General features: G+C 41.3%; 103 protein-coding genes, 4 tRNA genes, 2 pseudogenes, 1 riboswitch and 1 other annotated feature (1 of these 111 only partly in view). Of the genes and pseudogenes, 36 read left to right on the top strand and 73 right to left on the bottom strand.

Annotated elements, in window-relative coordinates; genetic code table 11:
* Positions 1–21: 21 nt before the first annotated feature.
* The 5 genes from C6Y03_RS04410 to C6Y03_RS04390 all read right to left on the bottom strand — a co-directional run bounded on the left by C6Y03_RS04410 (position 22) and on the right by C6Y03_RS04390 (position 5,332).
* Entirely contained in the window at positions 22–1,323 is a 1,302-nt protein-coding gene (locus tag C6Y03_RS04410) for a pyrimidine-nucleoside phosphorylase (RefSeq protein WP_106038903.1), read from the bottom strand.
* A gap of 25 nt (positions 1,324–1,348) precedes the next feature.
* A complete protein-coding gene (locus C6Y03_RS04405) occupies positions 1,349–2,530 on the bottom strand; it encodes a NupC/NupG family nucleoside CNT transporter (protein ID WP_060597614.1) in 1,182 nt (393 codons plus the stop codon).
* A 166-nt stretch (positions 2,531–2,696) separates the two neighbouring features.
* Positions 2,697–3,368: a deoxyribose-phosphate aldolase gene (gene deoC / locus C6Y03_RS04400; RefSeq protein ID WP_060597615.1), complete on the bottom strand. Its 672-nt coding sequence runs from the start codon at positions 3,366–3,368 to the stop codon at positions 2,697–2,699.
* An 83-nt stretch (positions 3,369–3,451) separates the two neighbouring features.
* A complete protein-coding gene (gene deoR, locus C6Y03_RS04395) occupies positions 3,452–4,396 on the bottom strand; it encodes a DNA-binding transcriptional repressor DeoR (protein WP_034660503.1) in 945 nt (314 codons plus the stop codon).
* 60 nt (positions 4,397–4,456) lie between these two features.
* Entirely contained in the window at positions 4,457–5,332 is an 876-nt protein-coding gene (locus C6Y03_RS04390) for an aldose 1-epimerase family protein (protein WP_060597616.1), read from the bottom strand.
* Between the two features lie 241 nt (positions 5,333–5,573).
* Here C6Y03_RS04390 and C6Y03_RS04385 point away from each other — a divergent pair, with 241 nt between their 5' ends.
* Positions 5,574–7,397 carry an acyltransferase family protein gene (locus tag C6Y03_RS04385; RefSeq protein ID WP_106038902.1) on the top strand — a complete coding sequence of 608 codons (1,824 nt, stop codon included), beginning with the start codon at positions 5,574–5,576 and terminating at the stop codon, positions 7,395–7,397.
* 27 nt (positions 7,398–7,424) lie between these two features.
* On the opposite strand, the gene C6Y03_RS04380 is transcribed toward C6Y03_RS04385, so the two are convergent.
* From C6Y03_RS04380 to C6Y03_RS19295, 3 genes are read right to left on the bottom strand one after another with little or no spacing between them, the layout of a single operon-like run.
* Positions 7,425–8,522, bottom strand: a complete 1,098-nt coding sequence (locus C6Y03_RS04380) for a saccharopine dehydrogenase family protein (protein ID WP_106030692.1) — start codon at positions 8,520–8,522, stop codon at positions 7,425–7,427.
* The gene (locus tag C6Y03_RS04375) at positions 8,519–8,980 is read right to left on the bottom strand and encodes a class I SAM-dependent methyltransferase (RefSeq protein WP_262982394.1); all 462 of its coding nucleotides are present in this window, start codon (positions 8,978–8,980) and stop codon (positions 8,519–8,521) included. Before C6Y03_RS04375 ends, C6Y03_RS04380 begins: the two co-directional genes overlap by 4 nt.
* Entirely contained in the window at positions 8,925–9,227 is a 303-nt protein-coding gene (locus C6Y03_RS19295; RefSeq protein ID WP_223260726.1) for a hypothetical protein, read from the bottom strand. Before C6Y03_RS19295 ends, C6Y03_RS04375 begins: the two co-directional genes overlap by 56 nt.
* 128 nt (positions 9,228–9,355) lie before the next feature.
* On the opposite strand from C6Y03_RS19295, the gene C6Y03_RS04370 reads away from it, so the two are divergent.
* Complete coding sequence (locus C6Y03_RS04370) at positions 9,356–10,363, top strand: helix-turn-helix transcriptional regulator (protein WP_106030693.1); 1,008 nt, start codon at positions 9,356–9,358, stop codon at positions 10,361–10,363.
* A 36-nt stretch (positions 10,364–10,399) separates the two neighbouring features.
* On the opposite strand, the gene yidA is transcribed toward C6Y03_RS04370, so the two are convergent.
* Positions 10,400–11,212: a sugar-phosphatase gene (gene yidA, locus C6Y03_RS04365; RefSeq protein ID WP_106030694.1), complete on the bottom strand. Its 813-nt coding sequence runs from the start codon at positions 11,210–11,212 to the stop codon at positions 10,400–10,402.
* Positions 11,213–11,522: 310 nt separating this feature from the next.
* Between yidA and C6Y03_RS04360 the strand changes: the two genes are divergently transcribed.
* Positions 11,523–11,882 carry a MerR family transcriptional regulator gene (locus C6Y03_RS04360; protein ID WP_060597621.1) on the top strand — a complete coding sequence of 120 codons (360 nt, stop codon included), beginning with the start codon at positions 11,523–11,525 and terminating at the stop codon, positions 11,880–11,882.
* A gap of 144 nt (positions 11,883–12,026) precedes the next feature.
* The gene (locus tag C6Y03_RS04355; RefSeq protein WP_106030695.1) at positions 12,027–13,010 is read left to right on the top strand and encodes a Gfo/Idh/MocA family protein; all 984 of its coding nucleotides are present in this window, start codon (positions 12,027–12,029) and stop codon (positions 13,008–13,010) included.
* Between the two features lie 42 nt (positions 13,011–13,052).
* Here the strand turns inward: C6Y03_RS04355 and C6Y03_RS04350 are convergent, their stop codons facing one another.
* A complete protein-coding gene (locus C6Y03_RS04350) occupies positions 13,053–14,567 on the bottom strand; it encodes a methyl-accepting chemotaxis protein (protein WP_106030696.1) in 1,515 nt (504 codons plus the stop codon).
* A 319-nt stretch (positions 14,568–14,886) separates the two neighbouring features.
* Here C6Y03_RS04350 and C6Y03_RS04345 point away from each other — a divergent pair, with 319 nt between their 5' ends.
* Positions 14,887–16,224, top strand: coding sequence for an amino acid permease (locus C6Y03_RS04345; RefSeq protein WP_106038901.1), 1,338 nt, complete (start codon positions 14,887–14,889; stop codon positions 16,222–16,224).
* A gap of 31 nt (positions 16,225–16,255) precedes the next feature.
* Here C6Y03_RS04345 and C6Y03_RS04340 read toward each other — a convergent pair whose 3' ends face one another.
* From C6Y03_RS04340 to C6Y03_RS04320, 5 genes are all read right to left on the bottom strand, one after another.
* Complete coding sequence (locus C6Y03_RS04340) at positions 16,256–17,362, bottom strand: DNA alkylation repair protein (RefSeq protein ID WP_106038900.1); 1,107 nt, start codon at positions 17,360–17,362, stop codon at positions 16,256–16,258.
* A gap of 89 nt (positions 17,363–17,451) precedes the next feature.
* Positions 17,452–18,780 carry a GntP family permease gene (locus C6Y03_RS04335; protein WP_106030698.1) on the bottom strand — a complete coding sequence of 443 codons (1,329 nt, stop codon included), beginning with the start codon at positions 18,778–18,780 and terminating at the stop codon, positions 17,452–17,454.
* A gap of 24 nt (positions 18,781–18,804) precedes the next feature.
* Positions 18,805–20,349, bottom strand: a complete 1,545-nt coding sequence (gene gntK / locus C6Y03_RS04330; protein WP_060597626.1) for a gluconokinase — start codon at positions 20,347–20,349, stop codon at positions 18,805–18,807.
* 185 nt (positions 20,350–20,534) lie between these two features.
* Positions 20,535–21,392, bottom strand: a complete 858-nt coding sequence (locus C6Y03_RS04325; RefSeq protein WP_106030699.1) for a MurR/RpiR family transcriptional regulator — start codon at positions 21,390–21,392, stop codon at positions 20,535–20,537.
* Between the two features lie 164 nt (positions 21,393–21,556).
* Positions 21,557–21,895 carry a DUF3969 family protein gene (locus tag C6Y03_RS04320; protein ID WP_045210169.1) on the bottom strand — a complete coding sequence of 113 codons (339 nt, stop codon included), beginning with the start codon at positions 21,893–21,895 and terminating at the stop codon, positions 21,557–21,559.
* 550 nt (positions 21,896–22,445) lie between these two features.
* Here C6Y03_RS04320 and C6Y03_RS04315 point away from each other — a divergent pair.
* Positions 22,446–24,122: a hypothetical protein gene (locus C6Y03_RS04315; protein ID WP_106038899.1), complete on the top strand. Its 1,677-nt coding sequence runs from the start codon at positions 22,446–22,448 to the stop codon at positions 24,120–24,122.
* 20 nt (positions 24,123–24,142) lie between these two features.
* On the opposite strand, the gene C6Y03_RS04310 is transcribed toward C6Y03_RS04315, so the two are convergent.
* On the bottom strand, positions 24,143–25,042 hold the full coding sequence (locus C6Y03_RS04310) for a LysR family transcriptional regulator (protein ID WP_034660520.1): 900 nt from the start codon (positions 25,040–25,042) through the stop codon (positions 24,143–24,145).
* Between the two features lie 172 nt (positions 25,043–25,214).
* On the opposite strand from C6Y03_RS04310, the gene C6Y03_RS04305 reads away from it, so the two are divergent.
* The 7 genes from C6Y03_RS04305 to C6Y03_RS04275 all read left to right on the top strand — a co-directional run bounded on the left by C6Y03_RS04305 (position 25,215) and on the right by C6Y03_RS04275 (position 34,806).
* On the top strand, positions 25,215–26,210 hold the full coding sequence (locus C6Y03_RS04305) for a LacI family DNA-binding transcriptional regulator (protein WP_106038898.1): 996 nt from the start codon (positions 25,215–25,217) through the stop codon (positions 26,208–26,210).
* A 173-nt stretch (positions 26,211–26,383) separates the two neighbouring features.
* On the top strand, positions 26,384–27,649 hold the full coding sequence (gene ganS, locus C6Y03_RS04300) for a galactooligosaccharide ABC transporter substrate-binding protein GanS (protein ID WP_106038897.1): 1,266 nt from the start codon (positions 26,384–26,386) through the stop codon (positions 27,647–27,649).
* Positions 27,650–27,787: 138 nt separating this feature from the next.
* The gene (locus tag C6Y03_RS04295; RefSeq protein WP_003214698.1) at positions 27,788–29,026 is read left to right on the top strand and encodes a carbohydrate ABC transporter permease; all 1,239 of its coding nucleotides are present in this window, start codon (positions 27,788–27,790) and stop codon (positions 29,024–29,026) included.
* 1 nt (position 29,027) lies between these two features.
* Positions 29,028–29,870, top strand: a complete 843-nt coding sequence (locus C6Y03_RS04290; protein ID WP_012011808.1) for a sugar ABC transporter permease — start codon at positions 29,028–29,030, stop codon at positions 29,868–29,870.
* 11 nt (positions 29,871–29,881) lie between these two features.
* Positions 29,882–31,090 (top strand): glycoside hydrolase family 53 protein, encoded by a 1,209-nt coding sequence (locus tag C6Y03_RS04285; protein WP_106038896.1) that lies wholly within the window; start codon positions 29,882–29,884, stop codon positions 31,088–31,090.
* Positions 31,091–31,113: 23 nt separating this feature from the next.
* Positions 31,114–33,180: a beta-galactosidase gene (locus C6Y03_RS04280; protein WP_106038895.1), complete on the top strand. Its 2,067-nt coding sequence runs from the start codon at positions 31,114–31,116 to the stop codon at positions 33,178–33,180.
* A 297-nt stretch (positions 33,181–33,477) separates the two neighbouring features.
* Positions 33,478–34,806 carry a CitMHS family transporter gene (locus C6Y03_RS04275; protein ID WP_106038894.1) on the top strand — a complete coding sequence of 443 codons (1,329 nt, stop codon included), beginning with the start codon at positions 33,478–33,480 and terminating at the stop codon, positions 34,804–34,806.
* 46 nt (positions 34,807–34,852) lie between these two features.
* Here C6Y03_RS04275 and C6Y03_RS04270 read toward each other — a convergent pair whose 3' ends face one another.
* From C6Y03_RS04270 to C6Y03_RS04240, 7 genes are all read right to left on the bottom strand, one after another.
* Entirely contained in the window at positions 34,853–35,281 is a 429-nt protein-coding gene (locus C6Y03_RS04270; RefSeq protein WP_106038893.1) for a DUF4064 domain-containing protein, read from the bottom strand.
* A gap of 30 nt (positions 35,282–35,311) precedes the next feature.
* Positions 35,312–36,265 (bottom strand): ABC transporter permease, encoded by a 954-nt coding sequence (locus tag C6Y03_RS04265; protein ID WP_034660531.1) that lies wholly within the window; start codon positions 36,263–36,265, stop codon positions 35,312–35,314.
* Positions 36,262–37,191: an ABC transporter ATP-binding protein gene (locus C6Y03_RS04260; protein WP_106038892.1), complete on the bottom strand. Its 930-nt coding sequence runs from the start codon at positions 37,189–37,191 to the stop codon at positions 36,262–36,264. The genes C6Y03_RS04265 and C6Y03_RS04260 overlap by 4 nt, the downstream gene beginning before the upstream one ends.
* A 327-nt stretch (positions 37,192–37,518) precedes the next feature.
* Complete coding sequence (locus C6Y03_RS04255; RefSeq protein ID WP_106038891.1) at positions 37,519–37,857, bottom strand: zinc ribbon domain-containing protein YjdM; 339 nt, start codon at positions 37,855–37,857, stop codon at positions 37,519–37,521.
* Positions 37,858–37,950: 93 nt separating this feature from the next.
* Positions 37,951–39,090: a glycerate kinase gene (locus tag C6Y03_RS04250; RefSeq protein ID WP_106038890.1), complete on the bottom strand. Its 1,140-nt coding sequence runs from the start codon at positions 39,088–39,090 to the stop codon at positions 37,951–37,953.
* Positions 39,091–39,121: 31 nt separating this feature from the next.
* Complete coding sequence (locus C6Y03_RS04245) at positions 39,122–40,393, bottom strand: GntP family permease (RefSeq protein WP_106038889.1); 1,272 nt, start codon at positions 40,391–40,393, stop codon at positions 39,122–39,124.
* A gap of 118 nt (positions 40,394–40,511) precedes the next feature.
* Entirely contained in the window at positions 40,512–41,624 is a 1,113-nt protein-coding gene (locus tag C6Y03_RS04240; RefSeq protein WP_106038888.1) for a CdaR family transcriptional regulator, read from the bottom strand.
* A gap of 161 nt (positions 41,625–41,785) precedes the next feature.
* Between C6Y03_RS04240 and C6Y03_RS04235 the strand changes: the two genes are divergently transcribed.
* From C6Y03_RS04235 to C6Y03_RS04210, 5 genes are all read left to right on the top strand, one after another.
* Positions 41,786–42,436 carry a TetR/AcrR family transcriptional regulator gene (locus C6Y03_RS04235; protein WP_106039018.1) on the top strand — a complete coding sequence of 217 codons (651 nt, stop codon included), beginning with the start codon at positions 41,786–41,788 and terminating at the stop codon, positions 42,434–42,436.
* 69 nt (positions 42,437–42,505) lie between these two features.
* On the top strand, positions 42,506–43,759 hold the full coding sequence (locus C6Y03_RS04230) for an MFS transporter (protein ID WP_106038887.1): 1,254 nt from the start codon (positions 42,506–42,508) through the stop codon (positions 43,757–43,759).
* Positions 43,756–46,083 carry an FtsX-like permease family protein gene (locus tag C6Y03_RS04225; protein WP_106038886.1) on the top strand — a complete coding sequence of 776 codons (2,328 nt, stop codon included), beginning with the start codon at positions 43,756–43,758 and terminating at the stop codon, positions 46,081–46,083. Before C6Y03_RS04230 ends, C6Y03_RS04225 begins: the two co-directional genes overlap by 4 nt.
* A 13-nt stretch (positions 46,084–46,096) precedes the next feature.
* A complete protein-coding gene (locus tag C6Y03_RS04220; RefSeq protein WP_106030711.1) occupies positions 46,097–46,858 on the top strand; it encodes an ABC transporter ATP-binding protein in 762 nt (253 codons plus the stop codon).
* 659 nt (positions 46,859–47,517) lie between these two features.
* Positions 47,518–48,696, top strand: coding sequence for a Rap family tetratricopeptide repeat protein (locus C6Y03_RS04210; protein ID WP_106038885.1), 1,179 nt, complete (start codon positions 47,518–47,520; stop codon positions 48,694–48,696).
* A gap of 100 nt (positions 48,697–48,796) precedes the next feature.
* Here C6Y03_RS04210 and C6Y03_RS04205 read toward each other — a convergent pair whose 3' ends face one another.
* The 4 genes from C6Y03_RS04205 to C6Y03_RS04190 form a co-directional block, all read right to left on the bottom strand.
* The gene (locus C6Y03_RS04205) at positions 48,797–49,645 is read right to left on the bottom strand and encodes a PRD domain-containing protein (protein ID WP_106030712.1); all 849 of its coding nucleotides are present in this window, start codon (positions 49,643–49,645) and stop codon (positions 48,797–48,799) included.
* A gap of 30 nt (positions 49,646–49,675) precedes the next feature.
* Positions 49,676–51,142, bottom strand: a complete 1,467-nt coding sequence (locus C6Y03_RS04200) for a glycoside hydrolase family 1 protein (RefSeq protein ID WP_106030713.1) — start codon at positions 51,140–51,142, stop codon at positions 49,676–49,678.
* Between the two features lie 4 nt (positions 51,143–51,146).
* Positions 51,147–53,006 carry a beta-glucoside-specific PTS transporter subunit IIABC gene (locus tag C6Y03_RS04195; protein WP_106036356.1) on the bottom strand — a complete coding sequence of 620 codons (1,860 nt, stop codon included), beginning with the start codon at positions 53,004–53,006 and terminating at the stop codon, positions 51,147–51,149.
* A 310-nt stretch (positions 53,007–53,316) separates the two neighbouring features.
* Positions 53,317–54,213: a hypothetical protein gene (locus tag C6Y03_RS04190; RefSeq protein ID WP_066031500.1), complete on the bottom strand. Its 897-nt coding sequence runs from the start codon at positions 54,211–54,213 to the stop codon at positions 53,317–53,319.
* A 189-nt stretch (positions 54,214–54,402) separates the two neighbouring features.
* Between C6Y03_RS04190 and C6Y03_RS04185 the strand changes: the two genes are divergently transcribed.
* Entirely contained in the window at positions 54,403–54,954 is a 552-nt protein-coding gene (locus C6Y03_RS04185; RefSeq protein WP_106038884.1) for a PadR family transcriptional regulator, read from the top strand.
* Positions 54,955–54,958: 4 nt separating this feature from the next.
* Entirely contained in the window at positions 54,959–55,441 is a 483-nt protein-coding gene (locus tag C6Y03_RS04180) for a DUF4188 domain-containing protein (RefSeq protein WP_106038883.1), read from the top strand.
* An 11-nt stretch (positions 55,442–55,452) separates the two neighbouring features.
* Here the strand turns inward: C6Y03_RS04180 and C6Y03_RS04175 are convergent, their stop codons facing one another.
* On the bottom strand, positions 55,453–56,076 hold the full coding sequence (locus C6Y03_RS04175; RefSeq protein ID WP_106038882.1) for an NUDIX hydrolase: 624 nt from the start codon (positions 56,074–56,076) through the stop codon (positions 55,453–55,455).
* A gap of 170 nt (positions 56,077–56,246) precedes the next feature.
* On the opposite strand from C6Y03_RS04175, the gene C6Y03_RS04170 reads away from it, so the two are divergent.
* On the top strand, positions 56,247–56,453 hold the full coding sequence (locus C6Y03_RS04170) for a helix-turn-helix transcriptional regulator (RefSeq protein WP_034323321.1): 207 nt from the start codon (positions 56,247–56,249) through the stop codon (positions 56,451–56,453).
* The gene (locus tag C6Y03_RS04165) at positions 56,450–57,130 is read left to right on the top strand and encodes a DUF3169 family protein (protein ID WP_106038881.1); all 681 of its coding nucleotides are present in this window, start codon (positions 56,450–56,452) and stop codon (positions 57,128–57,130) included. Before C6Y03_RS04170 ends, C6Y03_RS04165 begins: the two co-directional genes overlap by 4 nt.
* A 48-nt stretch (positions 57,131–57,178) precedes the next feature.
* Here the strand turns inward: C6Y03_RS04165 and C6Y03_RS04160 are convergent, their stop codons facing one another.
* Positions 57,179–58,525 carry an amino acid permease gene (locus C6Y03_RS04160; protein WP_060597654.1) on the bottom strand — a complete coding sequence of 449 codons (1,347 nt, stop codon included), beginning with the start codon at positions 58,523–58,525 and terminating at the stop codon, positions 57,179–57,181.
* 162 nt (positions 58,526–58,687) lie between these two features.
* Positions 58,688–58,767: riboswitch (glycine riboswitch) on the bottom strand.
* A gap of 261 nt (positions 58,768–59,028) precedes the next feature.
* Between C6Y03_RS04160 and C6Y03_RS04155 the strand changes: the two genes are divergently transcribed.
* The 3 genes from C6Y03_RS04155 (at position 59,029) to C6Y03_RS04145 (ending at position 62,586) form a co-directional block, all read left to right on the top strand.
* Entirely contained in the window at positions 59,029–60,051 is a 1,023-nt protein-coding gene (locus C6Y03_RS04155) for a LacI family DNA-binding transcriptional regulator (RefSeq protein WP_066031496.1), read from the top strand.
* 432 nt (positions 60,052–60,483) lie between these two features.
* Positions 60,484–61,665, top strand: a complete 1,182-nt coding sequence (locus C6Y03_RS04150) for an MFS transporter (RefSeq protein ID WP_060597655.1) — start codon at positions 60,484–60,486, stop codon at positions 61,663–61,665.
* An 18-nt stretch (positions 61,666–61,683) separates the two neighbouring features.
* On the top strand, positions 61,684–62,586 hold the full coding sequence (locus C6Y03_RS04145) for a shikimate dehydrogenase (RefSeq protein ID WP_034660559.1): 903 nt from the start codon (positions 61,684–61,686) through the stop codon (positions 62,584–62,586).
* 39 nt (positions 62,587–62,625) lie between these two features.
* Here C6Y03_RS04145 and C6Y03_RS04140 read toward each other — a convergent pair whose 3' ends face one another.
* From C6Y03_RS04140 to C6Y03_RS04120, 5 genes are all read right to left on the bottom strand, one after another.
* The gene (locus tag C6Y03_RS04140; protein WP_106030719.1) at positions 62,626–63,819 is read right to left on the bottom strand and encodes an MFS transporter; all 1,194 of its coding nucleotides are present in this window, start codon (positions 63,817–63,819) and stop codon (positions 62,626–62,628) included.
* A gap of 329 nt (positions 63,820–64,148) precedes the next feature.
* Entirely contained in the window at positions 64,149–64,520 is a 372-nt protein-coding gene (locus tag C6Y03_RS19290) for a YxiF family protein (protein WP_465251008.1), read from the bottom strand.
* A gap of 256 nt (positions 64,521–64,776) precedes the next feature.
* Positions 64,777–65,028, bottom strand: a complete 252-nt coding sequence (locus C6Y03_RS04130) for a hypothetical protein (RefSeq protein ID WP_106038349.1) — start codon at positions 65,026–65,028, stop codon at positions 64,777–64,779.
* Positions 65,029–65,030: 2 nt separating this feature from the next.
* On the bottom strand, positions 65,031–66,674 hold the full coding sequence (locus tag C6Y03_RS04125) for a ribonuclease YeeF family protein (protein ID WP_106038880.1): 1,644 nt from the start codon (positions 66,672–66,674) through the stop codon (positions 65,031–65,033).
* Between the two features lie 151 nt (positions 66,675–66,825).
* Positions 66,826–68,061, bottom strand: coding sequence for a TerD family protein (locus tag C6Y03_RS04120; protein WP_106038879.1), 1,236 nt, complete (start codon positions 68,059–68,061; stop codon positions 66,826–66,828).
* Between the two features lie 161 nt (positions 68,062–68,222).
* Here C6Y03_RS04120 and C6Y03_RS19285 point away from each other — a divergent pair, with 161 nt between their 5' ends.
* Positions 68,223–68,384 carry a hypothetical protein gene (locus C6Y03_RS19285; RefSeq protein WP_223253273.1) on the top strand — a complete coding sequence of 54 codons (162 nt, stop codon included), beginning with the start codon at positions 68,223–68,225 and terminating at the stop codon, positions 68,382–68,384.
* A gap of 4 nt (positions 68,385–68,388) precedes the next feature.
* Here C6Y03_RS19285 and C6Y03_RS04115 read toward each other — a convergent pair.
* From C6Y03_RS04115 to C6Y03_RS04105, 3 genes and pseudogenes are all read right to left on the bottom strand, one after another.
* A pseudogene (locus tag C6Y03_RS04115) lies at positions 68,389–69,369 on the bottom strand (restriction endonuclease).
* A gap of 153 nt (positions 69,370–69,522) precedes the next feature.
* The gene (gene bglA / locus C6Y03_RS04110; protein ID WP_106038878.1) at positions 69,523–70,962 is read right to left on the bottom strand and encodes a 6-phospho-beta-glucosidase BglA; all 1,440 of its coding nucleotides are present in this window, start codon (positions 70,960–70,962) and stop codon (positions 69,523–69,525) included.
* Positions 70,963–70,971: 9 nt separating this feature from the next.
* Positions 70,972–72,870 carry a beta-glucoside-specific PTS transporter subunit IIABC gene (locus tag C6Y03_RS04105; protein WP_106038877.1) on the bottom strand — a complete coding sequence of 633 codons (1,899 nt, stop codon included), beginning with the start codon at positions 72,868–72,870 and terminating at the stop codon, positions 70,972–70,974.
* Between the two features lie 155 nt (positions 72,871–73,025).
* Between C6Y03_RS04105 and C6Y03_RS04100 the strand changes: the two genes are divergently transcribed.
* On the top strand, positions 73,026–73,736 hold the full coding sequence (locus tag C6Y03_RS04100; protein WP_060597662.1) for a GntR family transcriptional regulator: 711 nt from the start codon (positions 73,026–73,028) through the stop codon (positions 73,734–73,736).
* Positions 73,737–73,785: 49 nt separating this feature from the next.
* Here the strand turns inward: C6Y03_RS04100 and C6Y03_RS04095 are convergent.
* The 6 genes and pseudogenes from C6Y03_RS04095 to C6Y03_RS04070 all read right to left on the bottom strand — a co-directional run.
* A pseudogene (locus C6Y03_RS04095) lies at positions 73,786–74,015 on the bottom strand (LysR family transcriptional regulator); the annotation flags it as partial.
* A 26-nt stretch (positions 74,016–74,041) separates the two neighbouring features.
* Positions 74,042–74,548: a hypothetical protein gene (locus C6Y03_RS04090; protein WP_106038876.1), complete on the bottom strand. Its 507-nt coding sequence runs from the start codon at positions 74,546–74,548 to the stop codon at positions 74,042–74,044.
* Between the two features lie 49 nt (positions 74,549–74,597).
* Complete coding sequence (locus tag C6Y03_RS04085) at positions 74,598–75,104, bottom strand: LURP-one-related/scramblase family protein (protein WP_106038875.1); 507 nt, start codon at positions 75,102–75,104, stop codon at positions 74,598–74,600.
* Between the two features lie 102 nt (positions 75,105–75,206).
* Positions 75,207–75,944 (bottom strand): ABC transporter permease, encoded by a 738-nt coding sequence (locus tag C6Y03_RS04080; RefSeq protein ID WP_060597664.1) that lies wholly within the window; start codon positions 75,942–75,944, stop codon positions 75,207–75,209.
* Complete coding sequence (locus tag C6Y03_RS04075; protein ID WP_034660575.1) at positions 75,941–76,675, bottom strand: ABC transporter ATP-binding protein; 735 nt, start codon at positions 76,673–76,675, stop codon at positions 75,941–75,943. Before C6Y03_RS04075 ends, C6Y03_RS04080 begins: the two co-directional genes overlap by 4 nt.
* On the bottom strand, positions 76,672–77,109 hold the full coding sequence (locus C6Y03_RS04070) for a helix-turn-helix transcriptional regulator (RefSeq protein ID WP_223260724.1): 438 nt from the start codon (positions 77,107–77,109) through the stop codon (positions 76,672–76,674). The genes C6Y03_RS04075 and C6Y03_RS04070 overlap by 4 nt, the downstream gene beginning before the upstream one ends.
* A 342-nt stretch (positions 77,110–77,451) precedes the next feature.
* Between C6Y03_RS04070 and C6Y03_RS04065 the strand changes: the two genes are divergently transcribed.
* A complete protein-coding gene (locus C6Y03_RS04065) occupies positions 77,452–77,700 on the top strand; it encodes a hypothetical protein (RefSeq protein WP_106038873.1) in 249 nt (82 codons plus the stop codon).
* Positions 77,701–77,714: 14 nt separating this feature from the next.
* On the top strand, positions 77,715–77,945 hold the full coding sequence (locus C6Y03_RS04060; RefSeq protein WP_223249962.1) for a hypothetical protein: 231 nt from the start codon (positions 77,715–77,717) through the stop codon (positions 77,943–77,945).
* Positions 77,946–78,024: 79 nt separating this feature from the next.
* On the opposite strand, the gene C6Y03_RS04055 is transcribed toward C6Y03_RS04060, so the two are convergent.
* The 12 genes from C6Y03_RS04055 to C6Y03_RS04000 all read right to left on the bottom strand — a co-directional run bounded on the left by C6Y03_RS04055 (position 78,025) and on the right by C6Y03_RS04000 (position 93,226).
* Complete coding sequence (locus C6Y03_RS04055) at positions 78,025–78,873, bottom strand: MBL fold metallo-hydrolase (protein WP_106038872.1); 849 nt, start codon at positions 78,871–78,873, stop codon at positions 78,025–78,027.
* 149 nt (positions 78,874–79,022) lie between these two features.
* Positions 79,023–80,774: a DNA cytosine methyltransferase gene (locus C6Y03_RS04050; protein ID WP_106038871.1), complete on the bottom strand. Its 1,752-nt coding sequence runs from the start codon at positions 80,772–80,774 to the stop codon at positions 79,023–79,025.
* 439 nt (positions 80,775–81,213) lie between these two features.
* On the bottom strand, positions 81,214–83,025 hold the full coding sequence (locus C6Y03_RS04045; RefSeq protein ID WP_106038870.1) for an AIPR family protein: 1,812 nt from the start codon (positions 83,023–83,025) through the stop codon (positions 81,214–81,216).
* A gap of 3 nt (positions 83,026–83,028) precedes the next feature.
* The gene (locus C6Y03_RS04040) at positions 83,029–84,054 is read right to left on the bottom strand and encodes a PD-(D/E)XK motif protein (protein WP_106038869.1); all 1,026 of its coding nucleotides are present in this window, start codon (positions 84,052–84,054) and stop codon (positions 83,029–83,031) included.
* A 21-nt stretch (positions 84,055–84,075) separates the two neighbouring features.
* Positions 84,076–86,730: a Z1 domain-containing protein gene (locus C6Y03_RS04035; RefSeq protein WP_106038868.1), complete on the bottom strand. Its 2,655-nt coding sequence runs from the start codon at positions 86,728–86,730 to the stop codon at positions 84,076–84,078.
* Positions 86,714–88,195 carry an ATP-binding protein gene (locus tag C6Y03_RS04030; protein ID WP_106038867.1) on the bottom strand — a complete coding sequence of 494 codons (1,482 nt, stop codon included), beginning with the start codon at positions 88,193–88,195 and terminating at the stop codon, positions 86,714–86,716. The genes C6Y03_RS04035 and C6Y03_RS04030 overlap by 17 nt, the downstream gene beginning before the upstream one ends.
* 150 nt (positions 88,196–88,345) lie before the next feature.
* Positions 88,346–88,825, bottom strand: coding sequence for a 23S rRNA (pseudouridine(1915)-N(3))-methyltransferase RlmH (gene rlmH, locus C6Y03_RS04025; RefSeq protein ID WP_106038866.1), 480 nt, complete (start codon positions 88,823–88,825; stop codon positions 88,346–88,348).
* Between the two features lie 80 nt (positions 88,826–88,905).
* Positions 88,906–89,076: a CxxH/CxxC protein gene (locus C6Y03_RS04020; protein WP_066031484.1), complete on the bottom strand. Its 171-nt coding sequence runs from the start codon at positions 89,074–89,076 to the stop codon at positions 88,906–88,908.
* A gap of 161 nt (positions 89,077–89,237) precedes the next feature.
* A complete protein-coding gene (locus tag C6Y03_RS04015) occupies positions 89,238–90,068 on the bottom strand; it encodes an energy-coupling factor transporter transmembrane component T family protein (RefSeq protein WP_106038865.1) in 831 nt (276 codons plus the stop codon).
* Complete coding sequence (locus C6Y03_RS04010) at positions 90,059–91,774, bottom strand: ABC transporter ATP-binding protein (protein WP_106038864.1); 1,716 nt, start codon at positions 91,772–91,774, stop codon at positions 90,059–90,061. The genes C6Y03_RS04015 and C6Y03_RS04010 overlap by 10 nt, the downstream gene beginning before the upstream one ends.
* Before the next feature lie 19 nt (positions 91,775–91,793).
* The gene (locus C6Y03_RS04005) at positions 91,794–92,351 is read right to left on the bottom strand and encodes an ECF-type riboflavin transporter substrate-binding protein (protein WP_012011871.1); all 558 of its coding nucleotides are present in this window, start codon (positions 92,349–92,351) and stop codon (positions 91,794–91,796) included.
* A 14-nt stretch (positions 92,352–92,365) separates the two neighbouring features.
* On the bottom strand, positions 92,366–93,226 hold the full coding sequence (locus tag C6Y03_RS04000) for an SAM hydrolase/SAM-dependent halogenase family protein (protein WP_034660590.1): 861 nt from the start codon (positions 93,224–93,226) through the stop codon (positions 92,366–92,368).
* 110 nt (positions 93,227–93,336) lie between these two features.
* Positions 93,337–93,607, bottom strand: a binding site (T-box leader).
* A 192-nt stretch (positions 93,608–93,799) separates the two neighbouring features.
* Between C6Y03_RS04000 and C6Y03_RS03995 the strand changes: the two genes are divergently transcribed.
* Positions 93,800–94,489: an ABC transporter permease subunit gene (locus tag C6Y03_RS03995; RefSeq protein ID WP_060597675.1), complete on the top strand. Its 690-nt coding sequence runs from the start codon at positions 93,800–93,802 to the stop codon at positions 94,487–94,489.
* Positions 94,490–95,371 (top strand): ABC transporter ATP-binding protein, encoded by an 882-nt coding sequence (locus C6Y03_RS03990; protein ID WP_060597676.1) that lies wholly within the window; start codon positions 94,490–94,492, stop codon positions 95,369–95,371. It begins immediately after the preceding gene.
* A gap of 39 nt (positions 95,372–95,410) precedes the next feature.
* Here C6Y03_RS03990 and C6Y03_RS03985 read toward each other — a convergent pair whose 3' ends face one another.
* From C6Y03_RS03985 to C6Y03_RS03935, 11 genes are all read right to left on the bottom strand, one after another.
* Positions 95,411–95,875 (bottom strand): GNAT family N-acetyltransferase, encoded by a 465-nt coding sequence (locus C6Y03_RS03985; protein WP_106038863.1) that lies wholly within the window; start codon positions 95,873–95,875, stop codon positions 95,411–95,413.
* A 69-nt stretch (positions 95,876–95,944) separates the two neighbouring features.
* Positions 95,945–97,135: a S1C family serine protease gene (locus C6Y03_RS03980; RefSeq protein WP_374955721.1), complete on the bottom strand. Its 1,191-nt coding sequence runs from the start codon at positions 97,133–97,135 to the stop codon at positions 95,945–95,947.
* Between the two features lie 78 nt (positions 97,136–97,213).
* Positions 97,214–98,008 carry an MBL fold metallo-hydrolase gene (locus C6Y03_RS03975; RefSeq protein WP_034660602.1) on the bottom strand — a complete coding sequence of 265 codons (795 nt, stop codon included), beginning with the start codon at positions 98,006–98,008 and terminating at the stop codon, positions 97,214–97,216.
* Positions 98,009–98,014: 6 nt separating this feature from the next.
* Positions 98,015–98,878 (bottom strand): two-component system regulatory protein YycI, encoded by an 864-nt coding sequence (locus C6Y03_RS03970; RefSeq protein ID WP_106038862.1) that lies wholly within the window; start codon positions 98,876–98,878, stop codon positions 98,015–98,017.
* Complete coding sequence (yycH, locus tag C6Y03_RS03965; RefSeq protein ID WP_106038861.1) at positions 98,865–100,244, bottom strand: two-component system activity regulator YycH; 1,380 nt, start codon at positions 100,242–100,244, stop codon at positions 98,865–98,867. The genes C6Y03_RS03970 and yycH overlap by 14 nt, the downstream gene beginning before the upstream one ends.
* Entirely contained in the window at positions 100,234–102,072 is a 1,839-nt protein-coding gene (gene walK / locus C6Y03_RS03960) for a cell wall metabolism sensor histidine kinase WalK (protein ID WP_034660608.1), read from the bottom strand. The genes yycH and walK overlap by 11 nt, the downstream gene beginning before the upstream one ends.
* Before the next feature lie 7 nt (positions 102,073–102,079).
* A complete protein-coding gene (yycF, locus tag C6Y03_RS03955) occupies positions 102,080–102,787 on the bottom strand; it encodes a response regulator YycF (protein WP_034660610.1) in 708 nt (235 codons plus the stop codon).
* 349 nt (positions 102,788–103,136) lie between these two features.
* Positions 103,137–103,209 (bottom strand) — tRNA-Phe (locus C6Y03_RS03950).
* A 26-nt stretch (positions 103,210–103,235) separates the two neighbouring features.
* Positions 103,236–103,312: transfer RNA gene (locus tag C6Y03_RS03945), tRNA-Asp, on the bottom strand.
* Between the two features lie 81 nt (positions 103,313–103,393).
* A tRNA-Glu gene (locus C6Y03_RS03940) sits at positions 103,394–103,465 on the bottom strand.
* A gap of 6 nt (positions 103,466–103,471) precedes the next feature.
* Positions 103,472–103,547: transfer RNA gene (locus C6Y03_RS03935), tRNA-Lys, on the bottom strand.
* A gap of 342 nt (positions 103,548–103,889) precedes the next feature.
* On the opposite strand from C6Y03_RS03935, the gene C6Y03_RS03930 reads away from it, so the two are divergent.
* On the top strand, positions 103,890–104,414 hold the full coding sequence (locus C6Y03_RS03930) for a peroxiredoxin family protein (RefSeq protein ID WP_106038860.1): 525 nt from the start codon (positions 103,890–103,892) through the stop codon (positions 104,412–104,414).
* A gap of 30 nt (positions 104,415–104,444) precedes the next feature.
* On the opposite strand, the gene C6Y03_RS03925 is transcribed toward C6Y03_RS03930, so the two are convergent.
* The 4 genes from C6Y03_RS03925 to C6Y03_RS03910 form a co-directional block, all read right to left on the bottom strand.
* Positions 104,445–104,654, bottom strand: a complete 210-nt coding sequence (locus C6Y03_RS03925; RefSeq protein ID WP_034660614.1) for a hypothetical protein — start codon at positions 104,652–104,654, stop codon at positions 104,445–104,447.
* Positions 104,655–104,669: 15 nt separating this feature from the next.
* A complete protein-coding gene (locus C6Y03_RS03920; RefSeq protein ID WP_106038859.1) occupies positions 104,670–105,803 on the bottom strand; it encodes a DUF418 domain-containing protein in 1,134 nt (377 codons plus the stop codon).
* Positions 105,804–105,939: 136 nt separating this feature from the next.
* Positions 105,940–107,229 (bottom strand): adenylosuccinate synthase, encoded by a 1,290-nt coding sequence (locus C6Y03_RS03915; RefSeq protein WP_034660617.1) that lies wholly within the window; start codon positions 107,227–107,229, stop codon positions 105,940–105,942.
* Between the two features lie 216 nt (positions 107,230–107,445).
* A complete protein-coding gene (locus tag C6Y03_RS03910; RefSeq protein WP_223253271.1) occupies positions 107,446–108,057 on the bottom strand; it encodes a TetR/AcrR family transcriptional regulator in 612 nt (203 codons plus the stop codon).
* 106 nt (positions 108,058–108,163) lie between these two features.
* Between C6Y03_RS03910 and C6Y03_RS03905 the strand changes: the two genes are divergently transcribed.
* A complete protein-coding gene (locus C6Y03_RS03905) occupies positions 108,164–109,369 on the top strand; it encodes a cytochrome P450 (RefSeq protein ID WP_106038858.1) in 1,206 nt (401 codons plus the stop codon).
* Positions 109,370–109,403: 34 nt separating this feature from the next.
* On the opposite strand, the gene C6Y03_RS03900 is transcribed toward C6Y03_RS03905, so the two are convergent.
* From C6Y03_RS03900 to C6Y03_RS03890, 3 genes are all read right to left on the bottom strand, one after another.
* Positions 109,404–109,817 (bottom strand): VOC family protein, encoded by a 414-nt coding sequence (locus tag C6Y03_RS03900; protein ID WP_095286160.1) that lies wholly within the window; start codon positions 109,815–109,817, stop codon positions 109,404–109,406.
* 130 nt (positions 109,818–109,947) lie between these two features.
* On the bottom strand, positions 109,948–111,312 hold the full coding sequence (dnaB, locus tag C6Y03_RS03895) for a replicative DNA helicase (protein WP_003214779.1): 1,365 nt from the start codon (positions 111,310–111,312) through the stop codon (positions 109,948–109,950).
* Positions 111,313–111,563: 251 nt separating this feature from the next.
* Complete coding sequence (locus C6Y03_RS03890; RefSeq protein ID WP_106038857.1) at positions 111,564–112,520, bottom strand: DUF4885 family protein; 957 nt, start codon at positions 112,518–112,520, stop codon at positions 111,564–111,566.
* A gap of 108 nt (positions 112,521–112,628) precedes the next feature.
* Here C6Y03_RS03890 and C6Y03_RS03885 point away from each other — a divergent pair, with 108 nt between their 5' ends.
* The 3 genes from C6Y03_RS03885 to C6Y03_RS03875 form a co-directional block, all read left to right on the top strand.
* Positions 112,629–113,486 (top strand): hypothetical protein, encoded by an 858-nt coding sequence (locus tag C6Y03_RS03885; protein ID WP_106038856.1) that lies wholly within the window; start codon positions 112,629–112,631, stop codon positions 113,484–113,486.
* A gap of 594 nt (positions 113,487–114,080) precedes the next feature.
* Positions 114,081–114,962, top strand: coding sequence for an alpha/beta hydrolase (locus C6Y03_RS03880; RefSeq protein ID WP_066031477.1), 882 nt, complete (start codon positions 114,081–114,083; stop codon positions 114,960–114,962).
* Between the two features lie 7 nt (positions 114,963–114,969).
* A protein-coding gene (locus tag C6Y03_RS03875; RefSeq protein WP_066031476.1) for a 2,3-dihydro-2,3-dihydroxybenzoate dehydrogenase crosses the window boundary here: on the top strand, positions 114,970–115,343 show its 5' portion. The gene runs 412 nt beyond the window's last position; the window shows 374 of its 786 coding nt (coding positions 1–374); it begins with the start codon at positions 114,970–114,972; the stop codon falls past the right edge of the window.

The raw sequence follows: 115,343 nt of genomic DNA, 5'->3' as shown, positions 1-115,343 counted from the left end.
GAAGCTTTTGTCCTTTTTCCTTTATTCTGTGATCACAGTGTGAATGAGAGTTGGTGCATCAGCATGATCTGCGATGCGGATGTTGTCATAAATTTTTTCCATGACATTCGCAACATCTTCACGATTTGCATGAAGTGTCACGAGTGAATCTCCTTTTTCAACACGATCGCCGACTTTTTTGTTCAGCATGATGCCGACAGATAGGTCGATCTCGTCCTCTTTTGTTGCACGTCCTGCTCCAAGAATCATCGCTGCAACACCGATTTCGTCTGCGACGATTTCAGCAACCACACCTGATTCTTTTGCAGGAACTTCAATTTGGTAAGGTGCTTGCGGCAGTTTTTCCGGCTGATCCACAATCGAGCCGTCTCCACCTTGATTTTCTAAGAATTCCTTGAATTTCTCAAGTGCTTTGCCGTTTTTCATGACTTCAATTAGCTTTTCTCTTGCTTCATCAAGTGTCTCTGCTTTTTTCGCAAGAACAACCATTTGACTTCCTAATGTGAGCACAAGCTCGTTTAAGTCTTCAGGACCTTCGCCTCGGAGTGTATCAATCGCTTCTTTCACCTCAAGGGAATTTCCAATCGCTAATCCTAACGGCTGAGACATATCAGAGATGACAGCCATCGTTTGTCTGCCTACGTTGTTTCCAATGCGAACCATTGCTTTTGCAAGCTTCTCAGAGTCTTCAGGTGTTTTCATGAAAGCACCTGCGCCCGTTTTCACATCTAGTACGATCGCATCTGCGCCAGCAGCAATTTTCTTACTCATAATAGAGCTTGCAATGAGCGGGATCGAGTTAACGGTTCCTGTCACATCACGAAGGGCATAAAGCTTTTTATCCGCTGGTGTCAGGTTGCCTGATTGCCCAATGACCGCTACTTTATGACGGTTCACGAGCTCGATGAATTCGTCTTTTGTAATTTCTACGTGGAAGCCTTTTACCGCTTCAAGCTTGTCCACTGTACCGCCTGTATGTCCAAGGCCGCGGCCAGACATTTTCGCAACAGGTACATCAAGTGCAGCCACAAGAGGAGCAAGTACAAGCGTTGTTGTATCGCCTACACCGCCTGTTGAGTGCTTGTCTACTTTAATACCCTCAATGGCAGACAGGTCAATCGTGTCTCCTGAGTTCGCCATAGCGAGCGTTAAGTCTGCACGTTCTTGATCCGTCATATCTTGGAAGAAAATCGCCATAGCCAAGGCACTTGCTTGGTAGTCGGGAATTGTTCCGTCTGTATATTCTTTGACAAAGAAAGAAATTTCCTCTGAAGATAATTCTTTTCCGTCACGTTTTTTCGCAATGATATCTACCATTCTCATTGTTTTCACCATTCCTTTTTTTAAATTAGTAAATCAAACCGACAACGCCTGCTGTTAAGAAGCTGACAAGTGTTGCACCGAATAACAGCTTTAATCCAAAGCGTGCGACAACGTTCCCTTGTTTTTCGTTTAAGCCTTTGACTGCTCCAGCAATGATACCGATAGAAGAGAAGTTCGCAAATGACACAAGGAATACAGAAATGATCGCTTCTGTACGAGCACTGAAATGCACACTATCTCCATTTAGAGCAAGCATTGCCACAAATTCGTTAGATACCATTTTCGTTGCCATAATGCTTCCTGCTTGTACGGCTTCGCTCCAAGGTACACCGATAAGGAAAGCAAATGGAGCAAACACATATCCAAGTACATCTTGGAAAGAAACACCGATGACAGCTGTAAAGATTCCATTAATCATCGCAATTAATGCAACGAATCCAATCAACATCGCAGCGACAACAATCGCTACTTTGAAACCATCCATAATATATTCGCCAAGCATTTCAAAGAAGGATTGCTTTTCTTCTTCAACGACTTCGAGCATGTCTTCGTCCTTAGCTACTTCATATGGATTGATAATAGACGCGATAATAAATCCACCAAATAGGTTCAGCACAAGTGCTGTGACCACGTACTCTGGTTTAATCATTTGCATGTACGCACCGACAATAGACATCGATACTGTCGACATCGCAGATGCACATAATGTATAAAGACGCTGCTGAGGTAACAATCCAAGCTGCTTCTTAATAGAAATAAACACTTCTGATTGTCCTAAAATCGCAGACGCTACTGCGTTGTAAGATTCTAGTTTCCCCATACCGTTTACTTTGCTAAGCAAATAACCGATTCCGCGTACGATAAGCGGAAGGATACGCCAATGCTGCAAAATACCGATCAATGCCGAAATAAAGACGATCGGCAGTAAGACGTTGATGAAGAAAGTTGACGCATTATCATTCATTAACCCGCCAAATACGAAGTTGATTCCTTCGCCGGCATAGCCTAGAAGCATTTGGAATCCTTTTGCAAAGCCGCCGACTAGGAAGTTTCCAACACCTGTATTGAGCAGAATATAACCTAAAATAAATTGCAGTACAATCATGACAAATACTGGACGGAATTTTACTCGTTTTTTCCCGTTACTAGCCAGCCATGCAATGGCGAGAATCACCAGCAAACCGATGATACCAATCAAGTATTTCATGTTTTTCCTCCTCGAATGAATTCGTTTACATTAATGCGCTTGTATGGAACAAACCCTATTTAGCAAACAAAGTGCGGAAGAAATTCCCAGAAGTGAGATCCTTCCGCATATGACTTTTTCATCATTTATGAGTCACGAATGTTATCCTACCATAGGATCGTATGAATTAATAGTCTTTCGAAGGAGCTGATTGGTCCCCTTTGATAATAGAAACGCCTGCACTCGCACCAATGCGGGTAGCGCCTGCAGCTGTCATCGCTTCAACGTCCTCTTTTGTTCTCACGCCGCCTGATGCTTTCACACCAATGTCAGGTCCAACTGTTTTACGCATTAATGCGATATCCTCAGCTGTTGCACCGCCTGTACTAAATCCAGTCGATGTTTTCACAAAATCAGCGCCAGCTTTTACTGAAAGCTCACAAGCTTTGACTTTTTCTTCATCTGTTAATAAACAAGTTTCAATGATGACTTTCACTAAGGCTTTGCCTTTTGCTGCGTCTACAACTGCACGAATATCTTGTTCAACTGCATCATATTCGCCGTCTTTCAATGCCGCGATATTGATGACCATGTCCACTTCAGTTGCACCGTTTTCAATTGCATCATTTGTTTCGAATGCTTTCACTGCTGTTGTGTTTGCACCTAATGGGAAACCGATGACTGTACATACATCAACGCCTGTTCCTGCTAGTTCCTTCGCTGCAAGAGATACCCAAGTTGGATTCACACAAACGGATGCAAATTGATGAGTTTTTGCTTCTTCAAGTAACTGCATAATGGCAGCTCTAGATGTATCTGGTTTTAGTGCTGTATGATCAATGAGCTTTGCTATCGTCATGCTTACACTTCCTTTTAATTATGATACTTTCATCATATATGACCGATGAACATTTGTAAACATAGTTATGAAATTTTGTTCATCTATTTTGTGACATTTAAAAGAGCCTTTGCTGTATGCTGATCAATAATCAATACGTTCGCATATTTTCCTCTTAGTGCCCCGTGGATAGATGCAACCTTGCGATGTCCGCCAGCGACAAGAATGGAGCGTTCTTTTGTCCTTAAATCATCAAGCTCCACACCAATAGTGCGGTTGTTAATCGCTTCACTGCAAATGCGCCCTTCCTGATCATAAAAGCGCGAACAGATGTCTCCGACGCTGGATGCTTTGAGCAGCGCTTTTTCTTCTTCACGGAAATAACCAAGTCTAAACAAAAGTGCTTCATCTCTTACCGTTCCAACAGTAAACACAGCAATATTCGCCTGTTTCCCCATTTCAATGATGCGCTGAATATGTCTGTCCTGCTCAACCATCTCCTTGACGGCAGCACTGTCAAATACGACAGGAAGCGGCAAATAGCGCGGTGCTGTTTGAAAGGCCTCAGCAAACAGCTGGATGGTTTCCGCAGAATATGTATTCACATGGGAGTGGCTGATCCCACCCTTCAGCTGGACAACCTCCACACCTTTGACCTGTTTAGGTTGCATCTTTTGGGCAATTTGATACATGGTGGTTCCCCAGCTCACACCAACGATATCACCGTCTTTCACTGTGTCTTGCAAGTACTCGGCACCAAATTGGCTCAAGTATTCGGTAATCGTTGGATAATCATCTTTGGGCGAAAACACCACATGAGCTTCGAGCAGGTCATATTTTTCCTTGAGCAATGAAGATAGCTCATTTAAGTCTTCAAATGGGTCCATTACCGTTATCTGGACGTACCCCTTCTCCTTCGCATATTGAAGCAGCCGAGACACAGTTGGTCTCGACAGGTCGAGTTGTTTGGCAATTTCCTGCTGGCTGTAATCCGATAAATAATAAAGCCTTGCCGCTTCAATACTCAGTTGTTGTTTCTCCCGATCCATTCGTACGCCTCCTTTTTTCTTCTATCATAACAAAATGTTCATCTTATCATGCACAAATGTTCATTTGAAGAAAATCGTATAGGCGGCTTGGAAGGTTTCATTCTTCTCTAAAGTTTGAATACCGAACTTTTCCTTGTACTGCCCATTCGCCCCTTCAACATCGGCAATACCGTACCAAGGCTCAATACATACAAATGGAGCCATTGTGCCTTTTTCTTTATTATAAGGTGACCAAATACCAACAAACGGAAAACCAGTGAGATCAACCTCAACCCCGTGACCTGCCTGAGAAATCAATGACACTCGATTGATATGGCTATAGATCATCGCATCATGCTGAAAAAGCTCTGGTCGAAGCTGAATCGGTTCAAGTTGAATGCCTTTTTCTTTCTCCCTGACAAGTGAATTTTTTAGTTCATATTGGACAGGAAGATACTCAGTGGAAGGGGTCAATGTCAGGTAGTAATCTGCTGTGCGCTCACCTTCAACAAGCGGGACATGAAATGCGGGGTGCCCTCCAATGGAGAAATACATCGTGTCATCTCCGTCATGATCAATTTCCCAGGAAATCGTCAGACCATTTTCCGACAGCTCGTATCGAATACGGGCGGTAAATTCATAAGGATACTGCTCGATGTGGCGGCCTTTTGATTCATATTGAAAGGTCACCGTATGTTTCGTTTCTTCATATAAATCAAAATCAACATCCCGCAAGAATCCATGCTGCGCAAGCTCATAAGTTTGATCACCTATCTTGTATTGGTCATTCTTTAATCGTCCGACAATTGGAAATAAGACTGGCGACACCCTGCCCCAATAAGCAGGATCGCCAGACCACATATAGTGACGTCCACTTTCCTTGTGAAGCACCTCTCTGACCTCAGCACCTCTCTCATTGACCTGAATCAATAACTGATCATTTTCAATCGTTCTCATTCCACACATCCCCTTTCCTTCTTCTTTTATTATGACAGGGATTTTGGTTTTGAGTATAAAAATAAGGCAGCCTTCCAGGCCATCAATTCTTTCTTTATATAAAAATTTTAAAAAAAGACAGAAATTCGCCAACAAAATGTGATGCTGATTCGTCTAATCTTATATAAAATAAAAGAATCGTTGTTCTTTTGGAGTGACAACAAAAAAGAAGCGTTTTGACATAAATGGGGGATTCACTTTCATGAATAGCAAGGAAAATCGTTTACGTTATATATTAGGATTAGATGGGCTACGGGCTGTTGCTGTATTGGCAGTCATTGCTTATCACTTACATATCGGACCTGCGAGCGGTGGGTTTCTTGGCGTTGATTTGTTTTTTGTGATTTCTGGGTACTTGATTACGACGATCTTGTTACATAAGCAGGATCTGAGCTATCAAGAGCTTTTACCATTTTGGATGGGCCGGATCAGAAGGCTTCTTCCAGCTGCTTACGTGATAATTTTTTTAACCGTCAGCTGGTGTGCGATTGCGGGTTCGAATGCACTATTGTCCATTCGTGGCGATGCCTTATCGTCCTTTTTTTATGTCAGTAACTGGTGGTACATCTTCCATCAGCTGTCTTATTTTGATAGCTTCAACGCTGTATCTCCACTGAAAAATTTGTGGTCTTTGGCGATAGAAGAGCAATTTTATATCATTTGGCCGGTTCTATTGATTGCAGGACTAAAATGGGTGAAAAATAGATCCCATTTGCCAATGATCACCTTTGGCCTTGCACTTGTTTCCGCCTTATGGATGGCGATTCTTTATTCACCAGATACCGATCCAAGCAGAGTTTATTACGGAACAGATACTCGTGCATTTGCGCTCCTGATTGGGTGCAGCCTGGCATTTGTATGGCCCATGCAAAGACTGTCCAGCAAAAAGTTACTTCCTGTTGGCAGACGTATTTTACATATCGCTGGTTTTGGTTCGTTTGCGGTTTTTCTTTTGTGTGTTTATGCAGTGGACGAATTTGACGGCTTTCTCTATCAGGGCGGCATGCTTTTATTCTGTCTAAATGCAGCGATTTTAATTGCGTGCATCTGCCACCCTGCAAGTCTTTTGGGAAAATGGCTCTCCTATCAGCCGCTCGTCTGGCTCGGAAAGCGTTCTTATGGTATTTATCTATGGCATTATCCCATCATCGTGCTGACCACCCCTGTCATTGAAATTGGACAGCCTTCTATGGGGCGTGTCGCATTGCAGATCATGGCCATTTTACTCATTGCAGAGGCCTCTTACCGCTTCATCGAACAGCCGATTCGCCGGCTTGGCTTCAGACAATATTTTGCCTCTTGGTCTATTTGGAAAAAGGGATTCAAACAATGGTCTACGTCTCATAAAGTGTTCCTTGGAATCGCAGCAGCTCTTTTGATCTTATTTACCATTGGCATGTCCAGTTCGTCCCATACGTCCCCACATGCCAAGGAAGTGACACAAATTAAGACGGCACCGAAAAAAGCAGGAGACTCTGCGGAACTAAAAGCTAAGAAAAAGAAAGAAAAACACGAGAAGAAAGCAGCAGATCAGAAGCAGTTTCACCAAATTCTTGCTATTGGTGATTCCGTCATGCTGGACATTGCGCCGAATCTTGAAAAAGCATATGCACAAATCACCATCGATGCAAAGGTTGGCAGACAAATGAACGAAGCCGTCAGCATCGCTCCTCAATATGCTTCATTTAATCAATCTGATGCCGCTGTTATTATTGAGCTTGGCACGAATGGCTATTTTACTGAGGGCACATTGACAGCATTCATTCAACAATTTTCAAAGGCGCACATTTTCCTTGTGAACACGAGAGTCCCAAGGTCTTGGGAAAATGATGTGAATGCAGTCATTCAGCGAGTGGCCGATCAACATTCCAATGTGACCCTTGTCGATTGGCATTCAGCTGCTACCGGACAGCCCTCTTATTTTCAGCCTGATGGTGTTCACCTTTCAACAAAAGGCTCTGACACATTGACACAGCTCATTACAGCGAGCATCAAGAAAAAAGGAGATGTGTCATCTTCATCATAAAAAGACTAGCATCCTGCTAGTCTTCTTTTATTCCGTCAAAAGGATGGCTCTAACCGCTAACACCCGCTTTTCCTTCGTTGTTTGATCCACCAAAGCAAAATCACCGTTCTCATACGCTAGAGAAAATACTTCTTCGATATGAAAAACACCTGTCTGAAACCGCCTGCTCAATAAATGCAATGCCGCAGCAGAGGCGACTTGAGCTGTTGCTTGAGACTCGTCGCGCCCTTTTATTCCAAGCGCTGCTTGATGAATCTTGTTCCCATCCATTCCTGTAGCCTCCACTTTCACTGCATATTGATCTGTTCCCATTTGAGCAGATTGAATCATGGAAATGGCTCGTTTCTTGATTTTCGGCACAGTGAGAAGGGACGTCATTCCGAGACTCCTTGTGAAGGCAAATGCACGCGTTGCCGCGCGGGAATCAAAACAGAGCCTTGTCGTCACAGAAGGCACGCGGAGCGTCGAAGGCAATGTCTGCTGATCAGAGAAGGGGAACTGATAGGCATGCCGCTTTCCAAGACTTCCACCAAAGTCTATCCGTTTACCTCCAGTAAAGCTTTTGACTCTTTTACGCTGATGATGCTTAGTAAGCACATAGTCAGTATGGACATGATCAAGCGTCCATTCAATAGCGGCTTTTCCATGCTGATCACCCAACCCAAGCATAATCCCTATATCTATTTGATTCACTGATGAGAGCATAGATGCTGCTTTCGCTGCCAATAAATTCGTAAGGCCAGGCGCAAGCCCGACACTGAGCAAAGCCGTTGCACCGATGTGCCGCTGATCCAGCTTTGCCACCTGCTCTATGTACGCCCCTTTCGCGGAGATATCAATATAATCAATGCCTGACCGCAAACATGTTTCAGCAAATGACGGATCTTCTTGATCAAGACACATGATCACCAGCTTTGTTTTATCCATCCAGTCCGAATATAGCGGCTCACTGACATCTAGTTGATAAGGACGAACTTTCCCTTTTGACTGGCGTGAAAATTTCTCTGCCTTCTCATAGCTTCTGCCTGCCGCAACAATTTGCCCGGGATACACTTCGCTTAACTGTAGACATATTTGCTGTCCAACATGTCCATAGCCGCCAATCACCATCACCTGTGATCTCATTTCTCATCCGCCTCTCTTCGACCTCGCTTGCAAACAAGCCCTTTGATCATTCCTGCCTGAAAATAAGGTCTGATGTCTTCAAATCCCGCTTTGATTAAATGCTCTCTTATCTCTTCCTCAGGAACAGGGTGTGTCGCGTGTCCCAGCCTGTTTTTAAAGGATGTAAACACTTCTTTTTCTAGACCCTGCCGCTGCATGAAAAGAGAAAGCATGAAAAGCTCCTGTTGAAATGTATGGGACTTCATCTCTCCCTGTATAAAAGCCAACACAAGCGGTGCATCTGGTTGAAGCCTGCGGGCAATCTCCTCTAAAAAGGGCTGGCGCTTTTCTATAAAATGAATCACAAGCAAACTCATCGCTGCATCGTAAACAGGTTCAGCAGAAACCTTATCTAATACGGTCTCATGCCATGTAACACGCGCCTCCATCTGAAGCTGTCCAACTCGCTGTTTCGCCATATCCAGCATAGAAGGTGACGGATCGATTCCTGTGATGAGCCAGTCTTTCTTTTCTTTGAAGCATGTTGATGATCTCTTCGCCCCCGCCCGCTCCAACAGTCAAAATGCGAGAAGCCGCTCCCTTTACTTCAGTTTCTAATACGTCTATTGTCAACTCATGCAATAGCTGATAGCCGGGTACTTTATGAGCAATCGTGGCTGCGTATGATTCAGCTACGGGATCGTGCCAATGCTGGTTTCCTTTCATGTCCTTCTCCTCCAGTTCCTTTCCGCTTTACATCGTTTCCTGTACACTAACGGTATGACATCTTATTGTAAAAAGAGACATCAAAAAACACGATCCCTAAAAGTGGGGATTTTTGAGGAGGAGATCATGTGACCAATCCAGCCACTCATTTTCAGCAGCTGAGACAACACATTCGGGACGAGCTTGCTGCCGTCCTTGATTTTGATGCCGCCTGTATCACGACCATTGATCCAGCCACTCTCCTCTCGACAGGTTCCTTCACAGATGAACCGATTGAAGAAATTCATGATCAGCTGTTTCAAAATGAGTTCTTAAAAAAGGACGTGCATCAACATGAGTCTCTAGCCAAAGGCCCTATTCATGCTGCGAGCTTAGTCCAAAGCGGGGAATATCTCAACAGTGATCGCTACAGAGACATTTTGTTGCCTAAAGGATGGTCTGATGAATTGCGGGCAGCCCTTGTGATTCAAGGAGAATGCTGGGGTATTGCCAGCCTATATCGTCTAAAGGACAAGGAACCTTTTCAAGAACAAGATATCCGAGCGGTCATCGAACAAACGCCCAGACTCGCAGCCAAGCTAAGAGATGAACTTTTCAAGAAAAGAGATACTGAAGAGGATGACGCAACGGAGCAGCAAGGTTTCCTCATTCTCTCACACGATTACAATCTTCTTTATGGAAATGAGACAGGGCTTCATTGGCTTCATACATTTCAATCCTTTGAACAAATCCATGACAAGGCGACCATGCCGCGCCCGTTCAGAGCATTAGGGGCTAAACTTTTATACGGAGGTATCGACCAAACAGCGGCAAGCATGACGAGAATGCCTACGGGGCTGTTTCTCTCTCTTCAAGCATTTCGATTAGCGCAGGCAGCCGGGCAGGAAGAGGCTGTCATGATTCACATCAAGAGAGCCCAAACAAATGATATTCTTCCTTATGCGGCAAAAACGTACCGGCTGACAGAAAGAGAGATGAACGTCCTCGACTGCTTATTAAAGGGACAGTCTACAAAGGAAATCGCCAGTACTTTATTTATTTCAACCCATACCGTCCATGATCATGTGAAGGCGATGCTGCAAAAGACAAATTTGAGCAGCAGACGGATGCTTGTTTACTTTTTCTCTCACATATAAAAAAGCGGCTACATCACTGGTAGACCGCTTTTTTGTTTATTTTCCTAAAACTAACTCATGCAGGACATGTGCTACTCCTGCTTCATTATTGGATTTTGTCACAACATCCGCTACTGCTTTGACATCATCAATGGCATTTCCCATGGCAACGCCGCAGCCCGCAAATTCCAGCATCGATACGTCGTTCCCATTGTCACCAATGGCCATGACCTCTTCACGAGCAATTCCCAGCTCTTTCGCTAGAAGCTTCACGGCGTTTCCTTTGCTGACTTCAGGATGCAGGATTTCAAGGAAGAAATCTGTGCTTTTCACCATCATGTACTTGTCTTTTACTTCAGATGGAATGGCTTGTATCGTCTTTTCCAACCGTTCTGGCTGATCAATATACATCATCTTCGGAAGTCTCATTGAAGGATCTGCCTCTTCAACAGGTAAATATTTAAGCGGCAGCTTTGTTAAATAAGATTCAAGTACTGTGTATTCACTAATATCACGATTCGGTGTGTACAAATGAGCGGAATCGAAATAATGCATCGGTGTATCGAGCTCACGGCTCAGCTCATATAAAGAAGTCAAATCATCATAGGATAATGTCAGTTCTGACACCACTCCATTTGTATGGCTGTTTTGGACAAGCGCCCCATTGTAGGCAATCACATAGTCTCCTTCTTGATTGAGCTGAAGATCATCTAGATAGCGATTCACTCCACCAATAGGTCGTCCTGTACATAATACAATCTTAACTCCCTCTGCCTTCGCCTGTTGAATGGCCTCAAACACCTCAGCTGGCACCATATGTTGATCATTTAATAACGTACCATCCATATCAATTGCAACTAATTTATACATTCACTGGTCCCCTTTTCTCAGCAAAAAACGTGCTGTCACTATTTTGAGCCATCATCTATATGATGACAGGTTATATCATTACTATTTACCTATTTTAGCCTATCGTTTTTTCATCACGCTGTCTACTTGTTCTCACCTGTAACAAAATTGTCATCTGCCTACTCTATTATATCGTATTCTATTCATCCTGCTTTAAACAGAGTTTGTGCCCTTTTCCAATGAGAAAATGAAAACAAATGTTCACGACTGAACATTTTGAAACTAGCAAATCTAATTGTATGATGGATAGCAAAGAAAGGAGGTGCAGGGAATGATTACGTTTACTAGAGGTAAATTGTCAAAACTGTCTGGTGTGCATATTGAAACCATTCGTTTTTACGAAAATGAGGGTGTGCTCCCCGAACCAAAGAGAGCACATAACGGCTATCGTTTATATGATAAAAAATATGTACTCATGCTTTCCTTTATCACAGAAGCAAGAAAGCTAGATTTCTCACTCAAAGAAATTCGCGAAATTATCAAATCACTATTTGAAAAACAATCAAAAACAGAAGCTGAACAGCTGCTCGAACAAAAAGTTGAGGATATTCAACACTCCATTCAAGAGTTAAAAAAGAGGAAGGCTGCCATTCAATTGTTAACAAAACAAACATTAGCGAACATCAGCTAATTGTAAGGGCTGCCAAAGATGTGCCGGTGTTTGCCACTGGCGCCCCTCTCCGCCCAGGCCTCAAGTGCACGTGCAATTCAAATATCAGTTATACTAGAGACAGCTTTACTTGATATCAAACGAGTGGAAGGGGTTTTGAGTAGAATGAACATTGCAACCATTGGAACAGGTGTGATTGTGGAAAGCTTCTTGCAAGCGATTGAACAGCTTGAAGGCGCTTCTTGTCATGCCGTCTATTCAAGAAAGGAAGCAACGGCAAAGAAGCTCGCAGACCAATTTGGTGTGAAAACAACTTATACGGACTTAACGGCTATGCTAGAAGATCCGAACATTGAAGCCGTTTATATTGCATCACCGAATCGTTTACATAGCGAGCATGCCGCAGCTGCATTGGAACACGGAAAACATGTGATTTGCGAAAAGCCTTTCACCTCTAATGTCAAAGAGCTGGAAGCCTTAATCGCACTCGCAAAGGAAAAGCAGCTTCTCTTATTTGAAGCCATTACGACCGTTCATATGCCAAACTATCATTTGATTAAAAAGCACCTTCATCAATTAGGTAAAATCAAACTGGTTCAATGCAACTATAGTCAATATTCAAGCAAATATAATCAGCTGCTAGCCGGCGAAACGCCAAATGTCTTTAACCCTGAATTCTCCGGAGGAGCGTTGATGGATATTAATATCTATAATGTCCATTTCATCATGAACCTCTTCGGATCACCAGAACAGGTCCGCTACCAGGCAAACCGTCACCCAAATGGCATCGATACATCTGGTGTTTTGACTTTCACCTACAATGATTTCATTGCGACAAGTGTCGGCAGTAAGGATACAAGCAGCATGAATTTTGCATTGATTCAAGGAGAAAAAGGCTTCATTCATGTGAAAAATGGGGTGAATGGCTGCGAGGAAGTGTTACTTCATGTGAATGATCAGGTGACCTCACTCAATGCACAAACAAATTCAAACCGCCTGTTTTATGAAACAGAAGCTTTTCAGCACATCATTGAAACAAAAAATTATGAACAGTGCTATGCATGGCTTGATGAAAGTCTCTCCGTAATGAAAGTCCTTGAAGCTGCAAGAAAAGATGCAGGTATTGTTTTCCCAGCAGATCAATTTTAATCAAAAAAACCGCCTTCTATGCGAGAGGGCGGTTTTTGGCGATTAAATACTCTTTGAATAGGCCACAAGGCGCTGAGACATGTGGTTCACTTCATCGACTGAAGCATTTACTTGCTCTGTTAAAGCAGCCTGTGTTTGTGTAAGAGCTGTCATGTTCGAGATATTTTCAAGAATTTCATCAATTTGTGTTTTCATTTCTGTTAAACTAGATTCGATATTCTCCGTTGCATTGGCACTATGAAGCGCCAGCTTACGCACTTCATCTGCAACGACTGAGAATCCTCTTCCTTGCTCACCAGCTCTCGCTGCCTCGATCGCAGCATTTAAACCAAGCAGGTTCGTTTGGTTCGCTACTTCTTTGATCAAGTCAGAAATATTTTTCGTCTCATCTGCACTATTTTTTGCTAGATTGGCAGCAGATGTTGACTGCTCTTGTGCGACAGCAAGCTCTTGCGCTTGGTTTGTCACAGAGCTGATGCCGGATACCATCTCGCTGATCGAACTTGAAAGCTGTTCTACTTGTGAAGCCATTTCATTCGCTGTTTTCTCTTTGTTTTTCTCTAACGTGATGTCACGAATGGTTCCAGCCACACGAAGAGGAACACCTTTTTCATCACGAATGGTTTCACCACCTGCATGATACCAGCGATACTCGCCATTTTTGCTCTGCAATCTGTAATCAATGTCAAATGGTGTGCGTCCAGAGTGATCATTTAAATGATCTGCAAAAGCTTGGAGAGCCTTTTCTTGATCCTCAGGATGCAGGCGATCGCTCCAGCTGCTTAACACGTTCGGGAAATCCTTTTCATCCGTAAAACCAAGCGTTTTTCTGAACTGCGGGGACCACCAGAACTCGTTATTCGGATTGACTGGATCGCCGGCCTCTACGACCATGTCCCAAGGAGCTTCCACAAGCGCACGGTTGATCAAGTCATATCTCGTCACGAATGCTTGCAGCTCGGCTTCTTTCAATTTCTGATCATGAATATCAAAAAGAGCTCCCGCTACACGAAGAGGGACACCATTTCGATCACGAATGGTCGTGCCAGTTGCTTTGAACCAGCGATAATCTCCGTTTTTCAACTTCAAGCGATATTCGATATCATATGGTGTATGTCCCGAATGATCCAATAAATGCGAAGAGAATGCATTTAAGGTATATTCTTGTTCATCCGGATGGATTCGAGATGCCCAGCTGTCTAAAACATTTGGAAAATCGTGCTCATTTTGAAAGCCGATCATTTTGCGGAAATCATCCGTCCATGTGAACTCATTTTTTGGATTGACCGGATCTCCAGCGACAACGATCATATCCCATAAACCAACTTGAATGGCTTTTGTCACTAAATTCATCCGCATTTGAATATCTTCATTTACTTCCTGCATCTTTTGCAAAGCTTCATTTATTTGGGCTACTGCTTCAATCGTTTGACTTGAAGAGAATGCAGCAGTATCTATTCTTGCTGAAAGGTCTCCCTTCTCAATTCGTTCTACTAATCGACTGCTTTCATTTAAAAGGGTTCCCGCTGACGAATCATTTGCTTTTCTCATAAACATCTTTCATAACTCCTTTCACTTCTTCATACATTTTTGAAATATTTTACAGTTATAAACAATTCTTTATTAGGACTTTAGTATTACAAAAGATATATCGACAAAAACTGAAAATTGTTTATGTCAGAATGAAGGCAAATGTTCATTTTTTCTCGAAGTTTCAGATTTTGGTGATGGGTCGTGGAAAGAATTTATGGAAAAAAACGGCTCATTTGAAAGAAACAACCGCCTTTTTTGTCTGAAAAATCTCTTTTTTTATATTGACACTGACGTCCCGAAAAAAGAAAATGGAACATAAGCATTTTTAAAAAAGGAGAACGTCATGAGCGCGAATCAGGAACAACAAGAATTAAAAAAGCTTTTATCACCGCGTCACATTCGCATGATTGCATTGGGCGGGGTCATTGGTACAGGAATTTTTAAAGGAAGTGCCGATACAATCGGTTTAGCAGGTCCTGGGGTCATCTTTTCCTATGTATTTGCCGGATTATTATTGCTCATCGTGATGGCAGCCTTAGCTGAAATGGCGATTGTCTATCCGGGAAATAACCTTCGCGACCTGATACAGATTGCGCTTGGTCAACGTTTTTCATTTGTCGTCGGCTGGGTTTACTGTTTCATGTGGCTCACTGTGTGTGTCATTGAGATTATCGCGGCAGGCAGCTTGCTTCAATACTGGATGCCGAACGTGCCGCTATGGTCACTATGTTTACTCTGCTCACTCTTAGTCATCGGAATTAACTTAAATAATGTAAAATACTTTGGTGAAATTGAGTTTTGGTTCGCTGGAATGAAGATTTTCGTTATTATTGTGTTTATTATTCTTGGTGCAGCCCTATTATTTGGGATCATTCCGAACGAACAAAGCACACCTGCACTCACCAACTATCAAAACTTCGTCCCGAACGGATGGGGTGCGATCTTTGCATCTTTATTAGTCGTTATCTTCTCTTACGGGGGCTCTGAATTGATCGGGCTGACCATTACAGAAACAAAGGATGCAGAGAAGGTCTTGCCTGGTGTTGTTAAAAGTATGATGTGGCGTATTATCTTATTTTACACTTTGCCGATTTTGATCATCTGCGGACTCATTCCTTGGAATCAAATTGATCCAAATAACAGCCCATTTGTTCAAGTCTTTTCAGCAGCCGGTATGCAAGGCGCCTCTCACTTCATTAATTTTGTATTGATTACAGCCGTTTTATCTGCGGCCAATTCTGGCATTTATGGAACGACGAGAATGATGCATTCTCTCTCTAAATCAGATGGCGGTCCGAAAAGGCTGGCACAGGTCAATAAAAGAGGCGTACCCATTTTGAGTTTATGGGTGACCGTTCTATTTCTTCTCATCGGAGCATTCTTTGCTTACTTATATCCTGAGCAAATTTTCAGTTATATGCTGGCTATTCCTGGTTTTGCTGTTTCACTCATTTGGATTAGCATTTGCATGGCACATCTGAAACTTCGCCCGAAATATCCACAGGAGCCGTATTTTAAGGTGTGGCTGTTTCCGTATTTGACTTTATTTGCAGGTCTTGTACTAAGTGTGAGTTTTGTGATGTTTCTATTCAGACAAGAAAACTTGCCTAGCTCGATTATCAGCATCGGTTTCTTAGTTGCAGCCATCATTGCTTCATTCTTAATGAAAAAGAAGGCTTAAACGCTAAAACCCGCCATTGAGGCGGGTTTTTTCATGAGCTGCTGGCTTCTGTCACTTCAAAATCAATCGACGCTTTTGAGATACCGTTGATGATAATCGATAAAGTATGGGTTCCCTCATAATGTTTTCTCGTCGTCATATTTTGAAAAGACTGTGACCTGACGAATTCTCTATGTAACGCTGAGCCTGTTTCAAACTCTGTAATTTTAAATACCTTCTGATTGCGGGTCCCCCGAGCTTTGACGTAGTCTATGGCATACTCTACACGCAGCTTTAGCGGCTTATCGGCCTGAAGTGTAAAATGAAAAGTCATTTTCTCACCGATCCGAATAGGGTCTTGTACTATCTTCAAATCCGTTACCTGAACGGATGGATCGTCTCCATAGCCAAACAAAGCCATGATATCTGGGTCTCCTTTTTTGAGTAAAGTACGGGATGCATGTTTGACAATCCAGTTCGTATGTTTGTTAGTTCCATACCAGTTTTGAACTGTCTGCTTCATCAGATCAGGCTGAATTGCTGAGATATCATTTAGATGGTTCGCTACACTTTTTTGCACATACCGCGCCGAGTCAGACTTCAAATTTTCTAAAATCGGCAGTGTGACCGAAGGATTTTTTTTAAGCGAAGGAACAGATAAGCCCCATGGCAGACGCGGTCTGCAGCCTTCACTAGCAAGCCTCCGTATATGCTCATTTTGATCCTGAGACCATACGAGCATTTGCGCCAGCATTTTGTCTTGATCTTGAATCAGAAATGGCCGAACGGCAAATTCAGAAGTGGAAAAAGGCGTGAAGAATTCGAGCGCCTTGATCGAGAGATCCCAATGTGCAAGGCCATATGTCTCGACATAGTCTGGAAATACGAGCGCACTAAGCCCTGAAAAATGCGGCGCTGCCTGACGCAGTACCTCAATTGCCTGCTTATAATCCTCAGGCAGACAGGCATGCATCGATTCAGTGACTCTTCTCATCCGTCCTTTTAACTCAAGCTGCTGCCAATCCTCTTGAAGCACGAGCCGCTGGAATTGCTCAGCATCAAATACAGTCGAAGCCTGTACAAGTTTCTCCGCTAATTCTTGAATAAATAATTCATGGTACACATGTTTTAATGGTTCGATCGTGTCCGCCTCCCACATCTCAATATCATTATTTTACCCCAATCTGAAGAAAGTGGTATCACAACAAGCAAAAACAGCCCAATTCCAAAGAACCAGGCTGTTGTTCGCTATATAAACATATTAATGATCATAATAAATGCAATAGCACTAACGGAAATGATCGTCTCCATAGCCGTCCATGTCAAAAACGTCTCTTTAATGGTCATACCAAAATACTCCTTGATCAGCCAGAAACCAGAGTCATTGACGTGAGATAAAATTAACGAACCCGCTCCTGTGGCTAACACAAGCAGCTCTCTGCTCACATCCGGCATAGTTGCAGCAATTGGGGCTACAATACCTGCTGCCGTCATCATAGAGACCGTCGCAGATCCTGTTGCTACACGAATCACCGCAGCAATTAGCCAGCTTAGCAAAATCGGTGAAATCGGCGAGTGTTTGGCTAAATCCGCAATATAATCACCAACGCCCGAATCAATGAGCACATTATTGAAAGCCCCGCCTGCTCCAATGACAAGCAAAATGGAAGCGATTGGTCCTAAGCACTCGTTGCTAAATGAAAGCACTCGGTCACGGCTCATTCCTTGCATAAAGCCAAGACTGAAGAAAGAATACACCGTTGCAATCAGCAGTGCTGTAATTGGATCCCCGATGTACTTGAATACCTGAAACCACATATTGTCCTCTGGTAAGATAATGTCCGCCAATGTGGCAAGAAGCATCAGAATCACCGGCACCAATATGGTAAACATCGTATTCGCAAAGCCGGGGAGCCTTCGATCTTCATTTCGTTCAGTGAATTGCTTTCTCAGCATCTCCGGAACTGGTTTATGTATCCGTTTTCCAATCCACTTACCATACAGCGGTCCAGCAATAATCGCTGTCGGCAATCCGACAATTATAGAAAAGAAAATGGTTTTCCCCACGTTGGCATGATAGATGCCAACGGCTGCCATTGCCGCTGGATGAGGCGGCACTAGTCCATGCACGACAGACAAGCCAGCAATTAACGAGAGCCCAATTGTCACGAGCGAGATGCCTGTTTCAATAGCAATTGTAAAAAGTAAAGGAATGAGAAGAACGAAACCGACCTGGAAAAAGACAGGTATCCCCACGATAAAGGCAACAAACATCATTGCCCAATGCACATTTTTCGTCCCAAACCGGCCGATTAAAGTTTGAGCTATCCGCTCTGCTCCCCCTGATTCAGCCATCATTTTCCCAAGCATTGTACCAAGCGCTAGAACAATTGCCAGCAATGATAACGTATTGCCTAATCCCGTTTTAATCGATTGAATGATTTCCTGCAAATCCATTCCAGTAGCAAAGCCCACTAGCATCGAAGTAATAATTAAACTCACAAATGGATTCAACTTAGCGATTGTAATGAGAATGAGTAAAAGGACAATCGCCGCAATCACGATGAATAAAAGCATGTTCTCCCACCTTTTCCCTGATGTTTAACGATTTTGTTTTAATTGCAGCGCACTAATGACATCAAATTCATCCTTCAGTTTATCGTAGAGACGCTCATATAAATAAAATAGCTCTATGTAAGTTTCATTGTTCTTCATATTAGGTTCATGACGGGCAGAAATTCGAATCCACTCTTGAACCTCTTCTATCTCTTCCATATGACCTAAACTATGAAGTGCGAGGACAGCCGCCCCAAGTGCTGACGCTTCATAACTTTCTGGAACAAGTACTTCTCTGCCCATCGTATCCGCTAAAATTTGCCGCCACAACGGAGATCGTGCAAATCCGCCCGAAGCTCTGACATCCTTTGCAGAACCGGTTAAATCTCTTAAGGCAACACCAATCGAGAAAACACTCATAATGACGCCTTCTAACACAGCTCTAATAAAATGCTCCCGCTTATGCTGAAGACCGATCCCAAAGAAGGTGCCTCTCGCATTTGGATTCCAATAAGGTGCACGCTCACCCGATAAAAATGGCAGAAACAGCAGTCCCTCTGAGCCTGCTGGAATCTTTTCCGCAATATCCATCATTAAATCGTAAGGGTCCACACCAAGGCGCTTTGCTACCTCCACCTCTGAAGATCCAAATTCATCCTTCAGCCATCTCAGCATGATCCCTCCATTATTGGTCGGTCCTCCCACAACCCAATGTTTATCTGTCAGCGCATAGCAGAACGTTCTTGATTGCTCATCTGTGATTGGTTTGTCTACAACCGTACGGACCGCACCGCTTGTCCCAATCGTAACAGCCACCTCTCCTTTTCCAATCGCGCCAACACCTAAATTCGCTAGAACGCCATCATTCGCACCAATCACAAATGGTGTATCTTCTTTAATGCCCATGCGCAGTGCAATCTCAGGCTGAAGTCCTCTCAGCTGATACGTCGTTGGGACAAGTTCAGACAGTTGACTGGCTTCAATTCCAGCAATACGAAGCGCCTGTTCATCCCATTGAAGCGTTTCCAAATGGAACAGACCTGTTGCTGAAGCGATTGAATAATCGACGACATACTGACCGAAGAAATGATAAAGAATATATTCTTTGATAGAAATAAATTTCGCTGCCTTCTTGAAGAGATCAGGTGCCATTTCCTTGATCCAACGTATTTTTGAAAGCGGTGACATTGGATGGATCGGTGTACCTGTCCTTTTATAAATGTGGAAGCCATCCATATCTGATAAGATTCGTTTCGCTTGTTCTGCACTTCTGTTATCTGCCCAAATGATACTGTTCGTTAACGCCTTGCCATCCTCATCCATCACAATTAAGGAATGCATCGCAGTACTAATCCCGATGCCGATGAGATTTGCTACATCAAATGCTGCTGTCGTCAATGCACCTCTTACACTCGCAATGACGGCTTCTAATATCTTTTCAGGGTCCTGCTCAACCCATGCTGGCTGGGGCTGAATGAGATCATAAGGTACTGAATGCTTCGTTATTACTTTCCCCTGTGGTCCAAACAGAACCGCCTTTGTACTTGTTGTTCCAATATCCAAACCAATTACCGCCTGGTTTCCCTTCATCTGTATCACGCCCAATCATTGATTTGAAATCAGATATGAAGTTTTTGATATACCTGTTAAATCCCATTATAAAAATAATTTTTTCGACATTCAACGACCGAAAAGAAAATTATTTTCATCCAAAAGCTCACAATCGTTACCATAGCAGCATTTTTCATCATCAGAAAAATTTATTTTTGGAATCATTACACCCTTTTTTGTGATATGGTTTCTCGCATTTGCTTTAAATTTGTTATTGTTTCCTGCTGCCTTAAGTGAGCAAGTGCAAAATATAGAACGTCAATGACAGTCAGCTGAGCAAGTCTTGCAGACATCGCTTCTGTTCGAAAAGCCGTTTCTTGCGTCGCTGTATACAACGTGACATCTGCAAGCTGACTCAATGGAGAGCGCTGATAGCTTGTAATGCCGATGGTTTTGGCTCCTTTTCCCTTTGCTGTTTTCATCGCATCGAGTAAATCTTTATTACGTCCAGAATGAGATATACCGATCACTGTACTGTGCTGGTCAAGGAGACCAGCAGACATCGCTTGAAAGTGAGAATCTGTGTGAACAATACAGTTGATACCTGTCCTCATAAATTTATGAAAAGCGTCTGTTGCAATGAGTCCAGACCCACCACTCCCATAAAACTCTAAGCGTTTCGCTTCATGTATGATTTGTATGGCCTTTTCTACATCCTCTGGATTCAACAATTGAAAGCTATCCTTTAAAGCGGATATATTCGCCTGAAAAACCTTTTGCATAAAAATCGCTGTATCATCATCAAGACTCATTTCTTCATCTACATAATTAGGCTTTGTTTGGTCTATTTCCTGGGCAATAGCAATCTTCAAATCTTGAAAGCCCTCAAATCCAAGCCTTTTACAAAGACGAAAAATCGTTGCCTCTGAGCTCGCTGTCTTTTTCGCAAGCTCGACAATAGACAAATGGATGATGTCGCGGGGCTCACTCGTAATATGTTCTGCAATTCCTTTCAGCTTTGGCGGCAATCCCCTGCTTGCTGCTCGTATTTTTTCAATACTACTTAAATTAACAGAAGCCAATTGACTTCACTCCTCCCCTATTCTTGTTAGCGCATACATTTCCTCATGTTCCCATCTTATAAAAAAGAAGCCTGTTTGCACAGACTTCTCTTTTTATGAATTCATCGTTTTAATCAATTAATCAAAAAAGATTTACTCAAAACTTTATAATATACACTTTTAGCTCAACAATCTACCACATTATTTTCAACTTCATTTTCTATATTTCTTTCCAAAAATCTTAAGCATTTTACCCTTATTTCTTCTAAACTATCACTTAATTCATGTGGTATTAAACTTTCTACATCTTCAAGTTCTGTTCCCAAATGAAGTATATTTATCAGTTCTTCATTTATCCCTTTCTTTTTTAAAACATCGATTGTTCGTGGACTGAACATGAGCTTTTCCGCTTCTTCTATAGTGATTAAACCTTCTTTTAGCGATATGATTATACCAATGATATTTATAACAATAATCCTATCTAAATCTTCATGTGAAGAATATCTTAGTTCTATTTTATTCATAAATCATTTCACACTCCAACCTTTTTTAACTTTCACATCATACACCAAACCAGATTTACTTTGAAAATAATGCACAGAAACCTTTTTTCCGTCTTTATAGCCATCTTTATATACTTTTTTCCAAGTCCCTCCTTCAATCTGTTTTAACTCCGATAACAATTTTTTATTATTTACTGTAACTTTTTTAGTCTACAAAAATAGTACGGATGACAAGACCCCATACAGCATCGGCTCCTTTATAACCAATTTGTACACTTTTGTCATTTGAAGAAGCCTCTCGATTAATATGGAATGTTACAGACGGTGAGAATAACGATACAATTAAAGTAAAAATAATTAGAAAAGGAAAATGATATATTTGAATGACATAACAAAATATTCACTATAATCTAATCATATAGCGCAAGGAAAACTTCACCTAACCTTCCGATATATAAGTGTCTTTTAAACTCATTTTTTTATAAACCTTATCTGTATGATTCTTATGAATCTTTTCCCCGTCTCACTCGTATATACTAAAAGAGTGATTGATTTGAAAGGAGATCTGTTTGTGGGATATATTTTGTTATTTTCGGTTGTGATCGGTCTGATTTTGACCCTTTTGCTCACACCGCTCAGATTGTTCGTTAGAAAGAAAGGAACAGAACAGCAGGTTCCGCTTATGTGGATTGCAGGCCTTGCTTTGCTGTTCATGGTCGGTATTTTTGTTTTCTATTACATCACCAATTTAGATCGCAACCCTTCATCCCTATGGTTGATTGGACTTGTTGTGACAGCAGCAGGTGCCTTTTTGTCAGTTGGATTGGAGCGTAAGATCAAAGGCGTGCTGTTTCTTATTCTATTACTGCTCGGTGTTTATATGGCGACAGCTTTTCTATTCAATGCGAATGAAAAATTCGATGTCTCCAAAATGGAACAAAAAGTGGAAATCAAAGCGTTTGATGAGACGGAAACACCTGCAAGTGTACCGCCTCAATTCGCTCGGAACAAAATGAAGAAATCGTTTGGACAGGTTCCAAACACAAGCTACTATGAGCTTGGCAGCCTGCAAATCCAGAAGGTCAACGGTGAGTATGTGTACATCGCCCCAGTGGAATTCTCGGACTTCTTTAAATGGATTCGTTCGGGCAGTACGCCGGGTTACTTTACATTAAGTGCGACCGACTCATCTGCTAATCCAAAGTTTGTAAAAACAGAGATGGTTTATACGCCTTCCTCTTATTTCAACAAAGAAATTGAGCGGCATATCCGGCTTCAGTACCCTGATTTGATTTTCTACGGCGACACCCAGCTGGAAATCAATGATGATGGTAAGCCTTATTACATTCGCACGTATGGCGATTTTATCTCTGCCCGAAACGGCTTTAAAGCTTCAGGCGTAGTCGTTGTTGATGCCAAAACAGGCGCAACGAAGAAATATGCTCTAGATCAAGTACCTGCTTTTATTGATGGTGCTGTTTCACCAGAATCGGTCAGTCTGCAAAACAGTTATTTCGGAAACTATATTCACGGGTTCTGGAACAGTATGTTTGGAAAATCAGATGTGAAGCTGCCTTCAGATGAAGGAACAGAAGCCAATGTAAGTCCAGTGTTTGATTCAAAAGGAGATATGTATTACTTCACAGATTTCACAAGTCCGAAAGAGGGCGTTGATTCGATGCTTGGGTATGCCCTGACAAATGCCCGGACAGGAAAAGCCACTTATTATACCGGTAATCTTGAAGAGTCCTACATGGATTCTCAAGGTGCTCTGCAAATTATTGAAAAACGATTCATCGAGAAGAAATGGAAAGGGCGCATGCCCATTCTCTATAATTTCTATGGAGAAGCCAGCTGGCTCACACCGGTTCTCGATTCAAATGGATTCCTGCAAAACTACTTTATCGTTTCTGCAGCCAATCCTGAAATCGCTGCGTACGCTTCAACACCAAACGAAGCATTGAGAGCCTATAAGACAGCTCTTCAAAAAGGCGGCGGCACCGTCAACAGTTCATCTAAGCAGGAAAAGAAAGAAGCTACAGGAAAAGTCAAACGAGTCTATAAAGAAAAGACCGGTGATTATACAACCGTCACCTTCCTGCTAGACGATGGGAAAAGCTACACCATGTCATCTGAAAAAGAACCTCTTGTCATTTATTTAAAAGAAGGCGATCAGGTCACCATGAAATACACAGATACAGGTGAAATCTTCCTTCCAGTTGATGAAATCAAAATCAAAGGGTTATAAAAAAAGACAAGACGTTTCTCCTACTGAGGAGAAGCGTCTTTTCTCTCTTTCCTTAACAATTCAACGAGCAATTCTTTATTTTTATTTCCCCCTGTCATTGGTGACTCGACATAGGAGAATTTTCGTTTGAAATCCATTCCTCTCACAGAAATGACAGCCAATTCACCGCCAATGCTGCCTCGCTGGAGGACATATTTAGATAAAACGGAAAGCCCCATTCCGTGGATCACAGCTTCTTTAATCGCTTGATTGCTGCTAAATGTCACAAAGGTCCGTGCTTTCAGTCCATTTGATTTCAGGACGTGCTGTAAGTATTCTCCGGTACCTGATCCCTCTTCTCTCGTGATCCATGTTTCGTTCTGCAGTTGATCAATCGTGACATCCTTTTTCTTAGCAAAGGGGTGATCTAATGGCGCCACGATATAGAGCTCGTCTTCTAGAAAAGTTTCGACAGTTAGTTCTTTGTCATTGGTCTGTCCTTCGATTAAACCGATGTCGACATGGAATAAGCGGACATGTCTGGCGATCGCCTCTGTGTTATCAATGACCACCTCAATATCAACATGCGGATAGAGCTGATGAAACTCTGCCAATATTTGCGGCAGCACGTACTCTCCAATGGTGAAACTCGCCCCGATTGTCAGCTTCCCTCTTGCCAGATGATGATGCTCATAAATATCCTGCTTCGCCTGTTCATATAAACGAATGATTTGTTTTGATCGATGGTACAGCATATCCCCAGTTGGTGTAACCGTTAATTGCTTTGGCGAACGATTCAGCAGAACGGTCTGGAATTCCTGCTCCAAGTTCTTAATATGAAGACTGACACTCGGCTGAGAAATCCGCAGCTTTTGGGCTGCTTTTGTAAAGTTTTTCTCTTCCACAACTGTCACAAATGTCTTCAGTGCATCGTAATACATCGGTCCCTCTCCTATCAGAAATATTAATCCAAAACCTTTCATATATATATCTTACTAATTCCTTCCCAGTGCGTAAAGAAGCGCTTAACTGAAAACAATTTAATAAAAATATTTACTAATTTTTTTAAAGACTCTATACTAGGAGGAGATATTTTCTATAGGAGGTGCTGATTTGGCAGCTAAAATAAAGGACATTGCTGAAAAAGCTGGATTATCCATAGCGACTGTATCTCGCGTACTAAACCAAGACCCCAACCTATCTGTCACGGATCAAACACGCGAAAAAGTATACGCCGCCGCAGAAGCTTTGTCCTATCAAAAGAAAACATTCAAACATTCATTAAAAAAAATCGCCTTTCTCTATTGGATGACCGAAAAGGAAGAGCTTGAAGATATTTATTTCAAATCCATTCGTCTGGGCATTGAGGAACTGACCAATACTCGGAGTTTAAATGTCACCGCTTACAATCCATCTGATGGGCTTCATTCCATTGATCCTTCTACAGAAGGGATCATCGCCATCGGCCGATTTAAAACGTCAGAGCTTGATCAATTATATGCAATCACCCAGCATATCGTTTTTATTGATACGTCACCGGATGAAGACCGTTTTGATTCTGTAAAGCCAAATCTGAAACGAATTGTTGAAAAGATCATCGATTCTTTTATTGAAAAAAAACACACATCCATTGGATTCATTGGCGGCACAGACCTTGACCTGAATACGAATGTGCATATTCCTGATATTCGCGAAACGACTTTCCGTGAATATATGATGGCTCACAATGTCCTTGATGAGCGATTGGTCTATGTCGGTCATCATTTCTCAGTAGATGAAGGGTATTCGCTGATGATGAAGGCAATTGATGAGCTTGGTGATGATCTGCCCACCGCTTTTTGTGTCGCTAGTGATCCTCTTGCCATCGGCTGCTTACAAGCATTAAACGAGCGCGGATTTTCTCTGCCGAACCGCGTGAGCGTCTTTAGTATCAACGATATTCATGTGTCTCAATATGTGTCACCACCGCTCACCACGTATCATATCCACACGTCTTTACTTTGTGAAACAGCTGTCGATTTACTGTTAGAAAGACTTGTGGACGGCAGAACATTACCTAAAACTGTTCTGATTGCTTCAGAACCTGTCTTTCGAAAAAGTACGATATAAACAACTAGAAGCCCCGTCCAATGTGGAGGGCTTCTTTTCTCTCTATATGAGTAAAAAATTTTACTTAATAAATTTAATAAAATATGTTTACTTTTTTTACTTAAGTTGATATTCTCACATTAAGAAAGCGTTTTCTTATCATCTGTGAAAATAGAACGAGAGGGGGATTACCAATGGAAAAGGGAAAATGGGCGACATTATTAGCAGTCGTTGGTACTGCTGTGCTTCTGCTTTCAGCTTGCGGACCGGGAGATGACAATTCAAGCGGTACACAGCCGGCATCTACAGGTACAAAGACCTTGCTAGTGTGGGAGGATGTCAAAAAGTCTGATGGGCTTCAAGACGCTGTAAAAGAATTCGAAAAACAACATGATGTGAAAATCAAAGTGGTCGAAAAAGCTTATGCCGACCAAGTTGAAGCTCTCCGTCTAGATGGTGCAGCCGGGACAGGTCCAGACGTCATCACGATGCCTCACGATCAAATTGGATCAGCTGTCACTGAGGGGCTATTACAGGAAATCAAACCAGATCAAAAAGTGATTGACTCCTTCACAGACGAATCGATTCAATCACAAACGGTAAACGGCAAGCTGTATGGCCTTCCTAAATCCGTTGAAACGACGGTGCTTTTCTATAACAAAGATCTTGTCAAAAAGGCACCAACGACACTTGATGGCTGGTATGATCTTTCGAAAAAACTGACAAAAGACGGGAAATACGGTTTTGTTGCAAAATGGGATGAAATTTACTATGCACAAAGTGTGTTAGGCGGATCAGGGGGCTATATTTTCAAGCAGAAAAGCGACGGCTCTTATGATGTCAATGATATTGGTCTGAACAACGATGGCGCCATCCAAGGCGGAGAATACATTCAAAAATTCTTTAGCGAAGGGCTTTTCCCGAAAGGCATCATTGGTGAACAAGGAATCAATGTCCTCAACTCCTTATTCACAGAGAAAAAGGCGGCAGCTGTCATTTCTGGTCCATGGTCATTTGGTCCATATAAAGAGGCGGGTATTGACTATGGCGTGGCCGAGCTGCCAACACTCCCTAACGGAAAACATATGAGCTCCTTCTTAGGTGTAAAGAGCTACAACGTCTCCTCTTATTCTAAAAATAAAGAACTTGCTGAGAAATTTGTTGAGTTTATCACGAACGAAAAAAATTCGAAGAAGCGCTTTGAATTGACAGAGGAAATTCCACCAGTGAAAAAACTGATGAAAGATCCAATCATTACGGAAAACGCTAATGCGGATGCTGTTTCAAAACAAACGAAATATGCCACGCTGACACCGAACAATCCTGAAATGGCAGAAGTGTGGAAGCCGATTGATAGTGCATTAGGTCTCATTGCAACTGGTCGTACAGATGTGAAAAAGGCATTTGATGATGCGGTCAATCAAATCGACTCTCAAATTAAAGCAAATCACTCCAAATAACCATCAAATGCGGGTAGTCTATCAAGCTGCCCGTAGTTGATCTAATTTCATATGAAGTAGGTGTTAGACGTGACGGGTAACCTTGAACTAGACCGCACACACACAGTGGAATCAAAGACACACCGGAGACGGGCGCTAATGTTCTCCTTTATACCCGGGATGGGGCAGATATACAACAAACAATACGGCAAAGGGGCACTCTTTTTCCTGTTTGGCGTCTCTTTTTTGATTGTATTTTATGATTTATTCAATATTGGCTTTTGGGGACTGTTCACACTGGGGACGATGCTGCCTCGTGACAACTCTGTTTTTCTTTTAGCAAAGGGGATTATTGCGCTGTTAACAGCTGGTTTTGGTATCGGCTTTTATGTACTCATGATGCGTGATGCTTTTATGAATGGAAAGAAACGGGATCAAGGGGTACCACTTCATTCCATCCGTGCTCAATATCATCAGCTCATCGATCAAGGCTTCCCTTACTTAATGAGCACTCCTGCTTTCTTTTTACTTCTATTTTCTGTTGTCTTTCCTATTATGTTCAGCTTTGCGCTTGCCTTTACGAACTATGATTTATACCACTCGCCTCCTGCCAATCTGATCGACTGGGTAGGAATCAAGAACTTTCAAAATATCTTTTCCATTGATATTTGGAGAGACACCTTCATTGATGTACTTGGCTGGACCGTCGTATGGACTTTGGCTGCGTCGACCCTTCAATGTGCCCTCGGCATCTTTTTAGCGGTTCTGCTCAATCAGAAGGATTTAAAGGGAAAACGGTTTTTTAGAACCATTTTGATTCTCCCTTGGGCTGTTCCGGGCTTTGTGACCATTTTGGTGTTTGCTGGACTGTTCAATGATACCTTTGGTGCCATTAACAATACACTTTTTGCATCGATAGGGATTGATCCAAAACCATGGCTGACAGATCCATTTTGGAGCAAAATTGCCCTTATTGCGATGCAGACTTGGCTTGGATTTCCTTTTGTTTTCATTATGACAACAGGCGTTTTGCAGGCGATTCCCGAGGATTTATATGAGGCTGCGACCATCGATGGAGCCAATTTTTTTCAGAAATTCCGGTCCATCACGTTACCGCTTGTTCTCTATTCCATTGCACCCATCCTTATCACACAATATACGTTTAACTTTAACAACTTTAATATTATCTACTTATTTAATGGCGGGGGACCGCCTGTTGCGGGGTCAACCGCTGGAGGAACGGACATCTTGGTTTCTTGGATTTATAAACTTACGATGCAGTCCTCTCAATATGCACTCGCTGCGGCTGTCACGATTTTACTTTCAATCTTTGTCATCGCCATTGCACTCTGGCAGTTTAAGAGAACGAATTCATTCAAAGAGGAGGACATGATGTGATATGGGATCAAAACAAAACAAGCTCATTCGCCTGAGCATTACTTATTTTATCCTTTTCATTGCCTCCATTTGTATTCTATATCCACTGCTTTGGACAATCGGTGCTTCCTTTAATCCTGGAAACAGCCTCATGAGTACAAGTATGTTTCCGAAGAATCCAACGTTCAGCCACTTTACCGAGCTCTTTTTCGGTCAGGGGGCACTTTATGCAAAATGGTATTGGAATTCCATGAAGATCAGTATTGCGACTATGCTCTTAACGTTAATTCTTGTCAGTTTTACAGGCTATGCCTTTTCCAGATTCCGTTTCAAAGGACGGAAAAATGGGCTGATGCTCTTTTTGCTGCTGCAAATGATTCCGCAATTTTCAGCGCTGATTGCGATTTTTGTTTTGGCTCAAATGCTTGGACTGATTAACAGCCACCTTGCACTGATTTTGATTTATGCAGGCGGGCAAATTCCGATGAATACGTATTTAATGAAAGGCTATCTTGATGCGATTCCGAAGGATCTCGATGAATCAGCCAGAATGGACGGCGCAGGGCATTTCCGGATTTTCATCCAAATTATTATGCCGCTTGCTAAGCCGATTTTGGCGGTTGTTGCCATCAACTCTTTTACAGGACCACTGGGTGATTTCATCATCTCCAGTGTCATTGTCCGCTCACCCGAAATGTATACGCTCCCGATCGGTCTGTACAATCTTGTGTCAGACAAAATGGGGGCCAGCTACACGACCTTTGCAGCCGGGGCTTTACTCATTGCGATTCCAGTCGCTTTATTGTTTCTTGTTTTACAAAAACAATTTGTATCCGGCCTCACACAAGGCGGGACAAAAGGATAAGGGGAGATTTGATGAAAAAGTGGATGCTCGTCACGGTTGTCGTTTTCTTTTTTATGGGGTTAGGTATTTTGCCTGAAGCAAAAGCCGATACGATTTCTGTTCAGCCGATCAATGGACTGCAAGGTGATTTCATCAAAGGAGCCGATATCTCTATGCTTGCAGAAGTAGAGAGAAGCGGCGGCAGATACTTCGACCAGAACGGAAAACAGGTGGACCCGCTCAAGCTATTAAAGGAAAAAGGCGTCAACTATGTGCGCATTAGACTGTGGAACAATCCATACGACAACCAAGGCCGTGCCTATAACGGCGGGACAAATGATTTAAACACAGCCATCGCTCTATCGAAACGTGCAAAAGCACAAAATATGAAAGTGCTGCTTGATTTTCACTACAGTGATTTCTGGACTGATCCTGGTAAACAGTTCAAACCGAAAGTGTGGGCATCTCTTTCACAAAACGATTTAGTAAAAGCGGTCGGCACTTACACAGGGGATGTACTCAAAGCGATGAGAGCACAAAATGCCCTTCCGAACATGGTTCAGGTTGGGAATGAACTGAACTCAGGCATGCTGTGGCCAAATGGAAAGAGCTGGGGTGAAGGCGGCGGGGAATTTGACCGGCTCGCCGCTTTGCTAAAGGCTGGCACAAATGCTGTCCGCTCTGTCGATTCTAACATCAAAATCATGCTTCACCTTGCACACGGAGGGGACAATGGTGCGTCCCGCTGGTGGTTTGATGAAATCACAAAACGAGCCGTCTCATTCGATACGATCGGTCTATCTTATTACCCGTATTGGGACGGTGGATTTAATGGTCTGACGTCTAATATGAATGATATTAGTGCCCGCTATCACAAAGACGTGATTGTTGTGGAAACCGCCTATGGGTTTACGACAGCAAATGGCGACAACCTAGAGAATTCATTTAATCAAGACTCTGTCAAAACAGCCGGCTACCCGGCTTCACCTCAAGGTCAGGCATCTTTTATACGAGATCTATCAGAGAAAATTTCACAAGTAAAAAACAATCGCGGAAAAGGGTTCTTTTATTGGGAGCCGCTTTGGATTCCAGCGAAAGGCGCTCCGTGGTCTAGTCAATACGGGCTGGCTTATATCCAAACAACCGGTACAGTCGGAAATGCTTGGGAAAATCAAGCGATGTTTGATTTCAACGGAAAAGCACTGCCTTCTCTTGATGTATTTAAACAAATGACACCGTAATTAAAAGGATAGGACGTGACAAAATGGGAAAGCGTTACCCACTCCTTCACCCAAATGTGAAAGGCTTTTTGCATGGTGGCGATTATAATCCAGATCAATGGCTCCATATGCCGGAGATCATTGACAAAGATTTTCGATTAATGAAGCTTGCACACTGTCAAACATTCTCCATCAACATTTTCGCATGGAGTAAGCTAGAGCCAAAAGAAGGGCAGTATGATTTTGCATGGCTGGATGACATCATGGACCGCTTGGCAGCTCAGGGGGCTCACGCCATTCTCGCAACGCCAAGCGGGGCAAGACCTGCTTGGCTGTCACAAGCATATCCAGAGGTATTGCGCGTCGAAGCGAACCGTCAGCGTAATTTACATGGACTGCGCCATAATCATTGCTTCACCTCACCGGTTTATCGAGAAAAAACGAATACACTCAACCGGCTGCTGGCTGAACGCTACAAGGATCATCCAGCACTGATTATGTGGCACATTTCGAATGAGTACGGCGGCGAATGTCATTGTGATCTTTGCCAGGAAGCATTTCGGGACTATTTGAAAGACAAATACAATCATGACCTTGAAGTTTTGAATCAAGCATGGTGGACGGGTTTTTGGAGCCACACGTATAGTGACTGGTCACAAATCGAATCACCTGCACCGCACGGGGAGCACATGATTCACGGGATGAACCTAGACTGGAAGCGCTTTGTCACAGCGCAAACGATCAATTTTTATCAAAATGAAATTGAACCGCTGCGGGAATTAACGCCTCATATCCCAGTGACCACCAACTTTATGGGCGACTACCCGCATATGCGCCCATTCCTTGGGCTGGATTATCATCAATTTGCAAAAGAGGTCGACGTGATTTCATGGGATAGCTATCCAGCATGGCATAGCGGCAGGGAAACAACCTCCGAATTAGCGTCAAACGTCGCCTTCGTTCACGATTTATATCGTTCATTAAAGGACGGTCAGCCATTTCTCGTTATGGAGAGTACACCGAGCCTTGTGAACTGGCATGAAGTGAATAAGGTCAAACACAAAGGAATGGCACACCTTTCTGCCATACAGGCGATTGCCCACGGATCAGACTCCGTGCTTTACTTCCAGTGGCGCCAAGGCCGAGGTGCCTCCGAGAAATTCCATGGCGCCGTAGTCGATCATTCTGGACATGAACATACGCGCGTGTTTCAAGAAGTCGCTGATCTAGGAAAACAATTGGAGCAGCTGCAACCCATTGCGGGCACGTCCGTACAACCAGAAGTCGCCATCATATACGATTGGGAAAACCACTGGGCCATTGATGATGCGCAAGGCTTAAATAATACAAACAAACGCTATGTAGAGGCTTGTCAAACTCACTATCGAAGCTTTTGGAAAAAAGGCATCCCTGTTGACATTGTCGGCATGGAGAAGGATTTCTCATCCTATCGTGTGCTGGTTGCTCCAATGCTCTACATGATCAAACCAGGCGTCGCAGAAAAAATCGAAGCCTTTGTCAAAAAGGGCGGTATTTTTATCGCGACATATTGGAGCGGCATGGTCGACGAAAATGACCTATGTTTCCTCGGTGGTTTCCCCGGCCCTCTCCGTCATGTACTTGGCATATGGGCTGAGGAAATCAACACATTGATGCCAGATGAACATGTGTTAATAACCACAGGGAATGGACGCACCTACCATGTCGGGCAATATTGCGAATCCATTCATCCTGAAACGGCTTCTGTGTTAGGGCATTTTGAGAATGGCTGCTATGAAGGACAGCCAGCCCTGACTGTCCATCCTTTTGGAGATGGAAAAGCATACTATATGGCTTCCGAAAATGAGCAGATTTTTTATGATGAGTTTTACGAGGATCTCATCGCAGGAATGGGTATACAGCCCGTCCTATCATCTGTGATTCCAGAGGGAGTTAGTGTACAAAAACGAACAGATGGGTCGCAGGACTATGTATTTATGATGAATTTTACAGAAGAGCTGCAGAACATATCACTAGATTCAGCGGAAAGCTATGAAAATATGCTGACTGAAGAGCAGGTGCCAGACCAGCTTCAGCTTGACCCTTACGAGTACGTCATCTTGAAAAAATAATTTGAAAGAAGCGTTCATTCATTGAACGCTTCTTTTATTTTAATGATTCTAAATACCTATATAAATATACTCGCTTGTAGAAATCCCCTTGAATCGTTATATTTTATCTAAATTTTTTGACATGTTTGATACCGCGCCGTGAATGGATTAACCATCCTTTTTTACCATTGTATAGGTATGAAAGCGGTTGCCTAATACTCATATTTTTGATACCCTTTTTTTCAATGCAGATATGGGACTGCATTGTCATAAAAAGAGCAAGAAAATGTAAATGGTTTATTGTAGGGGGAGGGACTTATGTTAACGTTTGTTGGATTATTGATTATTTTAACGATTGTTGTATTGCTGATTTGGGGGAAAGCAAGTCCAATTGTTGCCATGGTCATGGTGCCTTTAATCGGGGCATTCATCGCAGGATTTGGAATCAATGACATTCAATCTTTCTTTGAAGAGGGGATTATCAAAGTACTGCCAGTGGCGACCATGTTCATCTTCGCCATTTTATTTTTTGGTATTTTACAAGATACAGGGTTCTTTGAACCTGTAATAAAAACACTGATTAAACTGACAAAGGGAAATGTTGTCACGGTTGCGATGGGAACAGCTCTAATAGGAGTCATCGCTCATTTAGACGGAGCAGGAGCGACTACATTTTTATTAACTGTACCTGCACTGCTTCCACTTTATAAAAAATTACATATGAGTCCGTACTTATTGCTGTTATTGATCGGAACAAGTGCCGGCTTAACGAATATGGTGCCGTGGGCTGGCCCCACAGGACGGGCAGCGAGTGTCCTTAATATGGACCCATCTGAACTTTGGGTGCCGCTCATTCCCATTCAGCTCATTGGGGTCGTTCTCGTATTAGGAATGGCATTTATTTTAGGAAAAAGAGAAGAAAAACGCATTCGGGTCAAAATCGCCGCAAATGAAATCGCTGCTGTTCAATTAGAAGGCGCAGATTGGGACCGGGCTATTCAATCCATTAGCGAGACAGGTGACGCCGCTTTAAAACGTTATCACTTGATGTGGGTGAATTTCATTCTGTTTATAGCCGTAGTTGTCCTTCTTGTGCTCAACGTGATTCCGGCTAGTTATATGTTTATGATTGGTCTTTCTCTCGCACTATTAATTAACTATCCGAAAGTGGATGTACAAATGGAGAGAATCAAGGCGCATGCACCTAGTGCACTCATGATGGCTGCCGTTATTTTCTCCGCAGGTTCATTTTTAGGAATTCTCGAAGGAACGGGCATGCTAAAAGCCATTGCTGTGGACAGCATTCAGATTCTACCTGCTTTCCTGCTTCCATTTTTACATATCATTGTTGGGATGTTTGGGGTACCGCTGGATATGCTGACAAGCACAGACGCCTATTATTATGCTCTACTTCCAATTGTCGAATCGATTACATCTGAGGTTGGCGTGTCGGGCACTTCCGCTGCGTATGCCATGATGATTGGAAACATCATCGGAACCTTTGTCAGTCCACTCGCTCCAGCCGTTTGGCTTGCGATAGGTCTTGCGGGAGTCGATATGGGGAAACATATCCGCTACTCCTTCTTTTGGATGTGGGGATTCAGTATTATCCTTCTGTTCGTGGCGTTGCTGATCGGTATCATTTAAAAAAAGAAAGACATGCGTACAACGACGCATGTCTTTTTCTTTGTATTTATGAAGGATATTCACTCGTGTGAATGTCTGTTTTCGGCTTTCTAATAAGAGACATCAATCCAATGATAAACAATAGAACCATTGGAGCAAATGCAAGACCGACTGTTCCAATTAAAAGAGTCACAGCAGACACCAAGAAAAGAATACCTGAAAGCACGGCACGGCGGTCTGTTTTCAAGAAAATCACACCGACAATCGATAGCACAGCCGCAATTGCGGAAACGACCATGAACTGCGTACCAAATGCATTGACAGAAGCTTGAAGCGTTTCAATCGGCAATGTTTCTCCTTCCTCTTGTAACACTTCATTGATTTCATCATAAAATGATGGACCTAAGGAGAGAATTAATGCTCCAAATCCAACACCAATGGCATTGAGGACAATACTAATAATCCCCATAATTTTTTCACCTTTACGTCTAATCATGTGTAAACCTCCTAAAAAGTTAAATTAACATTAACTGCCTGTTTTCACTTCTCGCTTTTGGAAGACAATCAGGGCAATGGCCAAGAAAATAGCCCAATAGATGACTAGGACTGTTAATGAGAATCCTAGAGACATACCTTCGATAAGAGTAACCTCTTCCATAAAATATTGAGATGGATCATTTGCAAATAACAAATATTTTGCCCAATCAAAGAAGAGCATTAAAATACCTGTAATTGATCCACCCACAATATAAGCTAACACACTAATAGCGATGGAGATAGCTTCACTTCTAAATACTGTAGAAATGGCGAACGAAAGTGTTCCCAGTACGACAAACATTGCACAATGAGCAAGATAATAAAAGACCATATTTGCAAACTGCGAACGTTCAATCACTTCACCATTTTGATAGACCAAATTCACATAATCAGTGTTGAGGCCGAAGAAAATGGCACCCAATATAAATGACAAGATAAACAGTACCACAACAAGTAAAAGAGCATATAGCTGCACCGTAATATATTTAGATATTAGGATCTTTAGCCTTGATGGTGGGCGAATCAATAATAATTTAATTGTACCATGCTTGTATTCAGCCGAGACAATGGTGGAAGCAATAATGATCACAAACACACCTACAAGCTGAAGTAAATTGGCGTTTGTTTTCACATAATCCCATACACTGTCACTAAACTGATTAGCTGGCGGTAAGTTATGCTTGATTCGATAATCATTAATAGCGATCTCTTTTTCAAGGCTTCTTTTAAAGAAACCATTTTCTGTTTCTTTGAGTTCCTTCTTGTTCTCAGTATTCATCATTTCTAGTTGGTCTTTCCAAGCTCCGGATGATTGATCTTCGTCATTTGTTTTAAGTGCAAAGATCAGTGTGGCAATCATACCTAAAACAAGAAGTCCAACCATAATCCAAGTTCCAACACGATAACTGATCTTCATCCACTCGTTTTGAATGAGGCGAATCATACGTCTGCCTCCTTTTTACCTGTTAAGCTTAAGAACTTATCTTCTAAGGTTTGTTTTTCTATTTTGATTTCGTACAAATGAATGGACGCGTCACTCAAATGACGAATCAATTCCGGCATTTTCTCTTCTGGCAAGGAGAAGAATAAATACTGCTCCTCTTCTTTTACAGTCGTACCTTCCTCAAATACACCAATGAGCTTCTGCGCTTCTTCCAGCTCACCGGATGCGACCTTCATTCGATAATTGACCAATTCGTCTTGATTCGTCTCTGTACGCTGATCCTCAATCGCAATCAGCTTTCCTTTTTGGATAATCGCAAAACGATCACACATCAATTCCATTTCTGACATGAGGTGACTTGAAACAATGACAGCTAGCCCTTCTTCCTTTGCAAGCCTTCTCAAGTAATCTCGTATCATGCGAATTCCCTCTGGATCAAGTCCATTGGTCGGCTCATCTAATATAAGCAGTTTCGGTCTATGTATGAGTGCTTGCGCAATGCCTAAACGCTGCTTCATTCCTAATGAAAACGTACGGACACGCTTATGTTTCACGTGCTGTAAGCTGACCAGCTCTAGCAGCTCATCAATTCGCCCTTCATCCACTTTCCCATTCATTCTGGCAAAGTGAACAAGATTTTGTCTGGCTGTTAAGTGATTATACATTTCTGGGTTTTCAATAATGGCACCAACATCTTGGATGGCATGCTGATATGAGGATTGAATACTATGACCATTAATCAGAATGTCGCCAGATGTAATAGGAGAAAGACCGACCATCATACGAATGGTTGTTGTTTTCCCTGCACCGTTTGGTCCTAAGAAGCCAAAGACTTCGCCTGCTTGGACAGAAAAGCTCAAGTCTTGAACGATCTTTTTCCCGTGAATATGCCTAGATACATTATGCAGTTCTAAAACGTTCGTCACGTTACCTCTCCTTCTTTGTCTAAGTATTATCTATCATCTATTTCCTGATAAACACCATGATCCGTTAAAAATAGAAGAACACTTCCATATGGTACAGCAATGCCCAAAAGTTGTGAAGGGGATTAGGCAAAATTTAGCGAATCATCTGCCTTTTTTAAGGTAGGGTTAAGAAAACAGCAATTTTTTATGTGAAAAGAGGCTTGATTTTTTTAAAAAATGAACCTTTTTCAACAGGTATATATGTATGGAATTCTGTTTAAGATTATTCCTTTCACCTATAAATAAAGAAATAAAAAGAGGCCTCTTACTGACAGCCTCCTTTCGTTATTATACCTTTTTCACAAACTCTGATTTTAACTTCATTGCGCCAAAGCTAGGAATTTTACAATCAATGTTATGATCGCCTTCAACTAAACGAATGCCTTTGACCTTCGTCCCTATTTTTAAAACGGAAGAAGAACCTTTTACTTTTAAATCTTTGATGACAGAGACCGTATCCCCGTCTCTTAACAGATTTCCATTCGCATCTTTGACAACAAGCTGGTCCTCTGCCGCTTGTTCTTGTTCAAGTGACCATTCATGCGCACATTCAGGACAAACCAGCAGACTGCCATCCTCGTAAGTATAAGGTGAACTGCATGAAGGACAATTCGGTAGATTAGACATTTGTGTTTCCTCCAACTTTCTATTTTATTTCATACAATTTTACCACATTTCTATAGAAAGGAATGTGATAGAAAAGGAAACATTTTTCAACGTTTACTTATTTCTTCCAATTGATATAGCAGCCGCAATATTCCGAGCGGTTCTCTCTACATGAAGAGCCCCATCTCTCATCGCCTCAGAAAGAGAAGTTACACCTGGAACGATACTAAAAAGTGCATCAATTCCATGCTCATGTACAACTGCACTGTCTTTTGAGAGGGAGCCCGCAATACCAATCACAGGCAGGTGATACTGCTTTGCTGCTTTGGCTACACCAATTGGCGTTTTTCCATAAATGGTCTGCTGGTCAATCCGGCCTTCCCCAGTAATGACAAGGTCTGCCTCCTTGATGACATCATCAAAATGAACTGCCTTCAGCACAATATCAATTCCTCTTTGCAAATCGGCGTGTAAAAAGCCTAATAAACTCGCACCAAGTCCTCCTGCCGCTCCTGCCCCTGCTACACCTTCAAAAAATACATTGAACTGTTTTTCTGCTACTTGTGCAAAATGAGCTAAGTTTTTATCTAACACTTGAACCGTTTCTTTATCAGCACCCTTTTGAGGACCAAATACAGCAGATGCTCCTCTTTCACCCGTTAAAGGATTGTCCACATCACAAGCTGCCTCCAGCCGAACGGATTGCAGTCTTGGGTCAAGTCCAGATAGATCAATAGAAGCTAATTGATGAAGGGCTCCACCGCCTGGCGACAGATCCTGTCCTGCATTATCAAGAAAAGCCGCACCTAATCCTTGCATCATCCCAACGCCGCCATCATTTGTTGCACTTCCGCCAAGCCCAATGATGACATGCTTCGCTCCTTGATCCAGTGCCGCAAGCATTAATTCCCCTGTTCCTCTCGATGTCGTGAATAAGGGATTGCGTTTTTCTTGCGGAACAAGGTGTAACCCAGAGGCTGCGGCCATCTCTATGACGGCAGTCTGACCGTCCCCTAACATGCCAAAAAAGGCATCAACAGGCTCCCCAAGCGGGCCTGTGACCACTTGATTGACAATGTGCCCGCCCGTCGCATCAACTAGCGATTGAACAGTTCCCTCTCCTCCATCTGCCATTGGAAGTTTGATATATTCAGCGTTTGGCAAAATCGCATGAAATCCTCGTTCAATGGCACATGCTGTCTCATATGCAGATAAACTTTCTTTAAATGAATCTGGTGCAATCACAATTTTCATCCTAAAGCCCCTCGTTTCTTATCAAATGTCATCAGCCAAACAACTGGAAAACGCCGAATATAATGGTCGATACGACGGTTAATGTCAAACCAATTAACGATTCAAAAGGCATGAGTTTCAACCGCTCTTTGATGTCCATTTGAACACTTCCTGCTGTGGCATGGAAAAAGCTCCCGTGCGGCATATGATCTAGCACTGTTGCCCCAGCATGAATCATGGCTGCTCCTGAAAGAGCAGATACGCCAAGGCCAATTAATGTACCGCTAAATACGCCACTCGCTACCGCCGTTCCTGCTGTTGTCGAAGCGGTGGCGGCTGACATAAATATCCCCGAAGCTGGTGCAAGTAAATACGGAGGTAATCCCGATGCATCGAGTGCTTGAATAAACACATCTTTTAAGGAAGAATTCGATACAATTCCTGCTAGTGTGCCTGTCCCTAATAACATAATTGCTACACCCGACATTTTATGAAGCCCCGATATCGCATAATCATTGAGAAACTTCCCTTTTTTCATGAAAAGAGCGCCTACAATGCCTCCGATCGGTAAGGCGATCATTGGGTCTATATTGATTTGAAAAAGCGGTCTTAAAGCCAACAATAAAATGGTGACAAGCGGACCCGCAAGTGCTTGAAAAAAAGCTGGCACTTGAACTTTGCTTTGCGCAGTTTCCTCTTCAAGAACAGGTGTCCCTTTTTTTGCAAGCTTTTTGGCTAACACATATGTAACAGCCAATCCAAACACAGCCGGGATGACACCCGCAGCCATCATTGAAGTAAGCGGTACACCAAAAGCATCAGAAGCGGCAATGGCATTCGGATTCGGTGACATGATATTCCCTGCCTTCCCGCCTCCAATCATGGCAAGTAGAATCCCCGTTTTCGACAGCTTTGCCCGTTTGGCAATGGCAAGTGCAATGGGCGCTACCGTGATAACAGCTACATCTACAAAAACGCCCACTGTTGTTAAAATCATGGTTGCCAGTGCGAGTGCTAATAACGCCCTCGCCTCTCCAAGCTTTTTCACGATAGCCTCGGCGATAGTTAAAGCTGCACCCGACTCAATCAAAACGCCAGCTAGTACACCTGCCGCCATAATTCTGAGGACAGCCGGAATCATATCCTTAGCGCCTTCCATCATGACGTTGACGGTCTGAACAATATCTACACCGCCTACCAAGCCGCCTATGAAGGCACCTGCCAGCATGCCATATGCAGGTGATACTTTTTTTAGAATAAGAACAATCGCTATCACAAGCGCCGTCACGGCTCCCAGTGTACTTACTGTCACATCTCCACTCATCCTCGATCTCCCCCAAAATGTCTTTCTCCAATTGTAAGCGTTTACTAGTGGGGATCGGGTTGTGAATCTAGATGAATTTTTTTAATTTATCCCTTCATTCCATTGTGCATATGCACAATCAAGATAGTTGACTCATCAACTGCGCCATATAAAGCTCCATCAACTGTTTCACATGACGGGGATTTTTTCCGGTCAATGCTTGAATTTTATCTAAACGATATCGCAAAGTATTCCGGTGAATAAATAAACGATCAACAATTCTTTGTAAATCACCGCCCTCTTCAATGTAAATCCTTAAAGTTTGGGCGAGCTCCGCTTCCTGTGTTAATGGCTTGTAAAAGTCAGTCCATCTAATCTCCTCTTCAACAGCTCCTGCAGTGAGGAATAGCCTTTCCAACTGATAAGATTTAAAAAAATAAATACTCTCCTCGGGATCAAGAGTTTTCCCCAACCTCAAGGCATCTCTTGCGTGCTCAAAAGACAATGGCAGTCGGCTTATGTCGTCGGCGACAGTCCCTATCCCCACTAGCACCTGACCTCCTACTGCTTTTTCCATTGTTCTTTGCAGCTGCCCTGCCACATGCTTTAAACGATGATCAGGGATCGGCTGCCTTAAAAGAACCAATTCATGACGAAAGGTCATGCCAAGCAAATCATCCGCATTCTTATCGTATTGAATCGCATGTATCATTTTATGCACAGCGTCTTCCGAGGATGGAACTGGCTGAAAAACGATGACCATTCGGCGCTTATCTAAATCCATTCCCAGCCATGCAGCTCGGTTCTTTAGCTGATGATCACCAACGTCCGAATCAGAAATTAACTGATTGACAATTTCACTCTCTATTCTTTGCCGCCACTGAATTCGTTCAAGCAGAAAAGACTGCTCTAACACAAGCTCAGCTGCCATTTTCACCAGCTCGGCATGATGCCGAATGTCCTCTGGCTCACCAGTAATTCCAATCACACCAACTACTTGTTCACGAAAGCAAATAGGCAAATTGATTCCAGGTCTCACTCCTTCTAAGCGTAAGGACGCCTCATGGTCAATTTCCATACTGTTCCCGCTTGTCAGCACAAGTCGTGCACCATCATGTTTCTGACCAATCCTGTTTCGTTCACCAGAACCAATTATGACACCATCTGCATTCATCACATTAATGTTTTTATCTAAAATACGCATCGTACGTTCAACCATTTCTTGCGCCAATTCAGCAGTTAAAAATTGCATGAGGCATCTCTCCTGAGGCTGTTTTCATTCAATGTATCATAGTGTCATTGCACAATAAATGCAAAGTGTTCAAAAATGAGGCATTGACAAAGGGACATTGAAAAGTGTTTAATCAAATCAAAGGATCGACCGACAGTCTAGTCAAAAGAAAGGATGGCTTTATGAGAACCGTTAAACATCCTGAAGAACGTAAAAATGACATCTTAAACGCAGCCGAAGAGCTTTTTTCTACCAAAGGCTATCAGCAAACAACGATTATCGACATTCTGAAAGCTGTTGGCATTGCAAAAGGCACTTTTTATTATTACTTTTCATCCAAAGAAGAAGTGATGGATGCCATTATTGACAGGATCATCAAAGCAGATATCATCGTGGCAAAGCGTATTGCGGCTGAGCCAGACCTTCCAGTCGTCGACAAACTATTTCGTATCATCATGGCACAATCGCCTCAGCAAGGAAGCAATAAACAGGGGATGATTGAACAATTCCATCAGCCTTCTAATGCAGAGATGCACCAAAAAAGCTTAATCAAAGCGATTAAAGAACTATCACCCGTATTGGCAGACGTCATTCAGCATGGGGTGGAAGAAGGAACATTCAAAACAAAGTTCCCGCAAGAAACGGTTGAATTCCTTCTTGCTTCTGCACAGGTCATATTTGATGAGGGCCTTTTTCAATGGACAGCCGAAGAAAGTATACGACGCGCTTTAGCTTTTATCGATATCCTCGAATCCTCATTACATGCAGAAAAGGGAAGCTTCTGCTTTCTTCTAAAGCGATTAACTGGAGAGCTGGATGAAAAGAATCAGTGATTGGTCACTTCAATACCAATCCTGCATACGTTATAGACTGACGGTCGGTCTAAAAGGAGAGTGATACTCATGTCTTTGTTATCCAAAAGAGGTTCATCCCACTTTATGTACCTCGTTCTCGGACAAATTATTTCCGTTTTTGGTTCTTCCTTAATTCGGTTTGTTCTATCTTTACACGTACTGGATATGACGCAGCGTGTTGACTTATATGCCTTACTATTCGCTTTATCCAATGTCCCACTCCTTCTTTCTCCCTTAGCAGGAGCAATCGCTGACCGGTTTAACAGAAGGAACTTGATGATTTTATTTGATGTTCTCACCGGCATCATGATTCTGGCTTTTTATTTTTGGTTATTCTCAGGAAATGATTCACTCTATATGATCGGAGCGGTCATGGTGCTTCTTGGTGTGATGAGTACGTTCTATGCTCCTGCTGTGATGTCCTGCATTCCACAGTTAGTAAAACAGGAACAATTAGAACAAGCAAACGGAATCGTCAATGGCGTGCAGGCACTTTCAGGTGTTCTCGCTCCTATTATCGGCGGGGTTCTGTACGGACTGATTGGAAGTCAATCCATCATAGGTGCCAGTGCTATCGTGTTTTTTCTATCAGCATGCATGCTTTTACGGTTAAACATATCCTTCTCACCTAGCCCGCTAACGGAAACTATGGGCAAAGTGCTCATAATAGATATGAAACAGGGATTTTCCTATATTGGCAGTCAGCCATTTTTAAAAAGAGCCATGCTGCTTGCTGCAATGTTAAATTTCATCCTCACGCCATTTTTTATCGTGGGTGGTCCAATCATTTTAAGGGTCACAATGAAAAGCAGTGACATCATGTATGGAATAGGCATGGGCTTGATTGAGTTCGCTGTGATCGCAGGGGCTCTGCTAGTTGGACTTGTAGCAAAGCATTGGCAGATACCTACTTTATATCGCTGGCTGATCGTCATCGCGATCATCTTGCTACCTGTCGCATTCTCAACATCCAACACAGCTCTTCAATTTGGCACTTATCCAGCTTATTTTCTCTTTCTAGCAGGATGTCTTCCAATTGCTATGCTGCTTACAATGATCTCAATCGTTGTAATTTCACATGTTCAAAAGAAAACGCCAAATAGTCAATTAGGAAAAGTGATGGCAAACCTGACAATGGTTTCTCAATGTGCTGCCCCGCTTGGTCAAATGATGTATGGATTCTTGTTCAATACGTTTTCAGCCAACATGTATGTGACGGTGCTAATAGTCAGCACTTTCATGTTTGCCCTTGCCTACTTAACAAAAAATATGCTTCAACATGAAGGAGAATCAGCCTCATGAGACTGACGTTTATAAAGAAAGACTTAACCCGCCACCGTCTCATTTCCATCGGTTTAACCATTTGTATTATGTTGACATCATTTCTCGCAACAAACGCCGCTCAAATGACAGTACAGCTGAATGGTTCCATTTCTAATCTGCTCCATTCAGCCAAGGCACCAGATTTTGTCCAAATGCATGACGGCAGCCTAAATGAAAAAGACATTGAAGCATTTTCAAACAAGCAGTCCATGGTAAAAGCACATCAAATCGTCCCAATGATTCCAATTGAACATGCAAACATCAAGTTCGGACATGAACCCGCCAAAGCAGGTGTGATGGATCATTTATTTGTGAAACAAAATCGTCATTTTGATTTTCTTTTAAATGAACAAAATGAAAAGCTCACTGTCAATAAAGGTGAAGTGGCTGTCCCTATCTATTTTCAACAAAAGTATCATCTCAAGATAGGAGAAACGTTACTGATTGGGAAAGGGTCTAATCAATTCTCTTTCCGCATCAAAGCGTTCTTGCGAGATGCACAAATGAACCCCAGTCTTGTTAGTTCGAAAAGATTCCTTCTTCATCACAAGGATTGGGACGCAATGAATCAAGTGTTTCATAAAAAGGAATATTTAATTGAATTTTTACTGCATGATGCCGCTCAGGCAGATGCCTTTCAAGCAATCTACCAGTCATCACAGCTTCCACAGCAAGGTCCAGCTGTCACATTACCTTTGCTCCGTATGCTGAATGCATTGACAGATGGAATGGTGATTGCCATTCTCCTGCTTGTTTGCATGCTACTTATCGGTATAGCCCTTCTCTCTCTCCATCTTGCTATGACAGCTTCTATAGAAGAGGACGAACGTGAAATTGGAATACTGAAGGTGCTTGGGATTCCTTTAACAAGAATCAAGCAATTATACGTTGGAAAGTATGCCGTGCTTGCTTGTGTAGGGTGTATAGCAGGATATGGGTTAACGCTTTTATTTGGTGATTTGTTTACGACCAATATTCAGCGCTACATGGGGAATCAGCCTTCTTTTACTTCTTGGTTCATCCCGCTTTGTGTTTCTATTGTAATGGCAATGATCGTCATTTCTTGCAGCTATACTGTCCTAAGAAAGTTTGGTCAAGTATCAGCTGCTCAAGCACTTCAAGGCGCCGCCATTTCAACGAATGATATAAAACTAATACCCCTACATCTCAAGAAAAACAGGTTCATACCGGTCAATATTTGGCTTGGTTTAAAAGATCTGTTATCACGAAAGAAGTTGTACACAACGATTACTTGTATTATCGCGCTTTGTACATTTTTGATGCTGCTGCCTATTCAGCTATGGCACACCTTACAATCACCGGATTTCATCACATATCTTGGCTCTGGTCAAAGTGACCTTCGAATTGATATACGACAAGGAAATCATCTAGAGGAAAATACAAATGAAATAGAATCAATGATTCGTGAAGATCGGGATATTCATACATCAGCCATATATGAAACAACTTCTCTTCAGGCAAAATCAAAGGAGAATACATTAGAAACACTCTATTTAGAAACAGGTGATCTCTCAGCATTTCCTCTCACCTATTTACAAGGGCGACAGCCTTTAAAGAATAAAGAAATTGCCTTATCAGTACTAAGTTCAGATTCACTCCAGAAAAAGGTAGGAGAAAAAATCACTCTCGTAACAAACGGGCATGAAATTCAAAAAACAGTGACTGGCATTTATCAGGATGTCACCAACGGCGGCAAAACAGCCAAAGCAATATCACAGCCATTTTCCCAATCAGCCCTTTGGAAAACCATTCAAATCCAACTAAAACAAGGAGTAGAAATTGCGGAGAAAAAGACAGTATTTGAAAAAGGGATATCTCCTGCAAAAGTGACAGATATGAAAGAATACGTTCATCAAACAATCGGCAGCACAGCCTCTTTAGTAAAAATCGTTGCATTTTTGTCTACATTAGCTGCTTTTGGAACCGCCAGTTTGATGCTATTCATGTTTCTGCACATGTTAAAAACGAAAGATTCAAGTCGAAACCACATGTTAAGAATGATTGGATTTTCTAAAAAAGATGTAACAGCACAATATATCACAAGTTTTATCGTCGTTATCTCTTTGGGCGCCTTTATTGGTACGATCGCTGTCCATACGATTGGACCAGCTTTGATGAGTGTAGGTGGAGCCTCCCTAGGGGCATCAAGCCTGCAGTGGCTGGCACCACAATGGGTGTCAGTTGTGTACCCAATCACACTGTTGATTGTCAGCTTAGCTTTAACCTCTTCGTTATTGAAGACGTTTTTTACTAATCAAACTACACGTCATACACTTTCATAAGGAGATGTTTCACATGGAACACTTGATTGAAACAAAGCGATTGTCTTTGCAAATCGATTCTTTAAAAGGACAGAAACAAATCATTCTTAAAGATATCCATTTATCGATAAAGCCTGGGGAATTTGTGACCATTATGGGACCTTCCGGATGCGGGAAAACTTCCTTGCTTTATCAACTTAGCGGGATAGAAACAGCCTCAACAGGTGAGATCAAATATAAAGGCCGATTACTATCAGAAATGACAGACAAACAGTTAACTGCTCTGCGCTTAACAGATATGGGATTTGTCTTTCAACACAGCCACTTACTAAAAAATCTTAATCTATTTGACAACATCATTGCTGCCGCTTACTTAACAAAGAAAAAGCCGAGAAAAGAAATGAATGAACGAGCTAAATATTTAATGGAAAAACTTGATATTGATCATTTAGCAGATCGATATTTGTCAGAAGTATCAGGAGGTCAGCTTCAGAGAGCCTCTATCTGTCGAGCGCTTATGAATGAACCAGACATTCTTTTCGCTGATGAACCAACAGGTGCTCTTAACTCTAATGCAACGAAGGAAGTGATGAATATATTTTCGAAAATCCATTCTGAAGGAGCAACACTACTGCTTGTCACACATGACCCAAAGGTTGCTCTTCGTTCTGAAAGAATCATGTTTATGAATGACGGAGAAATAACAGCCAGCTTACATTTAGGGAGATATGATGACTCAACTGCCGAGAATCGAGAATTTAGATTAAATCAATGGCTGCAAAATTTAGGTTTGTAATTGGAGTAAAAACAGGCAGAAAGCTGCCTGTTCTACTTTTTCTGGCACTCAAACGAATAATCCATCGAAAAACGATTTGTTTCTAATATGATTTTGCCGCCTACTTGTTGACAAGATTCTGTCAGTAACTCTATTTCTTTGCTATAAAAGTATCTCTTTGACATATACAGAGTCACTAAAACGAGTAACAGCGTCGTCATGATCACTGTGATTTGCCAGTTTAAGATTTGAAATCTTTTTTTCATATCAACGTCCTTTCTAATAGACTAGTGTTTGTGATTGGCATTTACTTTTGTCTGCTTCTATCAGTTTCTATTCCAAATTTGATCTAGCATCATCATAACTGATTTTCTTTAACAGATCGACCTTCCAACTCACCAATCTATTACATAAAATAACTTTATTTGTAATATACCAGTGATATTTTCGAACATAATCATAAAACCCAATGTATATACCCCTTTTTTAGACGACTAAAAAAAGATTTTAATCATTTGTAAAAACATTCAATCACCATTACAATTTCGTACATCACATGACCTTAGGTCCTTTTTATTACCTCTTGGCAATCACCTCGCAGAAATGATTATATTCTTCCAAAAATTGTGATATCGTTTTTTAGTGAAACAGGTGAAAGGATCTTAAAGAGGTGAAATTTGATGGCTATCATTTCTGCTGAACAGGTGGGGAACCGTTTAAATGATTGGCGAATTGCGATTCGCAAGCATGATATACACAGTGCTAACGCAATGTACACAGAATTAAAGCAATTACTTCAAGAAATGGAAGAGAATCAGGAGGTCTTGACTTATTATTCATTGCTAGAAGGCAAGTATAAACTCATGTTATATGAACGGAGAGGTAAAAAACTGAATGAACAGACAGAGCTAGATTGCCCCTCTAAAACAAACGATTTAATTGAATACTATTTTTACCTATACAAAGCCCTTTACGCTTCATATAACAGGGACTATGCATCAGCCATTGGACTGTTTAAAATTGCCGAGAAAAAACTGCAAAACATTCCGGATGAAATAGAAGTAGCAGAATTTCATACGAAAATCGCAAACTTATATATGCTACTTCGTCAAAGCCTAATTTCTCTTCACTATATTCAGAATGCTATAGATATTTTCAAAAGTCATGAAGGATATGAAAGAAGACTAGCGACAGCCTTTGTCATCGCCGCTGCTAATTATATGGACATTGGCGACTTCATAAGAGCAGAAAACTACTACAAAAAAGCAATACACATCGCTGACAGTCTAAATGATCATTTTCTAACTTCACAGCTTTTTCATAATATCAGTATTCTGTATGCCGAAGCTGGAGAATCGAAAAAATGTATCGATGCCCTAGAAAAGGCTCTAAGTGATGAAAACTACCTCTCATCGTGCTATTTCCATCACTCCATGTTTATGTTAATCAAAGAGCTGCTCTCTATTGATGAAAGAACACAAGCTCTCTATTACTTCGAATTGGTCAACCAAAAACATGAATCAGAGAAATGCCCCATCTATACAGCAAAAATGAATTTGCTTTACCATCTATATTTTACTGAAGATATGGCTCAAAAAGCTCAAGCCTGTTTCGATGAAATCAGCATTCTAAAAGAATTAAAGGATGCTGAAGGTGCCTGTGAATTAAGTGCTCTAGCTGCAAAACACTTTGAGGAATTGGGTGACATTCATCAAGCCTATCTCTTTTTAAAGGAAGCCTATCACGGGAACCATCCTATACTTGACTGGAGGAATTCTAATGAAAAAAATGAGTTTATTGATCATCGCTTTAACCATCGTTGTTTTCGGACAAACAGCGTCTTTCAATTCGTTAAATGAGACGAATGCTGGTACAACAGAACGACCTATCGGAACTTAATATAAAAATTGGTCATAGCAAAGAACCACTTGCCTGATCACAAGGCAAGTGGTTCCACCATTATTTTAATTGCTGATAAGATATGAGGCGGTGTATATGTACCGCAAGATAAGTAAGTTCATCATTAGGAATGACGATACTATGCACCTGTTTAATATAATCTTTGATTTTAAAAGCAACATCCATCGCTTGAGGATACAAGTGTGCAATTTGTTCAAACAACTCATTTTCTTGATCTGAGAGTAATTTATTTGCATAAAATCTTTCTACAAAGAACTTCACATGTGTAATGAACCGACTGTAATGAATATTCTCTTGGTCCATCTTCATATTCAATGTATAGCGCACAAGATTGACAATACTCCCGATCATTTTGGCATATTTCATGCCATCTTTCGAATCAGATTCTTCACCTAATGCATTAATTAAGTGAAAGGCGATATTGGCGGCTTCTTCTTTTGGTAATTGTATGCCCAATGTATCATTGACTAACTCAAGTGCGTACTTCCCTACTTCAAATTCTTCAGTATAGTAATTTTTGATTTCCCAGTACACGCGATTCGTCATATTAATATTCTTTTTATGTCGTTCGACAGCAAAATTCAAATGATCCATTAAGGTAAAATAAACACCTGAATTTAGATTTGAATTTAACCGTTTTTCTGCATATTGGACGATGTGCTGAGTTAAATCGATAAACTCTTGAGGCATTGAATCTAACAGTTGAAGAAATTCTTTTGCTCTCATGTTATCGACTGACATAAAGACTTGGTCCGCTTTTTTCTCTTCTATCATTTGACCCGGTTTCTGTCCATAGCCAATCCCTCGGCCAAACAAAACCATCTCCTGTTGGTTCTGATCTTCAGCCAGGACCACACTCGAGTTTAAAACTTTTTTGATTTTAAACATCGTCATCACCTGTTTTCATGATTGTGGTGTTCAATCAAGCGATTCACCATTTGTCTCAATGACTTTTTGGTACCAATAAAATGAATCTTTTCGAGATCGTTTTAAGGTTCCGTTGCCATCATCATCTTGATCTACGTGAATGAAGCCATAGCGTTTTGACATTTGTGATGTACCTGCACTAATAATATCAATTGAGCCCCAGCTCGTATATCCAAAGAGATCGACGCCTTCTTCAATCGCTTCTCTCATCTGACGGAAATGCTCTTTAAAATAGTTAATACGATAGTCGTCATGGATAGAGCCATCACTTTCAACTACATCCTTTGCACCCATTCCGTTCTCGACAATGATAAGAGGTTTTTGATAGCGATCATACAATTCGATTAAAGAAATTTTCAGACCAACCGGATCAATTTGCCAGCCCCAGTCAGTTGAAGGAAGATAAGGGTTTTTGACTCCACGAATCGTATTCCCTTCTGTCTGTTCTAATCCTTCTTGGGCTGATTCAGTTAAAGACATATAGTAGCTAAATGAGATAAAATCTACTGTGTTTTCTTTTAGAATGGTTAGATCATCTGCTTCCATATGAATATGAATATTTTTTCTCTCAAGCATACGTGTAATCAGTGGCGGATATTCGCCAAACACCTGAACATCTGCATAGAAGTAGTTTTCTAAGTTTTGTTTCAAGGCTTGTTCCACATCATTCGGATGACATGTATGCGGATATGTTGTCAATTTTGTCAGCATACACCCAACCTCGCTGCCTGGGATAATACGATGGCAATCTGCTGTTACAAGAGCAGATGCGACAAATTGATGATGAAGCGCTTGATACACCGTCTCTTCTACTTTTCCTTCTGGGCAACGATCAGGAATAATTCCTGCAGTAATGAATGAGTGGCGGTGTATACTATCAATTTCATTAAAAGTGAGCCAATATTTCACATCATGTTGATAACGTTCGAAACAAACATTGGCGAACTTCACAAAGAGATCGACCACTTTTCTTTCAACCCAGCCGTTATATTTCACACTAAGGGCTAAAGGCATTTCATAATGAGAGAGTGTCACAATCGGTTCTATGTTGAGTTTTTTCATTTCGGCAAATACACGATCATAAAATTGCAGCCCTTTTTCATTCGGTTCAGCTTCTTCTCCAGTAGGGAAGATCCGGCTCCATGCAATAGAAATGCGAAGTGTTTTAAAGCCCATTTCAGCAAATAGAGCCAAATCCTCTTTATAGTGATGATAGAAATCAACACCTCTGCGTTTTGGGTACTTTTTATCGTCTGGATCCTTTATTGCACGATCTATATTTTCAGAAGTAACAGCAAGATGTCCTTCATAATCTTCTACACTTAAATTGGAACGATACATTGCAATATCTGCAACTGATGGTCCCTTTCCATCTATATTCCAGGCGCCTTCTGCCTGGTTGGCGGCAATGGCGCCGCCCCATAAAAATCCTTTTGGAAAACCTTTAATTGTTGTCATATGATTAGCCTCCTAATTGTGTGACAACCATCAATGTATCTTGACGATTGACCTCTTGTAATGGCCGTACCTTTATATCATATTGATCTGTATTTGTGATTACAGCAAGTGTAACTGGATCATATCCTGCTGCTATGATTTTTTCTACATCAAATTCAATCAGTAAATCTCCTGCTTGAACACGTTCTCCTGCCTGCACTTTTGGATGAAAATACTGTCCTTCCAGCTGAACGGTATCGATGCCAATGTGGAATAATACTTCAACCCCTTGGTCCGTTTTCATACCAAGTGCGTGATTTGTTTCGAACAGCAAGGTCACCTCGCCATCTACTGGTGCATAAAGCGCTCCTTTTGAAGGTACTATGGCAATTCCTTCACCCATGACCTTTGAAGAGAAAATATCATCTTTTACTTCAGATAGAGAGATCATTTGACCAATCACAGGGCTTTTGAATGTTTCACCTGCCCCAATTTGTTCAGCAAATGCAGCTTGATCATTTGTCTTTTCTTCTCCTGTTTTATCCTTACCTAATACAAAAGCAGCGATAAAGGCGACAATAAACGAAATGACTGCTCCAATGACAGCAAACATCAGATTTCGCGGGAGCTCATCTGAGATAAACATCGACATACTTGCTAATCCAGGGCCAACAAGTACAAAGGCTTGTATACCAACTAATCCAATGAAGATTCCGCCAACAAACGAACCAATCATGACACTTCCAAGGACCCGCTTATTTTGAAGTGTCACACCATACAAAGCAGGCTCTGTGATGCCAAAAAATGCTGAAATCCCTGCCGAAATAGCTGTTGATCTGAGTACCTTGTCTTTTGTGCGTAGTGCCACAGCGAAACACGCTCCACTTTCAGCAATATTATGCGCAAGTGATGCTGGTAAATAAAGTGCTTCTTTCCCAAGGGTTCCCATCGTTGTGACTGCATAAGGGACCATTGCTTTGTGCATACCTGATGCGACCATGAATGGGAGGACTGCTGCTAAAATTGCGACAGCTACCCAGCCTACTGTATTAAACATTGCAAGAATGATGGATGAAAAACCTTGTCCTGCTGTAAAACCAATCGGTCCTAATAGAAGTAACGTAACTGGTACAGTAATGACCAATGACATCATTGGGACAAAGAAAATCCGAATTGGTTTTGGTGAAAATCGTGTAAAGAATTTTTCCATTTGAGCGTAAAGCAATACAGAAAGGATTGCTGGGAACACTTGATACGCATAAGCTATATTTTTTACGTCGAATGTCATCAATTGCGCACCTTCAGTAAGCATAGCCGTCATGTTCGGAAGAAGGAGCGCACCGACTGCTGATAATGCGACCAGTGGGTTTACTTTTAGTTTATTGGCAGTCGTTACAGCGACTAGTAAAGGGAGGAAGTAAAGAGGTGCGTCCCCTACCATGTTCAATATTTGATAGGTTTGGCCCTTTGCATCCATCCAGCCTAATAAAGAGAAAAGGAGAAGAAATGATTTTAAAATCCCTCCGCCTGCGATAGCTGGAACAAGCGGCTGGAAGACACCTACAATGAAATCTAACAGAACTGTGCCTGCTTTTCTTTTTTCTTTTGGCTGATTGGAAGGCGCGTCTTTCCCTGATGAGCTGCTACCTATTAAACTTGTTAACTTTTGATACACTTCGATGACGTCATTCCCAATGACCACTTGGCATTGACCTGACATTCTGACAGCTATGACACCTGGCGTTTTTTCTAGAGCCGGTACATCTGCCTTCTTCTGATCAATCAGTGTGAAGCGAAGTCTTGTTGAACAGTGCTCAAGGTGCGCAATGTTTTCTTTGCCACCTACATGCTGTAAAACGTCTTTGGCAACCTGTGTGTAATCCATTTTTTCTCCCCCTTTTCTCATACATGAGACCTATATTTCGGCAATAAAAAAAGGACCTAAAACGACAAATTAAAGAAATTCATCGTTTTTAGATCCTGCCTGCATGACCAGTCACATGTCTAATTTATCAATATTGGATTTGATTTTAGTATATATTGAGTTAATGTAAGCGTCAACATATATTTTTGAATTTAAAAAATATTTTTTTACAAGTCTAATGTCATCAAAACGACCTCATTTTACTTTAGAGGAAATTTAAATCGAAAAAGTCAGATAGTCTCAAATGTCCTATCTGACTTAATTATTATCATTATTTTTTCTTTGCTTTTTTCTTTGCGGCATTTTTAAATGCTTCTTCTTGCTTTTGATATTGTTTCTTATTCACAGCTTTCAGTTTCATTTTTTCATTCTTTTTCCAAATCGGTAACTCAATATAGGAAGCCTCTACATCAGATGACCCTATCATCTTAGACAAGCCACACTTTATTTTTGGTGTGGGATATACCCAAAAGTTTTTAAAACCTGTGGTTCCAACTGCTTGATATTTTTCTTTTTTCAATGGCTTACTTTTCTTCCCTGTGGCTTTGGAGATTGTAATAGCCCCTGAAAAATCCCCTTCAAAAACGGCTTCTTCGATATCAAGGAAAATTTGATATGAATTGTTTTTTGCTGTATACAGATAGCCGTAGGCTTTATTTAAATTATCTGTGTATTTCCCTATGATCTCATAGTAACGGTCTTCTGCTGTATCGACGTACTCATCATAGCGCTTATCTATGGCTTTTTTGTATTCTTTTAATTTCTTCTCATCAACAGCTTGATAGCGTTTACTTTTCTTTGCTCCTTGCTTTTTGACCATGAGATCTTTTCCAGAAAAATAGATGTCATATACGATTGTTTTCTTCTTTTGTTGGACTTTAAGTTTGTATCCTTTTTTGGTGGTTTTCCCCGTTAGCTTGTATTTTGTTTTCACCATAAAAGGTTCAATTGGATCAATCTTAACACCCTTACCGTTTAGGTAACCCGTGACCTTGCCTTTCTTTTCAGTCACCTTCAGCCAACTGACATTGTCCTTTGTTTTATAAGCATATGCATAAGATTGATTCAGTGATTCTTTTTTAGCAGATGCTTTGTTTCCTCCAAAACTTCCAACACCAATCAATAGTGCAACAATCATGAACAATATTCCTATGTTCCTCAACTTCATTTGTACACCCTCCATTCTTTTATGAATAGATGCGCAAGCACTTTACACATCAAGTATATATTACCATATTTATGATTTATCTCCTGTATTTCAAAAATATAAATCTATCAATTATTATTTTCTTGCTTTTTATTCATTTCAAATTTATTATATATCTAATTGATATATCTTTTAGATAGGTGGGCTGATATGAAAAAATACAATGATACGACGTATGCAATTTTAGGTATTTTAACGACAGATTGTAAGTCAGGGTACGAAGTGAAGCAATTAATTGATAAGAGCTTGCATCATTTTTGGAAAATTAGTTATGGACAAATTTATCCAGCTTTAAAGTTTATAGTCGAGGAAGGTCTTGCTGAGGTTTCACCCGCTTCTACGTCTGGTCGCTCAGACAAGCGGGAATATCATTTGACTGAAAAAGGGCTGAAGACGTTAAGGCAGTGGTTAGCGCAGCCGCTCGATCAGTTACCAACAGAACGAAATGAAGTGTTATTAAAGTTATTCTTCGGTCAATATCTTTCGTTTGAGAAAAAGCTGGTGCTTCTACAGGATTATGAAAGGCAGCTTCGTATCCGTTATGAGACCTATGTTTCGATTGAAAAAAACATTCAAGAGCTTTATCCAGATGAAGCGGATGCGAAGTATTGGCTGTTTACTTTAGATTACGGAAAAAGAGTGGCTCAAGCGGGAATTGATTGGTGCGTGGAAACATCCCATTTGATGAAGAAGGAAGGGTAAATGAATGAAAAAAGACATACGTGCTGGCAGGTTTACAACAGAGAATTCTGACTCGATTGTTGTGTTCATTATCGGCATGCGGATCAACAAACGCTGGGCAGTTCATCAATGGCTGCCTGTGTTCACGGCGATGCCTGGCATGATCAAAGAGCTGTATACCCATCAAGATGAGCTTGGTTTCCTCGGGACAGAGAATTACTTTGGCTTACGCACGACAGCGATGATCCAATATTGGAAATCAACAGATGACCTCCTTGCCTATGCGAAGATGGAAAAACATTTGGTGGCTTGGAAGAACTTCCATCAGAAGGCTCAGAACAATGACGCAGTGGGCATTTATCATGAAACCTATCAAATTCAAGCCGGCTCGTATGAATCCGTCTATATGAACATGCCTTCCTACGGACTGAGCCAAGCGAGAGCTCCTATTCCAATTGGTAAAGGAAAACAAACAGCGAAAGAACGGCTGAAAACAACAAATTCCTAGAGAGCGAATCTCTAGGAATTTCTTTTTGCAACGGTCACAAAATGCTTTAATATGCGGGCTGTTAATCCCCAAATGGTGTAGTTTTCATAATCATAAAACCATTCCTCTATCGATCGGCTCCCCCAGCGGTACTTCTCACCATTCATGATTTTTTCATAAGGGAAATCCTCACCTGGTGTTGGCTGAACGGGTACATGATGTAAGTACGGCTCATATTGGCTGAGCCATGATAGAGGCACGGTAAAGGTCTCTTCTACTTCTTCTTGATTGAAGGAGTGTTTCACTTTTTGTTCATCAATGATCCCGACATATGGGTAGACCACGAAGGATGGAGAAGCAATGTAAGGACTGAGCTGTCCAAGAATCTCCACCGATTCTGGTGGAATACCCAGCTCTTCATGTGTTTCTCGCAGTGCAGCTTCCTGTGCTGTTTCGCTGCCGTCGAGTTTGCCACCAGGGAAGCTAATATCACCCGGCTGTTTTCTCATGGTCAGCGATCGCACCTCAAATAATATATGCCATTCCCCGTTTACTTGCACCAAAGGGACAAGGACCGCAGCTTTGAACGCTGTCTCTTCTCCAATAAATAACGGTTGTGATTGATGTAAGTCATTTTTAAATTGGTCAATGAACACGGACATCACCTGTTTTCTGTTTCTCTTTCCTTTAGCGTATCATGGTTCACCTTTTGATTAAAGATGATCTTTCTGACAATTATTTTTATCAATTTGACAACTAAACTTGTCAAATTGAATACAATGCTTTACAATCAAAGAAAGATTTCGATCAAAGTTGAGGTGACAGAATGAAAAATCGGCTAAAAGAGCTTCGTGCGCGTGATGGGTTGAACCAAACTGAGCTTGCAAAGCGTGCAAAGGTTTCTCGTCAGACCATCAGCTTAATGGAACGAGATGAATTAATGCCGTCTCTCTTGCTCGCTGTTAAGCTTTCACGAATTTTTCAGGAACCCATTGAACGTATTTTTCTATTCGAGGAGGATGAACTCACATGAAAATTGTATACAAAATGCTCTTAGGTGCTCTCCTTGGCTTTCTCGGCGCTTACTGTCTGCTGGCAGCCGAATTTGAGATGACACTTCTTGATGTTGCATTCGAAGCGACTCTTGTCATCAGCGGATTGACGATTCTATTGATTATTTATTGTTTTTCAGGGATTTCACGTATGAAAAAAAGAGTATCACTTTCGGTATCTGGTGATGAGGAGGATGAACTGGAAGCAAAACAGTATCGAACCTTTACTGATTTGACGTTAGCCAATACGGTGAGTACCATTTTGTCCATTATTGCCATCGGTATGGCCATCGTAACCGAGCAGCCTATTTGGCTGATTCTGGTCAATGTTACTTTATTTATCGTCACCATTATCAGTTCTTATGTAGCGATATCCGTTCTAAAGCTTGTCTACCCTAATCGCAACCTACCAAGCCCATCTGACAAAGATTATAGTAAAAAGCTGCTCGCTATTTCTGACGAAGGTGAAAAGCATGTGATGCTTGGCGGACTGTTTCACACATATCAATTGATGAATATCCTGTTGATCGGTGCCATGTTTATTTTGATTGTGTATTCCCTTGGGGCCAATCACTCTCAGCTCTTCTCAATCATGGTGATTGGACTTGTTTTAATCATTTTGAATGCAAATTATATGTTCAGGATTAGAAATCGTTAAATGAACAAAAGCACAGCCTAATGCAAAGGCTGTGCTTTTTTCCGTCCATTATGACGCACGGCGTTTCTTTCGTGCATAAATCAATAATAAGAAACCAAACCAAACCGGTGTTAATAAGAGCGCCGGACGTGTTGCATCCGCAAACAGCATGATCACAAGAATGGCAGCAAAGAGCACAAGAACACAAATGTTCACAAAAGGTGTGAACGGTGCTTTAAAAGTAGATGCCGCATGCAGTTCAGGCCGTGTTTTTTTATATTTCAAATGGCAAATTAAAATAATACTCCATACCCAAATGAAACAAATGGCGCTGATGGTTGTGACAATACCAAAGGCTTGTTCGGGAATCAGCTTGCTTAAAAGAGCACCGACCGATACCACAATCGTTGAAACGAATAGTGCATTACTTGGAACAGCGTGCTTGTTCAGACGTCCAAAGGAAGCTGGTCCCTGTTTTTGATGACTGAGATTATATAAAATACGGCTTGTTGAGAACATACCGCTATTACAAGCTGAAGCCGCAGACGTTAAGACAACAAAATTAATAAGTCCCGCTGCTACTGGTATCCCAATCAGCCCAAATGTTTTTACAAAAGGACTTTCTGATGCACTGAGCTCAGTCCATGGGTTGATACATAGTAAAACAAAGATGGCACCCACATAGAAAAATAGAATTCTTAAAGGAATTTTATTAATCGCAGACGGGATGTTTTTTTGCGGATTGGCTGTTTCTGCTGCGGACACACCGACCAGTTCCACTCCCACATACGCAAAGATTACCATCTGGAATGACAGTAAGAAGCCTGTGACACCATGCGGGAATAATCCGCCGTGTGACCAAAGATTCGTTACCGTCACCGGACCTGCATCTGTTTGAAAACCCATGATTAAAAGGACAATTCCAACGCCGATCAGTAATAGAATCGTAATGACCTTAATCAACGCAAACCAAAATTCCATTTCTCCGAAAAGCTTCACCGTTAATAAATTAAACCCTAGTAAAATCAACAAACAAATGATGGCAGGAATCCATTGCGGGATGTCAAACCAGTACTGCACATACACTCCGACAGCAATGACATCCGCCATCGCTGTCATAATCCAGCAAAACCAATATGTCCACCCTGTCACAAAGGAAGCCCAAGGACCGAGATAGTCCTCTGCAATATCGGTTAATGACTGATAGCCCGCCTTCGATAAGAGTAATTCACCAAGTGCCCTCATGACAAAAAAGATCGCCATTCCGACAATTAAATAAGCAAAAATGATCGATGGACCTGCCAATTGAATGGCCTTTCCAGAGCCTAAAAACAGCCCAGTTCCAATGGTTCCGCCAATTGCAATCAACTGAACATGGCGGTTTGATAAATCTCGTTTTAATTCTTGTTGTGCCAATGCTAACGCCCTCCTACGACACGATCTTATACTGAAATAATGAACCCTCAAAAAGTCCATAAAAAAAGAGATTGGATGCGCTCCAATCTCACGGTCATAAAAGAATAGCAAAATAGAGAAAAGCAATACACGGCGTCATCCATGCATTACAAATACAATATTTCGTACTCTTCTGTCCTTTTGCCTGAGATTGTGAACCCTTCGGCGCCGCACATACATGCGGTCTCTCCAGAAGCTGCTCCTGCCATAGTGTGACCCACAGCAATCATAGCCTTCGTTATTTACTTAAAATGTTGCTATTTCTGAATAATTTCATATTTTACGCCTCTAGAAGAAAGCTGTCAATGGAAATCTTTTATGATTTCTGTCACTCTAGCTGACTTCACTTCATCAATACCCCTCATTAAGGTATAATAAATCAAAAGATGTTCGGCTCGTTTGATGTAGAAATCCATCCTGACCATGAACCAAGTTAGGCAATCCATTGAAGTTGGTGAAGATAAATGAAAAAAATGAACAAACAGCGTGTCACATTACAGGAAGTCGCCCGTCATGCCGGTGTATCGACTTCAACGGCCTCACTCGTTGTTCGAAACAACCCAAGAATCTCTGAAGCCACTCGAAAAAAAGTCCTGCAATCTATGGAGGAATTAGGATACGTGTATGACCGCGTCGCTGCTAACATGCGGTCAAAAAGTTCAAATATTGTAGGTGTGATTGTCACGGATATTTCAAACACGTTTATTTCTGAGTTTTTAATCGGCGTGCAAACCACACTTGAATCACTGGGCTATACCGTTTTACTTGGGACAACCTTTGACAGTGTCGATAAGCAGGAACGGCTCATTTCTACCATGGTAGAGCACCGAGTTGGCGGGATCATTTTAAACCCAGCTTCGAAAAGCTCTGCTCGGACGGTCAAACAATTAAATCAAATTCGCACCCCAAAAGTACTGGCAAATCGTGAATTAGCGGATGTGCATTGTGACTATGTCGGTGCTGATTATGAACAAGGCGCTTGGATGGCGGTCCATCATCTTCTTCAAAAGGGACATCGGCGCATTGCCTTTTTAGGCGGCATCAAGACCTCCTCGACTTGGATCGACCGAATGAAAGGGTTCAAAAGAGCCCACGACGAGGCAAACCTAACAATTGATGAATCTCTTATTATTGATATGGAACCGACTCGTGAAGGCGGGAAAGAAGCACTCGCCCAAGTCATCGATCAGCCCGATCCTCCTACTGCTATTTTTTGTTTTAGTGACTTAGTTGCGTTTGGGGTCATTCAAGGACTGTCATCACGTGACATCAAGCCTGGTGAAGATATCGATGTAGTTGGATTCGATAACATCCCTGAAGCGGAAATGTATCACCCGCCGCTCACCACTGTCTCTTCATTCCCACGGTCCATCGGGGTAAAAGCAGCGAACCTTTTATATCATAAAATGAACGAGCAGGATGAAGAGCTGCAGCGATTGATCTTAAAGCCTCAACTTCATATCAGAGAAACCTCTACCTCATCGTGAAAAGGAGAATTGTGTACAGGAATTCTCTTTTTTTATTGAGCAAGTCAATCATTTCTTTGTTTCATTTTTCTTTTTTTAAATCACAAAGTCATAAACTTGACACATTTTAAACACAGGAGTATATTTATCTCGTTGCTTCTTTTAGTATATCGTTATACCTTTTTCTGTGTATCGTTGTTTTTATTCAACATCAGTTAAAAGTGGACTTTTCTGATTCTGATCAAATTATGAAGATTCACTTTCTTATCAAAGCTGTTTTTATTTTTACATTTTAGTAGAACGATGTACTTAATTGAAGAACAGATGAATATTCATTATTTTACATCAATCACATAAGGGGTGTTGTGATGGGCTTTATGTACATTCATAGAAAGAACAACCGACATACAAAGAATTTAACCCTAAAAGGGTTGCAAATATAGGAGTGGGAACATGAAAAATCCTTATATTAAATCATCACTCGGCATGTATTTAAATTACTTCATGCTCGGCATGATCAATATCATTGTAGCGTCCAATATGAATAGCTTATCTGAACGCTACCATGTGGATATTACGAAAATCAGCTTGCTTGTATCGGCGATCGGAATTGGTAAACTGATTGCTCTCTTTTTCTCTGGCCGGTTAGCAGACCGCTGGGGACGTAAGCCTGTCATTATTACAGGGAACTTTCTTTACTTATTATTCTTAATCGGTATTCCAACGACAACGAATTATACATTGGCATTTATCTTTGCGATTTCAGCCGGGATTGCAAACTCATTACTTGATTCGGGAACATATCCTGCTTTGACAGAATCGTTTCCTAAAAAGGCAAGTTCAGCTTCTGTTTTAGTGAAGGCGTCCGTTTCAATTGGAGCGACTGTTCTTCCATTTATCTTGGCGTTCCTTATTGCACATGACATCTTCTGGGGCTGGGCGTTCTTTGGACTAGGACTTCTTTATTTACTTGTAGGGATTTACTTGATCTTTATGCCGTTCCCGAACCATAAGCAAGTCTCTTCACAAGATGACCTTCCAGTGCAGGAACAAATGAAGGAAGAACCTAAAATGTTGGGTGAAGGCTTAGCCGTCGTGCTCATGGGATTCACGTCTACTGCATTGTTTGTCGTATGGCAAACGTGGCTTCCACAGCTCGGATTGAAATTGATTGGGCTTGGTGCAGGACAAGCGACACAGCTTCTTTCTTATTTTAGTATTGGTGCCCTTGTGTCAGTTCTACTGCTCTCAATTGTATTAGATAAATTCATTTCGCCGATTATGGTCGCAATCATTTATCCAGTTGGAGCATTTCTTGCCATGCTTTCACTATTTCAAATTGAAACGTATAGCATTGTCATTGTCAGCACCTTTTTCTTAGGATTATTTACAGCAGGGATCTTCCAGCTGGCGATGAGTATTATGATGAAATTATTCCCTACAAACAAAGCAACGGCTTCATCATACGTCAACATTGCAGCAAGCTCAGCGTTTATTCTTGTGCCGCTCATTACAAGCGGGTTGGTCAGCACGTACGATATTAAAATGACGTTATTTTTCGATATGATCATTGCGGTTATTAGCGTATTGTTAGCGGTCTTTGTTCTTGGACGCATGAAAAAATTGTTTAGATAATTAAAGGAGATGTCAATCATGACAAACATACATGAACGTAATATTGATGGAAAAACCAAATTAGTAGGCCTTCTTGCTACACCAATCGGACACAGCCTGTCACCACGTATGCATAACCTTGGCTATACACTAACAGGGATCAACTACGCTTACCTCGCATTTGAAGTAGGGAATGAGGAACTAGAAGCAGCTGTCAACGGTATGAAAGCAATGGGTGCAGCTGGGTTTAATGTTTCTATGCCGAACAAAATGAAAGTGCTAGACTACTTAGATGAACTAGATGATTCTGCAAAATACACACGTGCAAGTAACACCGTCGTAAACAAAGATGGCAAACTGATTGGCTACAACACAGATGGTCTTGGTTACGTGAGAAACTTGATTGAACATGGCGTTGAATTAGCTGGTCAAAAGGTCACACTAGTCGGATCTGGCGGAGCTGCAACACCGATTGCCATTCAGCTTGCACAATCAGGTATTCGTGAAATTAGTATTTTTGCTCGTAATGATCAATACTTTGTTCAAGCAGAAGAAAATGTAAATTACATCAACAACGAAATGACATCATTTGGTGTCAAAGCGAACATTTTCCCACTTGAAGACAAAGACGCTTTCCGCCGTGAAGTAGCTGAAAGTGCAATCTTAGCAAATGGGACAAGCCTTGGCATGAAACCACTAGATCAGCTCAGCATCATCGATGATACACTTGATGTCCTGCGTGAAGATTTAATCGTGACAGACGTCGTATATAACCCGCAAAAAACAAAGCTCCTTGCGCAAGCACAGGAAGCTGGTGCCAAAACCATTAACGGTCTTGGCATGATGCTATGGCAAGGTGCACTTGCTTACAAACTCTTTACTGGTGAAGATATGCCAGTTGATCAAGTGAAACAAATTCTTTTTGAAAATGACCGTTTCTAAACAAAAGAAAGACGACTTCCTGAGCGGAGGTCGTCTTTTTTATTCATGGACCATGATTTGGCGGTATCGATACAGAATATACAGTGCACCGATAATAGCGACAACTGCCACCACCGCATCGAACAGAAAGATTTGTAAAATGGTCGAGTGACTTTCAATTAAACCTGTTACGACCGGAATGACAATAGCCGACACCCCGCCGGCTGTGGAGATAATCCCTGTCATCGTTCCTTTGTTCTTCCAGAAGAATTCAGCCATCACCGTTAACGTCAGCTGAAAAACACCGGCTGTTGAGAATCCCAATACAAAGGCATTGACAGTTCCGATGACTGGGGATTTCACGACCAATAGGACACAGATGGAGACAAGTGTAATGATTGGATAGATCAGCAGCACAGTGACTGGACGGACAAAACGTCGCAAAAGAAATGCGAGCAATAAGACAGACAGCAGCCCGCCCATGCTATAGTAACTAAGCAGCTTCACAGCACTCCCTGAAGCCATCCCCAATATGGTCTCACCGTAAGTAGGCAGCCAAATTTGCGGCAACGCATACAGCCCATTTGATGTAAAGCTGATCACAATGAGTGCAATCCCTTCTCTCCAAAACGTAGGCTCTATCGAGAAGCGCGGAAGTCCGTCATGCTCCGTTACCTGGACTTGCTCCACCTTGCGATGATTCGGAAATGGCAAGCTCCACAGCATCAAGACATTCACAAGATAGATCAGAGCAGGAACAAAAAATGCCATCCCATAAAACAAATTATGCTCTGCTAAAAAGAAAATCGCCAGTGGTAGGATGGTTGCCCCAATCGAGATAAAGGCCTTCACCATCACATTCGCAGATCCCGAGTTTTGAGGAAAAGCCTCCATTAACGCTGGATACGTTCCTGCATCCATCGCCGAATTCGCCACCCCTGCCAAAATCGCAAACGCAAACGCAATTTGATAATTCGGAGACAATGGGATTCCGATGAGAAACGCCGCCATCAGCACACCCGAAACCAAAATGACCGGCTTTCGCCCAAAACGATCTGACAGCACGCCCGATAGACCATACGTGAGCACCCTGCCAATGCCGAGCGCCGAAATCATATAACTAATTCCCGCACTATTGGTATCTAACTGTTTGATTAAAAATGGCATATTTGAAGCCAAAATAATATTGACCATACCTAATAAAAAATAATTGATATAAAGACTAGAAGCCGTTCTCACATACGGATTCCTCATCCTGACACACCCCTCAACACCATCGCAATGAAGTGACAAATAATGGTTACGCTTACAAGATCTCATATGTGAGGAAGAACAGCTTTGCAGCCTTCACGTTCATACATCTCATCATGTCATGCAGCTCACAGCTTACATGCCCTTCATGTATCAAGCATTTCTTCAATTTTTCACTGCTCTTATTTTATATGAATGTGAAAGGTAATGATAGTGAATTGCTTAAATTTGAGGGGAATGCTGTAGCGAATATTCCCTGGGAAATGCAGAGGGATTATTAATAATGGATATAGTTTTTAATCATTGTCGTTTTGGAGGCATCATAAATAAATTCATGATATTAGCCCCCACGTACTAAACTCGTAATAATATTCCGTTCTCTCTATGCATAAACCAAAACGAAAATCCTCTGCGACTAAAATAAAATCTCCGTATCCACTTAAAAATTTCGTTTGCTCAAGAAGCTGGTTTAAATGGCTAAAAACTTCATTCAAGTTCAATAAAACCGCTTCAATTTCATGCTCTCGAAAAAATATTAATCTACCTTGTGTAGGAGTTACTTTCACCTGGCTGACCATTTCCTTTAACATGTGTGTAGACTTCTCAATATGCTCTCGATAGTGGTTTCCGTGTATTTGAATTTTATCTTCTCTCGATTGAAGGAAAGTAAATACCTTCTGACAATATAATTGATTTTCTTCTATACTAAAAATGGATTTTCTGGCAGTGTCATATAGCTTAATTCGTTCATTAAGTGTTTTCTTCTGCTTTTTCTTTTTAAGGTTTCAATTTTTGGTTTTTGGTTATTATTCATAAATTTACCTTTCTTCTTAATGTATACAATTAAGAATTTTACCAAAACTCTGGTCAAAGCAGCACTTACCACTGTAACCAAGCTAATTTTGCTTATCTAAATAAAAAACTTGAAAGGATTCTACCAATCAAGTTTTTTTATAACTTCTAAGATTCAAAAGCTGTTCTTTCAGGAAATATGCCACCTTCTCTTACTAAGCATACTGCCAATCTTTGAGCCGCTCGATCAAAATAAAATTCATTGGGGAGATTTAAATCTGGTAAGCTTTCTAACTCTCTAAACTTCCTTGTAATTTTACTTAACTCAATTTTCCCCATTGTCTCTTCATTAGGCCCAAATTTGTAAACTACAGTTTTTTCATCTTCATATTCCTTCAATAATAAAACATACGCAGCCAATTTTATTCCTCCTTTGGTGGGTACCAAGGACGCCCAGATTCAACTGTTTTATCATGTGCAGTCCTGTAATCAGTCTTGAATATCCCTTCAAACTTTGATTCAAAAAGTTCATGATTTAATAAATCAATATCATTCTTTTTATAAGTACCTTTTTGCAACCTATCCCACGCTTGTGCAATTTGATAATCTGAGTCAAAACGCCCGACCCCATGTTCTTTTATATGTTCTTTTATAAATAAATGATCCTTTATTCTTTGTATCCTGTGTTCGGGCATTCCAGTATTTTTAGCTATAGGCTTAATATCAGCTTTTGTCTTTCTAAAAGATTCATACATTTCTTCTGCCTTATCAAGTTGTTTTAGATATGCATCTATTGAAAGTTCCCTACCACCAGTTTGAATTCTATCAGCACTCTTAAAACCTATTTTACCATGAAACCCTTTCGTCCCAAACGGCAAAAACATCCCCAGCGCCGCGTTCATGCTCGCTTCCTGCTGTTCTTTCGAGACCTTATTTCCAAACATATCTCGACCCGTAATCGCTTCGCTGAAACCGTTAGTGGCGGTGAGGCCATATAAACCTTTTTGTGATGTTTTTAAGGCGTCAAAGGACTTTTGTGACGTCTTGTAGACGTCGACTGCCCTGACTGCGGCTGATGTGGCTTGAGTCGTTTTATAAACGGCTTTGCCACCTTTGAAAATGCGGCCTGCCCAGCCGACGATTGGGATATAACCCGCGGCTGCCATGCCGCCTGCGGCGACCCGCTGTCCTGCGGTGAGTTCTTCCCCTGTGATTGGATCAACGCCTGTTGCGGCGCGTTTTGCATCGTTCACGCCAGTCAGTTCATTCACGATATTTCCGCCATAGTCGAGTGCTTTTTCATACCAAGGACGGTTGGCGAGGGCTTCTTGTTCCTTTGCGATCTCGCGGGCTTCTTCTTGTTCTTTTTTGATTTTGAGATATTCAGAAGTTTGCTTCTCAATATCGCTTTTTGCCTTGTAGATTTCGCTATTTTGATACGCTTTCTTGTCAAAATTCATAGGCGAAATCGCTTTTCCGTCATTTGTGGCATTCATCATTTCTGCGTACAATGCCAATGTAGCCTGCTGCTCCGTCTCTGACAAAGCATATTCATCTTTTAAATTTTGATCAAGCTCTATTAGGTCTTTTACTGTCTTTTTTCGTTCATCTTCTGCATTTGCAATTTTTTCATCAAAGGTTTTGCTGTCAAATACCTCTAGAGAAATGAGGTCATCAATGTCCTGAAAAATGGTTTTAAGTGCCTTTTTTTGATCCTTTACAATGCTTTTGGCGTTTTTGATGCCCATATGTACTGCGTTGTCTAAAAAATGTTCTTCTACAAAGGTATCGCCGCCAAAGTTTGTATCATCGAGTGTCCCAGAAACACCTTCATGAAAGGCTTTTTGCTTATCAATGAAGCTGATAAACATGTCTACATTTCCAGCCAGCTCTTTATAAAAGCTTTTAATGTTGTCGGCGCCTTTTCCAGTGAAATCATCACCGAGATTTGCCACACCTTGTAGTGCCTTTTTTAAATCTACCATTTGTTCACGGAGTTCCTGATAGTGTTTTGCCCTTGTGTCCGTGGCACTTGTTAGTGCTTTTGTATCAAGTATCTTGCCCAGAAGAAGTCACTCCCACCATTATTGATCATAAAGTCTATTTTACCGTGTCCACCAAAACGGAAAAATAGGCTAATTGACATAAAAAATGGAATAGACTCACTATTTAACGGGCTAAAAAATAAGCTAGACAATGTCTAGCCATACATTCGTTTTATTTATAATCATTGACAGGTCCTTTATCCATCAATACCTCAATTTCATTAGAAGACTTCATTTTTAATTTCGGCCTACGCTCAGAGTTTGGTTTGCTGTAAAGCTCAAGTGGGCGGATAACTACACCATCATTTGTATTTTGAAGCATACCTGGCACACAAGAATAAATACGATCGTTGTCATTGGCATGTTTGGAATGAATCGTCACAGATGTTCCTTGATGATTATCGATACTCATAGATACTCTATATCTATAAAAAGAACCTGTCCCGTTTGATTGAGCAGAATAAACAACTGGAACGACAGCAAGGATATCGTCATTTAACCGTAGTTTAATAACTTCTGTTTTCATTGATTCATGGTCTCTGCCGACATCTCCCATATGCTCAACAGCTCCGCTGCCGTAACTTTTGAGAGCAGGAATTCCTTTCGCACCAAACATAGCCACATCTACCTGCTTTCCTGACTTTGTGTAGACCAATGCATAAATATCATAATCGGTGCCGGACTCCCAGGATACTGCAGCTGTGATCTCAGGCGTTTTCTCGATTATGATCGGTTTATGACCTTTGTCTAGACTAATTTTACCCTGAACCTTCTCTAAACTGATAGGTGCAGCGACTTTCTCTTTAGCAGTTATCTTCGTTTGAGCAGGGTCTTTAATTGGTTGTTTTTCAGGAGCCATTTGATGTATAGAAATATCCTGTTCATCAGGTTCAACCTCCACACCATAAAGCTTGCATAGACCTTCCAGTCCAGAATCGAAACCACGCCAAATTGAGCGTGCTTTCGTGTCACCATTTCTTATATATAGCTCTACTACGACAATGCCCTTTTCATTTGTAAAGCTTACTGGTGTTAGATAAAACACCTCGTCACCTGTTCGAATTTCTGCTTGCAAATTCTTCACTTGAGAAAAGCCCGTTCCTTGATCTTCTGTTAATGTAATAGCCATCTTTGTGATTCCAGCAGGCACTTTGCTCATATCAAAATTCAATTGATGCCTTTTCAACTGACCTGATACCTCTGCTGGTAAAAGTGACGCTGCACCCGAAGCACTCTCTGGTTGATTGTAAAAAATAATGCCATGATCTCCTTCAACCTGATCTGAATCTGTTAAAAGAAACGCCGTTAAAGAAATATCAATTGCAGATGACACTTCATAGCTGATGGATACATGCCCCTTTGGAGAACTTAGTACGGTATTGGCTCCCATTTGCAGTGTTTGATTCATTTCAACAACTCCTATACTTTATCTACCATTTATCGTTTTTATAGATCAATTATACCAAATCATGTAATAGAACCTATTAATATCTTTATCTCTTTTCAACCTCTGCAATGATATGAGACAATGCTAACTAAAAACAAACCACTCCCGAAAGGAAAATCAATGTGTATAAAAGAATCATTCCTGCAGTTATGGTGATATTCGGCCTTTGGATTCTTCTTCAAATATCCTTGAACATCAAGATCTTTCACAATCCAATGAACTATTTTGTCGCCATTACTCTCTTTTTTCTTTGTATTCAGGCATTAATAAAATTTAGACAATAAAAATTCACTCAGGCACATACACTTTTTTCAAAGGTAATAAAGATCTTGTCTCAGTTGGCATATCCGCATACCAATGTACAATAAGATTGACGAGTTCTTCTAAGTCCAATAGATGAACTTCATTATGCTTCGCAACAGCTTTTGCATGAGAGGTAAATCCACCAGTAGAAACAAATAAACTATTTGCATTCATGGGGTTTGCTCCTAATAATTGCTGCACTTCTGGCGCACTGGCTGAATTTTTCCGATGCTTGACTTGTACTTTAATAATAGGCTTTTCAAATCCAAATGCATCTTTATAAGCTAATATATCTACACCGCCGTCAGGACCTTTTGGACTCACACGAACATTGTATGACATAGCTTGCAGTAAGCCCCCGACTAAGTCTTGCATCTGCCACGGATCCAGTTTATCCACCTTATCTGCAATCATCACAGTTGCTTTGCTGACTAAATCTTCAATAATTTCATCTTCTTCTGTTTCATCTTCGAATGCTGGTATAGAAGTAGGGTTTTTAAGTAGGTGTTCAATTTCTTTCCCCCAATCATCTACACGAAAAACAGTTGATATAGAACCGAGGCTGTTCTTAGCTGATTGGCTGAGAGAATCTCGTTTCACTGCGATTGGTTCCCAATTGACTTGAATATGATTTGGATACATTTTATCCCCTGCTGCTTCATCAAAAAAATGTGGAGCAGTCACCGTACCAACTCAATATTCACGGCTTTCTTTTATGTATGTAATAATTCGATCTCCCTTTTGAATTTCTCTACTAAACCTCCATACCTGACTAACCCAGCTTCTTCTCGTAAAAGGTTTGTTCTCGGCGTATATGACATCAGCTCGAGCATTCATCTCTTGCTTTGTTTGATATTGTTTTGGATTACCTAATTTAGGCCACCCGATTGATGCTAATCCTTTCTCTTCCCAAATCGGAATTAAATCATTCTGGTCTCCTGCACGCACCATCCACCATTTCGTCATTTACGATCTCTCCCATTCCAATCTTCTTCTTTCTTACTAAATTATAAGACTTATATCTAGTGAACAAAAGGATATACAAACCAATTTTCCCGAAAGAACGTAAAAACCCGAACAAGCACATACTTCGCTCATCCGGGCTTCTCTTTTCCTTTGTTACACTTCTTCACCGTTCGTGGCAATGACGTTTTGGTACCAAGTAAAAGAATCTTTTTTGAGTCTCTTCATCGAGCCGTTGCCTTCGTTGTCGCGGTCAACGTAGATCATGCCGTAGCGTTTTTTCATTTCACCTGTTGTGAATGACACGATATCAATGATGCCCCAAGGTGTGTAGCCAATAAGGTCAACACCGTCGTATTCAATGGCTTTTTTCAGTGCTTCGATATGAGAAGCGAGATATTGAATACGTTCTGGATCGTGAATAGAACCGTCTTCTTCCACTTGATCTATGGCACCAAATCCATTTTCTACAATGAATAGCGGGATTTGATAGCGATCATAAAAACGATTCAAAGTATATCTTAGGCCTGTCGGGTCAATGGACCAGCCCCAGTCGCTTGATTTGATATAAGGATTGTCTACACCATGCGGCAGGGCTCCGTTGACAATATCTCCGTTGTTATCAGACACTGCATCACTTTTAACCGTTGTCGACATGTAGTAGCTAAAGCCAAGATAATCTACTTTCCCTTTTCTTAAGCTTTCTTCATCGCCTTCTTCAAACGGAATATGATAGCCTTCGCGTTCGAATTCTTTAAGTGCATAGCTCGGATAGTAGCCTCGAACTTGTACATCTGGGAAGAAATAGCGTTGTCTCATATATTCTTCAGCAAGCATGACATCCTCTGGATTTGAGGAATATGGATAGATTGGTACGTGAGAAACCATTGCTCCAATTTGAAAAGCAGGATTGATTTCTTTGCCTTTTGCTACTGCCCACGCACTTGCAAGTAATTCATGATGTCCTGCTTGATACATGATTTCTTTGGCATTTTCGCCTTCTTTGACTGATACCCCTGAATTTGTCCAAAGGAACAGTGGGTTGTTGACATCCATTTTGTTATTGATTTCATTAAATGTCATCCAGTATGTGACTTTGTCCTTGTATCGATTGAAGCACACTTCTGCGAATTTCGCGAAATACTCAGCGACTTTTCGGCTTCGGAACCCGCCGTATTCTCTTGCCAAATGAAGCGGCATCTCAAAGTGAGACAGTGTAATCACAGGCTCGATGCCATGCTTGAGCAGTTCATCAAATACATCATCATAGAATTGTAAACCAGCTTCATTCGGTTCAGCTTCATCTCCCTTTGGGAAAATTCGGCTCCAGCCGATGGATGTACGCAGGCATTTCAAACCCATTTCGGCAAACATCGCGATATCTTCCTTGTAACGATGGTAGAAATCGATCGCTTCATGGTTCGGATAAAATTTGTTGTCTTCTATCGTCTCAGTAATTTGTCTCGGTACTCCGTGAGCACCAGCTGTCATTACATCCACAACACTTGGGCCTTTTCCTCCTTCATTCCATCCACCTTCGAATTGATGTGCAGCTAATGCTCCGCCCCATAGAAAATCTTTTGGTAATGTCATTATTTATTCCTCCTATTTTACAATTGTAATCATGACGTCCGTTGGCTGACATGTCGATTGTTCTTCTACGATCACATCTTCGTACGCTTGTGTATTGGTGATGATGACCGGTGTGACTGTTTTTAATCCTTTGCTTTCAATGGCTTCTTGATCAAATGTCATCAACAAGTCACCCTTTTTCACCTTGTCGCCTTCTTGAATTTTGAGTGTAAATGCTGAGCCATCTAGAGAAACCGTATCAATTCCTACGTGAACAAGTAACTCCACACCAAATTCTGAACGAAGTCCAACGGCATGCTTTGTTGGTGCAAGCATGACGACACTGCCGTCAAACGGTGCATACAGCTTATTGTCTGTCGGTTCAATGGCAAAGCCTTTGCCCATCGCCCCGGAGCTAAATACGGCATCCGGTACTTCAGATAATGTGAGCACTTTTCCTTCAAGTGGTGCAGTGATTGTTTCTTCATTGTTCATCGAAGCATTCTTTTTTTCTTTATCTTGATCTTTGACAGTTGTTGTTCCGGCTGTCTGCTCCACTGCATCTTCCCCATAACCAAACATTTGAATGAGCACAACTGGTAAGATCAGCGCAATTGCGACACCAATTAAGATACCGATGATCGATGTTGGATAATCTGCACTAATTCCGTTCACAATTGTCAGCGGACCAGGCAAACCTGCATACGCAAAGTAATAAGGCGTGAAGAAGCTGGCAACGATGGCACCGGCTGCTCCAGAAATACATCCGAAAATAAACGGCTTTTTAAAACGTAAGGTAACACCGTAAATCGCAGGCTCCGTAATTCCGAAGAGTCCCGTGATTCCGGCTGAGACTCCGACTTTCCGAGTTTCGCGGTTTCTTGCTTTTAAAATAACTCCTAACACTGCGCCGACCTGAGCGATAACAGCGATGGTTTGATATGCCTGGAAGGAGTCACGTCCATATTGTTCAAAGTTGGCGAGCACCATTGGCGTAATGCCCCAGTGAACGCCGAATATGACAAGTACTTGCCAGAATCCACCGATAATGGCGCCTGCTAAAGCCGGTACATTTTCTGCTAAGATATTGTATCCGTTTGCAATCCCATTTGCACCTGCTGTTGAAAGAGGACCAATTAATAGAATGGTTAACGGAACCATGACGACCATACAGATAAATGGGACAAATAACGGTTTTACTACCTCGTGAATCCGTTTATTTAAAAATCTCTCTACATATGAAAGAATCCATACCAAGAACAGCGGAGGCAAAACAGATGACGTATAAACAGTTTCAGATAACGCAATGCCTAAAAAGGTAACGCCTTCACCTGAAGCCACACGCCCAGCAATTTCTGTCCAAGCTGGACTGACAAGCGCTGCTGTACACGCTACTGCGATATACATATTTGTTTTAAAATGCTTAGCTGCTGTGATGGCAATAAAGATTGGCAAAAACGTAAACGGTGCCCATGAAATGAAACTAAAGACTTCATATGTTCCCGTTTTCGAAAAGCTTGGAAATAACAAATTAATGAGGATAAGTGCACCTTGTAAAATACCAGCTGCAGCCAAAATATACACAAAAGGCGCAAACACAGCGGACATGGTCGCAATGACACGGTTCAGTACCGTTCCCTTGTTTTCATTAGGCTGGTCATCATCCGACGATTTGAGCTGAACAAGGTTGGAAAAATGCTCGTATACTTCACCAACATGCTGGCCGATGACGACCTGAAATTGACCGCCGTTTTCCACCACGGTAATAACACCAGGCATGGCGTTGACTGCTTCCTTGGCCTTTGGATTCGAACGTTTCAGTACCAAACGCAGACGCGTGGCGCATCTTGCGGCACTCACCACATTTTCTTCTCCGCCAACTGCCTCTAAGATGTCTTCTGCAAGCTTTTGATAATCCCTCACTTTTGACATATAACCCCCCCCTTTATCACTACTAGTATATGTATATTATAATTATACCGGTACAATATATCAATACATATATAATTTTGATTAGCATATCAAAGGAAAATCGGTATGTGCTATAATACAAAGACAATAAATCGTGAAAACAAAGAGGAATGGCTATGTTAAAGTATCAACAAATTGCGAGCGATATTGAAAAATATATTGTCACCCATGAGCTGCAGCAAGGGGACAAGCTTCCTGTACTCGAAACCCTCATGAGCCAATTTGCTGTGAGCAAAAGCACCATTATCAAATCATTAGACTTACTCGAAAGAAAAGGAATTATCTATCAAGTGAGGGGCAGCGGCATCTTTGTTCGAAGACACAGGCGCAAGGGCTATATCAGCCTTTTATCCAACCAAGGGTTTAAAAAAGATTTAGAGGAATTTCAACTGACTTCAGAGGTTTTAATGCTAGACACCATCAAACCGCCCGAAGAAGCAGCGCTTAATTTGAATATTGAAGAAGATGAGGATGTTTTTTACCTCAAACGCATCCGTTACATCAATGGACAAACCTTATGTCTAGAAGAATCCTATTACCGAAAAACCATCATTCCCTATCTCAACACAGAAATTGCTGCCGATTCTGTTTTTAAATTTATCAGTGAAGGCCTTGGACTCAAGGTCGGCTTTTCCGATATGTACTTACAAGTAGGAAAACTGAATGAAACCGAAGCAAAGCACCTCGGCCTTAAACAAGATGATCCCGCTCTCCGCGTCGAGACCGTCTTTCATCTCACAAACGGCCAGCCCTTCGACTTCTCGAAAATCACTTATAACTACATGCAGTCCCAATTTTTTATTCAAGCGAATAATTATTATGGGTGATGGATGGAAAAAGCTTCCTGAGACAATCAGGAAGCTTTTTTGTCGTATGAAGAAATGTCGCATGATGAATGTTTTGCCGAATATGAGGCATCACCCGCTCACCTCATCAGTTAATGAAAGACCGTTTCGATTCCGCCGCAGCAATACAATCCCTAATTCGGATACGAGCTTCACAATGTTATGACTCACGCCAGACTGTGTCAGCCCAAGTTTCTCCTCGGCTTTTGTAAAACTGCCGGATTCGACGACTGTTGGAAATATTTTGTATTGAAATGTGATCAGTGTGCTTATCTCATATGTTAATCTCACATTAAATCTTGGCAAAATCTACTGCTCGATGTATCTTTGATCTTTCGATTTAAATAGCTTTCTACCAACTGAAAACATTTTTCCTGAATCAATGACCGTTTATGCGTGTCTAGTTGTTCTTTTTCATTACCATGCAAATCTTCATCTTCCTCTAACTGAAAATCAGTTAAGTCCATTTTGTCATGAACATGAGCTTTAATAAAAACATGAGCATTGTGAAAATCGTGCATATGCTCTACTAAAGAAGAGATCGTGGTGATAAAATCATCGAATGTTTCTTCTTCAAACGTTTTTTTGAGATCGAGATTACTATGCACATCAATTGAAATGTAATTATCTCTTTCATCCAGTTCTTCTTGGGTAGCTAGGGGATTATCGTGAGTCGTTGCTTTTCGATTTAAATCTGTAATGGAGAAATAAATGGTGATTTCTTTTTTATCGAGAAATTCATACTCCCATATTTCTGCGTCTCTTAATCTTAATATGCGGGTTAGGTTGTCCAACTTTTTAAACCCTCCATTGTTATTCATCTATTTCTAAAAAATGATGATCTTAATTCGTCGTTGCCGACGACGAAGACCTAGACGCTGCTTCATCAGCCTTCACACAATCAATCGCAACAACCAACGCAATCATTACAGGCTCCATCTCTTCTTTCAAAATATCAACCTTGTAGCTATCCCCCCAAGTAAACCATTCCTTCTTCACCTGACCGATCACTTCGCCATTCTGCAGCACTTGGAAATTCATATCCCACCAGTTGCCTTGTACTTCTACACCAGCAGCATCAATTGAATATTTTGCTTTAAAGAACGTAAACTCTTTTTTGATGGTCAACACCTCTTTACCATCAACTTCTACTAAAAACTTCGGTAAAAAGCTAAACATTTTCTTCGTAATGACCGCGATTTCATCTCGCTCTGAATTCAGAATGGTGAACGTCTTCGGCATCTTCATAAAGCTGCCCTCAACCACATACACATCGTTCTCCTGCTGATCCTTTACCGTAAACCTGCCGCTCAGACTAAATACTTTCTGCTTCATGTAAAGCTGTTTCATATGTACCTCCCTCTACTAAATGACAACTTCATTAAAGTTTATCATACAGAAAAAGGCCCAGATAACCCAGCTGTAAATTTCTTCACCAAAAACTGTATCAAACTAAGCGTTTTCCCCATTCATTTTCTTTTTAAAAGCAAAAATGGCGATAGCTACAATAACACCTGTATATCCAATTACCCACCAAAGATGCAGTAAAATTGATGCATAGTCTCCAGAAAGTGCGGCTCTGCTAGCGTCTACTGCGTGAGCAAATGGAAGTGCGTACGCAATATCTTTGAACCAGCCTCCAACTAAATTCAAATCGAACCATGTACCACTTAACCATGCGCTCATATTCGTTAGTAGCGCTCCACAAATACCACCAACCTGCTTGTCGTTAAATATACTCCCCACTAAGAGCCCTATGCCGATAAATAGTAAAGATGTTGGCAAAAGGACAAGAATGGATAACAAAACATTGGAATTAAAAGGTAATCTTAAGAAAAGTGCTGCGATAAAGCTAATGATAACTTGAACAATTGCTATCGGTATGAGTGGGACAATATACCCTACAATGTAATCTGAGGCAGAAAGAGGTGTAGTAAACAATCGCATCAAAAATGATGTACTTCGATCTTTAGCTATTAACATTCCAGAGAATAGTGAGATAAAAGAAAGCCCGAAGACGGCTATGCCAGGAATTAGTTTATCAATGACAAATAAATCAGTTGGAACATTCGCTTGAATAGCATGAAGCAAAAATAAGATAACTAACGGGAAGCCTATACCAAATGCTAAGTTTAAAGGATCTCTCAAAATCTCTTTACGATTACGTGCAGCAAAGGCTAGTGACTTCATCTGGTGACCTCCTCATTGGTAGCTAACGAAATAAAGGCATCCTCAAGTGATTTGGTGTTGGTACTTTCCATCAATTCAGCTGCTGTTCCAACTGCCTTTAATTTTCCTTTCGCCATCGTCCCTATTCGATCCGAAAGGGCTGCTGCTTCCTCCATATAATGTGTCGTGAGAATGATGGTCATGCTCCCCTTTAATTTCTCAATAGTACTCCATAGCTCACGCCTTGCGATGACATCGAGACCGAGAGTAGGTTCATCAAGAAAAAGGATTTTGGGGTCTGTAATGAGTGCCATTGCAATACTAAGTCTTCTTTGCATTCCTCCAGATAAGGTTTTAGCCTTCATTTTAGATACCTCAGTCAAACTAAACGTATGAAGCATTTCCTCCACTTTTATATCCACCGTTTTCTTGTGGAACCCGTATATTTGAGCGATTAATTCAAGATTCTCTTTTACGGATAAATTAGGAGCTACTGCCGTTTCCTGTGGTGAAACATTAATCTGTTCTTTTACTGCGTAGGGATTAGAAACAATACTGTTACCAAGGATCGTTGCATCACCGGTAGTAGGGATGCTAAGACAGGTCAACATCTTGATCGTTGTCGTTTTACCTGCACCATTCACTCCAAGTAAAGTAAAAAGCTCGCCTTGTTCAATTGAAAGATTAAGAGAATCGACTGCAATCTTTTCTTCGAATTTCTTAGTTAGATTCTTTGTTTGAATAGCAATCATTCCTCATCCTCCTGATCTTCCTGTGCCTTATATATATCGTCAGCAAACTGCAGGAAGGCCTCATTTTTTACAATGGCGATTCCTTGAGCTTCATCACCCAAAATCAACAGGCTGTCTCCAGGACTGATGCTGAATATCTCCCTCGCTTTTTTAGGAATGACAATTTGCCCGCGTTCACCAACCTTTACAAGTCCAAATATGTGTTTTCCTTTTGGTTTCACCCCTGCCTCTTCTGTACCATCCACATTATTCACGAGATCATCCAAAGCAACGCCGTATATTTCAGCCAAAGCCTTACAATTGTTGATATCCGGCACAGTTTCTCCCGATTCCCATTTCGCAACAGCTTGCCTTGAAACACCAATTTTCTCAGCCACTTCTTCTTGTGTAAACCTGTGTATTTTTCGCATTTTTTTCAAATTCATATTGATCATGTTTTTCACACCCTTCAATATCATTATATAAGACTTATTCCGATCATCTACCAACTGAACATGACATCAGAAGTTATCTTCAATTTACATTTGGTTAAATGCCTAAGTTTAACCCAAAAAAGCCACCTCGAAATTAAGTGGAGGGGACTTTTTTGGTGTGTAATCGAATAAAGGAACTGAGATTCATATGTTTAATCACATATACTAATTTTTTCTTCTGCTACAACACCTTTTGCTAAAGCTAATAAGGGAAGTAAGAATGGCTTGGAAAATAGGTATTCCCTCACGCAAAGCATCACTAGATAAGTATAGTAATGTTTTCAGTGAATAAAAGGAGGAACTATGAAAAAAATAAAGATTTTTGACTGGACAATCAATTTACAACATGATTTAACCGCAATTACAGATCATAACGAAAAGAAAATGGTCATTTTAGAACCATCAATTGAACTAAACAGTGTGATCTGGATGGATGAAAACAATGAACTACAAATCAAACCTACTTGGGATTGTATCATTACAATCGATTCAACTAACAGATCACTGACAATTCAGCAAACAGAAGAAGTTTTTGGAAATGTGTACGAGTGAAAATAGGAGGAATGATGAAGGAAACCACTTTTTTTGACTGGACGGTTCACTATCCAGAACATTTAACAGCAGTCAAAGATGATACAGAAAAGAAGATGGTTTTTCTAGAACAAACTGTTGAATTCAAAGGGATTATCCGTATTGATGAGAATGATGAACTGCAAATTAAGCCAACTTGGGATTGTGTCATTATTATTAATGCTAAAAAATGTCTGTCACAGTTTGTGATGCAGAATATGTTGTAGGTTTACCATAGAAAATAAAAAAGTCTCGTTTGAGGGAAATCACTCAAATGAGACTTTTTTGTTTAGTTACAGCAATCATTTAATAACCATTTACAAAGTAAGCAATGGTTTCTAATTCATCTTCTTTCAGTTCTCTGTTCACGTAATTTTGATATTCTATCGTGATTTTCTGCTGATCTCCACCATAAAGATCAGTGTATTTCGCAATCATCCTAAGCTTATCTGTTTCCTGACGAAACTCCTCTTTTGTCCACGGTCTTTGGTGTGAAGGAATATACGTTTCGGCATCAAAAGCTTCTAACTCATCTAAAAGACGCAATATTTCTTTCAACGTATAATGTACTTTTTCGGCATACATCTTCGGATAAATACAATCACCCAGAAAAAGGATTTTCTCTTCTTTCACATACACAATGACTGAATCTGCGGCATGATCGCCTCCAACGTGTTGCACAACACAAGTGACCCCGCCAAGATCAATTTCCACCCGATGATCAAACGTCACATCCGGTAAAACCACCTGAATATCTCGATGATCCTGATATTCTTCCTTAATGGCCTTCGCGCAGAACTCAATCTCCGTGCCTTCCCTCACCCGCTCATCAATCGCCTCATCTGACCACGAAAACGGAAGAAGCTTCTTCATTTCCTTTCTTGTCTTTGCAGAAGCAATCGAAATCGTATCAGGCAGCGCTGGCAGACCAAAAATATGATCCCAATGCCAATGCGTGAGGACAACGAGATCGGACGAGGCGTTCTCGTGCTTTAAAGTTTTTTGGATAAAATAGTTCGCATGATCTTCTGAATTGCCAGCATCGATCATTAATGTTTTGTTACTGCCTACGACCATGCCTAGGATGGGGCGGTCGGTTCGTGATACTGGTGTGATGTAGGAGAAGGTTTGGCCTAATTTTTTGATTGTGTGCATGGTGTGCTTCCTACCTTATGATTTCTCTTTGGGATTTTTATCCGAACTTAATTCAAGAGAGTTATTTTTAATTCTAATTATGCTTTTACTTTTAAAATTTATAAGTTATGTAATGGGAGTATATAAAAAGTTAAAGGCAAAAGTCTATATCAGACCTTTACCCACGAGCTTTTCATTTCAGAAAATACACAATTTTCAACAACATGTTTAGGCAAAAGTATTTCTCTAATATTTTCCTCAACTTCTTCACCTAAAGAATGCAAAATTCCCTCTGCAACAGCCCTAGCAAGCAATGGGGGAACCGCATTCCCAATTTGTTGATACTGCGAGTCTTTTGACCCACAGAATTTATATGAATCCTGGAATGATTGTAGCCTAGCTGCTTCTCTAATACTGATAGCTCTGTCTATAACTGGATGAACCCACATCGATTTTCTGGCATTAAGTACAGTATCTGAAGGCTCATTATATGCAAGTCTTCTGTAAATCGTATTTTGTGTTCTGCTATGATCTGTGTAGGTTGTTTTCAAAGATTCATCCAAATTATGAAAGTTCTGGCCTTCTTTTAGGGCCTTAAACCTTTTTAGAGCTACTTCACCAGATTCAGTTCTAACATGGTTGTATATCTTATCTATATTATTAAGATAATCATTAAGAGGACTATTAAGTAGCCGTTGATGCGAAGTCTTATCAAGTTCATCATCTTTTACATTTACACCGGGTGATATGTTTTCTAAATCACCTATTGCATCATAGATTTTGTTATACTCTTTCCTGTTATGAAATAATGGCTCAGGCGTTTTAACTGCTTCCGTTTTTAAACAAGTGCCTTTGATTCCCATTAAAACTAATCTGCTTCTTTCCTGCGCCACTCCATAATGAGCAGCATTAAAAATATACTTATCTTCATTTAATGCATAGCCTAATTTGATAAACTTTCTTTTAATATAATTAAACACATTAAAGGATTTAATGATAATCTCAATATCGTCATGATTTTCTTCTATATCGAATAACAAAACTTTATTTTCAATTACTTCTGAAATCTTGCGTATTACCTTCTGCGCCTCAAGGATGTTTTCAAGGCTATCTGTATATGAAGCGAGATCTTCAGTTGTTTTGTCTAAAAGGTTCTTCAGCTTTTCTCCCAAGTCAGTCCAATCTAATTGATATAGGCTATTCCAGTATTCACAATGCTGACTATGCCATTGCTTGTTTATTACCTTCATAAAAAATTTATAGTTTGCATCTTTTTCTATAAAGTTCAATAAATCCACAGGCGATTTCTTTTTAGCATGTTTTAAAAGTGTATTTAATTTAGAAAAGAGTTCATTACTTATCATAAAAGGTGTTAAATCTGTCCGCTGTTTGTACGCATCCATAAGAAAATTTCTTAAGTTAACAGAATAAAATGTACTTCTGCCGATCTTAATATGTTCTTCCACAGGCTCTATTTCCAGCTTAACAAGTTCAATTTCGTCCCCTTCACTCAAAAAAAACTTATGCTTTTCTGACTCCATGCTTTTCACGTTTTCCATCACAAAAGCTAAAGGGCGAATTTCTTCAATCGCTCGCAAATACTCCTTGACAAGATTATTATTCGAAGAAATTAAGGTGTTCTGCTGCCGATTCGCATTGGAAAATCCTTGACATGGCGGTCCCCCGATTACAACATCTATGTCACAGAATTCGCCAATCTTTTCTCCATTTTCGTCTACATATTGAAGTTTTGTAATATCCTCATGTAAAATGACGTCATTATGGTGGTTTATTTTGAAGGTTTTACGTGCGCTCTCATTAATTTCGACAGCGACTTTCACTTCGAACCTGCCTGTCTGTTCAAAGCCGTTGCTGAGACCGCCTGCCCCTGCAAAAAGATCCATTACTTTAAATTTTTTCATTATAAAACCTCACTTCATTAAGAAGTAGTCTTTCATATTATATTTTAATATAGGAACTTACGTTCGAATATTTGTTTTTTAATTAACTTTTCAATTATATCATAATTATATTTATATCAAATGGTTTAATGTTGGGTTCCCAAGGGAGATTTCAGAGTTTGCAAAAGAAAATTTGTTTATATGCCATAAAGAATAACAAACCCACAGCGTTCCAATCCATGTCGAATAATGCTCTCACTAAGACTCTCTAACAATGTCTGCAAAGATCAGGGAGTGAATCAAACAGACTAGTATGTAATGAAGTTAATTTTCGTTTGGGAACATGAATTCATGCAGGGCTTTTGACACTCAGTTAATCATATTCACAAACTTATAAAACACTATAAGCCCTTAAATGAAAAACACCCTAAATCTCTGTCAAAGGATTAGGGTGATAAGATTAAATTAAGTTTTTTAATTCTTGTGAGCAGGTTTCTTTGTACTGAATCCAACATGCTTCTTGCTTCGCCCATTGTGTAACGTTTCGTTCTCCCGCGGATTCCCTAAGATAGGACAATGTCTTTTCTGCGATTATCCGAATGATATTATCCCATTTTTCGGAAAGGGATTGTTCTTTCCATACTTCAACTAAATCTATTTGTTCATTATATATTTGATGAATCATTGCAGTTGTATAATAAAGGACGTTTGCTTTGTAACCTCTTACCTTCATTTCATCAACAATTTTTTTTACCCTAAGATTAATTATAGCTCGGGCAATTAGTTTTTGATAGACAGATAATGTTATCTTATCTAGGGTATTTCCGCTCCAGAAGCTCTTATTCAGCTCCATGAATTTTTTAAAAGCTTCCTCCCCGCCTTTACTAGAAACGTGAGGATAGCCTTCCCATGACATGAAATATTTAGCCATATCAACTTTTGTAAGGACTTTATTTTTCGGATATTGCTTCTTAAAGCCGGTCTGTTCTTTGCCTCTATTGCGCCTGTTTATATCAACCATATACTGCCCTCTGGCACGTTCAAAGTACCATTTGCTTTCGGATCTTCTTCCATCTATTCCAGGAATCCAGATATTTCTTGAAAATTTTTCAAGGTCAGACATGAAACGTGTATTGGCTAATAAATCTGATTTATTAATCTTGTTCTGTGTATTGGCATACTGTGAAATGCGTGAAATCATCTCATCTTCGATCTGGTGCTGATCTTTTTCAACAAATTCATTAACCTGTAGGATTGTAAGTTTTGCCTGAACATAGACATCCTTCAGGCTGATCCCATCCTTGTAAGCTTTATGAATGGAAGCTGTCGTTTGACCTCCGTTGACAATCTGCCAGCCGCTTAATCCCTTAATCTTAAATTGGTTTACCCCGTCTTTTACTTGTTCAAAGTCACCAGTACGAGCTACTGTTGATATACCATTGTTATAGGCAACAAACATTTTACGCTGAAAAGGGTCTTTTAATGTATCGCGAATGCCTTTGTTGGTTCCGCCCCTTGCTTGAAGGAACGAACGGACATTTCGCTCAACAAGCTTTTGCCCCCATTCATCATAAGCTTTAGCTAGTAACTCAGCAGATATATAACCTATATAACATTCAAAATCCTTCACACCACTTGAAGGGTCAGGGACAAACATCATTTCAAATGTTTCACCGTAGTCCTGTTCAAAATCAATGTAGTCTGTTTCAATAGCTTGCTCAGAAGTGATTAGTTGCTGAACTCGATCGATATCCCATACTTGAACATTAACCGTTTCAATTCCAGGGATGGTTATTTCTACTGGCTTATTGGAAGTATAATACATGTTCGTGATAACAAAAATATTAATCTCATTTAAACTATTCATTACTTCATCAATGATTTTAGCAAGATCATAGGCTTCCAATGAATGATCAATCGTCTGAAGAAGATTCTTTGAATTTGTAATAAATCGTTTTGCCCTATTGGCTATTTCAGTAACAGCAGTCATGTTGATGGAAAGCAAATCTTCTTCATTCTGCTCAAAGTTATAATCAACAACGTAAACATCTAATACTTGACTCTCATCATCATAAGAATAGGCATTTACGGCAATGTTTTTTCCAGAATCCTTAAAAGGAGGCAACAGAATTTCAGGTTCATCTGGTCTATCCATAAAGGAAATCATTTTTTCCAGGAAAGGAACCTGATAACTACCAGATTTTATCGCTTTTTCCTCCAACTCTTCTGTAAAATCGAGCAGGAATTCTTTTCTTTGTCTTGTTTCTATCATCTCTTATCCTTCCACTCTAAACATTTGATATATGGTTTCCAGTTGCTTCTCATATGCTGAACAGTGAGTCAGATCAATATTATAGCTTACATGTGAAATTCCTTTTGGCAGATTTCCCTTTATCAAGCGGGGAAAATTTTCACCAGCCTCATACACCTCTGTCTTTTCCATAAAATATAGCACATCTTCATATTCTTCTTCTCTAAACCCCAGATCAGTCAATAAATCGCTATAAATGAGTGCAATTCTTTCAGATCTTTCTGCAAGCTTGACACGAACCTGTCCTGCCAGCTCTTGAAGAGAAAGCCCATGTGTACGGCTTTGCTCAAGAAAACATACATAGAGATAAATTGAAGATACGGCTTCATTCAGCTTTAGCTGGTTTTCATTTGATATTTTAATCGTTTTTGATAATTTTTCAATAATTGTTTTGATTTCAATTCCGCATCTGGTTCCTTTAAAATCAATGCGACCTTTCGTCGGTCCTTCCCAATGCTCGATTATAAGAGGCGGCTGGCCAGGATGCTTTTCCAGCCATTCATTAATAAACCATAATTCCCCAAACAACCCACGCTGTTGCTCTTCTGAAAGCCGCTTAAATCCTCCGCGCTGAAAGAAAGTCCTCCATCGATCAAGTACTTTATAGACTGTTGAAAAGAGGGATCCTTCTTCTTCAACTACTGCCAGATGATCAGCGAGATTCTGCAGAACAAGTTCAAAGATTTCTGGGCTTTTTTCATCCTCTTGTCGGATAACAAGAAAATAATGTTCCTTTAAGAGGGATAGTTTTTCAAAGTATTCCACCTTAACGGACATTCCCCTCCATTTAGGCAATGCTTTTTCCTGATCTTCGTCCCATCCTCCTGGCCCCAAATCAATGTACAGCTGCCTATGATGATTAGCAGGATCAATTCCTGCAAACATAATTGGATTCTCATAAGTCAAGACATTCAATTTATATACTTCACTTTCAGCCTGGCTTCTCAGTTCTTGTATCATTTCATCAAACTCTATTTTTAGGTTCAACACAGATATTCTCCTTAAATAAAGTTATTTATATATCGTTTTATTTGTCTGGTAGATGCCTTTCTCTTCGATTTCCGTCCCAGGGAAAGAAAACGCAATTCCAATTGGCACTAGTTTTGAGGAGAATTTCACATCTAAACTCTTAAAGATAGGAACTTCTGGATGCAAAGGATATATTAACATTAAGCCATTTTCCTTTGAACGGACTCCTCGTTTATCTTTACGTTCTTTGAGTTCTTTAATTTTATCGCAGTCTAAATCCATGTCCTCATGGTTCGGAGACACAATAGCCCCAATATCTCTAATTTGATACTTGCTATGAGGCGCTTTGACCTTATTCCCAAGTGCAGAAGCAGATTTCAAACTGATTTTCCCTAATTCAACCGGGTATTCTGATAGGCCAATAGCTGATTTAGGCTGACCTTCTACAATTGAAACTGTCCAATTTGTTAATTCGCCCTCCTTGTTCACTCTGGCAATATAGTCAGCAATTAGTGCAGAATTTACAATATTACTGTCAGCCGTTCGATATTCTGACAGAAATCCCTTGATGTGTTCTGCGTTCACATCAGATGCCGAGTAGAAGTTGGTCTTTTTGTATGTTTTCTTTGTTAAAGGAAGTTTATTAACGAGCTTAACAGCCGCATCCATGTTTCCTTTCATTACATCTTCACTAGGATCAAATAGTCTTGTCTGTTGCAGGGTACCAGCATAAATGACATTTGAAGAAACTGCATTTCTCATTTTCAGAGGACTTGTAAGCTTCATTGTTGGATGGCTGAGCATTTTGACTGCATATTCAGAAGGAGTCTTTTTCATTGCAGCCAGACGATCGAATTCCTGCCGAAGTTGAATCATCGCAATAGACAGATGCTCAAAATTTGAAGCAATCTCATTAGAAGTATAAATGCGGCAAATATCCATATAACCCTTTCTATAGCCAAACCAGCGCCCCATCTGCATGAGAGTATCGTACATAAGCGTATTCCGGAAGTAATAGGTGATGCTTAAGCCTTCTAGCGTTAATCCTCTAGACAATTTGTCTCCGCCAACAGCAATGACATTTAACCCTTCTTCTTTATATCGGTGGTAATCTAATGCATCCCGGCTATTTCCATTTATCTCGAAAACTTGGATGCTTTCACAGCAATTCATCAATTCTTTATATACTTCTTTCCAGCTGAATTCTGGATGAATTTCATTCGGCCAATCTCTGCTTGTTGGGAGAATATCATTTTCATAAAGATCTTGTAGCTCTGCAATCACAGTGCTTTCCGGATTATACTGTAGTTGCTTTGATATAGCATCAAACGCCCGCTCCACTTCATCTTTTACACTTGACTGGACATCTTTAAAACGAGAAGTATGTATGAGCATTGAATTATGCTTATTTCTTTGGCCTCTCAGATTGCGGATAGCAATCACTAGCAAGAATTCAAGTATTGCTTCACGCATTTGCGGAGGAACTTCTTCGAATTTATCTGCGTCAGATTTCTTTTTAATTTTTGTAAATACATCAAGGTCTTCCTGACGCAAATGTCGGATCAGACTTGGGCGAGTATCTTCGGCGTCCTCTTCAACATTAAAGTATTCCTCGGGTCCACAATATTCCTTTGGTTTTGGTAGACCGACGAGAAAATCTTTTGGATACAGGTCATCTCCTTCTTCACCTGTACTTCCTTCATTGTTGATTAGAAGATTGGCAAAGGGTGTTGCAGTATATCCGACAAAAGCTTTCCGATTAAAAATTTCAAGGATTTGTCTAATCAAGCGATTGATCGTTTTCGGATCTTCGTTTTTATCAGGGTTGGAAGTGTCAACAGATGCCTGATCTGCTTCGTCGTCAACAATTAAGACGGGAATATCCAGATTATATATAATATCCCGGTGATAAATTAACTGGTCTCGAAGCGACTCTAGTACTGTTTTATTTTTCTTAACAACCATTAATGTCGGCGAGTTTAGGTTACTGTTACCTCTTTGGCTTGATTTGATATCATGATCTTCTGTTGTCCAGGAAGAAATGATATGATCAGCCGTATTTGCGCTTATTTGGGCCACTCCTATTGGATTTCCATCTTTATCTGTTCGGTTCCCAATTACCTCTTCATTCAGACGGATCTGTGTCTGAGCTCTTAAATCATTATGAATACCTGATAGAACAATAATTAGCTTATAGCCGACATCATAAGCTTTATTAATTAAGCCAGTGAAATTAGCTGTTTTACCTGACTGAACGTAACCTAATACCAGTCCACGCTTGTCAAATGGATCCATGGACCTTGGATTTCCTATAGAAGCCATTATTTGATTCGTTGTTTCATCTATGGCAGTTACTGCCTCAATAGGCCAGTTTTTCGAACCGGAGAGATATCTGCGATACCTCGTCCAGAAAAATCCGCTTGCAACCATTTTAGGCTCAAACCAGCTTTTTTCTTTGGACTCTCTCATTACATAATCTTTTGGAACTTCCAAGCCGATTTTGTACTTCACATACATTTCGAGTGACCATTTTTGAAATATTGCATCGTCAATATTTCCATAGTCTGATGCTAATAGCCTGGCTAATTCAAGTGACTTTTCCGCAGCTTTCTCTTGAGTTTCAGAAATTGTTTTTAGCATATAAAAATTATTTAAAAATGTCTCCTCAAACAGAATCTTACTATCCATTGCTGACATTCAAATTCGCCTCCAATAAAATTACTTTTAAAGTTGCACGGTTTAATTCATCAAATGCAGGCTGAGTTAACAAAATATTCAAAAGCTGTTCTTCGTTTTCAGCCACATTCAACTGCATCATAGAAGAAGCAAATTGGACTACCAATTCTTTTTTGCTGTCTGGAACCTTTTGCACTTCTTCTTCCGGAACCTTAGGAGCATCTATAATATTGCTTGGTGAGCCAAGCTGTACAAATTTCAAATATAAGTTTAATAGTTTTACATGTTCATCATCCAAACTTTTAAGCAACTCAGAAAGAATCGGATGATTCCGATTTAAAATAAATTGCGGACCATCCTCGTTGCCTGACTGCTCCCATGTATTTAAACTCCCCTTAACAGAAGGATTTCTAGGACCAGACTGTGTCCGGAAATAAAACATATCCCTTGAAACTTTTCGTGCAATGGATGAAATGGCTTCTAGTCTACTTTTAGCGTCTTCAGGCAAATTAATACCAGATTTTTTTATATCAACCTGCCAGTCTGAGTCGGCTGCATTCGGAAGATCAACGCGCACTCTGGCCAGCTGTGAAGCTGCATCCTTTGGAAACAGCCCCATCCAATTACCGAAATATAGCAGACGATTTTCTCGATATATATATAATCCCTGATGATCACGCCAGCCTTTGTAACCGCCCGCCTTCCTATATTCAGACTCTGTTAAATGGGAAGCATGAGGCAAAATAAAATACTGTACTTTAATTCTATTATCATTAATTTTAAGAATCTGCATTTCGCCTTCCAGTGTATTCGGATGACTCCTCATAAAGGGATCCCATGGATCTATCTCTTTACCGTTGATAAACAGACTTACTTCTTTTTTTTCCAGTATAGAGTGAAAGACAAATTCCAGATGTCTATTAATACGGGAAACTTTATTATAGAAGCTGGTTTCTTTTAATTTGCGCTTTCGTCCAACTCCCATAAAGCGGTCAAGCTTATCAATACAGACGATTGTGCCGCTTACTCCCTTTATATCGTCCATTTGCAATTTTATTTCTTCAGGAATTCTGGTGAAGAGTTGCCATTCATTGCATTCTGATACATGATCAAGATCCCAACATCTCTCATAATATACTCCATCTTTTTTTGTCAAAACACTCAATCGCTTTCCAAGTGAAAAAGAAGCCGTTTTTAATCCCATACCAAAACGACCGAGCTCGTTTGCTCTTCTATGCTCTCTTGGGTCTTTAGAACCAATACTCATGGCAATTTGAAGCGTATCTTCAGTCATACCGAAACCATTATCATTTATGGTAATCATTCCATCTGTATCATTATAAGTAAAATTAATTTTAATAGTTGATGCCTTAGCATCAAGACTGTTATCTACAAGATCGGCAATAGCTGTGCTAGCGTTATATCCAATAGAACGAAGCGCCTGAATCACAGGCGCTGCTGATGGTCTTGTCAAAACTATATTCATCTTTTAAACCCCGTTTCGCCGCAATATTCATCCTAATTATAGCAAATAATTTAGCAGAATAAAGTGTAGATAATAGTTTTTACTTAAGTTTACAAATAGATTAAAACAAAGTTTTTTTAATAGATTTTATTAAATGGTAAAAATCCCCATCTACTTATGATAAGGCTCCCCCCGCACAATCCGAAACGCCCGATAAATCTGCTCCACCAACACCAACCTCATCAACTGATGCGGGAACGTCATCCTCGAAAACGATAACTTCTCATTCGCACGCTGCATGACAGCATCACTTAGTCCGAGGGATCCGCCTATGACGAAACATACTTTGCTTTTTCCGTATGTTGCCAGCTTATCTATTGTATCGGCTAATTCTTCGGAACTTTTCATTTTTCCTTCGATGGCGAGGGCGATGACGTGGGCGTCTGGGTTGATTTTGCTTAGGATGCGTTCGCCTTCTTTGTCTTTGATGATTTTCATGTCTTGATCGCTGAGGTGTTCGGGTGCTTTTTCGTCTGCGAGCTCAATGATGTCGATTTTCGCATAGGCTTGTAATCGCTTTGTGTATTCGGCTATGCCTTGTTTTAAATATTTCTCTTTTAATTTTCCTACTGTGATAATTGATATATTCACAGGTCATCCCCACCTTAAGAACAAGTTATTCATATAAGTTATCAACAATTGTGGATAAAATTTGTGTATTTTGTGTCCGATCATTCGTTCCCCACTATATATATTGCAGGTTCATCGCACAATTCACAGGTTGTGGATAAACTGTGTGTATGTTCGATTTTTCTGAATTCTGGTGGCTGTTCGTGATCATCTATGTACATGTCTAATACGGTTTCTATGTGTTCTGCACAAGCATATAATGTTTTGTTCATAAGTTTCTGATTCCTCCAATATGTTGTCTGGTTATTCACAAGTGTTTCGCTCATTGTTCAATATAACCGATTTATTCACATGTTAATAGTCTTTTGCCATTTCCCACACCTTTTATCCACAAACCAAACAAAGAAGCCTCCACTTCTGTGAAGGCTTCTTTCTATAAAAATGGATTATAAAATCTTGTTCCTCTAACAAATGTAATCACTAGCGACACGATGAGTACCACACCAACAAACAATAACGCAGCATAATCTGCTTTTTGAAAGTCTTTCGCCGTGAACCATGTGCGCTTTTTATGCTTTCCAAATCCGCGCAGCTCCATCGCATTGCTGATCGTTTCAATCCGCTCCAAGCTGGAGAAAATCAGCGGCATCACAATCGACAGCGCATTTTTAATCCGTTTCCCCAGTTTTTCATTCTTCGATAAATCAATTCCTCTTGCTTGCTGAGAAATCGCTATCGTTCGAAAATCCCGCTGAATATCTGGAATATAGCGTAAGGCAATCGCGACAGCATAGGAAATCCGGTAGCTGAACCCGATTCGGCTGATCGATGAGGCAAATTCACTTGGATTCGTTGTGACGATAAACAAAAGCGCTGCTGGCATGACGGTCACATATTTCAGCGTAATATTCAATTGATAGAAAAGCTGTTCCAGTGTGACGTTGTACCAGCCTGCAATATGAAACAGCTCATGCTTTGCTCCGTAGATGGCGACTCCTTGCTGGGGCGCAAAAATGTAAATGGCGATGTTGTTGATGACTAGGAAAATCGCCAGGACAATCACCACGAAGGAAATATCACGAAATCGCACGTTCGATAGCTGAAAGAATACGATACTGGCGGCTAGCATAAAGACTAAAATGCCTGTATCATACGTGAGCATCGCTGCGGATGACCAGAGGATAAAGCAAATGAGTTTGGTTGCCCCTGTCAGCCTATGAATCGGCGACGGGCGATCGATATAGGACAGCATGTCTACAGCCATGTCATTCGTTCCTTTCTGTCAACCTCAATGAAGCGATCCACGAGTTCATTTGGATTCGGCCAGTCTGCTTTCAGCGCCAGTTCATACAGCGACGTTTCCTTTAAGCTCGCCTTTTGGACAAGCAGCTGATCTGTCAGCACTTTGGCGGGGGTATCATCTGCGATTTTTTCTCCATCTGAAATGACAATGGTTCTTGTCGTGTATTCGAGCATCAAATGCATATCATGGGTGATCATGAAGATCGTGACACCCTGCTGATTTAATTGCTCTAAAAACGTCATCATTTCTGTGTAATGTTTAAAATCCTGTCCTGCGGTTGGCTCATCTAAAATGATGATTTCTGGCTCTAATACAAGAATTGATGCAATGGTGACGCGTTTTTTCTGTCCGAAGCTGAGGGCTGAAATCGGCCAGTTCCGAAATGGATATAAACCGCATACTTTTAGAACCCGCTCCACCCGTTCTTTGATGTCGTCTTCCTTTACGCCTCTTAAAACGAGACCGAGTGCGACTTCATCAAAGATCATTTGTTTTGAAATCATTTGATTTGGGTTTTGCATGACAACGCCGATTCGTTCAGAACGCTGTTTGATTGTGTCTTCTGTGATGTCATCGCCATTCAGATGAATTGTCCCTTTTGTTGGCTTTTCAAATGCGCAGAGCACCTTGGATAGTGTCGTCTTGCCTGCACCATTGGCTCCTGCGATGCTGATCATTTCTCCTTTTTTGACGGTAAAGGAGATGTTGCTCAGCGTGTTTGGTCTTGTCGGATAGTCAAAGCTCAGCTCACGCACCTCTAGTAAATCCTGCGCTGTAATCTGCTCTACTGACGGCTCAGACGCTTCCATCCACTGCTCGATTTTCCCTTTTTCCTCGTCATTTAAGGTGAGATGCTGTAAATTAGCTATCTGATCTCCCGGTGTAACTGGAATGCCTGCATATTTCATGGCCTTTACATATAAAGGCTCGCGCAAATATGCCGCTTCTAATACATTTGAGGCGAGCAATTCATCTGGTGTCATATCCGCTGCAATCGTGCCGTCATTGACGACGATGATGCGGTCGACATGACGGAAGAGGACGTCCTCTAACCGGTGCTCGACCATCACGACCGTTTTTTTCGTTTCTTTTTGCAGTCGATCAATAAGATCGATCACTTCTTTGCCTGTAGACGGATCAAGGCTTGCAAGTGGTTCATCAAACAGCAAAATGTCGACATCGTTGACAAGTACGCCCGCAATGGCGACACGTTGTTTTTGACCGCCTGACAGCTCATGCACGGACGATGCCAGCTTGCCGTCTACCTCTGTTAATCTTGCCGCTTCTTCGACACGTGTTTTCATTTCTTCGCGTGTGACTTGATCATTTTCAAGAGCAAACGCGATGTCTTCTCCAACGGTCAGCCCGATAAATTGTCCATCAGGGTCCTGCAGCACCGTTCCGACGAGCTGTGAAAGGGAGAAAATGTTCTCTTTCTCTGCATTTTTCCCGCCGATGTGAAGACTTCCTTCCATAGAACCTTTATAAGACGCAGGAACTAGCCCATTGATACAATGGGCTAGCGTGCTTTTTCCCGATCCAGACGGGCCTGCGATGAGGACTTTTTCCCCTTCATAGATGGTCAGGTTGATATCTTTCAATGTCGGTTCTGCCTGACTGCGATACTTGAATCCGAAATGTTCGAATTGAATCATCGGTTTCTTCATTTATGTGTTCCACCTTGCTTCATGATGTTTCTTTCGATAGACTGCCGCTTTTGCTTCTCGTTTTCGCATAAGCCGCAATGATGATGGTTCCTAGTACACCGACTGTGATGATGTTCGAGATCCCTGCCACGATGCCTTGAACAAATACTTTGTTCGCAGGTTCTGCATAGATCACAATGTCGAGTACAGGAGCAATGACAAACCAGCCTAATGCCTGCGCACCTGCTTGTACGGCGTTGAAAAGCGTGATCTTCTTCCAGCCAAAGTCGCCCTCTTCTACTTTTAAACGGTTAGAAATGAAGCCAATCAATAACCCAACAACACCTGAAACGATAATCCAGCTCCACCAAGGGCCGAATGTGGTGGCATCTTTAATGAGATGACCAATAAACCCAATCAGTGCGCCTGCAACAGGACCAAAAAGCACAGCCATTAATGCAAGGAATGCGTACGATGTCTCAATTTGTGTATTCGGAATCCCAGTTGGAATGGAGACGAAGCGTCCTAAAATGACAAAGACGGCTGCGCCAATTCCGATGGCAACGACAGTTTTCGTTGAAAGTTGTTTACCTGCCATGATGTTTCCTCCTCTTATTCGTATATAATGCGCGGAGCTTTGCGAATCGAAAGGCGCCAGCCTGTGCCTGTACCGATGTTATAAGCCTTTGCAAATGACCCTTGATTGATCGCCACGCCTAAATGATCGAGTGAATTGACATATACGAGTGGTTCGCCTACCTTTAAATCGGCAAAAGATCGTCCATAGGTCATGATATTTTTATACACATTTTTCGGCCCGTTGGCAATGGTAACTTCTATTGCATCGCCGTAATTAATTGAAAGCTGTTCAAATAACGTGTGATGAATGTTTGTCCATAGGTTTCCGAACCTCACGTCTAAAATATCAATCGTTCCTGTAATGACTTCTTCTTTCGCATACGCCTGTACGACTGGAAGGTGAATAATATCATCAATATTCGCCTTTGGCCCAACCTCTTCAAAAGAAATCACACCTGAAGCGATTCTCGCCCCTGTATATGCGTAAATGTCTCTCCCGTGGAATGTATGTGATTTTCCCGACTTCGGCAGCCGGTTAATGGTTTCATCTAAATAACGGGCTTCCACAATGCCAATATCCTGCGCGACGTGCGTGAGTGTCCCGTTATCTGGGGTAATGATATAGTGCGAGCTGGTGGTTTTGACGACAAGACTCTTTCTTTCTGACCCAACGCCTGGGTCAACAACGGAAACGAATACCGTCTCTTCCGGCCAGTATGTGACGGTTTGGAGCAGGCGGTAAGATGCCTCCCAAATGTCATACTGCGGTATATTGTGTGTTAAATCAAAAAGGCGGATCCTGCTGCTCACCGTATTTGCCACTCCGTACATTGCGCTGACTGCTCCATCATCAATGCCGAAATCTGATTGTAAAACCAATGCATGTTCACTCATGTCAATCTCCCTTTCATTTGAAAAAATGGATGTGGTGTTTCACGTGGAACATTTGAACATTTGTATGAAAAAAGTGGACAATAAAAAATACCCCATCCTTATCTTTGAATCATAAGGACGAGGTATTTGTCTCGTGGTACCACCTTTATTTACTGTTTGCTCGCGCTAAACAGCCTCTACAAGTACAAAGCTCCAATCTGGCTCATATACTGTGGTTTTGATAACGAGTACCAACTCTCGTCGTGTCCTACTAATATCATAGATATGTTCAGCACGAGGCTCAGAGACCATTTTTCGAATCATTATTTTTGCTTCTTTTCAGCTGCCGAAGCTCTCTGTGGAAAAATTGATGATTGTACTTTCTCTCGTCATTGCCTGTTTAACTATCTTGAATTAAAGCTATCATACATGATGTTTTTTGATAAATCAAGATATTTTTCTGAACATTTTCAAAAGTGAGTCAACTGATGCTGGAAGAGTCTTCTTTTTATAAAATTTAAACAAATGTTAAAGAGCGAGATATGGTGTCTTTCCTTTCTAGCGGTATAATAAAGATGAAGGGAGGTACAGCGTGTGTGGACCATCTGTATGAATGAGTTTAAGCAGCTCTTCAAAAGCACAAAATCCATTTTAACAATTGTTATTATTTTCATTTTATCTACTTTTGTTTCAACTCTTCCGTTTATTGCTGCTCATCAGGACAAATGGGAGCAGGCAAAGGATCCTTATTCTATTGGGAATGAACTGGTGATGTCGTTATTTGGTTTCTTCCTTATTTTTTTATTGTCTCACGATATTTTGAGCCGAGAAATTCATTTGAAAACCATCCGTTTTCTCGTCAGTAAAACAACCCGTTTGAACATTATTATCGGAAAATATCTTGGGCTGATGCTGTTTTGGCTTAGCTGCATTATGACGACTTACGTACTGAATATGGTGATTTCACATCGTTTTCTGTTCTCTGATGCGTTAAAAATCTTAACCTTTATCAGTGTCGGTATCTCATGTACTTTATTTTTGTCCATGCTCTTTCCAACACCGCAGAAATCAATGTTTGTTGGGATGTTGTTTTCCTTTCTTTTCCCGATCGTCAGTATGATATCTGTTCTTTCTTCAGAACGATTGATTCATTGGTTCCAATATATGACGCCTTATTATTATGCACGCTTGAGTGAACCGCTGACCTATGTACTCATGAATACAGCATTAACCGTTGTATTACTCATTGGAACAGCACTCCTATTTCAAAGGAGGGATGTCTAAATGCTGCATACAAAAGAGCTCACAAAAAAATATCGGACAAAAGTCGCGATAGATCACATTACCCTTGATGTCAATCAAGGCGATATCTTCGGACTCATTGGACCTAAGGGTTCTGGTAAGACGACGTTTTTCAATATCATTACGGGAATTTCCCGGCCAACCTCTGGTACGTTTACGATGATGGATATGCCTTCATTAAAAAAGGTGAGGCAGCATATCGGTGTTCTGCCTGAATATACGGATTTATATGAAGGGCTCACGGCACTTGAACATATTGCCTACTTATCCAAAATCACCGGGACACGCCAGAAAACGAGTGATTATGAAGAACTGCTCGAATTTGTCGGTTTAGATCACTATCATCAGGAAAAGGTCGGTACCTTCACACCTGGTATGAAGAAGCGGCTCGGAATGGCGCAGGCCATCGCCCATCGGCCCGAATTTATTTTACTAGACGAGCCTTTTGCCGATATTGATGCTGATTCGATCTTGCACATCCAGCAGGTCATTGAAACGTTAAAACATGAAGGGAAAACCGTCTTTTTAACGGCTGACCGCCCAAGGTTCACAAATAGTATTTGTACCAAAACGGCATTCATTTCTGAAGGAAAATTAGTGTCCCCCCATACTCATCCTCAAGAAAAAACCATCACATCCTCAAACATACGTGCAACCTTCAAGCATGCGTGGATTGATGATGAGGTGAAACCTGTTCTCACGCAGTACTTACAAACTGTTGGAACAGATCTTGTGATCAGTGATGACGAGACCTCATTGTTGATTCGTTCAGAAGCCCAAGTCCCATCGATCATCCGCGCTTTCGTGAAATGCAAAGTCGATTTATACAGAGTCACGGCTCAGGATGCCATGAGCACTTCATAAAAAAGTACCGTACGCGATCCGCACGGTACTTCTTCTTTTTTATAAAGGTTTACTCATATAGATTCCGGTTTCTGCAAATCCGGTCTTCTCGTACAGTGAACGGGCGATTTGATTATGAGCAAAAACATGCAGCGAGAGTTTTTGCACACCTAATGACTTTGCCTGCTCCTCTAATGCAGCAATGGCCTGCTTTGCAAAGCCTTTACCTCGATAAGCTTCGAATAAAATAAAGTTATAAATGAATCCTTCCTGCTGAGGGTGATTCGGGTTATAACAAAGCCAAACCCAGCCAATCGCTTCTTCCCCGTTCAAGAAATTCCATAGCTCATGATGCTCTGTCCGCAGACCTTCGGGAAGCAGCCGATCAAATTGTTCTTCTGCGTTCGCAAGTGATTCTTCCTTTTCCCATGTCCCTGCGAGTACCTTTTCTTCTGCGTACCGCTGAATGGCCTTCTCCATCAATACATCGTAATCCGTTTGTGACATTGGTTGTAGTGTAACCAATTCGTACCGCCCCCTTTCCTCCATCATATGATGAGCATGCGAAAAAAACCAGTCCCATCAAGGAACTGGTCATCCGCCGAATCGGTCGGTTTGAGAAAGTTTGACCTCTACTGATTTTTTCTTTCCGCTTCGGTAAAACTCCATCTTTACCTTGTCGCCGACTTTCTTTTGATATAAATACTTACGAAGATCTACGATATTCTGTACACTCTTGCCATCAAAGGAGGTGACGACATCCAGCTCTTTTAGTCCCGCTTTTCCCGCTGGAGACAAAGACTCGACACTCATCACGACAACCCCTGATGTGACTTTAGATGGCAGCTTCAACGTTTCCTGCCAGTGATAGCTCGCAATATCTGCTAATGATTTCATGCCAACGCCTAGATACGGACGCTTCACCTCTCCGTAGTGCTCTAAATCTTCTATGACAGGGATGACTAGATTCGCCGGGATAGACAGCCCGATGCCTTCTACCTCTGATTCAGCAATCTTCATTGAGTTGATGCCGATCACTTTTCCGTCCATATTGATCAAGGCACCACCGCTGTTGCCTGGATTGATGGCGGCATCTGTTTGCAGTACCTCCGCATTCCAATCCGCCTGTCCGTCCCCATTCGAGTCTACAGGAATCGCACGTTCCGTTCCAGAAATGACACCTTGTGTGACAGAGCCCGCGAATTCAAGCCCTAACGGATTTCCAATGGCGATGACTGGCTCACCTGGCTTCACATGATCTGAATTGCCAAAGGCGGCGGTCTTCTTGATCTTATCACTTTTGACGGTGAGAACCGCTAAATCCATCAGCTGATCGCTTCCAACAAGATTGGCACCAATTCTTGTCCCATCCTGAAGGCTCACTTCAAGCTGGTTGGCTCCTTTGATGACATGGTGGTTGGTCACGATATAAAAGGTATCACCCTTTTTCTTATAAATCACACCTGACCCGCTGCCTGCCTCCCCGCCTTCTTCCCAAAAGCTCGACTTTTGGATATTAATGACGCCGACAACCGTATCCGACATATTAGATACGACTTTCGTGACCGCATCATTGACGTTCACATTGACGGTCTTTAAAGGGCCCTGTGCTGATTGCCCATCTCCATTCTGCTGCCACCCAAAGGGACTGCCGCTCTGTCCTGACACATAGGGGAAAAAGAATCCCATTAAAAAAGCTCCTACCAATACACCGATCAGACCAGATAGGAAATATCCTTTTCTGCTTCGTCTCGGCTTCCACTCTACATCGCGATAATCCACTATGTTTCCTTCCTTTCAGTGAATAGATGATGTATATAGTGTTGGTAAGAAGCTCTTATCTTAATCATACGATTGTAAAAATCATACGGCGCAAAGCGGGGTTGCTTTTTTCGGGTCCGTATCATATAAATCAAAGCCATCCCCGACAACAAAGCCCTTCATCTCAAGCGTCTGCTGGACCGCCATACGGGCTAAATCCTTCATGTTGTTGTCTTGACTCAAGTGAGCCAAATAAATGCGTGAGGTGGCATCTCCAATCACATCTGTCATCGCAAGAGCGGCATCTTCATTTGATACATGTCCGACATCGCTCAGAATTCTGCGCTTAATGCTCCACGGGTATCGGCCCATTTGCAGCATACCGACATCATGATTGCTCTCAAATACAAACGTATTGGCTGACTGAATGATGCCTTTCATACGATCACTCACATAGCCTGTATCCGTCATCAGGGCAAGTTTGCGCCCGCCATAATGGAACACGTAAAACATGGGCTCAGCCGCATCATGTGAGACGCCAAAGGACTCAACATCGAGACCACCAAAGGATTGGACGGTTTCCATATCAAAGTGGAATTTTTGCTCTGTGTCAATCTTCCCGATATGAGACTCCATCGCCTTCCATGTTTTCGCATTTGCATAGACAGGGAGCTTGTACTTTCTTGCCATGACACCGAGCCCTTTAATATGATCTGAGTGCTCGTGTGTCACAAAAATGCCGTCCAAGTCTTCAGGCTTGCGGTCGATTTGACCAAGCAGCTCGACCATCTGTTTGCCGCTTAATCCAGCATCCACTAAAAAGGCATGCTCGTCTGTTTCTAAATAAAAAGCGTTCCCCGTACTTCCGCTCGCTAGTACACTGAACTGCAAGCTCATGTTCTCTCACTCCATTGAAGATTTGTCATCTTTCTCTATATGATCAAGTGTTGAGCCATCAATGGCATTGATCAAATATTCTTCTTCTGTCTTTTTCTTTGAACTAACTGATACGCCTTCAAGCTCGACTCGCCATACAGGCACCATGACCTGCGTGCTTGCACCCGGGTATTGCGTATAGTAGCCAAGTTCTACCTTTTTCACGGTCGTGTTTTGGCTCAGCATGTTTTGTGTATATAAGTCCTTCACGGTTTCAAGGGCTGGGACAAGGGTTTCTTTTCTCACTTCATTAATCGACGTCACCATCGACTGCTGATACGACACGACCTCGTTTTGATCGTTTACATCTAAGGTGATTTTCCCGATGGTTTCGGTGTCATCAAGGCCTTCTTGGAAGATGTATTTCCCTTTATACGTTTGGAAAAAGACGATCTTCCCTGTCTCTTCATTAATACTCCACAGCTTATAATTCTTACCATCCAGCAAACGCTGGTTTACGAGGTTTGTCGCCGCTGTTTTTATATCCTTTTTTGGCAATGCAACGGGTTTATTGAAGGTCATCTCAAGCAGTGTGACAGGATCATCTTTGTCCGTTTTCGGGAATGTGCTTTTCGCCTTTTGATCAGCTAATCCGTCGACATCCTTTTTCGTATATTGCTTCTTTTCAGCTGTAATGCGGTATCCAATCTTCGCTTCATCTGATAGATTGCCATATTTGATCCCATCTGCCTTCATTTCTTCCAGCGTATCCGTTTTTTCGATAATCGCAAAATGATCGGTTGATCGTTTTTCAAAGTATTGAAAACCTAGAAAGATATCGAGAACGAGAAAGGCTAGGATAAAGATCGTTTTGGTCTTATTCCACTCCATTATTCTCGCTCCCCTCTGTCAACAAATCATGCGATAGTATCACGGTTTTGCCGTTATATTTCATGCACCATACTGGCTCCAGCCAGACAAACATCGCTTGATCTTGATCTGATGCGGTTGAAGTAGCTTGATAGGCCGGGAAAATTTGTTCAATTTTCTCCAGGTCATCATATTTCGTCTGCTTGACGATTAAGTCCTTCAGCTCTGTCCCGTTCATCAGCTTGACCTGTTCACTCTGACTCGCTTTGTTGCCTAGAATATAGTTTGGACGCTTGTAATTCAAGATGTCATCATTCGCCCACTGTACTTCAAGAGAGGTCATCCCAAATGGATGCTTTGTACTGTTGACGATCGGCAGACCATCCATAAACATATTAAAGGAAAGCTGCTGGTTGCTGTTGATGCCAAAGTATTGATAGTCATCGGTAAAGCTCCCCGTATCATTGAAATACTTCACACTTCGCTTGATCAAATCCCCCGTTTGGAAAACGGTACTGGAATTGATATTGCGGTGCTGATATTGGATGCGGTGGTCTTTTTGATTGGCTTCAAGACGGCTTGTGCCATCTGTGTACACTGTCCGATTTAAATTAGACTCCTCGCCCACAAGACTCGGGTCCGTAAACAGAGCGTCCTTGAATTTGCTTGTCTTAATCGTTTCGATAAAGAACATTTTCGCTTCAAGCTGCTTTTGCTTTCTCGGAAGGAGGAAATCTCGTTTAGAATTCGCTGAGAATGTATAGAGATCGTAGCGCGGCATCTCGTTTTGAGCGGCTGAGATACTGTCCATTAGATTCCGATAGTTAGCGGATTCTATTGTCAGCTCAAGCACCGTTTCCTTGCTGTATGAAACCAAATAGACTTTCTTATTGGCCTTGTCCTGCTGGGAGAACGGCACAATCATCCGATCAAACGAGTTGTATTCAATGGACTTATTCGGCCATTTAAACAGCGCTTGGAAAATATCAATCGGAATCGAGTCATTGAACACAAGATCCAATGTCTTCCCCTGTCCTCCGCTTCCATAGAAGAAATTCTTAAATCTCTGCTCAGAATATTGATCCGACACATCCGAAATCTCTTTGACATCCCAAAGGCTCACATCATTCCAGAAGTTTTGAAAGAGTTCCTTTTGATCGACTTTAAAGTGCTCCCCATTTGAATGGATGAACATCTCGCGCGGCTTCACGACATCAATGAGACTTCTAGGCTCATCGCTTGAAATCTTCTTCGTTTCCACGACCTGTGTGCCGGCATCTGCCTGGTCCTGCATGACGGGCTGGAACATCCAAATATTCCACGTAAACACAAGACTGATTGCAATTAGGATTGTCAATATTATGGTTTTAAAGGTCTCACGCTTCATCCCAATCATCCTCTTGTTCTTCATTGTACGGAAGGGTAAAGGTCACCGTTGTTCCTTTTCCTTCAATGCTGTCAGCCCAAATATCTCCGCCATGAGCCTGAACCATTTCTTTTGCAATCGCAAGTCCTAGGCCGGTTCCGCCAAGCTTTCTTGTTCTCGCCTTATCCACTCGATAAAAACGTTCAAAGATTTTATCCATATCCTTCTTCGGAATACCGATCCCTTCATCTTTGACGCTGAATAACACAAGGCCATTCTCCTCATCCAGATCAACGGTAAACGTGATATGTCCACCCTCTGGGGAGTATTTCATGGCATTGGAAATGATATTATCGAGCACCTGTGTGATTTTATCTTGATCAATTTCCACGTATATTTCACGCTGCGGCAGATTGCGGATAAACTCGACATGCTGCTCTTTCGTCATTTCAAAACGATCAATGACCAATGAGATAAACCTGATAAAATTCGTCCACTCACGGTTGAATTGATAATCCTTGCTGTCGAACTTAGACAGCTGCAGCAGGTCATTAACAAGCCGGATCATGCGTTCTGTTTCATTTTGCGTGACACTGAGGAACCTTGGCGCAAGCTCTTTATCACCAATTGCCCCTTCAGCCAGTGCCTCAAGATAGCTTCGCATCGTCGTCAGCGGTGTGCGTAGCTCATGTGATACGTTTGCGACGAATTCACGGCGTTCTGCATCAATTTTCTCCTGCTCTGTGACGTCATAAATGACCGCAATTAAACCATCAATCTTCCCATGCTCTTTCTGAATGACTGAGAAATTCACACGCAAAACAGACAGCTGATCTTCGCGTTCAATTTCTATCAGCATGGAATCTTGATTTTCGACTAAATCTTCAAATGTATGCGTGTCCTCGAGGCCCAGTAAGGACGTAATCGGCATCTCTAGAGCTGTTTCACGTGAAACATTTAACAGCTCTAATGCGGGGCTGTTTAATAGAATAATCGCACCGTTTTGATTCGTGGCGATGACGCCATCCGTCATATAGGCAATGACAGAAGAAAGCTTTTTCCGCTCACCCTCCGTCATCAGCTGCGCTTCCTCCAGTTCTCTCGTCAGATGGTTAAAGGTTGTCGCAAGCTGGCCAATCTCGTCATGTCCATACTTTCGGACTTTCCTGGAAAAATTCCCTTTGGCAAGCTCGATCGCTTGCTTTCTCATATCCGAAATAGGATGAGTGATTGTTCTAAAGATGAAGATACCAAGCAGTGCGGTCGTCCCAAGTGCGATCAGTGTGCCAGTCGCCAAAATGGTGTTAATGGTTCGCATTTGGTTAAACACACTTTCCATCGAAGACACAACATAAATCACACCGACGGTTTCTTGGTTCTCATTTTTCACGGCTGTCGCAGAAATACGCACCCGTTTATTGGATTCTGGGTCATAGAATTTCTTTTCATAGTCTTTGCCAACCGCGAAAATACGGCTAATGATTTGATCAGTGATTTTCTTCCCGGCAATCTCCTGACTGCCATTATTCACAGAGGCAATGACCTCTCTGCTTTCGTCAATATAGCTGACTTCAGAAATTTCATTAGACTCATCTTTGTTGTTAAAGTCGTTTAATATCTTTTGAGCATCCTCTTTTAATTCTGCCTTGCTTTTCGATGAATCTTGTTCTAGGTAATACGATAACGAGTAGATTCGCTGATTCAAGGAATTATCATAGGAATTAATTAAGGACTGCTCTAGCTGCTTCACAAAGTACACGCCAATGATCTGCATGGCGACAATGATCAGCAGCACGTAAATTAAGGTCAATTTGAAGTGAATCGAGCGAAAAAAACCTACTTTACTCATAAGAATCTTAGTCCTGCTCTGGGTTTCTTAAATAGTAGCCAACGCCTCGTCGTGTCACGATCCAGCTCGGGTGGCTAGGATTGTCTTCAATTTTCTCACGAAGACGGCGGACTGTGACGTCCACTGTACGCACATCCCCGAAATAATCGTAGCCCCATACGGTTTGCAGCAAGTGCTCACGTGTCATAACTTGTCCGATATGTTTCGCTAAGTAATGAAGCAATTCGAACTCACGGTGCGTCAATTCAATTGTTTCCTCACGCTTAGACACCACATATGCATCTGGATAAATGACAAGTGATCCAATCTCAATATCATTTGATTCAGATTCTTCCTCTGTCTGCGGCGCAGCAATTTGTCTTCTCAAATTCGCTTTCACACGGGCAAGCAGCTCGCGCGTGCTAAATGGCTTCGTCACATAATCATCTGCGCCAAGCTCAAGACCGATGACTTTATCAATTTCAGAGTCTTTTGCTGTCAGCATGATAATCGGCATGTCATATTTTTTTCTCACTTCACGGCATACCTCAACGCCATCTTTGTTCGGCAGCATAATGTCGAGCAGAATGATGTCCGGTTTGATTTCTTCTACCATTTCAAGGGCTTCATTTCCGTCATATGCACAATGAACCTCATAGCCCTCTTTTCTTAAATTAAACTCCAATATATCAGCAATCGGTTTTTCATCATCTACGACAAGAATCTTTTTTTCCATTGTGATTTCCTCCTGCATTTTTAGCATCTATGTCATTCCATTTTGCATCTCTCATCAGGCCTTTTCGTTTGAGCAAAAAAGGCTCACTGTCTATTATAACGTTTTACGTGGCAAAGATAAAAATAATAACGGCTTTCTTTTCTAGTAAACGTTGGATAGGAAGTCACCTCTCAAAAAAATTGATGGCTTTTTTCCTTTTTTATCGAAACTTTTCCAGTCACCAATCGTCTATATAGATGTAACGTCTTCTTCTTATGGAGCCGGGCCCTACCTAGGTCCGGCTTCTCCCTTTTTATGCCTTCTTTTCATAAAATAAAAACGCACCTGCGATTGCAGATGCGTTTGGAAGTGGCTCGGGACGGAATCGAACCGCCGACACACGGATTTTCAGTCCGTTGCTCTACCAACTGAGCTACCGAGCCATCATCAAAAGATGAATATGTATAAATGGCGGTCCGGACGGGACTCGAACCCGCGACCTCCTGCGTGACAGGCAGGCATTCTAACCAACTGAACTACCGGACCTCAGTAACTTGCCCGAAAAAGCAATCGTGGTGCTCCTTCAAGCAAGTGAGGAAAAATTAGCTTAACGCTAAAGTAAATCAATGACCCGTACGGGATTCGAACCCGTGTTACCGCCGTGAAAGGGCGGTGTCTTAACCGCTTGACCAACGGGCCAATACATGGTGAGCCATGAAGGACTCGAACCTTCGACCCTCTGATTAAAAGTCAGATGCTCTACCAACTGAGCTAATGGCTCTCGGTTTGTGAAAAGTGAATCTGAAGAAGCCGTATTGCGTCAAACCAATCGCTTTAAAAAAGCTGGAACATCGCATCCTAACAAGTTTCAGAGACTTTTGCAACAACGAGATTTATAATATCATAGAGTAATTACATATGGCAATACGTTTTTCGACATTTTTTTAAAAAAAGTGTCGGATTTGAAATCTCCTGCCAAAGCCCTTCTATTTGCAACCGCCTTCATTTCTGATTCACCTTTTCATGACCACTGCCTATTCAAGCACATAGAAACGTTTTAGACCGCTCAAAAATGGTTATACATGAAACAAGTGACATTGTGATTGAAAAAGGAGGAAGCAGTATGAGTTCATTTAAATTAGGAGATAAAATGCCCAACTTTTCACTTCCAACAGTACAGGGTGAACATATTGATTTTCACAAACATTTAGAGGAACATCAAAGCTGGCACCTCATCGTCTTCTTTAGAGGCTCATGGTGCCCAGTATGTGTAGAAGAATTAAAAGAGCTCGAACAGCAGCAATCATACTTTCAAGACAAGGATATCCACTTAATGGCGATTTCAACGGATCATCCTGATGACTTGAAGGAATTTGCGGATAAAGAAGGACTATCTTTCCCGATCATGTCTGACCAGGACCTTACTTCATTAAAAGCATATGAAGTCCACTATCACGGAGAAGATGCTCCTTATGAAGATCACGGAGTGCACGGGGAACCTGCCTATTTCTTATTAAATGAAAAGGGCCAAGTCCTCTATCAGCAAAGACAAACAAGTCCGTTTGGCAGACCGCATGCCAACGAACTGCGCAAAATCATCCAGTACATCCGCAAAAACTTAAAAGGCCAATATAAAAGCGTGAAATAAGAAAGAACCCTCGTACTGAGGGCTCTTTTTTTATGATTGTCTTTTGTTAAATAGCCAGTCTGCGGCGAAAAACACAAGAAGTCCCGCCATGAGAATGACAAAAGTGACGGGTGGTCTGTCACCTTCAACATACGAGTACAGCGCATGTCCTCCTAATGCGAGAAGATAAAAGACAAACGCTGGTACAGCTGCTTTATGTGAATTCGCTTGTTCTCTTTTCGTCATTTTTTTAAAAAACATTGTAGCTATTCCCCTTTATGCTGCCTTCTTCATCGTCACCCGGCGAAGTGCCCGCAAACGAATATATTCCATTGGACCCATTCTCCAAACCTTTAGACAACATGCTGATATGGCAATTTGCAGAAGTGAAATGAGCAGCCATGCCAATACGATAAGAGGGGCGTTGATTTGTCCGCCAAGACCCAATCCCCAGCTATAAAAAAGAACCGAGCAGATGATATTTTGCAGGATGTAACAGCTGAGTGCCATTTTCCCTACATATTCAAACCAATTCCACATGAACCATGATTCCGTGTGAACCAGGAGCTTCGCAATGACAGCGATATAGAAAAGAGAAAGGAATGGCGAAAACGCATAGCGCACAACGAATTCCACTAGTTCGTTCGGAACGAAGACAAGTGCATTCAGCGGCAGACCCACCCACAGACCGACTCGGAATAGTATTTTCCGTAGAGATTGCCCGCGTTCGTTTGCATAAAAAACACCGGCTCTCATCATCCGCACACCTAATAAAAACAGAAATGTGTTCATTGGAATGATAAAGATCGCTTCTTCACGGTACATGAAAAAGTGTTGTAATCGTTCTTGAACCTGCGAGATCCATGTCTCTGGCAGCTGCTCTTCCAGCGCCGGTTCACTGCTTTGATCATACGATTCTGTCTCCATTTCAGAGAGGGAGAACACCATCAGACAGGACAGAACAAGCAAATGAATGACTCCAGAGAACATCATGCCTCTTTTGATGCGCTTGCTCCCTCCTCGTACAATAAATGCCACAAGCAAACCGGTCACAGCGTAACTCATGAGCACATCATATTCCATCACAAGTGCAAAATGGACAAAGCCTTCGATAAATAAAAATAAAAGAATCCATAAATATGTACCAGGCCAAGGCATGTTTTTTCTTTTGGCCTGCTGATATTTCAGCTCTAGCCCTACACCGAACATGATTGTGAGCAGTGAGAGCATTTTCCCATAGACGAACATGGAAACAAGGCTTTCTAGAAAACTGCCATGTTCATATTCATCTGCAATCTGATCTGTCGCAAAGGTATCCCCTGCATACGCAAAAAACCAGACGTTCGTTCCCAATGTGCCTAATATGGCAAAACCTCGTAAAATATCTAATAATCTTATTCTTTCTTTCACTAGAACGCTCCTTCCCCCTATACAGTTATCATATTTTGGTAATGATCGGAAGCCTGTTCTACTGAAATTAAGAAATATTTAAACAAAAAGACACCAGTAAAATGTGCAATTTTACTGGTGTCTGATCAGTCTATTATTATGGACGGTACACGCTGCGGACAACGTTCGTTTGGGAACGATCTGGTCCGACTGAGAAAATGGAAAGTGGAATACCTGTTAATTGTGAAATGCGCTCTAAATAATGACGGGCATTTTCAGGCAGTTCGCTTAAATTCTTCACGCCTGTAATATCCTCTGTCCATCCTGGCATTTCCTCGTAGACAGGCTCACATTTCGCTAGTTCATTTAGACTTGCTGGAAATTCTTCTGTGATTTCTCCGTTCAATTTATAAGCGACACAGATTTTCAATGTTTCAATCCCTGTCAGTACATCAATTGAGTTAAGAGATAGATCTGTAATCCCGCTCACACGGCGAGCATGACGGACAACGACACTGTCAAACCAGCCAACACGGCGCGGACGTCCAGTTGTTGTACCGTATTCACGGCCAACCTCACGGATTTGATCGCCAATTTCATCATGGAGTTCTGTCGGGAATGGGCCATCTCCAACACGTGTTGTGTACGCTTTTGACACGCCGACCACATGTTGAATTTTCGTTGGTCCTACACCAGAACCAATCGTCACTCCTCCAGCCACTGGGTTAGATGACGTGACAAATGGATATGTCCCTTGATCGATATCAAGCATAACGCCTTGTGCTCCTTCAAATAGTACACGGCGGCCTTCATCTAGTGCGTCATTCAAGACAACAGATGTGTCCACGACATATTTTTTCACTTGCTGGCCATATTCATAATACTCGTCTAAAATATCTTCAATCTTGAAGCCTTCTGTGTCGTACATTTTCTCTAAAAGACGATTTTTCTCTTCTAGATTACGTGCAAGCTTCTCTTCAAATACTTCACGATCTAATAGATCTGCGACACGGATACCGATACGAGCTGCTTTGTCCATATAAGCTGGTCCGATTCCTTTTTTCGTCGTACCGATCTTGTTAGCCCCTTTCCGCTCTTCTTCCACCTCGTCCAATTTTAAATGGTAAGGCAGAATCACATGGGCTCTATTGCTGATTCTGAGGTTATCTGTACTCACATTCCGTTCGTGAAGATACGCAAGCTCAGTGACCAACGCTTTAGGATCAACCACCATTCCATTACCGATGACACAAGTTTTCTCTTGATAAAAAATACCGGACGGAATGAGGTGTAGCTTGTAAGTCACTCCATCAAATTTGATCGTGTGACCTGCATTGTTCCCCCCTTGATAACGGGCAATCACCTCTGCATTTTCTGAAAGGAAATCGGTAATTTTCCCTTTCCCTTCGTCACCCCACTGCGTACCTACTACGACTACTGAAGACATATCGTGCACCTCCGTTAACCTTTCAAAACGTTATCTCTTTCAAACACATTTATTTTATCAATGCAAAACGAAAAAGTCAACGTGAAATCCGAACATTAATATCTCGAAATCAAATTTTGTTCGTTTTAATTATGAGAAAAAGCGCTTTAATCACTTCTTCAGCGCTTAAAAAGGGAGATTTTGAGTAAAAACAACTATTTTGATGGTTCCTAATTTCTATTGATTTTCAATTAAATGAATCATCGAGCTTGCCATAAAATCAGGTGAGTACGGTCTCCCTGTCCTCAACCACCATTCTGCTGTTCCAACATAAGCAGAAATGACGAATTGCTGCTGCATGTCGATTGGAACGAGATGTGGATGAGGCTTTGAGCCTGCGATTTCCTCTAACCCCATAGAAAAGCTTTCTTCAAAAAAAGCACGAACCGTTTCATGAATATTGAGCTCTCGTCCTCGTTTCAAAAGAATTTGATACTCCTCTTCATGTTCCTGCAAATGCTGATAAAATCGAAAAATATACACATATGCCGCATGCTCTTTTTTCACATCATCTTCTTGTACAGGAGCAAAAATGGCACATTTCATCACATCAAACATCTCATCCATCACCTGCTGGGCAAGATCAAATTTATCCTCATAATGCTGATAAAAGGTGGTGCGGTGGATGCCCGCCACTTTCGTCAAATCCTGTACAGAAATCTTCTCCCACTCTTTTTCTCTTAATAACTGAAATAACGCTTTTCTTAATTGCTGCTTCGATTCCGTTGCACGCTTATCCCCTCTGTAGCAGTCCGCCACAAGCCATTCTCCCCTTCCTATGAACTTCAACAGATTCCGCTTTTCTGTTGGTTGAATCCTCAAGGCTGATGAATTAACTTTAATCTAACACAATGAAAAAAAGGAAGCATCTGACAACCTATAAGGAGTGATGATCATGGAAACAACAACACCAACTGCCGTGCAAAAAGCGTTATTAAGAGGAAAAAACAAGCAAGATCCGTATAACCCATTTGATTGGTATGCCAACATGCGTCAGACATCACCTGTTCATTTTGACGAAGCCAGCCGAACATGGAGTGTATTCACCTATGAGGAAGCAAAACGTGTGACAATCGATAAAAATACCTTTTCTAGTCAGCCTCCTAAAGACCAGCGGAAGCATTCATTGATGAAAACAATGGTGATGATGGACCCTCCCAAACACACTCGAATCCGCTCCATTGTGAGCAAAGCCTTTACACCTCGAGTCATGAAATTGTGGGAGCCGCGTATTCAAGAATTGATGGAGGAACTCATGGCACAAATAGAAGGAAAAAACGAGATTGACCTAGTGCAAGCCATCTCTTATCCGCTTCCTGTCATTGTCATTGCAGAGCTTTTAGGTGTGCCCTCAGAGCATAAACAATCCTTTAAAGAATGGTCTGATATTCTCGTCAGTATGCCTAAAAGTGAAGATGAGGAGGATGTCGCTGAATGGCAGAAAATTCGGGACCAAGGAGAGGCTGATATGATGGCGTTTTTTGCAGACATCATTGAAAGGAAACGTCACAACCTCGGTGATGATTTGATTTCCCTCCTCATTCAAGCTGAGGAGAATGGAGACAGGCTGTCAGCGGATGAATTAATACCATTCTGTAATCTTCTTCTTTTAGCCGGCAACGAAACAACCACCAATTTGATCTCCAATCTGATCTTCAGCTTGTTAGAACAGCCGGGTGCGTATGAAGCGCTCGTTCAATCACCTGAGCTCATCCCGCGTGCTGTAGAGGAGGCCGTCCGTTTTCGTGCACCCGCTCCTACGATCGTCCGCTATGTCACAGAAGACACAGAGCTTGGGGGAAAAGTGCTGAAAAAGGGAGACAATGTGATTGTGTTTCTTGCTTCTGCCAACCGGGATGAGCGTCAATTTTCAAATGCACATGAATTCGATATACACCGCCACCCTAATCCTCATATTGGTTTCGGGCACGGTATTCATTTCTGTCTTGGCGCACCACTTGCCCGCTTGGAAGCATGTACTGCCATCAAGGCCTTATTGGACCGATATGAGTCACTAGAGCTCCTCTCCTATATGCCGATGACAAACAGCGGCATGTATGGGCTGAAAGAGCTGAAGCTGCGCGTCACACTTCGTTCATAACAGAAAAGACTCCCACCAAGCATGGGAGTCTTTTTTAAACGGGGGTAATTCCTTCTGTGTTCATGAGCACAACTCGATATCCATCTGGATCTTCAATGGTTGCCCCTCCTCGATCCCAGTATGGGTTCGTAGAGGTGACTTGCCGTCCGCCAAATGAGATCAGTCTCTCTTTCATCTGCTGAAACTCCTGTTCATCAGGAATATAAAAAACAAGCAGCTGTTCTGGATGCGGAACGGGCAGGCTCTCTTCTTCTTCATGTTTGGTGATTTCTAAATGAACATGCTGATGAGGAAGCCCCAGCATCACACCATCGTATCCTTCATGCTGATCAAATGAACCTATTCGTTTGAGCCCTAAGCCTTTTTCATAAAAAGAAACAACCTCTTCCATGTTGACGGTTGGACGTGCGATGCGTAATTGAGCGGCTTCGAACTGTTGAAATTTCATCAGTCATCACTCCTTTTCTCCTTTTAGTATACGATTTCTCTCTCTCCCTCTCCTCCTCATTTCGACCGTTTTTCAATCATTCTTTCGATGTAGATCCATCAAAAAAAAGCCCAGCTTCTTGAGCTGGGCTTTAAGCACCGGGCGGAACACCCGCATCGTCAAACCTTCTTTCCAGATTGACGAATTTGTTATATTCTTTGACGAACGCCAGTGATACTGTACCAACTGGACCGTTACGCTGTTTGGCAATGATGATTTCAATAATGTTCTTATTCTCTGATTCTTTGTCGTAGTAATCATCACGATAAAGGAATGCCACGATATCGGCATCCTGCTCGATACTTCCTGATTCACGAATATCAGACATCATTGGACGTTTGTCCTGACGCTGCTCTACTCCGCGTGAAAGCTGAGACAAAGCAATAACCGGAACTTCAAGTTCCCTTGCCAGCGATTTTAACGCCCTAGAGATTTCAGAAACCTCTTGCTGACGGTTATCGCTTGATCGTCCGCTCCCTTGAATGAGCTGCAAGTAGTCAATCAGGATCATGCCAAGACCGTTTTCTTGCTTCAAACGGCGGCATTTCGAGCGAATTTCACTTACCCTGATTCCAGGTGTATCATCAATGAAAATCCCACTATTTGATAGCGAGCCCATCGCCATTGTCAGCTTGCCCCAGTCCTCTTCTGTCAGATTACCGGTTCTTAGGTTCTGTGCATTGATATTTCCCTCTGCACAAAGCATACGCATGACAAGCTGCTCAGCCCCCATCTCTAAACTAAAGATGGCGACACTTTCGTCTGTCTTCGTCGCGACATTTTGTGCAATGTTCAATGCGAAGGCTGTTTTCCCTACCGATGGACGAGCCGCTACAATAATCAAGTCATTTCGCTGGAATCCAGCAGTCATCCGGTCAAGCTCAGAGAATCCCGTTGGAATCCCTGTGATATCGCCTTTTCGGTTATGAAGCTGTTCAATATTATCATATGTCTGAACAAGAACGTCCTTAATGTTTTGGAAGGCTCCTGAGTTTTTACGCTGCGCCACTTCCATAATGGTCTTTTCAGCATCACTCAACAGATCCTCTACTTCATCCTCACGCGTGTACCCATCCTGTGCAATGGTTGTCGCCGTACGGATCAGACGTCTTAAGATTGATTTCTCTTCTACAATTTTTGCATAGTATTCTATGTTTGCGGCAGTTGGGACAGAATTCGCAATATCGGTTAAATACGAAATCCCGCCTACCTCTTCTAGTAAATCTGTATTGGCAAGTTCAGAAGTCACCGTGACAAGATCGACCGGTTCCCCTCTATCGCCAAGTACAAGCATCGCATTGTAAATCTTTTGATGCGACATTCTATAGAAATCCTCTGGAATTAATACCTCAGAAGCGAGCGTGAGCGCAGATGGTTCTAAAAAAACAGCACCTAATACGGCCTGCTCGGCTTCTATATTTTGCGGCGGCAGCCGGTCATCGAGAAGTTCCGTCATGCCAAGCACCGTCCTTTCATATAAAAATACGCTACTCATCATTTTAACATTTTCATCAATAAAAAAGTGAAAAACATCGACTATAGTCAAAATTACCATGAGGATGTTTCGTTGAACAGCCAACCAACGCATTTCAATAGAAAAGACTCTGTAACATAAATTGTTATAGAGTCCTTCTGTATCGGATTTTTATCTGTTGTAGTTCACACATGTGATCGACGCTCCAACATGGCATGTTCGAATGCGTTTTTTTAATCTATCGTTTTCTTAACTCCATAATTTTCTTTTTGCCCAATGTCTTGTAAAGACCCGTTTTGATAACCAATAGATAACACCAAATCGGGAATTGAATCAATCCCGTTTTTGGCTAGATCAAATAGCTGTGCACCATAATGTGAAGCGGCAATGCGTGCATTTTCTGCTGTGTATGGATTTTTCAGGAGTTCTTCTTTGTATATATCAAAAATATTCTTCCCGTTATCCGTTACAAATTGACCGTTTACAATGCTTAAATCTTTTAAATTGTAGCCTGTGACCGTTTTGATTTGATTAACAAGGTGGAATTTGGCAAGAGAATCAGGCGTGAATTGAGTAGAATCGTCAGATCTGCTTTTCATGATGTGGAAAAATAATTCTCTTGTATTGTTGGTTGTATTTAATAGGTCTTCTATTTGTTTGGTCAGCGATTCGTCTGTTGAACCACTCACCAATAATTTGAAATGATTTGGGTCAATGGTAAAAGTTAAATTTGTGTTTTTAGGAATGGTTATACCGTTTTTAGAGAATAAATCTTGCAATTGTTCGTTGACCTTTTGCCGATTGAATATTTTTTTCTCTACGCTTTCTTGGGTAGGATCGTACCGTTTTTCATTACGGAAGATGGCGTCATTAAAGTCATATTGACCTCCTTTTCCAGAATTAGCCCAGCCAATCTCCATCGTATAAGCAGCTTCTCTCTCTACTTTAGTTAGATCATTCCTGAAATAAGGAGAGTAAGAATTTCTATACTTATCGTGTATATGACCATGGGGATTTTTGAAACGTTTATTTTGTTCATTTATTTTTTCATATTTTTCATCTAATATTTTCATTCGTCTATCCGCTTCGGTCATCACCTCATTTGTACTTTTAATAGCTGATTGACCTTTATAGTCTATTCGGTTCTGATTGTTTGAAGCACCTGCCGTGTATGACGTATTAATATTCATTTTGATTCTCCTTTTTAAAAAATTAGTGATTATTAAATATATCGGCAATTCAGTTAAAATTTGTTAGTTATGATCCGATATAGTAATTATTACAAGGAGGGTTAAAATATGACAAATACTATCTTCAAACGTTTTTTATTACCTGCATTGGTATTAGTGCTTGTTACTAGTTTTTTTGCACCTAATTCAGCGGAAGCAGCTATTACAGGGAATAACAGCCCTAACACAGCAAGCTCAATGGGATATTGGAAAAATAGTCGTCCAGATACAACAATCTTACCTGAAGGTGAAAATGAAGCGTATTATCAGTTCACGATCAATAAGGGTGAAAGGGTTTATGTGCGAAGTTCATATGATAAGCAATATACGGGGATGAAAATCGAGGTGTATAATTCGAAGAGTTCTAAGCCAGGGTCAAGAGTGATTAATCCTGATTCAGTAACGCCCTTTATATTTGCAAATACTGGTGACGTTACTTCAACTTCAGAAACTTATTTTGTGAAAGTGACCCGTGGTACATATACAGGGAATATGTATTTTACTGTCTCCATTCAAGATCGTATCAAATCTGGAAATGGGACATTCAATTTTACGGGAGCCGCTACCAACTCGGGGAATACTTCTTTGAATTTTTTGGGAGTTGATTCTTCTATCATTACAATGGATTTAACGAACAATTCTTCTATCCCTAACAATGCAATCGTTAAATCGATTTCAACAACTAGTACCCAATCGCCTAACCAAGGAAATGTCACACACAAACTGATGGCTGATGAAAACAAGATTTGGAACGAATCCGTTTTTTCCTCTGCAACAAGCGGTTCTTACCGTATTTCTCTTGAAGATGAATTAAAAGTCGCTCAAAAATGGAACTTTAAGTACAACGCAAAAGCTACAGCGAGATCTACTATGAGCAATGTCAAAGCCGATATCCGTTACGAATATGATGTCACAGATGGATTCTAATTTAATGGTGTTTACAGACATGTACACCAATTGATCAAAAAGTAAGGGTACACACCTTACTTTTTTAATTGTTGAATTTTGGATGCTATACTTCGCCACTTTTAAAACAGCTACGCATGATATTGAATAAGTTGTGAGATATGATCACCAGCTTTTTGCAAAATCCTCCTCTTTTTGCCTAAAAATATAAGAGGGTCTATAGACTCATTTTTCCTCAAAATTATTTCGAGAAGAAAAACCTATATTTATTCCTGAATCAAACAGAAGAAAATGGTAAATATTCCGAGGCAGTCAAGGTCTTTTGACATTTCTCCTCTTTTTAAATGACAAGGTCCGGTATTCCCTATTTCAAATCATTTGTTAGTGAGTTAGTCCGTTATTTTCTGAATATTAAGATTAAAATATCAAATACACAACTTAATGAACATTTGACTTCATAATTGATAACCATTATCATTTGATTTGCTTGCGTGATAGTTGAGAATCATTTTCATTTGGAGGAACCATTCTTCAATTACTACACTCATCCAATATCCGCAAGCCTGCTTTTATCATCGTATGATGGTCGAATTTGAGGAAGGAGATTTTTTACATATGTCCAAACGCCCTGAAGGAATGGGTACTGAGGATTCACTTTTCGGAGAAAGCCGTCCTTTTTTTATACCTGGGACGGAGCAACTGGATATCACAGCACACCCATACAGACTTTTTATATTTAAACCGAATACTACTCCTCCAGCGGCTGGTTTTCCAGTCATGTACGTGCTTGATGGGAATTCACTTTTTGGCACAATGGTCGAAGCCATTCGTTTACAGTCAAGAAGACCTGAAAAAACAGGTGTCGTACCTGCCATCATTGTTGGAATTGGCTATCAGACAGAAGCGCCCTATCATCCGCTCAGGCATTATGATCTCACTCTTACCAGCCCTGATGCTTCCATTGGGGGCAAAAGAAAGGACTTCTCCATCCATACATATGGCGGGGCCTCTGCTTTCTTTTCTTTTTTAGAAAAGACTGTAAAGCCTTATATCGAGCAACGCTTTCCGATCAACCTGAGTCGTCAAACACTGTTTGGGCATTCTCTTGGCGGTCTTTTTGTATTACACACACTATTTGAGCACCCTGATGCTTATCAGACATATATTGCGGGCAGTCCTTCTATCCACTGGAATAAAAAATTATTTCTAGAAAAAGAATACCAATTCACCAACCGTATACGTCAGGTGCCTATGGATGTAAGGCTGTTTGTAGGTGTAGGTGAGCTAGAAAAACATCATCCATGTCAAATGAATGATCATGCAAAGTCACTAGCAAATCGTATGTTGCCTTTATCCTCATATGGCTTACATACGGCCTATCATGAGTTCCCTGAAGAAGGACATACGTCCGTTTTACCGGTGCTGATGAATTACGCTTTCCGTTTTGCACTCTATCATGATGATCCTTTAACAACCACAGACATGAAAGAAAGGTAGTGAACACATGAAACATAGTGGTCTATCTCAAAAGATTGCCCTTATCACAGGTGCAGGACAAGGTATTGGGCAAGCAGTCGCAAAAAGACTATCCGAAGAAGGTGCGATCATTGCAGCAGTTGACGCAAATGAAGATCAGCTGCAAAGCACCATCCAACAAATGAATGATGAAGGCATACGCGCCTTTGCCTATCCAGGTGACATTACCAATCAAGCTTCTGTTCAGCACATTGTCGATCAAATTGAAAAGCAGCTCGGACCCATTTATTTACTAGTCAATGTAGCAGGCATTCTTCGAATCGGTTCTATTGACCAGCTTTGTGCAGATGACTGGCAACAAACCTTCGCAGTCAACACACATGGTGTCTTTTACGTATCTCA

The organism is Bacillus sp. LNXM65, assembly GCF_002998575.1.
GTDB lineage: Bacteria > Bacillota > Bacilli > Bacillales > Bacillaceae > Bacillus.
This window is presented reverse-complemented; position numbering and strand designations above follow the sequence as displayed.

What these genes read in the sequence shown, in the direction of transcription:
- C6Y03_RS04410 (WP_106038903.1), bottom strand. Translation starts at nt 1,323, where the DNA reads ATGAGAATGGTAGATATCATTGCGAAAAAACGTGACGGAAAAGAATTA.
- C6Y03_RS04405 (WP_060597614.1), bottom strand. Translation starts at nt 2,530, where the DNA reads ATGAAATACTTGATTGGTATCATCGGTTTGCTGGTGATTCTCGCCATT.
- deoC (WP_060597615.1), bottom strand. Translation starts at nt 3,368, where the DNA reads ATGACGATAGCAAAGCTCATTGATCATACAGCACTAAAACCAGATACA.
- deoR (WP_034660503.1), bottom strand. Translation starts at nt 4,396, where the DNA reads ATGGATCGGGAGAAACAACAACTGAGTATTGAAGCGGCAAGGCTTTAT.
- C6Y03_RS04390 (WP_060597616.1), bottom strand. Translation starts at nt 5,332, where the DNA reads ATGAGAACGATTGAAAATGATCAGTTATTGATTCAGGTCAATGAGAGA.
- C6Y03_RS04385 (WP_106038902.1), top strand. Translation starts at nt 5,574, where the DNA reads ATGAATAGCAAGGAAAATCGTTTACGTTATATATTAGGATTAGATGGG.
- C6Y03_RS04380 (WP_106030692.1), bottom strand. Translation starts at nt 8,522, where the DNA reads ATGAGATCACAGGTGATGGTGATTGGCGGCTATGGACATGTTGGACAG.
- C6Y03_RS04375 (WP_262982394.1), bottom strand. Translation starts at nt 8,980, where the DNA reads ATGGCGAAACAGCGAGTTGGACAGCTTCAGATGGAGGCGCGTGTTACA.
- C6Y03_RS19295 (WP_223260726.1), bottom strand. Translation starts at nt 9,227, where the DNA reads ATGAAAGGAAACCAGCATTGGCACGATCCCGTAGCTGAATCATACGCA.
- yidA (WP_106030694.1), bottom strand. Translation starts at nt 11,212, where the DNA reads ATGTATAAATTAGTTGCAATTGATATGGATGGTACGTTATTAAATGAT.
- C6Y03_RS04360 (WP_060597621.1), top strand. Translation starts at nt 11,523, where the DNA reads ATGATTACGTTTACTAGAGGTAAATTGTCAAAACTGTCTGGTGTGCAT.
- C6Y03_RS04355 (WP_106030695.1), top strand. Translation starts at nt 12,027, where the DNA reads ATGAACATTGCAACCATTGGAACAGGTGTGATTGTGGAAAGCTTCTTG.
- C6Y03_RS04350 (WP_106030696.1), bottom strand. Translation starts at nt 14,567, where the DNA reads ATGTTTATGAGAAAAGCAAATGATTCGTCAGCGGGAACCCTTTTAAAT.
- C6Y03_RS04345 (WP_106038901.1), top strand. Translation starts at nt 14,887, where the DNA reads ATGAGCGCGAATCAGGAACAACAAGAATTAAAAAAGCTTTTATCACCG.
- C6Y03_RS04340 (WP_106038900.1), bottom strand. Translation starts at nt 17,362, where the DNA reads ATGTGGGAGGCGGACACGATCGAACCATTAAAACATGTGTACCATGAA.
- C6Y03_RS04335 (WP_106030698.1), bottom strand. Translation starts at nt 18,780, where the DNA reads ATGCTTTTATTCATCGTGATTGCGGCGATTGTCCTTTTACTCATTCTC.
- gntK (WP_060597626.1), bottom strand. Translation starts at nt 20,349, where the DNA reads ATGAAGGGAAACCAGGCGGTAATTGGTTTGGATATTGGAACAACAAGT.
- C6Y03_RS04320 (WP_045210169.1), bottom strand. Translation starts at nt 21,895, where the DNA reads ATGAATAAAATAGAACTAAGATATTCTTCACATGAAGATTTAGATAGG.
- C6Y03_RS04310 (WP_034660520.1), bottom strand. Translation starts at nt 25,042, where the DNA reads ATGTATTACGATGCACTGAAGACATTTGTGACAGTTGTGGAAGAGAAA.
- ganS (WP_106038897.1), top strand. Translation starts at nt 26,384, where the DNA reads ATGGAAAAGGGAAAATGGGCGACATTATTAGCAGTCGTTGGTACTGCT.
- C6Y03_RS04295 (WP_003214698.1), top strand. Translation starts at nt 27,788, where the DNA reads ATGTTCTCCTTTATACCCGGGATGGGGCAGATATACAACAAACAATAC.
- C6Y03_RS04290 (WP_012011808.1), top strand. Translation starts at nt 29,028, where the DNA reads ATGGGATCAAAACAAAACAAGCTCATTCGCCTGAGCATTACTTATTTT.
- C6Y03_RS04285 (WP_106038896.1), top strand. Translation starts at nt 29,882, where the DNA reads ATGAAAAAGTGGATGCTCGTCACGGTTGTCGTTTTCTTTTTTATGGGG.
- C6Y03_RS04280 (WP_106038895.1), top strand. Translation starts at nt 31,114, where the DNA reads ATGGGAAAGCGTTACCCACTCCTTCACCCAAATGTGAAAGGCTTTTTG.
- C6Y03_RS04275 (WP_106038894.1), top strand. Translation starts at nt 33,478, where the DNA reads ATGTTAACGTTTGTTGGATTATTGATTATTTTAACGATTGTTGTATTG.
- C6Y03_RS04270 (WP_106038893.1), bottom strand. Translation starts at nt 35,281, where the DNA reads ATGATTAGACGTAAAGGTGAAAAAATTATGGGGATTATTAGTATTGTC.
- C6Y03_RS04265 (WP_034660531.1), bottom strand. Translation starts at nt 36,265, where the DNA reads ATGATTCGCCTCATTCAAAACGAGTGGATGAAGATCAGTTATCGTGTT.
- C6Y03_RS04255 (WP_106038891.1), bottom strand. Translation starts at nt 37,857, where the DNA reads ATGTCTAATCTACCGAATTGTCCTTCATGCAGTTCACCTTATACTTAC.
- C6Y03_RS04250 (WP_106038890.1), bottom strand. Translation starts at nt 39,090, where the DNA reads ATGAAAATTGTGATTGCACCAGATTCATTTAAAGAAAGTTTATCTGCA.
- C6Y03_RS04245 (WP_106038889.1), bottom strand. Translation starts at nt 40,393, where the DNA reads ATGAGTGGAGATGTGACAGTAAGTACACTGGGAGCCGTGACGGCGCTT.
- C6Y03_RS04240 (WP_106038888.1), bottom strand. Translation starts at nt 41,624, where the DNA reads ATGCAATTTTTAACTGCTGAATTGGCGCAAGAAATGGTTGAACGTACG.
- C6Y03_RS04235 (WP_106039018.1), top strand. Translation starts at nt 41,786, where the DNA reads ATGAGAACCGTTAAACATCCTGAAGAACGTAAAAATGACATCTTAAAC.
- C6Y03_RS04230 (WP_106038887.1), top strand. Translation starts at nt 42,506, where the DNA reads ATGTCTTTGTTATCCAAAAGAGGTTCATCCCACTTTATGTACCTCGTT.
- C6Y03_RS04225 (WP_106038886.1), top strand. Translation starts at nt 43,756, where the DNA reads ATGAGACTGACGTTTATAAAGAAAGACTTAACCCGCCACCGTCTCATT.
- C6Y03_RS04220 (WP_106030711.1), top strand. Translation starts at nt 46,097, where the DNA reads ATGGAACACTTGATTGAAACAAAGCGATTGTCTTTGCAAATCGATTCT.
- C6Y03_RS04210 (WP_106038885.1), top strand. Translation starts at nt 47,518, where the DNA reads ATGGCTATCATTTCTGCTGAACAGGTGGGGAACCGTTTAAATGATTGG.
- C6Y03_RS04205 (WP_106030712.1), bottom strand. Translation starts at nt 49,645, where the DNA reads ATGTTTAAAATCAAAAAAGTTTTAAACTCGAGTGTGGTCCTGGCTGAA.
- C6Y03_RS04200 (WP_106030713.1), bottom strand. Translation starts at nt 51,142, where the DNA reads ATGACAACAATTAAAGGTTTTCCAAAAGGATTTTTATGGGGCGGCGCC.
- C6Y03_RS04195 (WP_106036356.1), bottom strand. Translation starts at nt 53,006, where the DNA reads ATGGATTACACACAGGTTGCCAAAGACGTTTTACAGCATGTAGGTGGC.
- C6Y03_RS04190 (WP_066031500.1), bottom strand. Translation starts at nt 54,213, where the DNA reads ATGAAGTTGAGGAACATAGGAATATTGTTCATGATTGTTGCACTATTG.
- C6Y03_RS04185 (WP_106038884.1), top strand. Translation starts at nt 54,403, where the DNA reads ATGAAAAAATACAATGATACGACGTATGCAATTTTAGGTATTTTAACG.
- C6Y03_RS04180 (WP_106038883.1), top strand. Translation starts at nt 54,959, where the DNA reads ATGAAAAAAGACATACGTGCTGGCAGGTTTACAACAGAGAATTCTGAC.
- C6Y03_RS04170 (WP_034323321.1), top strand. Translation starts at nt 56,247, where the DNA reads ATGAAAAATCGGCTAAAAGAGCTTCGTGCGCGTGATGGGTTGAACCAA.
- C6Y03_RS04165 (WP_106038881.1), top strand. Translation starts at nt 56,450, where the DNA reads ATGAAAATTGTATACAAAATGCTCTTAGGTGCTCTCCTTGGCTTTCTC.
- C6Y03_RS04155 (WP_066031496.1), top strand. Translation starts at nt 59,029, where the DNA reads ATGAAAAAAATGAACAAACAGCGTGTCACATTACAGGAAGTCGCCCGT.
- C6Y03_RS04150 (WP_060597655.1), top strand. Translation starts at nt 60,484, where the DNA reads ATGAAAAATCCTTATATTAAATCATCACTCGGCATGTATTTAAATTAC.
- C6Y03_RS04145 (WP_034660559.1), top strand. Translation starts at nt 61,684, where the DNA reads ATGACAAACATACATGAACGTAATATTGATGGAAAAACCAAATTAGTA.
- C6Y03_RS04140 (WP_106030719.1), bottom strand. Translation starts at nt 63,819, where the DNA reads ATGAGGAATCCGTATGTGAGAACGGCTTCTAGTCTTTATATCAATTAT.
- C6Y03_RS04120 (WP_106038879.1), bottom strand. Translation starts at nt 68,061, where the DNA reads ATGAATCAAACACTGCAAATGGGAGCCAATACCGTACTAAGTTCTCCA.
- C6Y03_RS04105 (WP_106038877.1), bottom strand. Translation starts at nt 72,870, where the DNA reads ATGTCAAAAGTGAGGGATTATCAAAAGCTTGCAGAAGACATCTTAGAG.
- C6Y03_RS04100 (WP_060597662.1), top strand. Translation starts at nt 73,026, where the DNA reads ATGTTAAAGTATCAACAAATTGCGAGCGATATTGAAAAATATATTGTC.
- C6Y03_RS04085 (WP_106038875.1), bottom strand. Translation starts at nt 75,104, where the DNA reads ATGAAACAGCTTTACATGAAGCAGAAAGTATTTAGTCTGAGCGGCAGG.
- C6Y03_RS04080 (WP_060597664.1), bottom strand. Translation starts at nt 75,944, where the DNA reads ATGAAGTCACTAGCCTTTGCTGCACGTAATCGTAAAGAGATTTTGAGA.
- C6Y03_RS04075 (WP_034660575.1), bottom strand. Translation starts at nt 76,675, where the DNA reads ATGATTGCTATTCAAACAAAGAATCTAACTAAGAAATTCGAAGAAAAG.
- C6Y03_RS04070 (WP_223260724.1), bottom strand. Translation starts at nt 77,109, where the DNA reads ATGATCAATATGAATTTGAAAAAAATGCGAAAAATACACAGGTTTACA.
- C6Y03_RS04065 (WP_106038873.1), top strand. Translation starts at nt 77,452, where the DNA reads ATGAAAAAAATAAAGATTTTTGACTGGACAATCAATTTACAACATGAT.
- C6Y03_RS04060 (WP_223249962.1), top strand. Translation starts at nt 77,715, where the DNA reads ATGAAGGAAACCACTTTTTTTGACTGGACGGTTCACTATCCAGAACAT.
- C6Y03_RS04055 (WP_106038872.1), bottom strand. Translation starts at nt 78,873, where the DNA reads ATGCACACAATCAAAAAATTAGGCCAAACCTTCTCCTACATCACACCA.
- C6Y03_RS04050 (WP_106038871.1), bottom strand. Translation starts at nt 80,774, where the DNA reads ATGAAAAAATTTAAAGTAATGGATCTTTTTGCAGGGGCAGGCGGTCTC.
- C6Y03_RS04045 (WP_106038870.1), bottom strand. Translation starts at nt 83,025, where the DNA reads ATGATAGAAACAAGACAAAGAAAAGAATTCCTGCTCGATTTTACAGAA.
- C6Y03_RS04035 (WP_106038868.1), bottom strand. Translation starts at nt 86,730, where the DNA reads ATGTCAGCAATGGATAGTAAGATTCTGTTTGAGGAGACATTTTTAAAT.
- C6Y03_RS04030 (WP_106038867.1), bottom strand. Translation starts at nt 88,195, where the DNA reads ATGAATATAGTTTTGACAAGACCATCAGCAGCGCCTGTGATTCAGGCG.
- C6Y03_RS04020 (WP_066031484.1), bottom strand. Translation starts at nt 89,076, where the DNA reads ATGAACAAAACATTATATGCTTGTGCAGAACACATAGAAACCGTATTA.
- C6Y03_RS04015 (WP_106038865.1), bottom strand. Translation starts at nt 90,068, where the DNA reads ATGGCTGTAGACATGCTGTCCTATATCGATCGCCCGTCGCCGATTCAT.
- C6Y03_RS04010 (WP_106038864.1), bottom strand. Translation starts at nt 91,774, where the DNA reads ATGAAGAAACCGATGATTCAATTCGAACATTTCGGATTCAAGTATCGC.
- C6Y03_RS04005 (WP_012011871.1), bottom strand. Translation starts at nt 92,351, where the DNA reads ATGGCAGGTAAACAACTTTCAACGAAAACTGTCGTTGCCATCGGAATT.
- C6Y03_RS04000 (WP_034660590.1), bottom strand. Translation starts at nt 93,226, where the DNA reads ATGAGTGAACATGCATTGGTTTTACAATCAGATTTCGGCATTGATGAT.
- C6Y03_RS03990 (WP_060597676.1), top strand. Translation starts at nt 94,490, where the DNA reads ATGCTGCATACAAAAGAGCTCACAAAAAAATATCGGACAAAAGTCGCG.
- C6Y03_RS03975 (WP_034660602.1), bottom strand. Translation starts at nt 98,008, where the DNA reads ATGAGCTTGCAGTTCAGTGTACTAGCGAGCGGAAGTACGGGGAACGCT.
- C6Y03_RS03970 (WP_106038862.1), bottom strand. Translation starts at nt 98,878, where the DNA reads ATGGAGTGGAATAAGACCAAAACGATCTTTATCCTAGCCTTTCTCGTT.
- yycH (WP_106038861.1), bottom strand. Translation starts at nt 100,244, where the DNA reads ATGAAGCGTGAGACCTTTAAAACCATAATATTGACAATCCTAATTGCA.
- walK (WP_034660608.1), bottom strand. Translation starts at nt 102,072, where the DNA reads ATGAGTAAAGTAGGTTTTTTTCGCTCGATTCACTTCAAATTGACCTTA.
- yycF (WP_034660610.1), bottom strand. Translation starts at nt 102,787, where the DNA reads ATGGAAAAAAAGATTCTTGTCGTAGATGATGAAAAACCGATTGCTGAT.
- C6Y03_RS03930 (WP_106038860.1), top strand. Translation starts at nt 103,890, where the DNA reads ATGAGTTCATTTAAATTAGGAGATAAAATGCCCAACTTTTCACTTCCA.
- C6Y03_RS03925 (WP_034660614.1), bottom strand. Translation starts at nt 104,654, where the DNA reads ATGTTTTTTAAAAAAATGACGAAAAGAGAACAAGCGAATTCACATAAA.
- C6Y03_RS03915 (WP_034660617.1), bottom strand. Translation starts at nt 107,229, where the DNA reads ATGTCTTCAGTAGTCGTAGTAGGTACGCAGTGGGGTGACGAAGGGAAA.
- C6Y03_RS03905 (WP_106038858.1), top strand. Translation starts at nt 108,164, where the DNA reads ATGGAAACAACAACACCAACTGCCGTGCAAAAAGCGTTATTAAGAGGA.
- C6Y03_RS03900 (WP_095286160.1), bottom strand. Translation starts at nt 109,817, where the DNA reads ATGAAATTTCAACAGTTCGAAGCCGCTCAATTACGCATCGCACGTCCA.
- dnaB (WP_003214779.1), bottom strand. Translation starts at nt 111,312, where the DNA reads ATGACGGAACTTCTCGATGACCGGCTGCCGCCGCAAAATATAGAAGCC.
- C6Y03_RS03890 (WP_106038857.1), bottom strand. Translation starts at nt 112,520, where the DNA reads ATGAATATTAATACGTCATACACGGCAGGTGCTTCAAACAATCAGAAC.
- C6Y03_RS03885 (WP_106038856.1), top strand. Translation starts at nt 112,629, where the DNA reads ATGACAAATACTATCTTCAAACGTTTTTTATTACCTGCATTGGTATTA.
- C6Y03_RS03880 (WP_066031477.1), top strand. Translation starts at nt 114,081, where the DNA reads ATGTCCAAACGCCCTGAAGGAATGGGTACTGAGGATTCACTTTTCGGA.